114 protein-coding genes and 1 riboswitch (1 of these 115 cut by a window edge) are annotated in these 115343 nt (G+C 49.5%); of the genes, 52 read left to right on the plus strand and 62 right to left on the minus strand.

Features of this window, described 5'->3' with window-relative positions:
- Positions 1-877: the 5' portion of a 4-hydroxy-3-methylbut-2-enyl diphosphate reductase gene (gene ispH, locus ACNA05_RS04630; RefSeq protein ID WP_415810229.1), read on the minus strand. Its footprint begins 140 nt before the window's first position; the window shows 877 of its 1017 coding nt (coding positions 1-877); its start codon is at positions 875-877; its stop codon lies off the left edge, out of view.
- A gap of 169 nt (positions 878-1046) precedes the next feature.
- On the opposite strand from ispH, the gene ACNA05_RS04635 reads away from it, so the two are divergent.
- Both ACNA05_RS04635 and argS read left to right on the plus strand, forming a co-directional pair.
- Complete coding sequence (locus ACNA05_RS04635; protein WP_415810231.1) at positions 1047-1640, plus strand: hypothetical protein; 594 nt, start codon at positions 1047-1049, stop codon at positions 1638-1640.
- 21 nt (positions 1641-1661) lie between these two features.
- Positions 1662-3440 carry an arginine--tRNA ligase gene (gene argS, locus ACNA05_RS04640; protein WP_415810232.1) on the plus strand — a complete coding sequence of 593 codons (1779 nt, stop codon included), beginning with the start codon at positions 1662-1664 and terminating at the stop codon, positions 3438-3440.
- Between the two features lie 9 nt (positions 3441-3449).
- Here the strand turns inward: argS and ACNA05_RS04645 are convergent, their stop codons facing one another.
- Positions 3450-3746 carry a hypothetical protein gene (locus ACNA05_RS04645; RefSeq protein ID WP_415810233.1) on the minus strand — a complete coding sequence of 99 codons (297 nt, stop codon included), beginning with the start codon at positions 3744-3746 and terminating at the stop codon, positions 3450-3452.
- 126 nt (positions 3747-3872) lie between these two features.
- A riboswitch (glycine riboswitch) is annotated at positions 3873-3974 on the plus strand.
- A 160-nt stretch (positions 3975-4134) separates the two neighbouring features.
- Here ACNA05_RS04645 and gcvT point away from each other — a divergent pair.
- The 6 genes from gcvT (at position 4135) to gcvPB (ending at position 9055) form a co-directional block, all read left to right on the plus strand.
- On the plus strand, positions 4135-5289 hold the full coding sequence (gene gcvT, locus ACNA05_RS04650; RefSeq protein ID WP_415810234.1) for a glycine cleavage system aminomethyltransferase GcvT: 1155 nt from the start codon (positions 4135-4137) through the stop codon (positions 5287-5289).
- A gap of 2 nt (positions 5290-5291) precedes the next feature.
- Positions 5292-5663, plus strand: a complete 372-nt coding sequence (gene gcvH, locus ACNA05_RS04655) for a glycine cleavage system protein GcvH (RefSeq protein WP_415810235.1) — start codon at positions 5292-5294, stop codon at positions 5661-5663.
- A gap of 157 nt (positions 5664-5820) precedes the next feature.
- A complete protein-coding gene (locus ACNA05_RS04660) occupies positions 5821-5964 on the plus strand; it encodes a hypothetical protein (RefSeq protein ID WP_415810236.1) in 144 nt (47 codons plus the stop codon).
- Entirely contained in the window at positions 5961-6155 is a 195-nt protein-coding gene (locus tag ACNA05_RS04665; RefSeq protein ID WP_415810237.1) for a hypothetical protein, read from the plus strand. The genes ACNA05_RS04660 and ACNA05_RS04665 overlap by 4 nt, the downstream gene beginning before the upstream one ends.
- The gene (gcvPA, locus tag ACNA05_RS04670; protein ID WP_415810238.1) at positions 6156-7493 is read left to right on the plus strand and encodes an aminomethyl-transferring glycine dehydrogenase subunit GcvPA; all 1338 of its coding nucleotides are present in this window, start codon (positions 6156-6158) and stop codon (positions 7491-7493) included.
- Entirely contained in the window at positions 7490-9055 is a 1566-nt protein-coding gene (gcvPB, locus tag ACNA05_RS04675; protein WP_415810239.1) for an aminomethyl-transferring glycine dehydrogenase subunit GcvPB, read from the plus strand. The genes gcvPA and gcvPB overlap by 4 nt, the downstream gene beginning before the upstream one ends.
- Before the next feature lie 37 nt (positions 9056-9092).
- On the opposite strand, the gene ACNA05_RS04680 is transcribed toward gcvPB, so the two are convergent.
- The 3 genes from ACNA05_RS04680 to ACNA05_RS04690 form a co-directional block, all read right to left on the minus strand.
- A complete protein-coding gene (locus tag ACNA05_RS04680) occupies positions 9093-9707 on the minus strand; it encodes a class I SAM-dependent methyltransferase (protein ID WP_415810240.1) in 615 nt (204 codons plus the stop codon).
- A gap of 34 nt (positions 9708-9741) precedes the next feature.
- The gene (locus ACNA05_RS04685) at positions 9742-10209 is read right to left on the minus strand and encodes a hypothetical protein (RefSeq protein ID WP_415810241.1); all 468 of its coding nucleotides are present in this window, start codon (positions 10207-10209) and stop codon (positions 9742-9744) included.
- Between the two features lie 319 nt (positions 10210-10528).
- Complete coding sequence (locus ACNA05_RS04690; protein ID WP_415810242.1) at positions 10529-10981, minus strand: PA2169 family four-helix-bundle protein; 453 nt, start codon at positions 10979-10981, stop codon at positions 10529-10531.
- Positions 10982-11160: 179 nt separating this feature from the next.
- Between ACNA05_RS04690 and ACNA05_RS04695 the strand changes: the two genes are divergently transcribed.
- Together ACNA05_RS04695 and ACNA05_RS04700 are read left to right on the plus strand one after the other, a co-directional pair.
- On the plus strand, positions 11161-12072 hold the full coding sequence (locus ACNA05_RS04695) for a hypothetical protein (protein WP_415810243.1): 912 nt from the start codon (positions 11161-11163) through the stop codon (positions 12070-12072).
- Positions 12069-13994 carry an Hsp70 family protein gene (locus tag ACNA05_RS04700; protein ID WP_415810244.1) on the plus strand — a complete coding sequence of 642 codons (1926 nt, stop codon included), beginning with the start codon at positions 12069-12071 and terminating at the stop codon, positions 13992-13994. The genes ACNA05_RS04695 and ACNA05_RS04700 overlap by 4 nt, the downstream gene beginning before the upstream one ends.
- A gap of 3 nt (positions 13995-13997) precedes the next feature.
- Here the strand turns inward: ACNA05_RS04700 and ACNA05_RS04705 are convergent, their stop codons facing one another.
- Positions 13998-14579, minus strand: coding sequence for a hypothetical protein (locus ACNA05_RS04705; RefSeq protein WP_415810245.1), 582 nt, complete (start codon positions 14577-14579; stop codon positions 13998-14000).
- Positions 14580-14715: 136 nt separating this feature from the next.
- Between ACNA05_RS04705 and ACNA05_RS04710 the strand changes: the two genes are divergently transcribed.
- On the plus strand, positions 14716-15291 hold the full coding sequence (locus ACNA05_RS04710; protein WP_415810246.1) for a hypothetical protein: 576 nt from the start codon (positions 14716-14718) through the stop codon (positions 15289-15291).
- A gap of 21 nt (positions 15292-15312) precedes the next feature.
- Here ACNA05_RS04710 and ACNA05_RS04715 read toward each other — a convergent pair whose 3' ends face one another.
- Positions 15313-16416 carry an AGE family epimerase/isomerase gene (locus ACNA05_RS04715; RefSeq protein WP_415810247.1) on the minus strand — a complete coding sequence of 368 codons (1104 nt, stop codon included), beginning with the start codon at positions 16414-16416 and terminating at the stop codon, positions 15313-15315.
- A gap of 54 nt (positions 16417-16470) precedes the next feature.
- On the opposite strand from ACNA05_RS04715, the gene ACNA05_RS04720 reads away from it, so the two are divergent.
- Positions 16471-17439, plus strand: a complete 969-nt coding sequence (locus tag ACNA05_RS04720) for an NAD-dependent epimerase/dehydratase family protein (protein ID WP_415810248.1) — start codon at positions 16471-16473, stop codon at positions 17437-17439.
- Between the two features lie 99 nt (positions 17440-17538).
- Positions 17539-18105, plus strand: a complete 567-nt coding sequence (locus ACNA05_RS04725; protein WP_415810249.1) for a hypothetical protein — start codon at positions 17539-17541, stop codon at positions 18103-18105.
- On the opposite strand, the gene truA is transcribed toward ACNA05_RS04725, so the two are convergent.
- The 11 genes from truA to rpmH all read right to left on the minus strand — a co-directional run bounded on the left by truA (position 18102) and on the right by rpmH (position 26974).
- On the minus strand, positions 18102-18839 hold the full coding sequence (gene truA, locus ACNA05_RS04730) for a tRNA pseudouridine(38-40) synthase TruA (protein WP_415810250.1): 738 nt from the start codon (positions 18837-18839) through the stop codon (positions 18102-18104). The two genes, ACNA05_RS04725 and truA, sit on opposite strands and share 4 nt — an antisense overlap.
- Before the next feature lie 39 nt (positions 18840-18878).
- A complete protein-coding gene (locus ACNA05_RS04735; RefSeq protein ID WP_415810251.1) occupies positions 18879-19394 on the minus strand; it encodes a hypothetical protein in 516 nt (171 codons plus the stop codon).
- Between the two features lie 17 nt (positions 19395-19411).
- Positions 19412-20329 (minus strand): methionyl-tRNA formyltransferase, encoded by a 918-nt coding sequence (gene fmt / locus ACNA05_RS04740; protein ID WP_415810252.1) that lies wholly within the window; start codon positions 20327-20329, stop codon positions 19412-19414.
- Between the two features lie 76 nt (positions 20330-20405).
- The gene (gene def, locus ACNA05_RS04745; RefSeq protein ID WP_415810253.1) at positions 20406-20924 is read right to left on the minus strand and encodes a peptide deformylase; all 519 of its coding nucleotides are present in this window, start codon (positions 20922-20924) and stop codon (positions 20406-20408) included.
- A 261-nt stretch (positions 20925-21185) separates the two neighbouring features.
- Entirely contained in the window at positions 21186-21917 is a 732-nt protein-coding gene (locus tag ACNA05_RS04750) for a pyrimidine 5'-nucleotidase (RefSeq protein WP_415810254.1), read from the minus strand.
- Between the two features lie 23 nt (positions 21918-21940).
- Positions 21941-23098, minus strand: coding sequence for a DUF1036 domain-containing protein (locus ACNA05_RS04755; RefSeq protein WP_415810255.1), 1158 nt, complete (start codon positions 23096-23098; stop codon positions 21941-21943).
- Complete coding sequence (gene argB / locus ACNA05_RS04760) at positions 23095-23955, minus strand: acetylglutamate kinase (protein ID WP_415810256.1); 861 nt, start codon at positions 23953-23955, stop codon at positions 23095-23097. Before argB ends, ACNA05_RS04755 begins: the two co-directional genes overlap by 4 nt.
- Positions 23956-23961: 6 nt before the next feature.
- The gene (gene yihA, locus ACNA05_RS04765; protein ID WP_415810257.1) at positions 23962-24612 is read right to left on the minus strand and encodes a ribosome biogenesis GTP-binding protein YihA/YsxC; all 651 of its coding nucleotides are present in this window, start codon (positions 24610-24612) and stop codon (positions 23962-23964) included.
- Positions 24613-24618: 6 nt separating this feature from the next.
- A complete protein-coding gene (gene yidC / locus ACNA05_RS04770; RefSeq protein WP_415810258.1) occupies positions 24619-26394 on the minus strand; it encodes a membrane protein insertase YidC in 1776 nt (591 codons plus the stop codon).
- 36 nt (positions 26395-26430) lie between these two features.
- Positions 26431-26808 (minus strand): ribonuclease P protein component, encoded by a 378-nt coding sequence (rnpA, locus tag ACNA05_RS04775; protein ID WP_415810259.1) that lies wholly within the window; start codon positions 26806-26808, stop codon positions 26431-26433.
- Positions 26809-26839: 31 nt separating this feature from the next.
- Entirely contained in the window at positions 26840-26974 is a 135-nt protein-coding gene (gene rpmH / locus ACNA05_RS04780; protein WP_415810260.1) for a 50S ribosomal protein L34, read from the minus strand.
- Between the two features lie 287 nt (positions 26975-27261).
- Here rpmH and ACNA05_RS04785 point away from each other — a divergent pair, with 287 nt between their 5' ends.
- Genes ACNA05_RS04785 through ACNA05_RS04795 form a run of 3 tightly spaced genes read left to right on the plus strand, consistent with a single transcriptional unit; the run spans position 27262 to position 30919 of the window.
- Positions 27262-28011 (plus strand): TVP38/TMEM64 family protein, encoded by a 750-nt coding sequence (locus ACNA05_RS04785; protein ID WP_415810262.1) that lies wholly within the window; start codon positions 27262-27264, stop codon positions 28009-28011.
- 20 nt (positions 28012-28031) lie between these two features.
- Positions 28032-29486 (plus strand): dihydrolipoyl dehydrogenase family protein, encoded by a 1455-nt coding sequence (locus ACNA05_RS04790; RefSeq protein WP_415810263.1) that lies wholly within the window; start codon positions 28032-28034, stop codon positions 29484-29486.
- Between the two features lie 38 nt (positions 29487-29524).
- Positions 29525-30919: a sensor histidine kinase gene (locus tag ACNA05_RS04795; RefSeq protein WP_415810264.1), complete on the plus strand. Its 1395-nt coding sequence runs from the start codon at positions 29525-29527 to the stop codon at positions 30917-30919.
- On the opposite strand, the gene ggt is transcribed toward ACNA05_RS04795, so the two are convergent.
- Positions 30916-32733 carry a gamma-glutamyltransferase gene (gene ggt, locus ACNA05_RS04800; protein ID WP_415810265.1) on the minus strand — a complete coding sequence of 606 codons (1818 nt, stop codon included), beginning with the start codon at positions 32731-32733 and terminating at the stop codon, positions 30916-30918. The two genes, ACNA05_RS04795 and ggt, sit on opposite strands and share 4 nt — an antisense overlap.
- Before the next feature lie 347 nt (positions 32734-33080).
- Between ggt and ACNA05_RS04805 the strand changes: the two genes are divergently transcribed.
- From ACNA05_RS04805 to ACNA05_RS04820, 4 genes are all read left to right on the plus strand, one after another.
- On the plus strand, positions 33081-33929 hold the full coding sequence (locus ACNA05_RS04805; RefSeq protein WP_415810266.1) for a TIGR01459 family HAD-type hydrolase: 849 nt from the start codon (positions 33081-33083) through the stop codon (positions 33927-33929).
- 96 nt (positions 33930-34025) lie between these two features.
- Positions 34026-34460: a MaoC family dehydratase gene (locus tag ACNA05_RS04810; protein ID WP_415810267.1), complete on the plus strand. Its 435-nt coding sequence runs from the start codon at positions 34026-34028 to the stop codon at positions 34458-34460.
- A 3-nt stretch (positions 34461-34463) separates the two neighbouring features.
- Entirely contained in the window at positions 34464-35408 is a 945-nt protein-coding gene (locus ACNA05_RS04815) for a bifunctional riboflavin kinase/FAD synthetase (protein WP_415810268.1), read from the plus strand.
- Positions 35408-35818, plus strand: coding sequence for a DoxX family protein (locus ACNA05_RS04820; protein WP_415810269.1), 411 nt, complete (start codon positions 35408-35410; stop codon positions 35816-35818). The genes ACNA05_RS04815 and ACNA05_RS04820 overlap by 1 nt, the downstream gene beginning before the upstream one ends.
- Here the strand turns inward: ACNA05_RS04820 and ACNA05_RS04825 are convergent.
- Positions 35796-37526, minus strand: a complete 1731-nt coding sequence (locus ACNA05_RS04825; RefSeq protein WP_415810270.1) for a DEAD/DEAH box helicase — start codon at positions 37524-37526, stop codon at positions 35796-35798. The genes ACNA05_RS04820 and ACNA05_RS04825 overlap by 23 nt on opposite strands.
- 208 nt (positions 37527-37734) lie before the next feature.
- On the minus strand, positions 37735-38907 hold the full coding sequence (locus ACNA05_RS04830; RefSeq protein WP_415810271.1) for a PrnB family protein: 1173 nt from the start codon (positions 38905-38907) through the stop codon (positions 37735-37737).
- An 89-nt stretch (positions 38908-38996) separates the two neighbouring features.
- Here ACNA05_RS04830 and ACNA05_RS04835 point away from each other — a divergent pair, with 89 nt between their 5' ends.
- On the plus strand, positions 38997-39449 hold the full coding sequence (locus ACNA05_RS04835) for an Lrp/AsnC family transcriptional regulator (RefSeq protein ID WP_415810272.1): 453 nt from the start codon (positions 38997-38999) through the stop codon (positions 39447-39449).
- 2 nt (positions 39450-39451) lie between these two features.
- Here the strand turns inward: ACNA05_RS04835 and ACNA05_RS04840 are convergent, their stop codons facing one another.
- From ACNA05_RS04840 to ACNA05_RS04880, 9 genes are all read right to left on the minus strand, one after another.
- The gene (locus ACNA05_RS04840; RefSeq protein ID WP_415810273.1) at positions 39452-39886 is read right to left on the minus strand and encodes a YybH family protein; all 435 of its coding nucleotides are present in this window, start codon (positions 39884-39886) and stop codon (positions 39452-39454) included.
- A 31-nt stretch (positions 39887-39917) separates the two neighbouring features.
- The gene (gene bfr, locus ACNA05_RS04845; RefSeq protein WP_415810274.1) at positions 39918-40397 is read right to left on the minus strand and encodes a bacterioferritin; all 480 of its coding nucleotides are present in this window, start codon (positions 40395-40397) and stop codon (positions 39918-39920) included.
- 102 nt (positions 40398-40499) lie between these two features.
- Positions 40500-40697 carry a (2Fe-2S)-binding protein gene (locus tag ACNA05_RS04850; RefSeq protein WP_415810275.1) on the minus strand — a complete coding sequence of 66 codons (198 nt, stop codon included), beginning with the start codon at positions 40695-40697 and terminating at the stop codon, positions 40500-40502.
- A gap of 93 nt (positions 40698-40790) precedes the next feature.
- On the minus strand, positions 40791-41231 hold the full coding sequence (locus tag ACNA05_RS04855) for a response regulator (RefSeq protein WP_415810276.1): 441 nt from the start codon (positions 41229-41231) through the stop codon (positions 40791-40793).
- Entirely contained in the window at positions 41186-42481 is a 1296-nt protein-coding gene (locus ACNA05_RS04860; protein ID WP_415810277.1) for a CHASE3 domain-containing protein, read from the minus strand. Before ACNA05_RS04860 ends, ACNA05_RS04855 begins: the two co-directional genes overlap by 46 nt.
- A gap of 154 nt (positions 42482-42635) precedes the next feature.
- The gene (locus tag ACNA05_RS04865) at positions 42636-44237 is read right to left on the minus strand and encodes an AbgT family transporter (protein WP_415810278.1); all 1602 of its coding nucleotides are present in this window, start codon (positions 44235-44237) and stop codon (positions 42636-42638) included.
- Between the two features lie 90 nt (positions 44238-44327).
- Positions 44328-45395: a tetratricopeptide repeat protein gene (locus tag ACNA05_RS04870; RefSeq protein WP_415810279.1), complete on the minus strand. Its 1068-nt coding sequence runs from the start codon at positions 45393-45395 to the stop codon at positions 44328-44330.
- Positions 45326-45961: a thiamine phosphate synthase gene (gene thiE / locus ACNA05_RS04875; RefSeq protein WP_415810280.1), complete on the minus strand. Its 636-nt coding sequence runs from the start codon at positions 45959-45961 to the stop codon at positions 45326-45328. Before thiE ends, ACNA05_RS04870 begins: the two co-directional genes overlap by 70 nt.
- 11 nt (positions 45962-45972) lie before the next feature.
- Positions 45973-46320 (minus strand): tRNA-binding protein, encoded by a 348-nt coding sequence (locus ACNA05_RS04880; RefSeq protein ID WP_415810281.1) that lies wholly within the window; start codon positions 46318-46320, stop codon positions 45973-45975.
- 152 nt (positions 46321-46472) lie between these two features.
- Here ACNA05_RS04880 and ACNA05_RS04885 point away from each other — a divergent pair, with 152 nt between their 5' ends.
- On the plus strand, positions 46473-48308 hold the full coding sequence (locus ACNA05_RS04885; RefSeq protein WP_415810282.1) for an NUDIX hydrolase: 1836 nt from the start codon (positions 46473-46475) through the stop codon (positions 48306-48308).
- Between the two features lie 10 nt (positions 48309-48318).
- On the opposite strand, the gene ACNA05_RS04890 is transcribed toward ACNA05_RS04885, so the two are convergent.
- The 3 genes from ACNA05_RS04890 to ACNA05_RS04900 all read right to left on the minus strand — a co-directional run bounded on the left by ACNA05_RS04890 (position 48319) and on the right by ACNA05_RS04900 (position 53113).
- Entirely contained in the window at positions 48319-50517 is a 2199-nt protein-coding gene (locus ACNA05_RS04890; RefSeq protein WP_415810283.1) for a tetratricopeptide repeat protein, read from the minus strand.
- 101 nt (positions 50518-50618) lie between these two features.
- Positions 50619-51995, minus strand: coding sequence for an NAD-dependent succinate-semialdehyde dehydrogenase (locus ACNA05_RS04895; protein ID WP_415810284.1), 1377 nt, complete (start codon positions 51993-51995; stop codon positions 50619-50621).
- Positions 51992-53113: an alkene reductase gene (locus tag ACNA05_RS04900; protein ID WP_415810285.1), complete on the minus strand. Its 1122-nt coding sequence runs from the start codon at positions 53111-53113 to the stop codon at positions 51992-51994. Before ACNA05_RS04900 ends, ACNA05_RS04895 begins: the two co-directional genes overlap by 4 nt.
- 168 nt (positions 53114-53281) lie before the next feature.
- Here ACNA05_RS04900 and ribD point away from each other — a divergent pair, with 168 nt between their 5' ends.
- Positions 53282-53725 (plus strand): bifunctional diaminohydroxyphosphoribosylaminopyrimidine deaminase/5-amino-6-(5-phosphoribosylamino)uracil reductase RibD, encoded by a 444-nt coding sequence (ribD, locus tag ACNA05_RS04905; protein ID WP_415810286.1) that lies wholly within the window; start codon positions 53282-53284, stop codon positions 53723-53725.
- Entirely contained in the window at positions 53718-54635 is a 918-nt protein-coding gene (locus tag ACNA05_RS04910) for an HNH endonuclease (protein WP_415810287.1), read from the plus strand. The genes ribD and ACNA05_RS04910 overlap by 8 nt, the downstream gene beginning before the upstream one ends.
- Here the strand turns inward: ACNA05_RS04910 and ACNA05_RS04915 are convergent.
- Positions 54632-55477, minus strand: a complete 846-nt coding sequence (locus tag ACNA05_RS04915) for an enoyl-ACP reductase FabI (protein ID WP_415810288.1) — start codon at positions 55475-55477, stop codon at positions 54632-54634. The genes ACNA05_RS04910 and ACNA05_RS04915 overlap by 4 nt on opposite strands.
- Positions 55478-55670: 193 nt before the next feature.
- On the opposite strand from ACNA05_RS04915, the gene ACNA05_RS04920 reads away from it, so the two are divergent.
- Positions 55671-56474 (plus strand): LuxR C-terminal-related transcriptional regulator, encoded by an 804-nt coding sequence (locus ACNA05_RS04920; protein ID WP_415810289.1) that lies wholly within the window; start codon positions 55671-55673, stop codon positions 56472-56474.
- 198 nt (positions 56475-56672) lie between these two features.
- Here the strand turns inward: ACNA05_RS04920 and ACNA05_RS04925 are convergent, their stop codons facing one another.
- From ACNA05_RS04925 to ACNA05_RS04955, 7 genes are all read right to left on the minus strand, one after another.
- Entirely contained in the window at positions 56673-57470 is a 798-nt protein-coding gene (locus ACNA05_RS04925; protein WP_415810290.1) for a MipA/OmpV family protein, read from the minus strand.
- A 110-nt stretch (positions 57471-57580) separates the two neighbouring features.
- Entirely contained in the window at positions 57581-58795 is a 1215-nt protein-coding gene (gene fabB / locus ACNA05_RS04930; protein WP_415810291.1) for a beta-ketoacyl-ACP synthase I, read from the minus strand.
- The gene (gene fabA, locus ACNA05_RS04935) at positions 58795-59316 is read right to left on the minus strand and encodes a bifunctional 3-hydroxydecanoyl-ACP dehydratase/trans-2-decenoyl-ACP isomerase (protein WP_415810292.1); all 522 of its coding nucleotides are present in this window, start codon (positions 59314-59316) and stop codon (positions 58795-58797) included. Before fabA ends, fabB begins: the two co-directional genes overlap by 1 nt.
- Positions 59317-59413: 97 nt before the next feature.
- Complete coding sequence (locus ACNA05_RS04940; RefSeq protein ID WP_415810293.1) at positions 59414-59974, minus strand: tetratricopeptide repeat protein; 561 nt, start codon at positions 59972-59974, stop codon at positions 59414-59416.
- 55 nt (positions 59975-60029) lie between these two features.
- Positions 60030-60419, minus strand: coding sequence for a hypothetical protein (locus tag ACNA05_RS04945; protein ID WP_415810294.1), 390 nt, complete (start codon positions 60417-60419; stop codon positions 60030-60032).
- Positions 60420-60421: 2 nt separating this feature from the next.
- Complete coding sequence (locus ACNA05_RS04950; RefSeq protein ID WP_415810295.1) at positions 60422-60775, minus strand: heavy-metal-associated domain-containing protein; 354 nt, start codon at positions 60773-60775, stop codon at positions 60422-60424.
- A gap of 10 nt (positions 60776-60785) precedes the next feature.
- Positions 60786-61451: a hypothetical protein gene (locus ACNA05_RS04955; RefSeq protein ID WP_415810296.1), complete on the minus strand. Its 666-nt coding sequence runs from the start codon at positions 61449-61451 to the stop codon at positions 60786-60788.
- 59 nt (positions 61452-61510) lie between these two features.
- Between ACNA05_RS04955 and ACNA05_RS04960 the strand changes: the two genes are divergently transcribed.
- Both ACNA05_RS04960 and ACNA05_RS04965 read left to right on the plus strand, forming a co-directional pair.
- Positions 61511-61798 carry a metal-sensitive transcriptional regulator gene (locus tag ACNA05_RS04960; protein WP_415810297.1) on the plus strand — a complete coding sequence of 96 codons (288 nt, stop codon included), beginning with the start codon at positions 61511-61513 and terminating at the stop codon, positions 61796-61798.
- Positions 61799-61834: 36 nt separating this feature from the next.
- The gene (locus ACNA05_RS04965) at positions 61835-62593 is read left to right on the plus strand and encodes a MauE/DoxX family redox-associated membrane protein (RefSeq protein WP_415810298.1); all 759 of its coding nucleotides are present in this window, start codon (positions 61835-61837) and stop codon (positions 62591-62593) included.
- Positions 62594-62595: 2 nt separating this feature from the next.
- Here the strand turns inward: ACNA05_RS04965 and ACNA05_RS04970 are convergent, their stop codons facing one another.
- The 3 genes from ACNA05_RS04970 to ACNA05_RS04980 are packed head-to-tail and all read right to left on the minus strand — an operon-like array spanning position 62596 to position 64525.
- Positions 62596-63189, minus strand: a complete 594-nt coding sequence (locus tag ACNA05_RS04970; protein WP_415810299.1) for an HAD family hydrolase — start codon at positions 63187-63189, stop codon at positions 62596-62598.
- A gap of 4 nt (positions 63190-63193) precedes the next feature.
- Positions 63194-64063 (minus strand): oxygen-dependent coproporphyrinogen oxidase, encoded by an 870-nt coding sequence (gene hemF, locus ACNA05_RS04975; protein ID WP_415810300.1) that lies wholly within the window; start codon positions 64061-64063, stop codon positions 63194-63196.
- 9 nt (positions 64064-64072) lie between these two features.
- Positions 64073-64525, minus strand: coding sequence for a tRNA (cytidine(34)-2'-O)-methyltransferase (locus ACNA05_RS04980; RefSeq protein WP_415810301.1), 453 nt, complete (start codon positions 64523-64525; stop codon positions 64073-64075).
- 141 nt (positions 64526-64666) lie between these two features.
- Between ACNA05_RS04980 and petA the strand changes: the two genes are divergently transcribed.
- From petA to ACNA05_RS04995, 3 genes are all read left to right on the plus strand, one after another.
- On the plus strand, positions 64667-65218 hold the full coding sequence (gene petA / locus ACNA05_RS04985) for a ubiquinol-cytochrome c reductase iron-sulfur subunit (RefSeq protein ID WP_415810302.1): 552 nt from the start codon (positions 64667-64669) through the stop codon (positions 65216-65218).
- Position 65219: 1 nt separating this feature from the next.
- The gene (locus ACNA05_RS04990) at positions 65220-66503 is read left to right on the plus strand and encodes a cytochrome b (RefSeq protein WP_415810303.1); all 1284 of its coding nucleotides are present in this window, start codon (positions 65220-65222) and stop codon (positions 66501-66503) included.
- Between the two features lie 74 nt (positions 66504-66577).
- A complete protein-coding gene (locus ACNA05_RS04995; RefSeq protein WP_415810304.1) occupies positions 66578-67441 on the plus strand; it encodes a cytochrome c1 in 864 nt (287 codons plus the stop codon).
- Positions 67442-67526: 85 nt separating this feature from the next.
- Here ACNA05_RS04995 and ACNA05_RS05000 read toward each other — a convergent pair whose 3' ends face one another.
- On the minus strand, positions 67527-69719 hold the full coding sequence (locus tag ACNA05_RS05000) for a M3 family metallopeptidase (protein ID WP_415810305.1): 2193 nt from the start codon (positions 69717-69719) through the stop codon (positions 67527-67529).
- Positions 69720-69893: 174 nt separating this feature from the next.
- On the opposite strand from ACNA05_RS05000, the gene ACNA05_RS05005 reads away from it, so the two are divergent.
- Together ACNA05_RS05005 and ACNA05_RS05010 are read left to right on the plus strand one after the other, a co-directional pair.
- Entirely contained in the window at positions 69894-71531 is a 1638-nt protein-coding gene (locus ACNA05_RS05005) for a SulP family inorganic anion transporter (RefSeq protein WP_415810306.1), read from the plus strand.
- Between the two features lie 78 nt (positions 71532-71609).
- The gene (locus tag ACNA05_RS05010; protein WP_415810307.1) at positions 71610-72491 is read left to right on the plus strand and encodes a dienelactone hydrolase family protein; all 882 of its coding nucleotides are present in this window, start codon (positions 71610-71612) and stop codon (positions 72489-72491) included.
- 61 nt (positions 72492-72552) lie between these two features.
- Here the strand turns inward: ACNA05_RS05010 and ACNA05_RS05015 are convergent, their stop codons facing one another.
- From ACNA05_RS05015 to mnmA, 4 genes are all read right to left on the minus strand, one after another.
- Positions 72553-73737: a thiolase family protein gene (locus ACNA05_RS05015; RefSeq protein ID WP_415810308.1), complete on the minus strand. Its 1185-nt coding sequence runs from the start codon at positions 73735-73737 to the stop codon at positions 72553-72555.
- A 96-nt stretch (positions 73738-73833) separates the two neighbouring features.
- A complete protein-coding gene (locus tag ACNA05_RS05020) occupies positions 73834-74016 on the minus strand; it encodes a hypothetical protein (protein ID WP_415810309.1) in 183 nt (60 codons plus the stop codon).
- 129 nt (positions 74017-74145) lie between these two features.
- A complete protein-coding gene (locus tag ACNA05_RS05025; protein ID WP_415810310.1) occupies positions 74146-74349 on the minus strand; it encodes a dodecin family protein in 204 nt (67 codons plus the stop codon).
- A gap of 49 nt (positions 74350-74398) precedes the next feature.
- The gene (gene mnmA / locus ACNA05_RS05030) at positions 74399-75577 is read right to left on the minus strand and encodes a tRNA 2-thiouridine(34) synthase MnmA (protein ID WP_415810767.1); all 1179 of its coding nucleotides are present in this window, start codon (positions 75575-75577) and stop codon (positions 74399-74401) included.
- Between the two features lie 282 nt (positions 75578-75859).
- Between mnmA and sciP the strand changes: the two genes are divergently transcribed.
- Complete coding sequence (gene sciP / locus ACNA05_RS05035) at positions 75860-76132, plus strand: CtrA inhibitor SciP (RefSeq protein WP_415810311.1); 273 nt, start codon at positions 75860-75862, stop codon at positions 76130-76132.
- A 74-nt stretch (positions 76133-76206) separates the two neighbouring features.
- Here sciP and ACNA05_RS05040 read toward each other — a convergent pair whose 3' ends face one another.
- Genes ACNA05_RS05040 through ACNA05_RS05050 form a run of 3 tightly spaced genes read right to left on the minus strand, consistent with a single transcriptional unit; the run spans position 76207 to position 79057 of the window.
- Entirely contained in the window at positions 76207-77241 is a 1035-nt protein-coding gene (locus tag ACNA05_RS05040) for an NADP-dependent oxidoreductase (RefSeq protein WP_415810312.1), read from the minus strand.
- 2 nt (positions 77242-77243) lie between these two features.
- Entirely contained in the window at positions 77244-78611 is a 1368-nt protein-coding gene (locus ACNA05_RS05045; protein WP_415810313.1) for an MFS transporter, read from the minus strand.
- A complete protein-coding gene (locus tag ACNA05_RS05050; RefSeq protein WP_415810314.1) occupies positions 78608-79057 on the minus strand; it encodes a VOC family protein in 450 nt (149 codons plus the stop codon). The genes ACNA05_RS05045 and ACNA05_RS05050 overlap by 4 nt, the downstream gene beginning before the upstream one ends.
- Before the next feature lie 305 nt (positions 79058-79362).
- Between ACNA05_RS05050 and glmS the strand changes: the two genes are divergently transcribed.
- On the plus strand, positions 79363-81180 hold the full coding sequence (gene glmS / locus ACNA05_RS05055) for a glutamine--fructose-6-phosphate transaminase (isomerizing) (protein WP_415810315.1): 1818 nt from the start codon (positions 79363-79365) through the stop codon (positions 81178-81180).
- A 17-nt stretch (positions 81181-81197) separates the two neighbouring features.
- On the opposite strand, the gene rfbA is transcribed toward glmS, so the two are convergent.
- Genes rfbA through rfbC form a run of 3 tightly spaced genes read right to left on the minus strand, consistent with a single transcriptional unit; the run spans position 81198 to position 83743 of the window.
- On the minus strand, positions 81198-82064 hold the full coding sequence (gene rfbA, locus ACNA05_RS05060; protein ID WP_415810316.1) for a glucose-1-phosphate thymidylyltransferase RfbA: 867 nt from the start codon (positions 82062-82064) through the stop codon (positions 81198-81200).
- A gap of 58 nt (positions 82065-82122) precedes the next feature.
- Complete coding sequence (gene rfbB, locus ACNA05_RS05065; protein WP_415810317.1) at positions 82123-83178, minus strand: dTDP-glucose 4,6-dehydratase; 1056 nt, start codon at positions 83176-83178, stop codon at positions 82123-82125.
- A 13-nt stretch (positions 83179-83191) separates the two neighbouring features.
- Positions 83192-83743 carry a dTDP-4-dehydrorhamnose 3,5-epimerase gene (gene rfbC / locus ACNA05_RS05070; protein ID WP_415810318.1) on the minus strand — a complete coding sequence of 184 codons (552 nt, stop codon included), beginning with the start codon at positions 83741-83743 and terminating at the stop codon, positions 83192-83194.
- Between the two features lie 333 nt (positions 83744-84076).
- Here rfbC and ACNA05_RS05075 point away from each other — a divergent pair, with 333 nt between their 5' ends.
- The 6 genes from ACNA05_RS05075 to ACNA05_RS05100 all read left to right on the plus strand — a co-directional run bounded on the left by ACNA05_RS05075 (position 84077) and on the right by ACNA05_RS05100 (position 94740).
- On the plus strand, positions 84077-85012 hold the full coding sequence (locus ACNA05_RS05075; RefSeq protein WP_415810319.1) for an ABC transporter permease: 936 nt from the start codon (positions 84077-84079) through the stop codon (positions 85010-85012).
- A gap of 4 nt (positions 85013-85016) precedes the next feature.
- Positions 85017-86039 carry an ABC transporter ATP-binding protein gene (locus ACNA05_RS05080; protein WP_415810320.1) on the plus strand — a complete coding sequence of 341 codons (1023 nt, stop codon included), beginning with the start codon at positions 85017-85019 and terminating at the stop codon, positions 86037-86039.
- A 120-nt stretch (positions 86040-86159) separates the two neighbouring features.
- Positions 86160-88253 carry a glycosyltransferase gene (locus ACNA05_RS05085; protein ID WP_415810321.1) on the plus strand — a complete coding sequence of 698 codons (2094 nt, stop codon included), beginning with the start codon at positions 86160-86162 and terminating at the stop codon, positions 88251-88253.
- A 25-nt stretch (positions 88254-88278) separates the two neighbouring features.
- Positions 88279-88614 (plus strand): hypothetical protein, encoded by a 336-nt coding sequence (locus tag ACNA05_RS05090; RefSeq protein ID WP_415810322.1) that lies wholly within the window; start codon positions 88279-88281, stop codon positions 88612-88614.
- A gap of 103 nt (positions 88615-88717) precedes the next feature.
- Complete coding sequence (locus ACNA05_RS05095; RefSeq protein WP_415810323.1) at positions 88718-91663, plus strand: heparinase II/III family protein; 2946 nt, start codon at positions 88718-88720, stop codon at positions 91661-91663.
- Positions 91664-91803: 140 nt separating this feature from the next.
- Positions 91804-94740, plus strand: coding sequence for a heparinase II/III domain-containing protein (locus ACNA05_RS05100; RefSeq protein WP_415810324.1), 2937 nt, complete (start codon positions 91804-91806; stop codon positions 94738-94740).
- 146 nt (positions 94741-94886) lie between these two features.
- Here ACNA05_RS05100 and ACNA05_RS05105 read toward each other — a convergent pair whose 3' ends face one another.
- Positions 94887-96032, minus strand: coding sequence for a glycosyltransferase (locus ACNA05_RS05105; protein ID WP_415810325.1), 1146 nt, complete (start codon positions 96030-96032; stop codon positions 94887-94889).
- Positions 96033-96298: 266 nt separating this feature from the next.
- On the opposite strand from ACNA05_RS05105, the gene wecB reads away from it, so the two are divergent.
- From wecB to rfbF, 7 genes are all read left to right on the plus strand, one after another.
- Positions 96299-97402: a non-hydrolyzing UDP-N-acetylglucosamine 2-epimerase gene (wecB, locus tag ACNA05_RS05110; protein WP_415810326.1), complete on the plus strand. Its 1104-nt coding sequence runs from the start codon at positions 96299-96301 to the stop codon at positions 97400-97402.
- A gap of 18 nt (positions 97403-97420) precedes the next feature.
- Positions 97421-98695: a nucleotide sugar dehydrogenase gene (locus ACNA05_RS05115; RefSeq protein WP_415810327.1), complete on the plus strand. Its 1275-nt coding sequence runs from the start codon at positions 97421-97423 to the stop codon at positions 98693-98695.
- Positions 98696-99176: 481 nt separating this feature from the next.
- Entirely contained in the window at positions 99177-100343 is a 1167-nt protein-coding gene (locus ACNA05_RS05120; protein ID WP_415810328.1) for a glycosyltransferase family 4 protein, read from the plus strand.
- 327 nt (positions 100344-100670) lie between these two features.
- Positions 100671-101591: a sulfotransferase domain-containing protein gene (locus tag ACNA05_RS05125; RefSeq protein WP_415810329.1), complete on the plus strand. Its 921-nt coding sequence runs from the start codon at positions 100671-100673 to the stop codon at positions 101589-101591.
- A 235-nt stretch (positions 101592-101826) separates the two neighbouring features.
- The gene (locus tag ACNA05_RS05130; RefSeq protein ID WP_415810330.1) at positions 101827-102405 is read left to right on the plus strand and encodes a hypothetical protein; all 579 of its coding nucleotides are present in this window, start codon (positions 101827-101829) and stop codon (positions 102403-102405) included.
- Positions 102402-104486, plus strand: a complete 2085-nt coding sequence (locus tag ACNA05_RS05135; RefSeq protein WP_415810331.1) for a hypothetical protein — start codon at positions 102402-102404, stop codon at positions 104484-104486. Before ACNA05_RS05130 ends, ACNA05_RS05135 begins: the two co-directional genes overlap by 4 nt.
- 167 nt (positions 104487-104653) lie before the next feature.
- Positions 104654-105412 (plus strand): glucose-1-phosphate cytidylyltransferase, encoded by a 759-nt coding sequence (gene rfbF / locus ACNA05_RS05140; RefSeq protein ID WP_415810332.1) that lies wholly within the window; start codon positions 104654-104656, stop codon positions 105410-105412.
- A 96-nt stretch (positions 105413-105508) separates the two neighbouring features.
- Here the strand turns inward: rfbF and ACNA05_RS05145 are convergent, their stop codons facing one another.
- Both ACNA05_RS05145 and rfbG read right to left on the minus strand, forming a co-directional pair.
- Complete coding sequence (locus ACNA05_RS05145; RefSeq protein WP_415810333.1) at positions 105509-106423, minus strand: NAD-dependent epimerase/dehydratase family protein; 915 nt, start codon at positions 106421-106423, stop codon at positions 105509-105511.
- Between the two features lie 3 nt (positions 106424-106426).
- Entirely contained in the window at positions 106427-107515 is a 1089-nt protein-coding gene (rfbG, locus tag ACNA05_RS05150; protein WP_415810334.1) for a CDP-glucose 4,6-dehydratase, read from the minus strand.
- A gap of 173 nt (positions 107516-107688) precedes the next feature.
- On the opposite strand from rfbG, the gene ACNA05_RS05155 reads away from it, so the two are divergent.
- From ACNA05_RS05155 to ACNA05_RS05165, 3 genes are all read left to right on the plus strand, one after another.
- Positions 107689-108744: a glycosyltransferase family 2 protein gene (locus ACNA05_RS05155; protein WP_415810335.1), complete on the plus strand. Its 1056-nt coding sequence runs from the start codon at positions 107689-107691 to the stop codon at positions 108742-108744.
- A 3-nt stretch (positions 108745-108747) separates the two neighbouring features.
- Entirely contained in the window at positions 108748-109467 is a 720-nt protein-coding gene (locus ACNA05_RS05160) for a class I SAM-dependent methyltransferase (RefSeq protein ID WP_415810336.1), read from the plus strand.
- A 91-nt stretch (positions 109468-109558) separates the two neighbouring features.
- On the plus strand, positions 109559-109942 hold the full coding sequence (locus tag ACNA05_RS05165) for a GtrA family protein (RefSeq protein ID WP_415810337.1): 384 nt from the start codon (positions 109559-109561) through the stop codon (positions 109940-109942).
- Positions 109943-110017: 75 nt separating this feature from the next.
- Here the strand turns inward: ACNA05_RS05165 and rfbD are convergent, their stop codons facing one another.
- From rfbD to gmd, 3 genes are all read right to left on the minus strand, one after another.
- Entirely contained in the window at positions 110018-110938 is a 921-nt protein-coding gene (gene rfbD, locus ACNA05_RS05170) for a dTDP-4-dehydrorhamnose reductase (protein WP_415810338.1), read from the minus strand.
- A gap of 111 nt (positions 110939-111049) precedes the next feature.
- A complete protein-coding gene (fcl, locus tag ACNA05_RS05175) occupies positions 111050-112015 on the minus strand; it encodes a GDP-L-fucose synthase (RefSeq protein ID WP_415810339.1) in 966 nt (321 codons plus the stop codon).
- Positions 112008-113075 (minus strand): GDP-mannose 4,6-dehydratase, encoded by a 1068-nt coding sequence (gene gmd / locus ACNA05_RS05180; RefSeq protein ID WP_415810340.1) that lies wholly within the window; start codon positions 113073-113075, stop codon positions 112008-112010. Before gmd ends, fcl begins: the two co-directional genes overlap by 8 nt.
- 136 nt (positions 113076-113211) lie before the next feature.
- On the opposite strand from gmd, the gene ACNA05_RS05185 reads away from it, so the two are divergent.
- A complete protein-coding gene (locus ACNA05_RS05185; protein WP_415810341.1) occupies positions 113212-114261 on the plus strand; it encodes a mannose-1-phosphate guanylyltransferase in 1050 nt (349 codons plus the stop codon).
- Positions 114262-114293: 32 nt separating this feature from the next.
- Here ACNA05_RS05185 and ACNA05_RS05190 read toward each other — a convergent pair whose 3' ends face one another.
- Positions 114294-114953 carry a DUF1013 domain-containing protein gene (locus ACNA05_RS05190; RefSeq protein ID WP_415810342.1) on the minus strand — a complete coding sequence of 220 codons (660 nt, stop codon included), beginning with the start codon at positions 114951-114953 and terminating at the stop codon, positions 114294-114296.
- Positions 114954-115099: 146 nt separating this feature from the next.
- Between ACNA05_RS05190 and ACNA05_RS05195 the strand changes: the two genes are divergently transcribed.
- Complete coding sequence (locus ACNA05_RS05195) at positions 115100-115291, plus strand: DUF1192 family protein (RefSeq protein ID WP_415810343.1); 192 nt, start codon at positions 115100-115102, stop codon at positions 115289-115291.
- The last annotated feature ends 52 nt before the right edge of the window (positions 115292-115343 follow it).

Genomic DNA, 115343 nt, shown 5'->3' on the forward strand with positions numbered 1-115343 from the left:
CAGATAAGCCAATGGTTTTCGCGGCGTCGACGCGGTCCCAGTCTAGGCTGTCAGCGTCAGAAATTAACATCGACTCGTCGGCCCCCCCTTTTGCGCCCACTTCGACCAAACGTTTAGAGTTTGAGGATTTTTGAGAGCCGATGACCAGCAGAAGGTCGCATCGTTCCGCAATTGCCTTGACGGCGGCTTGACGATTCGTCGTCGCGTAGCAAATATCTTCTTTGAAAGGCAAGGCGATGCTCGGAAACCGCTCTTGTAAAATCGCAATAAGGCCAGCTGTGTCGTCCACGCTCAAGGTGGTTTGCGTCACCAAAGCCAAGTTTTCGGGGTCAGCAGGTGAAAAGTTTCGGGCATCCTCTTCGGTTTCAATCAGCGAGATGTCACCTTCCGGCAGCTGCCCCATTGTCCCGATAACTTCGGGATGACCCGTATGGCCAATAAGTAGAATATGCCGACCATTTTTGGCGTGGCGCTCAGCTTCGACATGAACCTTGGAAACAAGCGGGCAGGTGGCATCTAGAAAATTCAAGTTGCGAGCTTCGGCCGCGCGCGGCACGGATTTCGGAACGCCATGGGCCGAAAAAACGACAGGACGATCGTCAGGACATTCGCTGAGCTCAGCGACGAAAACGGCCCCCAGCCCTGATAACCTGTCTACCACGTGGCGGTTGTGAACAATTTCATGCCGCACATAAACCGGAGCCCCATATCTTTCTATGGATTTTTCGACGATCTGGATGGCGCGGTCTACACCGGCGCAAAACCCGCGGGGAGCGGCCAGAAAAACTCTTTTGCTCGCCCGGCCATCGGCCCCGAGAGTGCTCTCTCCGGTTGAAGTCTTGGACGGCGTCATTTCAGAGGCAGTGTAGCCTGACATTAATTTCTCCTCACGCGGCTCGCTTGCTGTCATCTTGGCGTTGCGGCAGGGCGCTTATCTGTCTATGACCTGCCATAGCAGAGCGCTAGCAATATCGCCACTGCCTGTTCCCTGTATATATAGGGAAAGAAAGAGGCCTTTTTGAGGGCCGTTTATTGGGAATTACATTATGCGTTTTCGGACCGTTATCATGACAACGCTCCTCGGAGTTTCAACTGCCACCGGGCTGAGTGCCTGTAAAAGCACCGCAGATGCCCTGAATATCGGGGATGCGGCGACCAAGCAAAATGCCGGGCCCTGCCCCCGGGCCTTTGCGCTTTATGAAGCGTCCCGAATCGTTGAATTTCGCGATAATGAGCAACGGTTCGAAAATGTCGGCTTTACCGGTGAAATCAATAATGTGCGTAGTCTTTGCCGATATTACAATGACGAACCGATTGATGCGAATTTAGAAATTACTTTTGATCTTGGCCGCGGCCCGGCGGCGAGCCAAAATGCAGCGACTTATGAGTATTTCGTCGCTGTGACTCGTAAAAATGTGGACGTTATCAATAAAAAAGTTTTCCCAATGCAGGTCACATTCCCTGCCGGGGAAGACAGAGTTCGAGTTGTCGAAGATGTCGAGGAAATAATTATTCCGCGAGCGACAGCGACGACGTCCGGCGTCAACTTTGAGATTGTTGTCGGGTTCGAACTGACCGAAGCGCAACGCCAATTTAATGCTGAAGGCCGCCGTTTCAGATTATCCGCTGGCCAAGAATAAGTACTAAGAGTAAACGCATCTATGTCCTCAATTTTACAAAGTCTGGAACAGGCTTTTCAAACCGCCTTTTCAGATTTGGGATATGAGTCTGGGCTAGGCGCGGTTCGCGAGTCTGACAGGCCTGATCTGGCTCCATTCCAATGCAACGGGGCAATGGCGGCCGCTGGCCAGGCCAAAAAGCGCGGCGAAAAAGCCAATCCGAGAGATATTGCGCAAGCCGTTGTAGAGGCTGTAAAAGACCACCCTGCGATTAAAACGATCGAAATTGGCGGGCCGGGATTTATCAATATAGAGCCAACTGAAGATGTCTTGTCCGAGCGGGCAAGCGAGCTATCCGGTAGCGAAAATTTAGGCATAGAGCGGGTCGATCCGAAAACTATCGTCGTTGATTACGGCGGAGCGAATGTCGCCAAACCCATGCATGTGGGCCATCTTCGATCTGCCGTTATCGGAGAGGCGATTAAGCGCCTTTATCGCGCCCTCGGGCACAAGGTCATAGGCGATGTCCATATGGGCGATTGGGGCCTACAAATGGGTCACTTGATATCCGAGCTTGAAATCGAAGAGCCGGATCTCCCTTATTTCGACGAGACAAAGGTAAGCGGCTATCCAGAGGAACCGCCCGTTACGATGGACGATCTCGCCCGCTTATATCCTCAAGCCAGCAATGCAGCGAAAAATGACGAAGATCGTATGGAGCAATCCCGTTTGGCCACGGCAGAATTACAGGCCGGACGTGCCGGCTATATGGCGCTTCTCAATCACTTTATTGACGTTTCCGTCGCCGCGCTAAAAGTCGGATATGGTAACCTTGGTGTGGAGTTTGACCTCTGGAACGGTGAAGCCTGTGTGGATCATTTAATACCCGAAATGATTGAAGAGTTTCGTCGCAAAAACATCGCAGAGGACGATGATGGCGCGCTCATCATTCGTGTCGAAGAGGAAGATGAGAATAAGGACGTGCCGCCCGTCATGCTTTTGGCGAGTTCGGGCGCGGTTTTGTATCATACAACAGATCTGGCAACCCTGGTCGACCGTAAAAATGAAATTGACCCGGACCTAATCATTTACGTTGTCGACCAGCGGCAGGCGCTCCATTTTGAGCAAGTTTTTCGCGCCGCCGTAAAGGCGGAGTGGTATAATCGGGACCAGCTTTACCACGCAGGATTTGGCACAATGAACGGCAAAGACGGCAAGCCTTTTAAAACCCGCGAAGGTGGCGTCTTGCGTTTGGAAGACTTGATCAAGATTATGAACGAGGCGGCGGAAACGCGCATCGAAGAGTCAGGAATTGGCGCTGAGTTCGAATCGTCAGAGCGTAAAGAAATCGCGCGCAAGATCGGTTTGGCGGCCCTTAAATTTGCCGATCTGCAAAATCAGCGCCTGACCAATTACGTTTTTGACCCAGAGCGGTTTACCGCCTTTGAAGGCAAAACCGGACCTTATCTTCTGTATGCCGTGGTAAGGATTAAATCTATTTTGCGGCGTGCAAAAGACGAGGGCGTCTCACCAGGAAGGGTTAAAATTTCCGACCCGACCGAGGCGCAGCTCCTTCTCGCGCTGGACGCTTTTGGCCGGGCTGTCACGGCGTCTGCCGAGAAATACGCACCGCATATTTTATGTGATCATATTTACCGCGTCGCGCAAAGCTTCTCGCGTTTTTACTCTGAATGTCCAATTTTGGCCGAAGACATTCCGGATGACGTGAAAACCTCGCGGCTGGCCTTAGCAGAGCTAACCCTGCGCCAGCTCGAAAAAGGTCTGACGATACTTGGGATCGAAACGCCCGAGCGGATGTAGTTTAAAGTTTTACCGCTGAACCGCGCTCTGCGGATTATATGGCGCGGCCTGTTGCGGTTGTTGATGCATCTGCTGCGCCGGGGCGACTTGCGGCTGTTGTTGAGGCGCAAACTGAGGCGGGGCGGACTGACTGGGCGCTGCAGGCTGCTGCGCCGCAGGCTTTTTGTTTCGCATGCCAGAGGTGGCCTCGAGACATTCTGCATACATATCGAGAATTTGGTCCATATTATTTTCTCCCCAGACGCCAACACCTTTAAGCTTTGAGACAAGTTCGAATGCAATTTCTTCTTTGGACTTACCGGACATTTTTTATCCTTTGATTTACAAGTGTGCACAGCAATTAACACAGAAGGTTTAACAGAATTCCTACAGAGGAATTTGTCGCCTTCTAATTGACTCAAACCTTAAAATCGCACATGAGACGGCTATCCCGTCCAGATGGGAGAGTGCGGAGAATCGCCCTGTGAAAGGGGCGCCGCCACCGAAGGCGCAACCGCCCCGGAAACGCTCAGGTCAACGGACCGTTTGGACGTCAATACGCTGGAAAGCGGGTCGCCCTGTGTGGGCATGGTGAAAGACCCCGCCGACGGAGTAAGCGGTAGCTGTTTGAAAACGGCTTCCGTCAATCTCTCAGGCCCAAAGAGACAGCAGGTGGCACTTCCTGCGGTTTATCCGCGATACGAAAGTGTGACTTATGAGTGAGCTCAAAAAAACAGCGCTTCACGGCCAACATGTAGATCTCGGCGCTAAAATGGTGCCGTTTGCAGGCTATGATATGCCCGTCCAATACCCTCTCGGGGTTAAAGGTGAGCATCTCCATACACGCGAGAAAGCCGGATTGTTTGATGTCTCCCATATGGGTCAAGTCTTTCTGACGCCCGATGACAAGGACTTTGCGACAGCCGCCAAAGCTCTCGAAAAACTTGTGCCTGCCGACATCCAAAGCCTTGAGCCGGGACAGCAGCGCTATTCCCAATTCCTGAACGAAGACGGCGGAATCTTAGACGATTTGATGATCTCTCGCCTCGGCATGGCGGGCTATGAGCATGTGCTATACCTGGTTGTTAACGCAGGCTGCAAGGACGACGATTACGCCCATCTTGAAAAACATATGCCGAATAATGTGAAAGTCTCCGTCAAAGATGATACGCTTTCTCTCATTGCCTTGCAGGGGCCGCGGGCTGCAGCCGTATTGGCGTGCCTCAACCCAGACGTCGAAAAACTGACGTTTATGACCCATACGGATCTAGAGCTGAAAGGCACGCTAAATACGCCCGTCTGGGCGCACGTCTCCCGCTCTGGCTATACAGGTGAAGACGGATATGAAATTTCCGCCAAGCATGAGGATATGGTGCGTTTGGTCGAAGAATTACTAAGCTATGACGATGTGGAGCCTATCGGCCTTGGCGCTCGTGACAGTCTCCGCCTTGAAGCAGGTCTTTGCCTTTATGGTTATGACATTGACACGAGTGTCTCGCCAATCGAAGCCGGATTGATCTGGTCCATTCAAAAACACCGCCGCAGCGCCGATGCCGGTTATCTCGGCGCAGAACGTGTGGCATCGGACTTGGCGGATAAATCCACTAAACGATTGGTCGGCATTAAGCCGGACGGTAAGGCCCCGGCTCGTGAACATACTGAAGTCCAGGATATGGACGGAAACACGATCGGCGAAATTACCAGCGGCGGCTATGGCCCCTCAGTAGATGGCCCGGTTGCGATGGGCTATGTGGCCCGGAAATTTTTTAAATCGGGCACGCCCGTTCAGTTGCTCGTCCGGGGGAAACCCCGCCCTGCCACCGTCGTGAAACTCCCTTTCACCCCGCATAATTACTTCAGAGGAAACTAGTCATGTCAGTAAAATACACCGAAGATCACGAATGGATCAAAGTCGACGGCGAAATCGCCACAATCGGTATTTCTGCCTACGCCACGAAACAACTTGGCGACGTCGTCTTTGTCGAGCTTCCGGAAATTGGCGCCGATATGGAAAAAGGCGATGAAGCCGCCGTGGTCGAATCCGTCAAAGCTGCTTCCGAAGTTTATGCCCCGATTGGCGGCGAAGTGACGGAAGTCAATGAAGCGCTCGAAGACGCGCCGGAAACCGTCAATGCGTCGCCGGACGGAGACGGCTGGTTCCTCAAGCTGAAAATCAAAGATGCGTCTGAACTGGACGGCTTGATGGATGAAGCGAAATATAAAGCTTACTGCGAAAGCCTGTAAGGCTTTCTTCCTCGGATGACGGGGGGCTAAAAGGAAGGCCTAAATGAATTTACCTTTATTCGCCATCATGGGCTTGGGTCTCGCCGTCTTACTGCTGTGGGTACTGGTCATTCGGCCCTTGCTTCGAAGCTTTAAAGATAAAAATGGAACATAAGCCATGAGCGCCTCAAACCCCATATTCTGGATTATTACCATCGGCCTGTTCATTCTTGTTGCTTATCTTTCGCGCAAGATGATTACTGGAAGGCCGGGCCGAGGAACATCAGACGTCGATTACGATGAGGATGAAAAAACTAAATGACTGGTGGATCGAATTTTGGAGTCACTCTCGCTATTGGCGTTGCAATAGGCACCGCTGTCGGAGTGGCAACAGATAACCTCGCCCTTTGGCTCTCCCTCGGCGTTGCAATTGGGGCCGCTTTGGGCGCCGCGAGAGCCGGCCAAGATAAATCCAAGAAAAATGATGTCAAACACGACAATAAGGACAATTAAATGCGTTATTTGCCATTAAATGAAAATGACCGAAAGGCGATGCTTGACGTCATTGGCGCCGACTCCATTGACGACTTGTTTCAAGATGTGCCTGAAAAGGCGCGTTTGAAAGCGCTTGTCGACCTCCCTAAACATCAGTCTGAGCAAGCGATTGAACGCCATATGGCAAAACTTTCGGCCAAATCCGTTTCGGCCGGTTCTGTTCCGTTTTTCTGTGGAGCCGGAGCTTATAAGCATCATATTCCTGCGACGGTGGATCACCTGATACAACGCTCCGAGTTTTTGACAGCCTATACGCCTTACCAGCCGGAAATCAGCCAAGGCACGCTGCAATCTCTATTCGAATTCCAGACTCAAGTCGCGCTCCTGACCGGAATGGATGTCGCCAACGCCTCCATGTATGACGGCTCGACAGCCTGCGCCGAAGCAGTGGTTATGGCCAAACGCGTCACACGTAAATCCAGAGCCATCCTCGCGCCCGGACTTCACCCGCATTACGCAGCTGCGACGCAGACTTTGGCCTCGACGCTTGATATCCAGATTGATGAGCGCGATTGCCGCCCCGGCCGCGACGATCACGTTATTGATCATATCAATGACGACACCGCTTGCGTTGTCGTACAGTCCCCGAATGTGTTCGGAGAAATCATAGATCTCGCCCCGATCGCGGAAAAAGCGCATAAACATAAAGCTCTCTTAATCGCAGTGTTTACTGAACCTGTTGCCTTGGGCGCAATCAAATCTCCGGGCGAACAAGGCGCGGATATTGTTGTCGGTGAGGGCCAGGGCCTCGGCGTCGGCCTCAATTTTGGCGGCCCGCATGTAGGACTGTTTGCTTGTACTAAAAAACTCGTGCGCCAAATGCCGGGTCGTCTTTGCGGCGAAACCGTGGACGCCAATGGCGAGCGCGGATTTGTACTGACTTTGTCAACGCGCGAGCAACATATCCGCCGCGAGAAAGCGACATCGAATATCTGTACTAATTCTGGACTCTGCTGTTTGGCGTTCACCATCCATATGAGCTTGCTGGGCGACGCCGGACTAAAACGTTTGGCGGCGCTTAATCACGAAGCCGCTTGCCATCTTGCAGATGTTATTGACGGTATAGATGGCGCGGACGTGGTGAACGAGACCTTCTTCAACGAGTTTACGGTCAAATTAAATAAGCCTGCGACAGAAGTCGTCGAAGCCCTCGCTGAAAAAGGAGTACTCGGCGGCGTGCCTGTGTCCCGCCTGACGGAAGGTAATGAAGATTTGCTACTTGTTTGTGCCACTGAAACGGCCAGTGAAGAGGATATCCATGCCTTTGAAACAGCATTGAAGGAGGTCTTGTCATGAAGAACGAAGGACGCCCCACAACCCCCGTCGCTGCAAATATGAATCGCCCAGACACAGTTTCCGGCTCCAAGGGCCTAGAACAAGCCGTAAAGCTCATTTTTGAAGTCGGTACGCCGCGCCGTACAGGCATTGACCTGCCTGAACCTAAAGGCCGCGCCTCTCGTCTTGGCGGACATGAGCGCAAAGGCGAAATCGGTTTGCCCGGCCTGTCAGAGCCGGAAACGATGCGTCATTATGTGCGTCTTAGCCAAAAGAACTATGCGATTGATCTGGGCATTTATCCGCTTGGGTCTTGCACCATGAAACATAATCCGCGTCTGAATGAAAAAGTCGCGCGTATGCCGGGCTTTGCGGATGTTCACCCTTTGCAGCCCATCAGTACAGTTCAAGGCGCGCTCGAGCTTATGGAGCAATTATCCCATTGGCTGATGACGCTTTGTAATATGCCGGCCGTGGCCCTGACCCCGAAAGCCGGGGCGCATGGTGAACTTTGCGGTATGATGGCAATCCGCGCACGACTCGACGCAGATGGTCAGTCACAACGCCGCCGTGTGTTGGTGCCGGAAAGCGCCCATGGCACGAACCCGGCAACAGCCGTGCAGTGCGGGTTTACCGTGGATGAAATACCGGCGTCGGGGGACGGCCGCGTCAATATGGACGCGCTTCGCGAGAAGCTGGAAAAAAGCGATGATGTTGCCGGTATCATGCTGACCAATCCAAATACATGTGGCCTGTTTGAACGCGACATCGTCGAAATTGCGGACCTCATCCATGCGGCAGGCGGGTATTTCTATTGCGACGGCGCGAATTTCAACGCCCTCGTCGGGCGTGTTCGCCCAGGCGATCTCGGCGTCGACGCGATGCACATCAATTTGCACAAGACGTTCTCTACGCCGCATGGCGGCGGCGGGCCGGGTTCCGGTCCGACCGTCTTGTCTGATGCGTTAAAAGATTTTGCGCCTTTGCCTTTCGTCGTGAAAGACGGTGACAAATTGAAATTGGTCGAACATGAAGGCGGCGACGCCGCAGCGAGCTTTGGACGCATGTGCGCCTTCCACGGCCAAATGGGCATGTATACCCGCGCCTTGACTTATATGATGAGCCACGGCTCGGACGGTTTGAAACAGGCAACGGAAGACGCTGTCCTGAACGCCAATTATATCCAAGCGTCCCTTGCGGATGTGATGACCGTCGCCTTCAAAGGCACGTGTATGCATGAGGCGTTATTCGATGACCGTTTCTTGAAGGACACAGGTGTCGATACACTCGATTTTGCGAAGGCCATGATTGATGAAGGTTACCACCCTATGACGATGTATTTCCCGCTCGTCGTACACGGCGCGATGCTCATCGAACCTACTGAGTCTGAGTCCAAAGGCGAGTTAGACCGCTTTATCCAATCTATGCGGTCTCTGGTGGAACGGGCGAAAGCCGGGGAGGCGGAGAGCTTCAAGCAAGCGCCTGTCTACGCGCCAATGCGCCGACTCGATGAAACCAGAGCGGCGCGAAATCCGGTTCTACGGTGGACGCCTCCGGCGGATAACGCCGAGGCTGCTGAATAATGACTTCTACGAAACCCGCCTCATGGCGGGTTTTTCTTCAGGGCATTGCCGCTCCCCAATAGTTGTAGCTTAGCACTTTCGGTCCGGGAGTATACATCTCTTCCATCTGCGTGATGGATAAGTTGGCCTCCCGCAACAAAGCCGGGATGTCGCGCCCGCTATGGCACCCGCCCGCAATCTTCTTCCAGACCGGATCAATGCGTTTTTGCCATGTGTGCACTCCGGGATCCGGAGCCTGCCCATGTTCGCAAAATAAAATTTGACCGTCAGCTTTCACGATACGCTTCATCTCTCGCAAGGCGAGGACGGGATTGGGAATCGTGCAGAGTGAATAAGTGACAACCACTGTATCCGCACTCCGGTCCTCCAGAGGAATTGATACACCGGAGAGTCCAAGCCGAGTCACCGGAAAAGCGCAGGCTTTCCGGCGGCTTTGACTTCGTTTCCAGATACACTCATCCGGCTCAACGCCGATAACCGATGACACCTGTTCTGATTTATAAAAAGGCAAATTGTGTCCGGACCCGATGCCGATTTCGACGACGCGCCCTTTTGCCTGGGGCACAATTTTGGCCCGTTGTTTCTCAATCGGACCAATGCCGCAGGCTTTGTCGAGACAAAAGGGAAGGATATGGCGGGAGTAAAAGCCCATTCAATCAGCAACTGATGAACCAAAACATTAGTGGCTACGGCCTTTGCTTTCCGCGAACCAGTAAAACCACGACGGCGCAAAGCCAGCTTACGCAGGCGCTTATAAAAAGGGCGGGCGAGAAGGCTACAGGCTCGCCATTTGCCCATTCTGTGGGAGTAGAAATGCCAAGCGGTGTGAACAGGTGAAAAACAATCGCTCCGCTCATGACGCCAAGAGCAATTACCGCGCCAAACATCTGGGTGTTACGCGCGGCGTTCCGCTTGTTCGTCAAAAGAAAGAGGGCAGGAAGCGCTATCAGGCAAATGGCCGCCAAGGCTTCAGCCAATCCTATTATCCAAGGGCCCGCTGGATAGAAAAGACCGATACCAGACCAATCCCGCAAAATCGTAAAAATATGTTCGGGCGTTGGGTGACCGGTAAATTTATATTGTAGGGAGCTCAGGAAAATGGCGCTTATGAAAATTGCTGCCAACCAGACGACTATGTTCAAAAATGTTTTCATGGCTCTCTCCTGCTATGAGTAAACCACAAAAGCCGGAGGTTGTAAGCGCAAATCTTTGTGATAGCGGCGGCTACGAATATTTGGCTTGTGCTTACCTGTCAGAATTGTAATATTCAGGTCGTATTCATCTTGCCTTTGTTAAGAAGTGATGGAACCCACTTGAAGGGGGAATAGATCGCCAACTTAGCGGTCTATTAAATTCAGACGCTGTCCAGACGCCCCCTTAAGGGAGAGCGAAGACAACTCTGAAAAGGCTCTGTCAAAATGTCAGTTTTCGGGGGAATACTCGTTTTGACAGAGCCACTTTTTCTTACCCTTCTTAATCTGTTCGGACGCCGCCTTTAGTTGCGCTGGCATAGGCGTTGCGGAGTAATACCTGTGTGTTGGGCGTTAGGCCCGGGTCTCTAAGCTGTTCATTAATTCTCTCGGCCAGAAACCTTTCCCCGTCATCGACGGCTTGACGGGCCGCTTTTTCATCATCTTGAAACAGGGCGGTGAGTTTTGTCCAACCACGATGCGCTGCTCCGGAAACGGAGCCTTTGGTAACGGGTTCTCCGCCCAAATCCCGAACCGCCGTTTGAAACTCTGAAATCAATTGAGATCGTGAGGCTGCCCGCCTGGAAAAGTGCGAGCGCAAAGCGTAGCCTTCTTCCATATCTTCCAAACAAATTTTATAACCCTCATAACTGTCGATTAATGTCTGGGTCACATCGTTTAGAATATCGATTTGCGTCTGATCTATTTCTATCTGATCCAATTCTTTTTGATTCATCAGGTCCTCTAAAAAGGAAGGCGTTCAAGGAGCACATTTCTATTACGCCCGATAAGTGACCTCGTTCCGATTTCTGATATGGGACGTCGACCTTTTCCAAACCTGGTGAAAGCATTCCCTGGCGAGAGCCTCGACGCTGACTTGACAGTTGGGGGAGGCGACCCGACATAATAGTCACTATGGAGACCAATGCTCTCATTCCCCCGCCGTCCCTTGCGCACTATTTCGCGCAAGAGCGTCAGCAGTTGCGCCAGACTCTGAATAAAGATTTATCCCCGTCCCAAGTCGTCGGAGAAATGCGCCGGGCACTAGACCGGACAGGTTTGAGCTTTACCCGCAGCGTCACGGACCCGCAGATCCAAAAGGCGGGTTTATGGCTATTGGAAATTATTAAGTCGGGGGCCGGGGTTCTTGACCGGGCGACCCATGCAGATGTTACTTTGGTGGAAACGGCCCCAAAATCAGGTCTGTTTGACGGACTGAAAGACTGGCGTCCAGGCTTGTTTTATATTGCAGCGGCAGGTCTGGCGACCGTTGGACTTGTGCAAGGGATTGGATTGGTTGTTATCAGCGCCGTCAGTCTCGCGGCATTTCATGCGCTGTCACACTTTAAGTTAAATATGTTTTCGCGGCTGCCCTTTGTGCGAAAGCCGAAAGCCCTGCCGTCGCCCGATGGAAAAAATATGACCGCCGAAGCGTCTATTCGAACGGACAGCGCTGGGTTCATCAATCAGATCAGCGACGCTTTGGCGACGGCGGACCATATATTGGCGCGAATGGTGCAAACGGAGCCCGACGCTCATTGGCGAGACGATCCCGCCTTAATGGCGGTCTTCCAGAACTTGCTGGAAGCCAACGCCGCCTCGGACGGAAATTATGCCCTCCAAGTTGTCGGCAAAGATATGAAGAGCGTCCTCGCCTCGGCTGGAATAGAGGCTGTGGACTTTAATAAATCGACAAAGCACATGTTTGATGAGCTCCCAGCTCTTATTATCAACGAAGGCGATCCGGATCTAGAGATGGCCGCCCCGGCTTTAGTGGGTCAGGACGGACGTCTCTTGCGGCGCGGCACTGTTTGGGTTCGCAAATGAGTAAGCCTCCGAAGACACGACTTGAAACCGATGAAGAATTTATCGGCTTCGACCTAGGTCACGGCGAGACCGCCTTGGGCCGCGCTTACGGTGCGACCGTTCGCGAGCCGGAAATTCTCGAATATCGCGGACAACGAAGTTTTGTCACGGCTGTGGCCAAAGACGGAAAGGACATTAAAATCGGGGCGGATGCCCTCAGCCTGTCTTTTGCATCTCATAAACCCGATGTTTGGTTAAAATTTAAAAGCCGTCATTTGGATGCCAAGACGGCCGAGCCCATCACATATTTTACCCAAGCGCTAATAGAAGGGCTGTCAGAGGAGAAGACTATACGCGGGCCGAAAAAAAGTCGTTTCGTGATTGGTTGCCCGTCCGGTTGGGATAACATCACACGAGACGCTTACCGCAAAGTTTTTGAGCAGGCCGGACTGGATACCGTTCGGATCGTACCTGAAAGCCGCGCGGCGTTAATGACGTCATTAGAACAAGGATATGTTTCCATCGAAGACACGCGGGCTTCGGTTCTAATTATTGATATCGGGTCTTCGACGACTGACTTTACATATTGCCGGGATCTGGACGCCGATGATGTTGGACATAATGAACTGGGCTCCGGCTTGCTCGATGATGAGATTTTCAAGCTTAACCTCTCCAGACAAAAGTCGAAAAAGGAGATCGGGAAACTAATTGACGCGTTTCCGCACTATAAATCTATTCTGACCTATTGGTGCCGCCAAGCCAAAGAAGCCTATTTTACCGGAGAAGATATTCCTGTCGAAATGATCAAACGTCTTCCCGCGGGCAAAAGGGTCTTTTTTGATATTCGTATGGATAAAAAAGACGCAAAGCATATTCTGGAAACGTCATTGGAGGCGCTTAACGGCTATAGCTGGAAAGACGCGTTTGATTATGCGCTCAAGGAAACAATTGAATCTTTAGGCGGACGAGCGCCTGACACGGTTTTGCTCACTGGCGGCGCGTCACGATTGCCACTGGTGCTTCCGGCGACGCAAAAAGCGTTTCCGAATGCGCGGGTAATTCGCGGCGCCGAGCCGGAATTTGCTATTGCACGGGGCTTGGCTTGGCTAGGACGGTTTGAATATCTTCACGCCAACTTCAAAATGGAGACTGCGGCCCTCTTGGCAGAGGACGGCGAAGTCCATCTCCGCGCACAGGAAAAGGCTCAATCGCTCGGCGGATTGATCGCGCCTGTTCTCGTCGATGCAATGACCGAAGACTGTATTCTTCCGGCCTTTCGGGAATGGCGCAGCGGAGCAATCGCGTCTTTAGATGATGTGGAGGGCGTCCTCGAAGAAAAAGTCAAAACTTGGTTGGAATCCGAGAAAGCCCGGGAAAGTCTCCGGCCCGTTATCGACAACTGGTTTGCGACCTTGCAACGCGACGTCGAAGCTCACACCGACCCGCTCTGCCGCGCGCATGGCCTGCCCGCTATGGTGCTTAGCCTTGATGGCAGCGAGCATGTCAGCCGCCATTTGGAAGGATTGTCGGTTTCTGCGCCTGGCATGGCGTCTTTAGAATCTGATACGGCGCTCGTCGGAACCGGGGTCAGCGCCTTACTCGTCAGCGCGCTTCTCGCGAAAGCGAATTTATTCGCGGCGCTTTTCGTGAACCCCATTGGTATTGTCGTGGGGGGGGCGCTTTTGGGGGGCAGTTATCTTTTCGGGCGCAAAGCAATTTCCGGGAAGATGCGGAAATCCAAACTACCGGTTTTTGCTCGGCAAATACTGAGCGATGCGCGTGTGAAAGCCGCAGCAAAAAGGCAGCGCCCTGATTTAATCAAAGCTGTCTCCAAAGCCTGGGACGAAGCTGCCGCAGAACGTTTCAGCGCCGAGCTAACCAATATGCTCAAGCGCGCTCTGGTAGAACGCGCTGATGAACGCGCCGTTTTGTTCTTGATTTAAGGTCTATTCTTTCGTCAGAACGTCGTCGAGATCTATGTCTGAGCCGTCACCGTTCATATCTATGACAATACGTGTCCGCGTTTCTCCGTCTTTCAAATAGGTTTCTTTTTCCACGATCATTTCCTTGTCCATGGATTTTAAGACGACACGATCTGCCTCATCCCGATTGACTTCGCCAAGAGTGTCGCCGTCAAACCGGAGAGAAAAGATTTTCTCTCCTTTCTTGATTTCGATATCCTCGGCAAAATCTGCGAGCATATCCGCCAGATTTGAGAGCATCCCGGATTCGACAATCATCTCTTCTACGTCTTTCGACATTTCGCGCATTTTGTCTCCGGATTTGAATTTGTAAACACGAACGCGTTTTTCGAAAGCTTTATCCTCCGAATTATCGGTTTCAATTTCTGCCTCCATTTTTTCGTATTGAGATAGACGGTCTTTTAACTTGGCAGAAAAACCTTCTTTCTCTGCTTTTGCAGCCTCACTTTTGTCTGCGGGGGTTTTATGCGGATGTTCGTCTGCAAATGACGTAGGGGCGATAGTCGCCGTGAAAAACAAGGCTGAGGTTAGAAATAGCGAACGCATAATGCCCTCCGATAAAATTTAGGCTTATATTAACCATAAATTATCGTGCAGGTCTCTTCAAATATTACTGAACTACTCCGTAATTATTACCTCAATAGTCTTGCGCACCCTGTCATTCCGCGCTTTAGACGAAGGCATGATACAGGACCGTTTTTTCTATCCGCTGCTTATCCTTGTGATTGCCGTGATTGTAACTGTCGCCATGCTGCCAAGTTGTCGGGACAACTTATCTGAAGCAGAGATTATCTCTGAAGGGTACCTTATGGAAGGCGATGATCTCGCTTTGATCCAAGCCTCCCCTGGAACAACAGTTGACTTCGTTGGAGAGACATCTGCAGAACCCGCGTATATTACTGCGGCGGCGCATCTCTCTCGAAATTCCGCGCCTGCCTCAGCAGGTGTTTTCGCGCCTCTTGGCTCCGACTATGAACAAGCTTTGGCAGGTAGAGATCTTCGTATGACCCTGACAGCGCGCCAGGGGGGCACTAATCCCACAAGTAGTTTTCGGATGGGGTATTTCACCGCGGGGGCGGGGGATAGCGGGTGGAAGGCCTTTGACCTAACTCCAGAGTTCCAAGACTATAGCTTTACTTTTACCCCGCCCGTTCCGACTGAAGCGCCAGATCTCGATTATTTCGGTGTTTGGCCGGATGAAGAGGGGGAGCAGCGGGAAATGGATATTTCGCGGTTCAAGATTGAAGTGCTAAAATAAAGCTGTACTTCGCAAATACGCTTAGGTGTTTAAGTCACTGACTCGTTTCGCTTCTGTGGCCATGCACAGAATATGATAAAACGTGCTGACCGGAATGGTTTTGGCGACATTGACGCCGCAAGCGTTGAGCTGATCATTCCACGTTCCGTCGGAATTCAGATATAAGCCGAACAGGCCGTCTATCAGGGCGGCTGCGCAGTCTGCTGCGCCAGGCTCACCTCTTTCCGCCATAGCAAGGTGCGCTTTGATGACTTCGGTTTGCACCCAGAGGCGTTTCGTTTCCCGCCTTATATCTCCCGCCGCGCATTCTTCATCATTCAGGAAAACCGGGCGGGACATAAGCGCCCGATCATAAAGTCTTTGAGCAAAGCTGAGTGTGTCTTTCCCCGTAATATTTTGATACTGAGTTAGAAGCCATACCCACTCCATGGCGTGTCCCGGTTCCGAGATATCTCCTTTTTCACCGACAATTTTTTGCCAGTCATCTGTAAAGTATTCTGTGACGACTTCATTTTGACGATCAAAGAAATGCGTTTTAAACAATCCGAAAATTTCATCCGCCATTTTTAAATGGGAGAAGTCACCCGATTCGACGTACAAATAGAGCGTGGCTTCAAAAAGGTGCATATGCGGGTTTTGACGACGCGGGAGGAGCCCGCGTGGTGTCTCGCGCCACCCTCCCGATTGATGAGAGAAATCCAAACGAAGAGCCTCTAGGATTTCATTCGCTGACCTCAGAAACTTTGCCTCCCGCGTTAATCGGAAGAGACTTGAGCTCGCCAGAAGATAAAAGGCATGGTCATATAAATCCCGGCGCCGCTCCGTTGCGTACCCATCAGGTGTCACGCGCTGGACATAACCCGTTTCCTGCATACGATTGAGCGTGTCCCGTGCAGTTTTTTCTCCTTGGAACCAGCCCAAACGCGTGGCTTCAGAATAAACATAAATTTGACGCGCCAATATTCGCCAGCGTCGCTCTGCCTCGAAATCAGGAGACCGGTCGCGACGGAGATGCTCGACCCAGCCCCCATCCGGCAATTGAGCCGTCTCGGCCCAAAACGGCAGAGCTTTTTCAATGCACCACTGTTTGAGCCTTTCAGCAGATTTTTCGAGGGCGGGCGTCATATCTCTTCTAACCTTTAACTTTCTTCCCTTTAACGAAGCGTCTAAGGCATGGCCATGAGAGTTTTATTAACAGGCGCGGCAGGGTTTATCGGATATCACTCTGCGCAGTCCCTATTGGCAGACGGGCATGAGGTTATCGGTGTTGATAACCTAAATGATTATTATGATGTCGGCCTGAAGAAAGCACGGCTAAACCGCCTTGAGGCGAAGAAAGGTTTTCGTTCTTTTGAGTTAGATATAGCCAAAGAGGGCGCGCTGGAAGCAGCGCTCGGGTCTACCAAAATTACTCATATACTGAATTTGGCGGCGCAGGCCGGGGTGCGTTACAGTTTGGAAAACCCCCGCGCTTATGTCGCGTCCAATGTCATGGGCCATTTGAATATCCTTGAATATGCTCGCCATTCGGACAGTTTGGATCATATCGCTTATGCCAGTTCTTCGTCTGTTTACGGAGAGCGGGAAGGCGGCCCCTTTTCTGAAAGCGATATCGTCAGGCGTCCAGCCTCGCTTTATGCGGCGACGAAACTTGGCGGGGAAATGCTCGCAGAAAGTTACGCGCAGCTATACAAAATACCTCAGACAGGCCTTAGGTTCTTTACAGTGTATGGCCCATGGGGACGCCCCGACATGGCCTATTTTATCTTTACGAAAAAGATTTTAGCCGGTGAGCCAATCACGCTTTTCGCCCCTGATATTATGAGCCGTGATTTTACATATGTAGATGATATCGTTTCAATTATTCCGAAACTTCTGGCTAACCCTCCGTCCGGCGAAAATATTCACAATATTTATAACCTCGGAAACTCGCGCCCGAACCGCTTAATGGACTTGGTTGAAGCAGTTGAAACTGCTTGCGGGGTCAAAGCGCAGACCTTCATAAAGGAACAGCAGAAAGGCGACGTAACGTCTACCTATGCCGATATTCACACCGCCAGTAGAGACTTCGGGTTCAAGCCTAAAATGAACCTGCAAGAAGGCATCTCAAATTTTGTTGGTTGGTATCGCGCGTTTTATGGCATTTAATAATCTTCGACATATTACTGTTGAGCTGTCTGTTCTCTTCTCTTGCCTCTTAGGGCAATTTTCTTATGGCATAGATATGCCAAATCGGATCCTCTACCCATGAATCCCGTTTCTCGTTTTATCGGTGTCATGGCGGCCGTAGGCCGTCTCCCGAACTGGGAAGAGTATTTTGACTTGTCCCGTCGTGGCCTCAAGGTCTCATTTGTCTCTCAAATACTGACCTTGCCGGGACTCTATTTGATTGCAAAATTGTCGAGTGAGGGGCGGGCGGAATTATTAGGCACTGAGGTCGCCCCCATTCAAATTCCCGCCGTTGGCCTCATCGGACTAATCTACTTGATGAGTTTTTCGGCTGTGGCCTATATTTTGACTATGGTTTTTGACAAGCAGGATTGCTTCCGGCCATGGACGATCGTTCGGCATTGGTGTGTTTTCTTTCTCGTCTGGATCGTCGTCTTTGGGTTTTTGCTGTTCAAAATAAACTTCATCCCTCTTCCGGCCGCCTATGGGATGGCATTCGCAGCCTATTTGGGGCTTCTTTTTATAGACATCCGTTTGGCGCAACGTATTGCCGGGTTTGACTGGGGCGGTGCAACGCTCGCGGCATGCTTGATTACGGTAACAGGATTGAGCCTTCTACTGACTGGCGTGTCCCAGTTTGGCTAGTAGATAACCTGAGTTAAATACAGACCGTCCGGCGGCGCAACCGGGCCGCACTCGCATCTATCATGCGCCTCAAGCGCGGCTTGCATATCCTCCGCGTCCCACTTATCCAATCCGACCTCAACGAGAGAGCCGACAAAACTTCGAACCTGTTTATGGAGGAAAGAGCGAGCTTTGAAGTGACAGTGGATCTCATGCCCCGCGCGCAAAACCGTAATTTCGTCTACAGTCTTTACCGGGCTTTTCGCCTGACACTGCGTGTCGCGAAAGGTCGAGAAATCATGCTTTCCTACCAAGACCTGCGCCGCGTCGTGCATCGCCTCCACATTAAGCCTGACCGGAATACGCCAGACTCGGCCCCTATCGAGCGCTAGGCGCGGACGACGGTCGACAATCCGATAAAGATAGCGCCTCTCAATGGCGTCAAAGCGCGCGTGCCATTCCTCATCGACGATCTCGGCATCGAGTATGCTGATGGGATGCTGACCCAGATGGAAATTAAGGGCGTCGCGGACCTTATCGGCCCGAATATCTTTACCTAAATCCATATGGGCGATTTGGGCGAGCGCGTGAACGCCGCTATCGGTCCGGCCCGAGCCGTAAACGGTCACAGGCGCCGAATTCAATTTCGCGCCAGCGGCCTCAATCGCGCCCTGAACAGAAGGGCCGTGATCCTGCCATTGCCAGCCTTGGAACGGGGCGCCGTCATATTCTATGGTGAGTTTGTATCTCGGCATTTAAGGGGCAGTATTCGATTATGAGGCTGTGTCCAGACCCTAGCTGAGATTTAGTTTGTCCAAAGCCTCGGCAGCTTCCTCATAGAGCTGCCATTCGCTGTTCTCTTCGTGATATTCGGCGAGGGCTTCGGTCCAGGCGCGGTCATCGTCATCTGTGAGTTTAAGTCCTAAATATTCAGCGACCCGCCGCCCGAGATTGCCGTAATGGATATTTGCTGGGCCTGCGCCGTCCCATCCAGCGGCATTGGCAAGGTCGGGCGCCGTCAATTTACGATCCGGCGCGTTTCTGTGAGCTTTCAACATCGCTTCTTCATGTGAGCCGAGAGTGAGGGCATCAAAGGCTTCGGCGTAATCATCCGCCGTCCCTATATGAGGTTTGCGGCGGTCTTTGTGACGGGATTGATATTTTGTGTCGACCCACTCTTTGGCGTCCTTCAACGCTTTTTCGAGCGAGTCTGCCTCTATTACGTACTTGTCTGGATAAACCATCGCGCCAGTCTTATTGGCAATAATACGATGGCCGCGATGTTGAATATCTTCACGCTTGAGCGCCATAAGCCCCCTCCCGGAGGTTAAGTCAAAATTGTCCCTTTCCCGACCGGCGTGCCTCTCAGAAAATCTTCTGCCGACATTTTAGGTTTTCCGGCCGGCTGAACTGTTTTCAATCTCAGCGCGCCGTCTCCGCAGGCGATAAGGAGCGCGTCGTTCAAAACCTCGCCGGGTTTGCCGTCGCCCTGTGAAGGCTCCGCTAGGTGAATTTTCAGCCTTTCACCATCCATCTCGCACCACGCGCCCGGGAAAGGCGCCAATCCACGAATATGGCAGTCTAACGTTTTTGCGGGCCGAGTCCAATTGAGGCGGGCTTCTGCTTTGTCAATCTTATGGGCATAGGTGGGTTCGCCTTCTTGAGGGGTAGGTGTTAGGCCTCCTCGCGATAGAGCTGCAAGAGCGCGTGGCCATAGGCCTGCTCCGGTCCGCGACATGCGCTCAGATAAGGTTCCGGCGGTGTCAGTCGGTTGAATGGGGACCGTTTCCGATAAAAGGATATCGCCTGTATCGAGGCCTTTAGCCATTTGTATGATCTGTACGCCTGTCTTCTCGTCTCCAGACATGATAGCGCGTTGTATCGGTGCGGCCCCTCTCCATCGCGGCAAGAGAGAGCCATGTAAGTTAAGACACCCCTCCTTAGGCGCGTCGAGTGCGCGCTGGGGAAGAATTTGTCCGTAAGCGACGACGCAAGCAACATCGACATTGAGTGCTTCTAGGTCGTCAATCACAGAAGGTTTTCGGAAACTTTCAGGCGTTTCAACCGGAACGCCCATCAGCTCTGCAAATTGGTGAACAGGGGATTTGGCGAGCTTTTGCCCCCGTCCGGATTTACGAGGAGGCTGCGTATAAACCCGCACAACATTAAATCCGTTGGAAAGTAATTCGGCCAGGGACGGCACGGCGAAATCTGGCGTGCCCATAAAAACAATATTAAGGGTCATGATTAAGTTCGTCTCATTCTTCTTTCAGTCTGCAGCTGCGGCTTATCAGCCTTCGGCAGAATGACAAGATTTAAGACTAGCCGGCGGCTTTCAGCTTTTCGGCCTTCATTACTTTTTTAACGGCGCGGTCCCGCTTCAGGCGGGACAGGTAATCGATAAAGACGATGCCTTTAAGGTGATCCATTTCGTGCTGAATACAGACCGCATACAGGCCTTCAGCCCATTCTGTGACGCGTTCGCCGTTATAATCGAGATAGGTGATTTTTACCCGTTCCGAGCGTTCAACAGTGTCAAAAATGTCTGGGACCGACAGGCAGCCTTCATCATAGGGCTGTACGTCTTCAACGTCTTCGAGAATCTCAGGGTTGACGAAATATTGGGGTTGAGGCTCTTCGCCGTCGCGCGCCAGATCCATGACAATGACATTAATTGGCACGCCAATTTGCACAGCCGCGAGGCCAATGCCGGGCGCGTCATACATCGTCTCCAACATGTCATCCATGAGAGCGCGTGTTTCATCCGTCACCTTTTCAACAGGTTCTGAAACCTGCTTCAGGATCGGATTCGGGACAGTTAATATTGGTCGTATAGCCATAATTTAAAAGTAAGCCTGCACGCGGCTTAGGTCAAGATGTAGGGCTGAGCGGGAAGGGAGCCTAAAAAACAACGCGTCCAAAACGGTCCATTTCAGTCTCGCAGCGCTCACATGTCCAACCGCCAAAGAAAAACTGACGTAAATTACGAGGGAAACGCGTTTGTGGCTGACGCGAGGAACATTTGGGACAGTTCACCGCGTTCAGATTAAGGGCGATAGCAGGCTTGGTTTTATCCTTCATAGTTTAAAAATGGGGATGATTTATTTTGTTTCAAGTCCAGCCTCTTCAGGGCTGAGTATTGTATTCTCCGCCAACCATCCTGGCAGGTCGTCCGTGGTATAATCCACCCATTCGGCTTTCGTGGTTTGTCCGGCAGGGCGGACGTCTTCGGGTTCGTGTGACCAATCGGCATCTGACGCCACGAGAACGGTTGTCATCCCCATATGTTTCGGGACTTCTAAGTTTCTGACGCTATCTTCGAAAAAGATTGCTTTTTTGGGATCAACTTCAAAGAAATCACAGAATTTGATAAAAGGACTACGTTTGGGCTTGGGAATGTAATCGACATCATCAATGCCGAAATGCCCGTCAAACAAATCAAAAAGGTTTAAGTGGGTTGCAATGTTTTTGGCGTGGCCACGAGACCCATTGGTGAAAATCCATTTCTTTCCGGGCAGGTTCTCAATCGCGGTTCGCAAGGAGGGATCAGGCTCTAACGCGGTCAGGTCGACATCGTGAACATAATCCAGAAACTCAGCCGGATCCATGTCGTGAACGGCCATTAAGCCGGAAAGAGACGTGCCGTATTCCGCCAAATATTCCTTTTGTAGAGCCCGAGCTTTGAGAGGTTGGAGCGCGAGGTATCGCGAAACATATTCCGTAATTTTATTGTCTATCTGGCTGAAAAATTCAACATCAGCACGATAAAGCGTGTTGTCGAGATCGAAAATCCAGTGACGGATATGAGACAGGTCGGGCGGGGTTTTTAACATGACGTGCGATTAGACGCGCAGCTTTAGCGGCGCAAGCCTTCTGGCGCAGGCGTCGCAAAATCTTCATCTGTTAACGTCACAGATTTACCGCTTTTATCCGTCGGGAGAGGTCTGAAATTCGCGACGCTATATCCGCCCTCAAAACAATATTCTCGTCCGAGAGCGGAGAATTGGGACTCGGCAATACAAAATTGAGCGGGAATTGTCGCCACAGACCGAAGGCGGAGATCTTCGGATTTTTCACCGTCTTCGGTTGGCGCCGCTTCTTTCAGCGCATAGTAATGGGCGTCTAAATCCTCAAGCGATGTCGTGATGGGCCGCACGCACTGGTCGGGATCAATGGCCCACCAGCCCTTAGACGTCCAATTGCCATTTTGTTGCATTCCGACGGCGGAATATATTCGGGTTGTGCCTTTATTGCACATCTCCAGTCCAATATTATTCGTGGAACGGGCGGCGGCTTTGGCTAGTGCTGCGATCAAAGCTTGTCCTTGGGGCTCTTTGTCTAATTCTTCCGCTTTGACAAACGCATTAATGGAGCGAGACGTCCCTCGCCCCGCTAGGCCATCAATTGTGCTGATTTTATACCCTGCGTCACGCAATAGTCTCTGCGTCCCGGCAATCTCGGCTTTGTCACCATAATCAGCGGGTTCGATTAAAGTTGTTGTTTTCTCACCCGGCTTTACGGCCAGATATTTCCGGCTTAGCAACCCGTCTCTTTTGCAGTCCTGTGTCGCTTCAGACAGAAAATCTTCCTCTTTGACACAAAGCGGAATATTGCCTTTCCATTCCCGAATTCCTCCGCGGTGAAAGCCTAGACTTTCTGCGTAGAGCAGCCGGGGGGCGCTGCGCTCGACTTTCTCCGTGAGGCACTGACCAGGTTGAACCGTCCGCCATCCTTTGGCTTTGACCGTGCCGTCTCGAAGCGTGGCATTGGCTAAACGAAGCATGAAAGACGTTTCGTTGCAGATATTCCAATCAATCTTCTCATTGGGACTAGGAACTCCCGTGGGCGCAAGCGAAGAAGACGGCGCGCTTTCAGAATTTGCGCCCTCATTTTGCGCGGGCCTTTCCAGTGAGGCGGTTTGTTGGGCGTAAGCCTGCGGGATTAAACTGACATATGTCAGGCCGATAATCGGTAAAATGTAAGTAAGTAAGGTCCGGAAAAAGCTTGCTGTCATCGTATGAGTGTCCCTGCACCCACATCCGTGAAAAGTTCTACTAATAGCCCGTGCGCCCGCCGCCCATCCAATATGACGACGGCTTCGACGCCTTGTTTGACCGCGTCTATCGCTGTCCCGAGCTTAGGGATCATTCCGCCCTTGGCGGTACCTTCATCAATCAAGGACTGGGCCTCTTCAATAGATAGGTCAGTCAGCAGATTTTTCTCTGCGTCCATTACCCCTTCAATGTCGGTCAAAAGCATTAGACGGGCCGCGTTCAATGCTCCGGCGATAACGCCGGCGGCCGTATCCGCATTCACATTATAGCGCGTTCCGTCAGCGCTGGTGCTGATCGGGGAGATAACAGGGATAAACCCGGGCTTTGCATCTGTCAGCGTATGAAGGAGCGCTGGCTCTACCGAGACCGGATGGCCCGTAAAGCCCAGATCCTTATTTACCGCTTTGGCCATGATGAGGTTGGCGTCGCGTCCGGAGAGGCCAACAGCCCGGCCCCCGGCTTGATTTATAGCGGCGACAATGGATTTATTAATTGCGCCCGAAAGCACCATTTCAGCCACCCCAACCGTTTCCATATCGGACACCCGTAGACCGTCAACGAATTCAGATTTGATTTTTAGCCTATCCAGCATAGAGCCGATTTGCGGGCCGCCCCCGTGAACAACCACAGGGCGGAGGCCGCATTGGCGCAGCAGGACAATATCATTCGCAAATTGCTGGGTCAGATCTTCGCTGCCCATCGCGTTTCCGCCGAATTTAACAACGATAGTCTTTCCGGCATGACGCTGGATGAACGGCAAAGCCTCAGAGAGGATTTGCGCGCTGGTCCAATTATCTTCGTCGGCGCGGCGTTTCATAATACTTTATCTATCGAGATTTGAGGGCAGGGCCAAGCTTGCAATTTCAGCTCTCAACACGTCAAGCCCTTCTTTCTTTTCAGAACTCGTATGCACGATGAACGGAAAAGCGGCCGGACGCTTGGCGATAAAGCTTTGGGTTTTTTCAGCGACTTTCGAAAGTTCGCCTTTTTTGAGCTTGTCCGTTTTCGTTAGTACAAGCTGATAGATTACCGCAGTCTCGTCCAGCATATCCATGACTTCGATGTCCGGGGCTTTGATTCCGTGGCGGCTATCAATCAATAGAAAAATGCGGCGTAGGCCGGGGCGGCCCCGTAAATAGGCTTTGGTCAGTTGCTGCCAGCGGGCAATATCTGTTTTCGAGGCGCGGGCATATCCAAAGCCCGGCAGGTCGACGATGAAAAGCCGACCGTCGACATTGAAATAATTAAGCTCTCGCGTCCGCCCGGGCGTATTAGACGCCCTGGCAAGCCCTTTACGATTTGTCAGCGCGTTTATGAGCGAGGATTTACCGACATTCGAGCGGCCGGCAAAACAAACTTCTGGAAGGTCCGGCGGTGGTAGCGTTTCCAGGCTAACCGCACTGCGCATGAAGTCGACATCCCGCGCAAACAGCAGACGTCCTTCTTCCAACTGCGCTGACGTTTTGTCTTCCATCCTAGTTTATTCCGTTGTTTCGGGCTTTTCTTTGCCAGTTACTTTGCGGAAGAATTGATCAATTGGGGTATCAACCTTGAATTTCCGCGTGATGTAATATTGCTGTCCAAAGGACAGTATGTTGTTCCAGACCCAGTAAACCAGGAGACCCGCCGGGAAGGGCGCTAGGATAAACATAAACACCCAAGGCATTAACTTGAAAATTTTCGCCTGCATTGGATCCGCCGCTGGAGGCGTGAGTGTATACATAAGGCTCATGGAAATACCGTAAAGCAGCGCGAGAGGGCCGATCGCCAAGAAGGCAATCCCAAACGGGTTAGGGCCCCAAGGCATCAGGCCGAAGCCGTTCAGGACAGAAACCGGGTCTTTTGCGGACAAGTCCTGAATCCAGCCGAAGAACGGCGCATGACGCATGTGAATATTGATAAAGACAGCTTTATAGAGCGCGAAGAAGACGAAGATTGTTGGAATAACCGGTAGGCACCCTGCCATCGGATTTACGCCCTCTTTCTTGTAGAGCGCCATCATCTCCTTCTGGAGCTTCATTCGATCATCTTTGTAGCGTGTTTGCAATTTCTTCAGCTTAGGCTGAACCTTTTTCATCTTCGCTTGGCTCTCATATTGCTTGTTAAAAAGCGGGAACATGAGAAGCTTGATAATCAATGTGAGCGCTAGAATTCCGAGGCCGAAATTGCCGAGAAGTTCGCCAAGCTGAGACAAAGACCAACTAATCGGTTTAACCAAGATGCCGACAAAGCCCCAGTCAATGGCGCGTTCCATTTGGGCAATGCCGAGTTCAGTTTCATAGCGTTTGAGAACGTCGCGGTCTTTGGCACCGGCAAACATATACCCGGTTGAAGTCACGGACGTGCCGGGGGTAATAGTCATAGGCTCAAGCGTATAAGAGGTCTCGTAGACATCTTCGTTGTTGATCGTGCGGAATCGTCTTTCCGCGGTCATGGTTTTCCCTTGAGGCGCGATGGCCGCTGTCAGCCAGTATTTATCTGATAGCCCAACCCATCCGCTTTCGCCGACCTCTGACCATTCGCCTTTTTTGCGAATGCTCTTATATTTCATGTCATCATAGCTGTTATCGAGAATGGAAATTGGCCCTTCTTGAATGATGAAGAAGTTCGTCAAATCATTAGGCAGGCCGTATTGGCGGGATACGCCGACGCGTTGCAGGGCAATTTCCGCTCCGGAGGTATTGGTAACCGTATCTTCAACCGTCAACAGATAGCGGTTATCGACTGAAACTTTCCGCAGGACTTCAAATCCATCCCCCCGATAGCCAAGCTCTATCGGGGAATTAGCTGTTAGGGTTGTACCCGACAGAAGCGACCAGTTGTTTTGAAGGCCGAAATTATTGACGCCTGCGCGCACCCAATTGTCCGTTATAAGAGCGGCTTTGTCCGATCCTTCCGGGGAGAGAGGGGAGACTTGCCCGTCTGCAGGATCCAGAGTTTTATCGTAATTTTTGAGTGTGATGTCATCAAAGCGAAAACCAGATGTTGATAAGCTACCGATAAGGCTGGGGGAGTCGATTTTTATTCGCTGGCCTTCTGCCGAGCTTTCTCCAATGACCTCTTCGCGAGGTCTTTTTTGGGCAACGGTGTCAGTGGCCGGCGCACCCAAAGACTGCTCTGCCGCCACGCGGGCCATTTCGGCTTCTGCGTCGGCTTTAGCCTTTTCAGCCGCTGGACCCTGATAGAAGACCCACCAGCCGATTAAGACGAGGGCGGAAAGCGCCATAGCGACAATAAAATTTCTTTGTTCGTTCATCGGTCTGAAAGTCCGCTTATGAGTAAATCAATTAAGTTAAGAGCCAGAGGTAAGTCTATTGCGTTTGCCAAGCGTTATGAGGGCTTTTTTCGTGTCGTCAAGCAAAGCTGTCCACTCCCGCTTGGTCGTACCGTCTCTGGCAATAAAAACATAGTCGTATCCGGCTAGCCCATATTCAGGGAGCAGAGCGCGCGCTGCCTCTCTTAAACGGCGTTTGGCGCGGCTGCGGGTAACGGCATTGCCTATTTTTTTTGTTGCGGTAAATCCGACACGGATGCCCATATTGTTGGCGTTTGCCCGCATCTGTATGACAATAGCGCCTTGGGCGCGATAGGCCCCCTCCCGCACATACAAAAACTCGGCCCGCTTCTTCAGCACGCCGAGTTTTGAATTCGTTTTAGGGTCGACCGTCATGCACGGCGACATTTACAGCGTGCCAAAGGCGTTACGCGGAAAGGACCTTGCGACCTTTTGCCCGACGACGCGCGAGAATTTGACGGCCCGCTTTTGTTGCCATACGTGCGCGAAAGCCGTGGCGGCGCTTACGAACGATGACGGACGGTTGGAATGTACGTTTCATAATAATCTCCATGTAGCGATTTTGGCCCTATCCTCGGCACTTTTCGCTGCATCTATATTCAAGAGGCGTCCCATAAAAGGATGAGCGGGAGCTGTCAAGCAATTGAGGCGCAGAATTACAGGCCCGGCCAAATAAAAAACGACCGCAAAACTTCACGTCGGCGTGACGTTTCCCGCACGGATTTGTGAAATGATTGTGGGAAGCCAATCAGCGTGTCATGCTCTAAAGGGGCCCCGAATGACGAATGGGTCTGAAATGCGGGCTTTTGGGATTTTACAGGATTAGTGATGAGCAACACAGAAACAAATGAGCAGAAACCCCGCTGGCAGCGCCTTTTGCCGGTGGCGGTGATTGTGATCGCTTTAGCCGCCTTCTTTCTATTGGGCGGACCGGATTATGTCAGTTTCTCGGCTCTACGCGAACATAAGGATACGCTAGCGGGATTTGTTGAGAGCAATTATGCCCTCGCAATCTTCGGCTTTATATTGGCTTACGCCGTTCTCGTCGGGATTTCTTTTCCTGGGGCCTGGGTGCTCTCTCTGCTCGGCGGTTTTCTGTTTGGCACATTCGCTGGCGGTGGCGCGATTGTGATAGGCGCCACAATCGGAGCAACAGCCATTTTCCTTGCGGCGCGATACGCCATTGGGGATTTCCTGAAACGCAAGACCAAAGGCAATTATATAAAGAAATTCGAAAAGGGGCTGAAAGAAAACGAGCTTTCCTACCTTTTCATTTTGCGTCTTATTCCGGTCTTTCCATTTTTTGTTGTCAATTTTGCGCCCGCCTTATTCGACGTTAAAGTCCGAAATTACGTGTTCAGCACATTTTTTGGGATTATGCCCGGCAGTTTCGTTTATGCTAGCGTTGGGCAAGGGCTTGAGACGATATTGGCTGAAGGCGGCAAGGAAAGCCTGTCCGGCATCATGCTCCAACCAAAAATCCTGCTCCCGATTTGCGGCCTGATCGCGCTGTCTGTTCTACCTATTTTTTACAAAAAGTTTTTCGGAAAACCCGGCGCGTCCAACGCTGAAGCTTAAAAATCTCCAGAAAGAATTCTATGACCCAGACAAATTATAATGTCGATATATGCATTATCGGCGCCGGTTCAGCCGGGCTTTCAATTGCTTCGGGCGCCGCTCAATTAGGGCGCTCCGTCGTATTATTTGAAGCCAATGAAATGGGCGGCGATTGCTTGAACTCAGGCTGCGTCCCGTCTAAGGCGCTCATAGCGGCCGGCAAGGCCGCTTACGCTCAGACGTCCGGAGAGAAATACGGGATTAAGCCCGTCTCTCCTAAAGTCGACTTTGAAGCCGTTAAAACGCATATCAAAGGCGTCATTGAACAAATTGCGCCCGTGGACAGTCAGGAACGTTTCGAAGGGTTAGGCTGTACGGTCATCCGCGAATATGCCCATTTTACGGACTCCAAAACGGTTGAATCTAAAAGCACACGGGTGAAAGCAAAGCGGTTCGTTATCGCAACAGGCTCGCGGGCATCGGCTCCGCCCATTCCCGGATTGGATGAGACGCCTTATCTGACAAATGAAACTGTTTTCGATGTCGACCGTCTGCCGGAACACCTCATTATCATTGGGGCCGGGCCTATCGGATTTGAACTCGGCCAAACCTTCCGCCGTCTGGGCAGCGAGGTTACAATCATCGATGTGGCCGCCCCGCTTGGCCGAAACGAACCGGAACATGCCAAAGTCTTGATAGAGGCGTTGGAGGAAGAGGACGTTAAATTCCTCGCTCCGGCTAAAACTAAGCAAATCAAAACAAAGAAATATAAAACGAAATCCGGCGTGAGTGTGGAGCTGGAAGACGGCACCAAAATTGATGGCTCGCATCTCTTGGTGGCTGCTGGTCGTACGCCGGTGCTGGAAAAGCTTAGCCTCGATAAAGCGGGCGTGAATTACGATAAAGGCGGGATTGAAACGGACGACGCGCTCCGCACCTCCAATCCAAAAATCTACGCCGCCGGAGATGTGGTAAAAGGCATGGGCGGGCTCACCCACGCCGCCGGATTTCATGCCGGACAGTTGATTAAAAACTTTTACTTTATGCCGCCTCTCTTAGGCAGCTTTTTTGCAAAGGCCGAAATCCAGCGCATGCCTGCCGCCATCTACTCCGAACCGGAACTTGCCAATATTGGTTTGAGCGAAAAGGACGCGCGGGAGCAGCATGGGGACGATGTGAGAGCTGTGTCCTGGAGCTTTGAAGAAAATGATCGCGCCATAGCCGAGCGAAAAACTGAAGGCGGGATAAAAATCGTCGCAACGAAAAAAGGCAAAGTCTTAGGCGCGTCCGTCGTCGGAGAGGGAGCGGGCGAGGTTATTCAGATGCTGTCACTTGCAATGTCGAGCGGGATTAAAATTTCAGGTCTGGCTCAATTTATATCACCATACCCCACCCGTACCGAAATCGTAAAACGCGCTGCAGGGTCTTGGTATACAGACACGATTTTCTCTGAAAAAACCCGGAAGCTCGCCGGAATTATGACGAAATTGCAATAGGTCTTCTGTTTTATCCGGAAAAACGCTAACGAGTCTCCATGATATCTGGCTTTATAACCCGGGGCCTGTCTGCCAAGCTCCTATTGATGACGATTGGATTCGTCATGCTGGCAGAGCTCGTTTTGTTTTTCCCTTCTGCCACCGTTTATCGCCAAAATTGGATTATGGAACGCGTGGATCAGGCGGGCCTGTTAACTCAGGCTTTGACCGGCGTTCCTGATTTCGAAGCATCTGAAATGCTAACCGAAGAGTTCATGGCGCAAACGGGAGTAGAGCTGTTATCGGCCAAACGAGACGGGATGACAGAGCTCGTGCTCGGCGCTCCGCCCTCAAATGTTGATTTTGTTGCGGTGGATATGACCAATCCCGATCGGCGACCTTTATTCCGGGACACTTTTGCGGATTATTTCTCTACAGGAAATGAGCGCTTGCGCGTCACGGCCGCTTCGCCTGTTCAAGGGCAGGACAGTCTTGAGCTGGTCATTCCCCGGGCCGAATTACGGGGCGAGTTATGGGCCTATTTCGAGCGAATTTTGCTGTTGTCTCTCGTTATCGCAATCATAACGGGCGGGCTCATATATCTTGCCATGTTATTGGTGATTGTCAGGCCTCTCCAAGCCCTTTTGGCGGGCATGCAGGCTTTTCGCGAAAACCCTCAATATCGGCAAAATGTCCAGCGCAATGCCCGCCGGCAGGACGAAATTGGGGAGTTGGAAAGTGCCTTCTCCGACCTAAAAAAGAGCCTTCGCGCGGCGTTCCGACAACGTGAGCGCCTCGCTGGATTGGGCCTGTCCGTAGCAAAAATCAATCATGATCTTCGCAACGTTCTGGCGACGGCGCTTCTGGTCTCTGACCGGCTGACAACACATAAAGACAAAAAAGTCGTGGAGATGGGAGAGAAACTCGTGAAGACCATTGAACGCGGGGTCGGCCTTACCGAAGATGTGCTGGCTTATAGCCGGGCGGAGACAGCGGACCCCGAACCGCAAGACATCCGTCTTTCTTTCCTCTTGGGCGAAGTGGCGGCGGACACGATGGCGATATATCCGGGCACTCAATTTAAAAACCGCGTTCCGACAGAATTGGAAGTGCGCGCCGACCCAGATCACGCTTATCGTATTCTGCATAACCTCTTTCGCAATGCGGCGCAGGCCATGCAAAAAAGCGAAGTCCGGCGCATCACGGTGTCTGCCGAAGTGACCGATGAAATTACTCATATCAGCATCAAGGATACCGGGCCGGGACTGCCGGAACGCGCGCAGAAAAACATCTTCCTTGCTTTTGCCGCTTCGCGCGGCGCGGAAGGGAATACCGGGCTGGGCTTGTCGATTTCCAAAGAACTTGCCACCGCTCAAAACGGGGACCTAATCTTGGTAAAAACCGACGAGAACGGCACACATTTCAAACTGTGCCTACCAACGGTGAAGCCCTAAGGCGCGGCGACGCTCCCTTCGCGGCGCGGGTCGGCCCCGCCAATTAACGTGCCATCTTCTTGGCGATAGATAATATGCAGCCCAGAGATCTCTCCGGCCGACCGCACGACTTTATGACCAAGACCTTCCAATTTGGCGACCGTTTTATTCGGCAGGCCAAATTCGACCGCTCCGGCCCCGCGATCAATTTCGTCCGTATTTTCTTTTTTCAAATCCTGTGATTCAAGCCGCACTTGGCCGTTGCGGGAAATAACATTGGGTAGCTCTATCGCTTCTTGCGGGGTCAAGTCCCAATCCAGAATTCCGACAACACTTTTTGCGACATAGGCGATAATGGAATTGCCGCCTGGAGAGCCTGTCGTGAACAGAAACTCGCCTTCCGGATTAAAGACGATGAGCGGCGCCATAGAACTACGGGGCCGCTTACCCGGAGCTACAGCGTTCGCGATGGGGTTTCCTTTCTCGTCAACGGCTTTGAAAGAGAAATCGGTCAACTGGTTATTGAGCATGAACCCATTGACCATGCGCTGACTACCAAAAGCGGACTCGACCGTTGTCGTCATGGAAACCGTCAGGCCGTCTGCGTCGACGACCGTAAAATGCGACGTACCGGGACTGTCCGGCGTTGCGTCTTTGCCACGAACAAAGTCAACGGGGTTTCCGGCTTCTACTTTGGCCAATACGCCATTTTGATGAATGAGTTCGGCGCGTGATTTTAAATAATCTTTATTCAAAAGAGGCTCGACAGGAACCTCAACAAAATCCGGATCAGCGACATATTTATCCCGGTCCGCATAGGCGAGGGCGGAGGCTTCGGAAAAGACGTGCCACCCTTTGGCCGTTTGTCCTAACTCGGCCATATCAAAGTTTTCCAGCTGGCCGAGAATAGACATAACGGCGAGCGGCCCAGAGGAGGGCGGCGTTGCCCCGCAAATGATATTGGCGCGGTAAGTATCACACAGGGCCTCGGATTTTTTCGCCTGATAGCTGGCCATATCAGAGAGCGCCATCGTTCCCGGGAGCGGTGCTTGCTGCGTTTTTGCAATTATCGCCTCCGCAATTGGCCCTTCAAGAAGTGCGCGCGGATTGTCCTGCAGCGCGCGCAAGGTTTCGGCATATGGCTTGTTATCCCGAAGGGTGCCTTCGGGAATAGGGCTCCCGTCTTCTAGGAAAAAATAATCACGGGCCTCGGCGTCATTTTTTAAAACATAGGCCCCCATGCGTTCGACTAAACCGGCAAGACGCGGGCTGACAGTAAATCCCTCCTCAGCCAGCCGAATGGCGGGCTCCATTTGAGTCCCCCAGTTCAAATTGCCGTAATCCTCATGGGCGCGTTCAAGCATAACCATGGCTCCCGGAACGCCTGTCGACCGTCCTGAAGCAATGCCTTCAAAATAACGTAGGGGCTCACCTGTTTCAGGATCTGTAAATAGACTCGGCGTTACATTGGCGGGGGCGGTTTCCCGTCCGTTATAATTCCAGACTTTAGCTGTTTCCGGATCGTAAACGACCATAAACGCGCCGCCGCCCAGACCGGAGCTTTGCGGCTCCACCAATCCTAATACGGTTTGCACGGCAATAGCGGCGTCTACTGCCGAGCCGCCCTGTCTTAGAATTTCGATGCCTGCTTCAACCGCCAAAGGGTTCGCGGCCGCAACCATGCCGGGGGATAAAGCCGCGGTCGTCTTAACGTTCTCAATGGCCAGCTTTTGGCTCTCGCCCGCCTCAGTAGTCTTTGGCTGTGTGTCCGAAGGCGCGACGCACCCTCCTAAAAACAGAGCGGTGGACAGGCATAGGGCAGATAGATGTTTCATAAAGGGGCCTTTATCGTATGAACCGCGACCCTAAACTTGCAGCATTTAAACCGCAAACGGGAATTGGAGCGAGCTTAAAATTGATTCAAGCAAAAAAAGATCTCTTGAATTTGAACTTTTTGACGCAAACTTCCGACTATAAGACGCCCAGCAAGTTCCGTATGTCATAGGCAGTAGCGTTTCAAAGGTATGATTGTGTTTAAAGCGAAAACAAAGCCAGTCTTACCAAAGCTCTTGAAGATTATTAGCTTTCTGCTTGGGGAGGGCAGTCTTCCTATACCCGTTTGCAGGAAAGGGCTTGCCCGTATCGGGTTCAGCCCCTAACTGCACGGCTTAGGAGAGATATTATGAGCAACCTTCATGACGACTTTCAGCCCTTATCCGGGCTCGGTAGTATTGCCGACGATTATGACGCTATATTTTGCGACATTTGGGGCGTCATTCATAACGGAAAGAAACCTTACCTAAAAGCCTGCGAGGCGCTGGAGCGGTTTCGCGAAACGCGCGGGCCTGTCGTTCTGATTTCCAATTCCCCTCAACCCAGTGTGGCCATTCCCGAAACCTTTGCCCGCATAGGTGTGCCGGGCGGCTTCTGGGACGCTATTGTGACGTCAGGGGATGCTACAATTGACGAACTTGCCAGACGGGCCCCCGGTCCGGTGTTCAAGATTGGCCCGGAGCGCGACGACGCTCTTTACGAAGAACTGGATATGAATTTTTCTGATCTGGACGAAGCCGAATTTATTTCCTGCACCGGATTATTCGAAGATGATGAAACGCCCGAGGATTACGAAGACCTCTTGAAAGAGGCATTGGCCCGCGAACTGGAGTTTATTTGCGTAAATCCGGATATAAAAGTGCGGTTGGGTGATAAGCTCGTCTGGTGCGGCGGTGCTCTGGCTCAGAAGTATGAGAAAATGGGCGGACGGGTGATCTATTCAGGGAAGCCGCATGAGCCAATTTACCGCCTGTCACGGGCGTGGATACAAGAGGTTTTAGGGCATGTGCCCGATGTTGAATGCATACTCTGTATCGGCGATAATATTTTCACAGACCTACTGGGCGCACAGGAACAAGGTTATGATTGCTTGTTCATTCAGGACGGGTTGCACGGCGAAACGGCCGAAAACTTCAAAGCTTTGATGCAAAAACACAAAGTCATCGCCCGCTATATCGCGCCGTCGTTGAATTGGTAGTCGCTGAGAAACTTATACAATTTCTCTGAGCAATAAATTTATCGTGGCAATCTTAAATTCGCAGTGATAATCCATTCTCTCACGAAAGAGGGATTTATGACTGAGACGGTAAAATATTATCTTGATGATTTATCCGTCGGGATGCGCGCGACAACTACCGCGATCATCACCGAAGAAATGATCAACACATTTGCGGATATTACAGGTGACCATAATCCGGTTCATGTCGACGCCGAATTTGCCGCCACAACTCAATTTGGCCAGAGAATTGCTCATGGAGCCCTGTCGGCCAGTTTCATATCAGCCGTTCTTGGCAATGACCTGCCAGGGCCGGGCGCGCTCTTTGTCGAGCTGAACCTGCGGTTTCGTAAACCGGCTTTTATCGGGGATGAAGTGATTGCCGTGGCCGAAGTGGCCGAGATCAATGAACGCTCCGGCCGCGTCAAAATGAGCTGCTATTGCGAAGTGAACGGACAGAAAATCTGCCGGGGCGATGCGGGCGTCTTTGTTCAAAAACGCCCTGCTGAGTAAAGCGTGAAAACGCTCACAACTTATACCGGGCTCTCCAGGGAAGATCAGGGCGCGGTCATAGCTTTGGGAAATTTTGACGGTCTGCACCGGGGCCACCAAGCCGTCATCAAAGCGGCGCAAGACATTGCGCGTGAGATGAAAGCGCCGATGGGAATTGGTCTGTTCCGGCCGCACCCTTATCGGTTTTTCAAACCTGACGCCGCGCCTTTTCGCTTGATGAGCGCGACGGTCCGCGCTGAAATCATGTCCGAGCTGGGCGTGGAGTTTCTTTACGAAATTCCTTTTACGCCCAGACTTCGGGATATGGACGACACAGAATTTGTAGAGCAAGTCCTGCATCAGGGCCTGGGCATTCGCCATGTCGTGGTCGGCGAAGATTACGGCTTTGGACGAAATCGCTGCGGAAATGTTGAAAGCCTGACGCGGCTTGGCGCGGTGCGCGGCATCGGGGTCACGGCCATGCCCGCGGTGGGCCTGCATGAGCGCTACGGCAAATATGGCAGTACGGAAATCCGAAAAGCCTTGCAATCAGGGGACGTCTTTCACGCCCACCATATGCTATCTCGTCCCTGGCGCGTGGACGGCATTGTGAAAGAAGGGGAAAAACGTGGGCGCACAATTAATTTCCCGACGGCAAATCTCGACTTCGGCGATCTCGTTCGGCCTAAATTCGGGGTTTATTGCGTCGAAATGCGGCTTGAGGGCGAAGAGACTTGGCGGCCCGGCGTGGCCAATACCGGGAGCCGCCCCACTGTGGACGGGAAAGAAGCGCGCCTTGAGGTTCATCTGCTCAATTTTGATCGTGATATTTACGGCCAGCACGTGGACGTAAGGTTTCGCAGTTTTATTCGTCCCGAGAAAAAGTTCGAAAGTTTTGAGGCGCTGAAAGAGCAAATTGCAAATGACGCAATCGGCGCACGGGCCATTTTTGGTTTGCCGCGTGGGTAATGCTTAAATCACGAATTAAATCGGTGTTTTGCTGGGTTTTAGCCCTGTTTTTCTTGGCCGCCGGTATTTTGCTGCACTTCATGGCGACGGATGAAGTCGCCCAAATTGTGCCGCCTTTTCTGCCCTTTCCAAAATTAATTGTAATCGTGACAGGCGTTCTGGAAATCCTGTTTTCCATTGGCCTTATCTGGCCAAAATGGCGCCGCCTTACGGGCATTGTTTTAAGTCTGTATCTTCTCGCTGTTTTGCCCGCGAATATTCACATGGCCCTCGAGGGCATGCCTCTGGGCGGCCAGGATTTGACCGCCTTTCAGCTCTGGTTTCGCGTCGCTCTGCAATTCCCGCTCATCGCCCTGATTTTATGGGCGAGCGGGTTTTGGGAAAAGCCTAAGATTTCCGGCGGGGCTTAGAGGCGTTCCCGCTCTTACCTTGCGCTTGACGCGCGGCGGTGCGTTTTGCGCGGCTTGGTTTTGCTTTTTTCTTAAATCCCTTGCCGGAATAAGACTGTGCGGCGCGGCCTTCCACCGTTTGCGGACGGGCACCTTTGGTCGGCGGTTTGCCGGAACGGGGTTTATCTGACCGAGGTTTATCTGAGCGGGGTTTAACGGAGCGGGGTCTGTCAGATCTCGGTTTATCGGATCTCGGCCTGTCCGACCGAGGCTTGTCAGACCGGGGTTTATCTGAACGAACTCTCTCGCCCCCTTGTTCCGAGCGTTCCTTTTTCTCCCAAGGCTTTTTCGAACCTGATCTCGCGCGCTGAGACTTATCCGCTGAACCGGCGCTGCCATTCCGATCAGATCGGTTTTGCCTAGGCTTGCCGCCTTCGCGGGACGGTTTGCCTGATTTGTCAGAGCTGTCCGACTTGCCGGACTTGCTGAAACGAGCTTTTTTCTTGGACTTACCGCGTCCTTTACGCGCGTCAGGCTTGGGCTTTTCAGGTGCAGGCAGAGCGTCACGGGAGTTTAGCTCTTTCAGCTTCTCGCTCATATCTTCGGGCATATCCATTTGCGGCAGTTTTTCGCCCAATAGCTTTTCAATATCGCGAAGATAATTTGCTTCGCTCTTATCGACAAAAGCCACAGCAATCCCAGATCGTTCTGCGCGTGCGGTCCGTCCAATTCGGTGAACATATTGCTCGGGCACATTCGGAATTTCGTAATTAAAAACATGGGTAATATCAGGAATATCGATACCGCGCGCGGCAATATCCGTGGCGATCAAAGTGTTGATCTTGCCGCTCCGATAATCCTCAAGCGCGCGCTGTCTCTGGCCTTGGGATTTATTCCCGTGAATAGCGATGGCGCGGATGCCAACTTTGGCCAGACGTTTCACGATCCGGTCTGCTCCGTGTTTCGTTCGCGTAAAGACCAGCGAGCGGCCAACATCTTCGTCGAGCAATGCGACGCTAAGCAAGTCCTGCTTATCAGCTTGGTTGACGCGGTACATGCGCTGCTCAACTTTTTCTGCCGTTGTATTGGCCGGCGTCACAGAAATATGAACCGGGTCGATCAGAAACTGTTTGGAAAGCTGTTTAATTTTTGGGGCTAAAGTGGCGGAGAAGAAAAGGGTTTGTCTTTGCGTGGGCAGTAACGGCACAATCTTTTTCAAGGCATGAATGAAGCCCATATCCATCATCTGATCGGCTTCATCCAAAATTAGGACTTCGATCTCTGCTAAAGTAATCGCCTTACGGTCAAGCAAGTCAATTAAGCGACCGGGGGTGGCGACAAGAACGTCATTGCCGTGAACGAGGCGTTTGATTTGACGCGAAATCGGTACGCCCCCATAAATACAGGCGACAGATAAATCCATCATGTGGCGTCCATAATCGCGAACCGCAACGGCGATTTGGTCTGCGAGTTCCCGCGTCGGCGCTAGGATAAGAACTCGCGACCCGCGTTTGGGCGCGTTTTTTTCCTGCGTAAAAATATGGTGGAGGGTCGGAAGAGTAAAAGCGGCTGTTTTCCCTGTGCCTGTCTGCGCAATGCCCATGATATCTCGGCCTTTCAGGGCGTCAGGAATAGCCTGCGCCTGAATGGGGGTGGGCGTGGCATGGCCCAGCTCGCGTAAAGCGCGGTCAAGCGGCTCGGCCAGGTTGAGGTCAGAGAATAAAGTCATGAAAATCCGAAGGGGAAACGACCCGCTACGGTCTGGTTGTTTGGCCCGCGGCCTAAGCGCGTCCGAGGCGCAAGTCAATTATAATAGGCAGGCACGGTGTAACCCCGCGCAGAGAACGTCTTCGGAATTAGGCAAAAATGGCGTTGGGAAGGGTGAGACACCATCCCAGCGCCATTTGTATCGGCGTTGAAGAAAGGCTGCTTAATAACTAAACGCTTACCAAATTCGCTTCGGTCTCGTCGCGGTGCTTTTTAAGGTATTTCATGAAGGGCGTCCCGCCTGTGCCCACATCCGGGTCATTGCCGGCCGCTTTGCGCGATTGCTTGTTGATGTAGCTCGCCGCATATTCCAGATGGCGCGAGCGGAAATCCGCCACAGCTTGAATGTTCGCATTATAGGCTTCGACGAGTCCTTTATGTCCGGATTGGCTAACAAATTCCCGTAAATTGCTTTTAGCGCGCACGTTATCAATGAAACGGCGGTGGGACGGCGGACGATAGATATGAAGTTGGTCGAGATAAGCCTTTAGGGGGTCGGCCGCATGACCAACACCGAGCAAGGCGTCCATGGACGGCACGATTGATGATTGCGACCCCGTTTGTCCGCGGAAAGATTGCGGCTTTCCTTCAAATTCGTCCACACCCTCATAAATAAGGCCGTTTGGAAGTGCAGGATTGTCTTTCCAACCGTGTATATAGGGGCGAACCCGCTCGAAGTAGATATAAGGGTCACAGCGTTCCGGCATACGATCAAATAAATGTTTCAAATCCACCCAAACTTTGGCCATATCTTCTAGGAGAGCTTGCGCTTTTTCGGCATCTTTCTGATCCGCAGCGTCGATTACATCACCGAAATGGGCAAGACATGCACCGGCCCGGGCTTCAATCGCGACATGGACAAGGACGAACCAAGCTTCATCTTGTCCTGCAAGAAATTTCTGAACCATGTAAATATTGGACAAATCGATTGGACCGTTTTCATCAAACCGAGCCCAATTATCGAGAACATAGCCACTATACGGCATGAGCGGTTGTTGCCCGATTTTTTTAGACAATGCAGTAATGGGAACTGCGAGCTTGCGGGGCAAAACTGACGGCGTCTCTGGCTCTCCCCAAACATAGGCCTGGATCATAAATGAGTAATGCACCATGGCCATTCGCGCCTCTGCGTCTGTCAAAGTGTCGACAATAGACCTGTCAAATTCGGGCAGGTTTTCGATCAGGTAAGATCTAACTTTCCCGGTTGGCATGACGTCGCATAAACGCATTGCTGTTTCTGCGGACTTTTTCAGAATTCCGCTCAATTGCACTTTGGCCGGGTCATGCCGGCAAAGAAATCCGCGTTCAGCGGACATATCGTAATCTTCAAGCTTAAGGGTCATAGCGTAAATCCTCTTTTTACACAATTATAGAGGAGTTTATCGTCAATTTCCTTGCATAATGCGTGTCTACAGTTTTATCTGTGCAATATATGAAAGATATTGATAAAATTGACGCGCATATATTGCGAAGTCTTGAATTGGATGGGCGTTTATCCAATACGGAGCTCGCAAAAAAGGTTGGCTTATCCCCGTCTGCCTGCCTCCGCCGCACGCAGGACTTGGAACGGCGCGGCGTTATCAAAGGTTACCGCGCTGTGCTTGACCGCAAACAATTAGGGGCAGGGGTCACGGTATTTGTCACCGTTGGACTATCAGAACATTCTCGACATTATTCTAAGGGGTTCGAGAAAGCCATGCTGGCCGCGCCTGAAGTCCGTGAGTGCCATAATGTCACTGGCTCGGTCGAATATTTATTGCGGGTCGAAGTTGCAGACTTGGAAAGTTATAAAAATTTTCACCGGGATACATTGGGAACGCTGTCCCATGTCAGTTCCATGACGTCCTATATCACCCTCGATTCACCTAAGGATATGCGGGCGTAACTTTAGTTAGCACTAGTCGTCGTGTCCGAAGTAATAACCCATTCGCCGCCAATTTTCTTAAATACCAAGGTGTAAAGTCCGGAAGCGGGTTCACCGTCTCTTTCGAGTTTCCAAGAGCCATGAACAATGGCGGCATCGGAACTAAGAACATCGACCTCATAGCCATCCGTCAGCAATTTCCCCATGATGTCCGGGTTTGGATAGCGCGTATAGTATCCGTCGCGGGTGGCCTCCCATCCTCGGCTGACTTTCCCGCCAGAGGCAAAGCGAAGCTCTGGCGATTTCCAATAGCTCTGCATAAAGGCGTCAATATCGCCGGCGCTCCAAGCCTCGTCTTGCGCGTCCAATATGGAAACAAGTTCCGCCTCAATCGCGGCTTTATCTGTTTGCGAAGACTGGCAGGCCGGCAAAGCTAAGGCAAAAAAAGCAAAGGCCAATAAAGGCCATATGGCGAGAGACTTTAAACCCTTACTCTGCATTCGGTTGAGACTGGTTTTGAATATAGTTCTGTATACCGATAAGTCGGATTTGATCCTGCTGAGTTTCAAGGAAGTCGAGATGATCTTCCTCGCTCGTCAGAATTTTGGCAAATAAATCCCGCGTGACATAATCGCGGACTTTCTCGCAATATTCAACTGCGTCGCGTAAATGCGGAATAGCGATTTTTTCAAGCTTCATATCGCATTCAATAATTTCTTCGACATTCTCCCCGATGAAGATTTTGTCTAGGTCCTGAAGGTTTGGGAGGCCGTTGAGAAATAATATCCGTTCGATAATCCAATCGGCGTGGTTCATTTCATCGATGGATTCTTCATATTCTTTGGCCGCGAGTTTGCTGATGCCCCAGTCTTTTAGCATTCTGGAGTGTAGGAAATACTGGTTGATGGCGGTGAGTTCGTTCTTCAACGCTGTATTGAGAAGTTCAATTACTTTGGGGTCGTCGCGCATGGTCATTTTCCTTCAATGAGACTGTGAAACCTGCATAGCAAAAAATGGGGAGGAGTTACAGGCGCTAAAGCGCTAAATTTAAAGGAAAGAGACGAGAGGCCTCTACTCTGCGGCGACAGCTGTCACCTTAGCCGCATTGCTATTCAGACGGTCCTGAATGGAACAGGCGCATTTTCCGCAATTAAACCGCTCGCCATAATGGGCCAGCACGCAACGGGCCGTTTTTGCACCGCAGGAGGCAGCAAAGTCGACCTTTTCCGTGTTGATCTGTCTGCAGACGCAATAAATCATGAAATCCATAAACAGCAATTGCAACTGATTGTCAATACGGTTGAGAATGATTTGCAGTGTAAATTACAGGGAGCCTGCAAAAAACAGACGCAATAGCTATCTTCAGATCTTTTGGGCTTTTGGCGAGAATGAGAAAAGTTTCTTCAGCATAATGTTGGTCGAGGTGGGCTTTTTAAATACTGTGGAGCGGGGGAAACGTTCTTCAATCTGATATTTATCGCCATGCCCTGTATGGAAAACGAAAGGTATATTCTTCTGACGTAATTTCTCGGCGGCCGGAAAAACATCTACCCCGCGTAAATCGACATCAAGAATAGCCCCGTCAATTTCTGCGTCTTCTATAAAGCGAAGACATTCTGGCAAGTTCATACAGGTACCAGCAACTTTATGGCCGATATCTTCTATTTCCATTTCGAGCTGTAGGGCAATCAGAGCTTCGTCTTCAACGACGAGGACGCGTTTTTCGCCGATGGAGCTCGTCTCCGAATTAGTCAATTTCACCCCTGCCGAAATTTGGCGGTCAGGTTCAGTCCGTTGTTCCATTCTCTGTTTATTTCCCCATCTAGCTGACGCATACTCATCGTCATCATACGGAACCCGAACCCGGATTCTTCAAAGTGCGTGATTTTTAACGCGGAGTTTGAAGACTCGTTCCAAAAAAGCGTCACAATCACTGCTTCCGGTGTGTCACTTTCTTCAAGAGCTTCTATTTTCCATGCAACGTTAATTGAGCCGCCTTTATCCGTCGACCATGCTCCGTATTTGAGGGCATTCGTAGCAAGCTCATGCAAAAGCAGTCCAAGCGGCGTCAACGTGCTCTGAGTAAGTTCTAGATACGCGCCCTCTATTTTATAATCACGCGACGCAGTTTCATAGGGCGATAGGAGTGCCCGAATTAGAGTTTCCAAATCCGTCACGTCTTTATTGTCTTCCGACACAGTAAGTGTGTGGGCACGGGAAAGGGCCAAAATACGGTCCGTAATTTTTCTTATGGCTATATCCGTATGTTTTTCATTGCGCCCGGTAAGCCTGACAATAGAAGTGATAACCGCGAAAAGGTTCTTCACTCGATGGTTCAACTCTTTTGAGAGAAGATCAGAACGCTGACGTTCCGCATCCACTTTTTCGAGTAGATCCAGGGTCTGATCTAAAGAGACAGCTCTGACAAAAAGATAAATAATGCAGGATAGAAGTAATAAGACGCCGCCCCCCATTGCAAGAAGCCGACGAAAGGAGCGTTTTTGAATGTCACGGGTGTTGGCCATGGAATCTTCCATTAACCCTCGTTCAATCTCATATAATGCATCAAGGTTTTGACGGATTTGACCCATAAGTGTTTTACCATCACCATTTCTGATCAGATCGACGGCTTCGACACGTCGTTCCTGTTGCGCCAAGTCCACTATCCTGACCATATCCGCAATTTTTTCCTCGGAAAGTTGCTCCACGTTGAAAATCAATTTAACTTGAACGGGTGTTTTTACGCCGTGTAACGTGGTGTTCAGGTTTTCTATCGCGGCACGGTAATCCTTAATGCCGTCATTAAAAGCGTGGAGGTCCTCAGAGTCTTCGGAAATCACATATCCGCGTTTCGCCGTCTCGGTTTCGACCAAGGCAAGTTGTATTTGCCGAATATTTTTTACGGTGTTGCTGGTCAGTGTGGTTTGTGCCTGCGCCGCCTCATCGGCCTTGAAGGCATCTACCGTGCCTTTAGCGCCCCAGACCAATAACATTGCAATCGCAACAACGATTGCGAGCAAGGCATGAATAGGTTTTAAGCTTTGAGTCTTCATGATGAATGGCTCTCCGTCCCATTCAAAATAATCGGCTTCAGAAGTCGCATAATGTCGTTTATCGGCCTAGAATGACGCTGCGAACAATTTTGGGACAAAACCATAAAATCTTTTCGATGATTGAATAATCTACCTAGGTAAATGTTCTCGGTAACTATCCAGGCAGGCTATACGAAATCGGCGCGCCGGGGCCAAGCGGAAGACCCAAGGCAATCCAGACTACAATCAGGATAACGCCTGAAATCAACATCCAGATGGAATAAGGGATCATCATGGCGGTCAGGCTGCCAATTCCAAACCCTTTTTGCCAGCGCTGAGCAAATACGAGGATAAGCGGGAAGTAAACCATCAAAGGCGTGATGATATTCGTCGCGCCATCGCCGACGCGATAAGCTGCGGTTGCGCCTTCGGGACTAATCCCCAAGAGCATTAACATCGGCACAAGAACCGGGGCGAGCAGCGCCCATTTCGCACTGGCGGACCCGACAAAGAGGTTGAGAAGCCCAGTAAACAAGACAATCAGACCCAGAGCGATTGGCAGAGGCAACCCACTGGCCTCAATGCCATTGGCCCCGTGAACCGCGCTGATAAGGCCGAGATTGGACCAGTTAAACATGGCAACGAAATGCGCGGCGGCAAAAGCGAGTACGAGATAGTATCCCATATCTTTCATGGCCTCGGCCATCATATCGACCAGATCACGATGGCTTTTAATTGTCCCGGCGGCGCGGCCATAAAACCAGCCTGCGGCCAAGAACAGGATCATGAATCCTGCAACCAGAGACCGGAAAAACGGGGTCGCCGTGACGTACCATTTCTGGCCCTCAACGGCGTTTTCATCGGCCAGAAGCGGCGTGCCGGGCGCGAAAGTCATTATCGCCCAGAGGGCGCAGACACCTAAAATAGCGAAGCCTGCATGACGAAGGCCTTTTTTCTGTCCCTCTGTGAGAGGTTTATCTTCTTGGCCATATTCTTCGGCTTGGCGTTCATCGGGCACCCATTTGCCAAGGCGCGGTTCGATAATCTTGTCCGTGACATACCAAATAACGGGCAAATAGATGACCATCAAAACAGCAATGAAGTACCAGTTACCTGCAATATTCATGACCCATGTTGGATCAATTCCGGCGCCGTCTACCGCTGCCTCGGTAATTCCGAATAAGAGCGCGTCTAGCTGACCAGGAGACACATTGGCGGAGAAGCCGCCGGACACCCCGGCGAAAGCAGCCGCAATACCGGCCATTGGATGACGCCCGACGGTGGCAAATAAAATAGCCGCCAATGGGATCATGACGACATAGCCTGCATCCGCTGCATGATTGGAGAGCATAGCGACCAGAGCCACGACCGGAGTCAGCAGATATTTCGGCGCGCCGCTAACGGCCTGGCGAATGCCGCTGGCAAACAAGCCGGAGCGTTCCGCAACGCCGGCACCGAGCATAACAACCAGAACATAGCCGAGCGGATGGAAGTGCGTGAAAGTCTTGGGCATTTCCACCCAAAGCCGTTGAATGTTCTCCGCCGATAACAGGCTTAACGACCGAATGATAAGGGGCGAACCGTCAGAATTTTCCTGAACTGGATGATTGGCAGTAAGGCCAAACAGGCTACACATCACAGAAATGATAATAAGCAAAACAATCAGATAGAAAAATATAAAGACCGGATCCGGGAGTTGGTTTCCGGTGCGTTCAACCCACCCTAAAAAGCCCTTTTGGGAAGAATTTTCTGAATTCGGTGTTTTTGTTTCTGCCATAGAAAAAGGGGTTAAACTATCCTAATCCCTTTGAAAAGTTTAACTTGTGTCCCCTTCACCTTTAGGAGTTAGAAATTACGCGAATGGCTTTTACATTTCGGCCTCGGCCCTAATCCGGGCCCGTTCGACAAGGGCCGGGTCGACATTTTCTTCGAGGCGGGCTTTTAAGGTTAATTTATCTTTGTCATACAAATCCAAATCTGGGTTTGTTTCGCTATTCTGGATTGATTTCAAAACCCAATAATAAGCGTCTTCAAAGTTTCGCTCCACGCCTTCGCCTTTAGCAAGGGTGAAAGCATATAAAAACTGACCTTCAGGATCGCCTTTTTGCGCTGATTTTTGAAACCAGGCCGCGGCCTGTTTTTCTGACTGTTTCGTGCCAACGCCTTGATAAACTAACAGGCCGTAATCCGCCATGGCGGCGGCATGTCCGCCCTCGGCAGCAACGCGTAGCCATTTAGAAGATTTTTGCTCATCCGGAGGAATATTAAAATTCTCGGCATACATAACGCCGGCGATATAGGCCGCGTCGATATTTCCGCCCGCCGCCGCCTGCTCATAGGCCTTAAGCGCCGCTTTTGGATCACTTTCAAACAAAGAATCCGCCAAGGCCTTAGTGCCTTTGGGATCGAAACTTTGTGCTGATTTTTCAAGCCAATACCGGGCCTGTTCAGGATCCGCCTTAACGCCTTGTCCGGTGCGGTACATATCGGCGAGTGCCCGCATTGCATCTGTCCGCCCGGCGTCAGACGCGCGGGTTAGGTAAGAGACGGCTTCTATTTGAGTAACGCCGCCTTGCTGACGAATTCCCATTTCGCCCAAAGCGACCAGCGCGTCTGGATGGCCTTTGATTGCGCCGCGATCATACCACTCCCGGGCGGCTTTCAAATCTATTCGGCCCGTTTCGCCTTTACGGAGAATATGCCCCACCATGACGGCGGCGTCAGAACTTCCGGCTCGGGCGGCGGTTTTGGCAAGGCTGAGCGCGGTATCTATTTTTCCGCCTTGATAGGCCTCAAGAGCGGCTTCGAAATTGGCTTGGCTTTCCACCGTATTGATAACGGGCTCTGCATAGGCAGGAGAAAGACTTACGCTTGCCCCGAGCACAGCGCAGAGAGCTGCGAGACCGCTTTGGCGGGCCCATCTCTGTAGTTCCATACGCCCGAACACACCGCGATAAAATCCGCGCCCGCCTCTATCACTTGTTTCGCATTGTCCACCGTGATGCCGCCTATGGCGACGCTGGGGATGACGACGGCTTCTTGCCACCATTGCAAAATCTCCAATTCTGCGCGGGTTTTTGGGTCTTTAGTGGACGTGTCAAAAAACGCGCCGAAGGCCACATAATCCGCGCCTGCTTCCGCAGCCTCAAAAGCGAGGCTCTTGGCATTATGACAGGTCACGCCAATAATCGCATCCCCGCCCAACAGTTCACGAGATGAAAAATAGTCCATATCGTCCTGTCCGATATGAGCGCCATCTGCCCCTATTGCGTCGACTAAATCCGGCCGATCATTCATCAGGACATCAACGCCATATTGATGACAGAGAGGCACAATCGCTTTCCCAGCCTGAATGAGAGCTGAATCGTTTAAGTCTTTCAAACGGATTTGCAGACAGGCGACAGGGGCTGCGGATAAAGCCGCCTCTAATTCTTCTAAAAACGCGCCGATGTCCGGGATAGCAGGGGGCGTAAGCAGGTAAATTTGACAAATATCGTTCATCTATGTCTCACTTAGGCCAGTTTCGATCCATTGGGGGTTTTGCTATCCGGACTGAACAGGACAATTGCGCCGTCCTCATTCGGAAAGCCCAAGGTCAGGACTTCTGACATAAGGGGGCCAATTTGACGAGGCGGGAAATTGACGACCGCCGCGACCTGCTTACCGACAATCTGGTCTGGCGAGTAGAGGTCTGTGATTTGCGCTGAGGATTTTTTAATACCGATTTCCGGCCCGAAATCGATTTGCATTTTAATCGCGGGTTTGCGGGCTTCGGGAAAGGGCTCTGCTTTCACAATAGTCCCTATTCGGATGTCCACTTTCAAAAAAGTCTCAAAATCGGTTTCAGCTATCTGGGTCATGACTGGCTTATGATTGATTTCCTTGGGCCGCGTCCAGTCCCTAATATAGACTAATTTTGTGTTTCAGCGTCAAAGCTGCCGGGGCGGCAGAAAGACTTGATTAAATAGAGCGATGTGAGAACATAAACAAAAGCGTTCTTTCGGAGTTTATTATGAAGCCTATTCTTTTAACTGGCATTGCCTTCGCCGTTCTATCCCAGGCAAGCTATTCCCACGCCCAATTACGCGACATCGCCGATCCGGAAGAGACCGTTAAAACTTCTGAAATGGACGCCCCGAAAACATCCGAAAAACTAACGGCGAATTACCTTGAGGGTGCTTGGGATAAATCCCGGACGGCTGAAATTCTCGACGATACAATGCGGATAAAATTCGACTATGACGCATTGGCGCTCAGCGAAGCCGAAGAAATCGCCGCACAGGATTTGATGGAAGCCGGGGCCCGCCTTCATACGCTCTATCTGGAACAGCGCCACCCACAAGCCCGCGCGGTTGAGGCCTATCTCAAGGAAGAAACCACTCGCGATGATCTGGATGATCTATTCCGCATTATGAAAGGGCCAATTGCGACGACGCCGGACAATAAACGCAAAGCCTTTCTAAATGTCGACGCAGAAGCGCCTCGCCGAAATGTTTATCCTGACGAAATCACGCGTGAAGAGATGGACGCTTTCCTTGCCGAATACCCTGAAGCGCGGGATGAAATTCTAGACCTCCGGGCCGTTGTAAAACGCGCAGATGAGGCAGAGAAAAAAGAGGCGTTTGACAAGCTGGACCTGTTTCCCGCTTTAGATATTCTCCACCCGGGCCTTCGCGAAAATATTGAAGACGCAGAGGAGTTTTTCGCTCTGCCTTATTCTGTCGCTTACGCCGAAGATATTATGTTTATTTATGACCGGCTTACTCACGCGGCCGAGGTCATGGAAGAAGACGATATTGCTTTTTCCCGCTTTTTAAAACTTCGCGCCGTGGATTTGCTGACGGATAATTATGACGGCGGAGACGCGGCTTGGGTCACAGGAGAATTCACCGGAAATCTTAACGCCCAGATCGGGAGCTATGAAACCTATGACGACGCCCTTTACGGTGTGAAGAGCTTTTTCAGCCTTTCTCTGCTACAGCGCGATATTGAAAAAAGTGAAGAACTTGCGGCCTCAATTGGTGATATTCAGGCGATTGAAGATGCGCTGCCTTACACAGCCAATAAAGAGGTGCGCAGCAATATTCCTGTCGCTGTCTATAATGTGATCGCGGATTACGGTCAGGCGAGAGGGACAAATACCGCGACCATCTTGCCGAATGAGGGCCATTTGTCCCGTCAATATGGCCGGACTATTCTAATCCGCTCTAACGTCCTGACGAATGAGAAAATCTTCGCGGATTCAAAGTCAGCCTATCAGGCGGCAATCGTTGACCGTCATCACGACGACCTCGAACTCGAGGGGAATTTTTACCGGACACTTTGGCATGAAATCGGGCATTATATGGGGCCGGACCAAACAAAGGACGGACAGGACATTGACGCGGCTTTGCAGGACACAGCCGACCTGATGGAAGAGATGAAGGCGGACCTGGTCTCGCTTTTCTCGGCACAAAAACTTCATGCCGCCGGGACGTTTAGCGACAAAAGATTACGCGCAATTTATGCCTCTGGTATTCTGCGGGTGCTCAATAAAAACCAACCTCGCCGCGATCAGGCTTACGGCACGATGCAACTTATCCAGTGGAATTGGCTTTTAGATAAGGACGTCCTGTCGATGGAAGACGGAAAGCTTACAATTAATTACGACCTTTATCCGGCTGCTGTGGAAAGCCTTTTAGAAGTCGTGCTCGACTTCCAATATCAAGGCGACCGAGACGCCGCGAATGATTTTATTGAACGCTGGACGGAATGGGACGCCGCCCTTCATGGCGAAATTGGTGATTTGATGAAAGCCGCGCCGGGGGCGAATTATCGCCTCGTAACCTACGAAGCGCTCGGCGAGTAAGCGAAAAAAGTCAGTCGACCTTGACCCAATTTGGTTCAGGGTCGGCCAATTTAGCCTTTATGACCGTGTTAAGAGATGACCGGTTTTCGGACATGCGAGCTTGGTAAGCCACAAATTCTGGGGCCGTTCGCAAGCTGTCAAAAGCCGGTCCTTCCAACATATTATCCGCCTGACCGAGGCTGATCATTCTATCAATCCAGGACAGGGCGTCTGTGGGGGTTTTACCGGAGGCTTTAAAAACCGCGCCTGCCCATAGTTGGTTGAGCTGATCAAAATCATAAGCGCTTTGATGGCCAAAATAGTCTGTCAGGCGCGACCGGTAGGGGGTGGATTTGGGCAGGCCCAGCTTGCCGAAGACAAAGCTGATATTCGCAAAATCGACCAAATTATCCGTATCGGCTTTGAGGGCATTATAGCTCTTTTCCGTGATAACTTTGTCATAGGCCGTGGCGGCGCGCTCATAGTCTTTCAATAGAAAGGCAAGGTAAGCTTTTTGTGTGAGGTCCTGCATTTTCGGCAGGCTTGCTCGCGCGGCCTCAAAATCCCCTTGTTCAAATGCAATGACGGCCTGCGTGTCCGCGCTGTTTTCCATTGCCAAAGCCTGGTCGAAAAGCTTCGCTTTGATGAATATTTCCTTCAGGATAATAGGCGGCGTCGGATCATTGGGGTTTAGGGCTTGCCCTTCTTTGGCCGAAAGAAAACTATTTAGGAAGTCACCCTCATAGAAGTAGAAAACGGACAAAGCGATATGCCCTGCGGGCTGCTCCGGATTCCATTTTATATTATCGAGTGTGGTGGCTTTTGCAGCTTTCCAATCGCCCGTGAGGCGCTGAATCCTGGCAATATTATTGAGGATGGAGGCGGAGAGAGGGTCAAGCGTTCTGGCCTGCTCAAACGCTTTCAGACTCTTTTCGTAATCGCCCTTTTTGGCATAGGCCTGCCCTAAACGGTGGAAAGCTACGGAATAATTAGGATTGGCGGCGACGGCTTTGAGGGCGTAATCAATGGCGGCCTGAGAGTCAGGACTTTCCGAAAACATATGATCATACATCGCCGCGCTTGTCAGGGTTTCAGCAGAGCTAGGCGATAGGACCAATGCCCGGTCAATATTCTTCCGCGCCTCTGTTTTGGCAGTCTCTCGCGGCAGGGCCCCATAGGCAAAAGCCAGCATATAGCTATCTGCCAAACCGGAATAGGCATGGGAAAATTTGGGGTCCAGAGTGATGACCTCTTCAAAATCACCGATAGAGGCCAGAAGCGGCGCCGGAAGCCGTTGGTTGGATTGCTCACGCGCTTTTAGGTAAAGCTCATACGCTTCGAGAGAGACTGTTCGGCCCGTTTCGCCTTCGGGCGTAAAGGTAAGCCGGCCTTTTAGCTCCTCGACGATGGCCGTCGCAATTTCGTCCTGAACATCAAAAATGTTTTTCGCCGTAAGCGGTCTGTCATAGGTAGCTGACCATATTTGATTATCATTCGTCGTTTCAATTAACTGCGCCGAAATGCGGAGCGTCTCACCCGACTTTCGAACGCTCCCGTCCAAAATATGAGAGACCTTCAGTGCGTCACTAATTTCCTGAACGCTTTTATTCTGGCCGCCAAAGGCAAAAGCCGAGGTACGGGAGGCTACACGCAAACCTCTGATGCGGGCGAGGACATTTAGGAGTTCTTCAGAAATCCCCTTGGCAAAATAGTCCTGATCCTTTTCAGCGGAGTAATCTTCAAAAGGTAAAACCGCTATGGACTGCGTGGATTGGTGGTCGCTCTCGGACGGACCGATAGAGGTCAAATCCGACTCGGTCGATTCGGTGGCTTGCGCCATCGCTTCGGGAGAAATTTCTGACAGGGTTTCAGTTGACGGGGCAGGGCGAATAAACTCCCCAAATGCCAAAAGCCCGCCGACGACTAACAACCCCACCAGGATAGCCCAGTCCAGTTTTCGCCCTGTCTGCGAGGCGATACTCTCATCCGAGGGGATAGCCTCTGTCGGCCTCACCCCGTCAGGCGTCATCTCAAACGCCCATGCCAAAACAATGGCTACCGGAAATCCGATGACCAAAGTTACTATAATCATTTTCATGACCCAGTCTGGCGCGCCGAAGCTGGCGGAGGTAATGGCGGCTATCTGCACCATGATCCAGCTGACAACGGCATAAGCGCCGGCGACCCGGAAAATATTGCGCCTACGCAGTTCTGAAAGTAACGATGTCAATTTGGCCCCAGAAGTTGTCTGGGGCCCTTATATCACAGGTTTCACATTCTGTCTGCTGGAATTAAACTTCCTTAAACTCAGGGAAAATAGCCCACGTCTGGCTATTTCTGAATCAGCAAGGACTTAATATTTACAAATTCCTTCACGCCAAAGCCGCCATGTTCGCGGCCATAACCGGAATCCTTGACCCCGCCAAATGGCATATTCGGAACGGCCAGGCCAAAGCGGTTGATAAAGACCATCCCTGTGTCGAAATGATCGCGAGCTAGCTCAATAGCTTTATCTGTATCGGTTGTCAGAATGCCGCCGCCAAGTCCAAATCGGCTGTCATTGGCAATACGCATAGCGTCTTCGGCATCTTTGGCTTTGATCAGGGAGGCGACAGGGCCAAACAGCTCGTCATCATAGGCGGGCTGTCCGGGCAGAACATTACCGAGTACCGTTGACGGATAGAAATATCCTTTACCGTCCGGCATTTCGCCGCCGCAAAGAATTTCGGCGCCTTTCGCAACGCTGTCCAGCACTTGTTTATGCAGATCGTCGCGAAGGTCTTTACGCGCCATAGGGCCCATATCAAATTCGTCCGACGTCGGATCGCCTGTGGTCAGTACCGACATGGCTTTGACATAGGCGTCGCGGAAATCATCATAAATATCTTCGACAACGATAAAGCGTTTAGCCGCGATACAGGTCTCACCGTTATTATAGACGCGGCCATTCACACAGACGTCGACGGCGGCCTCAATGTCGGCATCCGCCAAGACAATATAGGCGTCATTAGAGCCGAGCTCCAAAACGGTTTTTTTCAAAACTTTCCCCGCTTTTTGAGCAATCATGCGGCCCGCTTCTGAGCTGCCGGTCAGGGTGACGCCGCGAACGCGTTCATTGGAAATAATTGTGTCTGACTGCTCGTGAGAGATGACCAGTGTTCTAAAGAGGTGTTTCGGCAAACCTGCATCTTCATAAATTTTCTGAAGAAGCTTGCCGGATCCGGTAACATTGGACGCGTGTTTCAAAAGTACGCCGTTACCGGCCATCAGATTGGCGATGGAATAACGTATCACCTGATAGGTGGGATAATTCCAAGGCTGGATGCCGTAGATAACACCGATCGGAGAATAGGTAATGATGCCCCGCGTTTCATCGTCGATATCGCGGTCTTCATCGGCCAGTTCGGCTGGGCCGTTCTCCGCAGTGTACTCACAAATCCCGGCGCAAAGTTCGACTTCCTCATGGCTTTGAGACAGAAGTTTCCCCATCTCTTTGGTCATGAGCGCCGCGAGGTCATCCTTATGTTTCATCAAGGATTTGCCAATTTTTCCGATGACTTCAGCGCGCGATTCAAGACTTTCTTGGCGCCAGTCGAGATAGGCTTTATGGCAATTTTCAATTGCCTCGGACAATTCGAAATTGGTGAGTTTGGTATGACGCTCAATAACGTCTTCTGTGGCAGGGTTTATGGTGACTGTGGGATTCATGCGGCTTCTTCCTTTTCTTCATTTTGATCTTTTTCGTCCAAGAACGGATAATCAGTGTATCCGGTTTCATCCCCGCCATAGAATGTGTCGGGGTTGGGTTCATTCAGCTCCGCGCCGAGGCGGAAGCGTTCAGGCAGGTCGGGATTGGCAATAAAAGGGCGTCCGAAGGTGACGGCGTCAGCATGGCCGGTCTCTATCGCTTTGACGGCTCGCTCTGCATCATAATCACCATTGGCAATATAAAATCCGTCATATTGTTTTCGAAGATTTTTGATGAGCTTTTCATCTTTCCCGTCCGATTCATTTCCGGGGAAACGCTCGACGACGTGGAGGTAGGCAAGTTTGAAATCGGACAACATTTTATAAGTATAGGCAAAGGTACCTTCCTTATCGCTGTCGCTAATGTCATTGGCTTGACCGAGCGGAGAGAGGCGAACGCCAATACGCTGCGAGGGCCAGACTTCCATGACGGCTTCCAGCACTTGCCGCAATAAACGGGTCCGGTTTTCGATTGACCCTCCATACTCGTCGTCGCGTTTATTCGCGCCGTCTTGCAGGAATTGGTCAAGTAAATAACCGTTTGCGCTATGGACTTCGACGCCGTCAAAGCCGGCATTTTTGGCAAACAGAGCCGCCTTGGCATAATCTTCAATAGTTTGCTCTATTCCCTCTTTGGTCAGAGCCACCGGCTCAGAGCAGGCCTGGAAACCTTCAGCTGTAAATGTCTCTGTCTCGGCCCGAATAGCGCTGGGCGCGACCGGGGATTTTCCGTCCGGCAAGAGAGAAGTGTGGCTGATACGACCCACATGCCATAGCTGGCAGAAAATTTGCCCGCCCCCAGCATGCACCGCATCTGTGATCTTTTTCCAGCTTAACACATGACTTCCGTCATATATTCCGGGCGTGTCCAAATAGCCTTTCCCCATATCGGAAATCTGAGTGGCTTCGGTTACAATCAGACCGGCGGAGCTGCGCTGATGGTAATAGGTTTGCGCCATTGTTTTGGGCGTGCCGTCGGCTTGCGCGCGATTGCGCGTCAGCGGCGCCATCAGGACGCGGTTGGAAAGCTTGATCTCTCCCATCTCGGAAGGGTCGAAAAGTGGGGACGTATCAGTCATAAGTAAGGCTCGAATTTAAATGTCTATGCCCACCTAACGACAGCCTGCCTTGTTACGTTCCGAACAGAGGCCGATTTGCGCAGTGTTCCTTTTAGACTTCTGTAGGCAGGGGATTAAATCATCCAAATTCAATCTTCCCTTTGCGAAGCAAAAACGGAATAAAGACCTATGAGTGATGAAGATTATATGGCTTTGGCCCTTTCCCTTGCCCGCGCCCAAAAAGGGCGCACCGCCGAGAACCCGGCTGTCGGATGCGTGCTCGTCAAAAACGGGGAAGTTATCGGCCGCGGGGCGACGGCGGATGGAGGCCGTCCTCACGCTGAAACCATCGCTTTGATGAGCGCCGGGTCAGAAACGCGTGACTCTACGGCATATGTCACGCTAGAGCCCTGCTCGCATTACGGCCAAACCGCGCCCTGTGCCAACGCCTTGATAGAGGCAAAAATCGCCGCTTGCCATATCGCGGTGATTGACCCCGACCCCCGTGTCCACTGGCGAGGCGCGGCGCTTTTGCAAGAGGCGGGTATAGACGTGCAGATCGGCATTGGCGCGGAAGAGGCGTTCGAAATTAATGCGGACTTTTTCGCGCGGGTGGGGAGAATAGATGGCTAAGGGTGTTTTTATACATAACCCTCAATCGGTTTATGACGATCGACCGGAAGAATACTACAACTTCCCAAAAGTATATCTCTCTAGGGCAAAACCTACTGTGGGAGATTGGATTATCTATTACGAATCTGGGAAAGGGAGAGGGCGAAAATCTTATAAGGCTATTGCAAAAGTTAAAGCCATTCGGGAGGACTTCATCAAACCCGGCCATTATTATGCTGATATCGCTCCAAATACATATTTGCCATTTGACCAACTCGTGCCCTTCAAAGTTGATGGTCAACCAAACGAGTCATTATTAAGTTTAGAAGATGGGCGAATAAATGGTGGTCTAGCCATATCCGCCGTGAGACCAATATCCGAAGAGGATTTCGCAAAAATTGTGAACCTAGGCTTTGAAGACGAGTTTGCTGAATTGCCTCGTATTGATGAACTCCAGAACTATGATGAGCAAGGAAACTATGTTTCTGATTTCGCACAACCCGAATATGTTGTTCCGACTCCACGACTAACTTTACAGACTCTACAAAACCGTAAAGTGCGGGATAGAGTTTTTCGGCGCCAAGTTATAAAAGCCTACAGCAAAACCTGTGCTTTTACGGGCTTGAATTTCGTGAATGGTGGGGGAAGGGCAGAGGTTGAAGCTGCCCATATCCGTCCTGTTTCTAATGATGGGCCGGATGTTGTGAGTAATGGTTTAGCATTATCAGGGACAATTCATTGGATGTTTGACCGAGGTTATCTTTCGATTTCTGACGACCATGATATTTTGGTTTCTAGGCACGTAAATAACATTGATGAAATTGACCGCCTATTAGTGACAGATAGAAAAGCAATTATGCCAGTCAAAGAATCTGACTGGCCCCACCCTGCTTACATGGAATGGCACAGGGCAGAATGTTTTAAAACTTAATCCGCTAAGCTCGCTTTCAACGGCTCTTCCTGAGGCATCCCGATGGCGTGGAAGCCACCGTCGACATGGTGCGTCTCGCCTGTGCAGGAGAGCCCCAAATCTGAGAGCAGATAAAGCGCTGCGCCGGCGACTCCTGCCGGATCCGTGTGGTCTTGCATCGCCGAGGCGGCTTTGTTGAAGCGGAACATGTGCCGGCCGGACCCGATACCGGCGGCGGCGAGCGTCTTGATTGGGCCTGCGGAGATAGCATTGACGCGAATGCCGCGCGGACCGAGATCGGCGGCGATATATCGGGTGGAGGCTTCGAGAGCCGCTTTTGCCACGCCCATCACATTATAATTTGGGATAACGCGCTCAGATCCTAGATAGGTCAGCGTGACCATGGAGCCGCCATCATTCATCATTTCAGAGGCGCGGCGCGCCGCATCGACGAAGGAATAAGCCGAAATATCCAGCGCAGATTTAAAGCCCTCGCGCGTGGTATTATCCACGAAGGAGCCGGCAAGTTGATCTTTCCCGGCAAAGGCAATCGCGTGAACGAGAAAATCTATCTTGCCGAATTTTTCTTTGAGCGTCGCAAAAGTGCTGTCCATGGTCGCGTCATCTGTGACGTCGCATTCGCAGAGAATGTCAGAGCCAATGCTCTCGGCGAGAGGTTTAACGCGGCGGAGCAGCGCGTCGCCCTGATAAGTAAATGCGATCTCTGCGCCTTGCGCCGCGAGCTGACGGGCAATTGCCCAGGCAATGGAGTTCTTATTGGCGACGCCCATTATGAGGCCTTTTTTGCCTTTCATCAGGTCGCCTTTTGGAAAGCCTTCCAGCGCTTTGGTCATATCAGTCATGTGTCGTCCTGTTCGTTTGATTTGCAGGGATTATATGGGATCGAACAGAATATCACCATAGTCAAATCTGCCGAATTAATTTTAACGTAGATTAAGTAATTCGACAGAGAATTTAGGTGTCACATTCTAAATTAATTCAATACAACTCAGGGAAGCATTCGGTTCTTCCGATTCGGGTTTAGAGGGAAATGTGGTGGCGCAGACTTTACAATATAAGCCTAGAACAGAGCTATCTGGGGGGAGTTCGGCTACGCCTTTGTTGAACCCATCAGAGCTGGTTTATTGGATGGGGAAGATTGATCAGGCTCCCACGGCTCAGGAAGCTTTTGACGTATATTGCAAAGCAATAGAGCCTTTTGGTTTTGACTTCATTTCTATGGGTCGATTATTGCCCGCTCGCCCCGGCGTGCAATCACCACAAAACGTCCCCCGACAGTTTCATCTCTCCAAGGGAGCGGATGAATGGATCAACAAACTGGTGAGCACGGGAGATTTGATCACTAAAAGCCCGCTCGTCCTGCACGGGTTCCGTGTTTCTGTTCCCTTTCGCTGGCGCGAGGCTTGGCAGAATTTGACCGAAGAGCAAAAAACCCATGTCGAAGGAACAAAAGCTGCGGGGCTGAATTATGGAATTTGCTTTCCGATAGTTAAGGACAGAACAGCCCCCGGGTTGATGTCTATGGGGCGAGAGAAGGAATTTGAATTGGAGCTAACCGATATGGTCAGCCTCGAAACGCTTGTTCGGCAAGTCTTTGATGTCATGTACCGTTTGACGGAGATGCCTGAATCTCTTGGCCAAATCACTTTAAGCGAACGAGAACGGGAGGTCTTGTCCTTGGTCGCGCAAGGAAAAACGAATTGGGAAATTGGAACAATTTTACAAATTTCAGAATATTCTGTGCGGGATTACCTGAAGGATTTGTCCAAACGAATGGCGACCTCTAATCGCACTCACACTGTGACGCGAGCGATACGTTTGGGGCTGATTTTACCCTAATAAACGACGCCGATTGAGGGCGGCCTTAGGCTAAATTTCTTTATCCTACATTTGTAGGGTATGCGTGTGAGGTGAAGGTATCATAAGGGGATGCGTGGTGACGTCTCAGTCAATCCCTATTTTCCGCTCAGTGCCCCGGCTGGAAGATGTTGACTTCGGGCGCGGGACAGTCACTACGATTTTATCATATTCAGCGGATTAGAATTTTCGGGCAATGCCCAACGCTACCGTCAGCCCGGTATTTTTTGGTGATAGAGGGCTTTCTTTGATATCACCCATAAGCCAAGTGTGATTGACGAGGCCGACAATCTCATAATCCTCGTTCAGCTCATAATATCCTGCGATGTGGGCGCCCAGTGAGGACAGGCCATCATCATTGGAAAGCGGTGCCAGGCCGGAGGCAGCCGCTTGCCGCGAGTCAATTCCGTAATTCGTGTCCAGTAAATCGCCTGTGCTGAAAGTGGCCCGCACGCCGGGAGTCAGCGTAAACCTGTCAGTCGGTTTGACGAGAGTGGTGAGCAAAGTGTCAAGCTTTGCGCCGTCATGATCTGCCCCGATAGGAACCGTTCCGACGACATCTAAGGCTGCGAAAGGAAGATTAGCGCGTGCAAAGACTTTCCCGCTCCCCCCCGTACTTACGTCGAACGCTTCTTCATAACTTGTGCCGCCGAATGGAGTGTCCTTTCCGTCCCGGCCAAAGGCCACATTTGCGGCAGCGCCTAAGCGAAGCTTGTCATTATTAATGGCGTAGACGCCAGCGCCCAAAGCCGGGTTAAGGAAGAACCGCCCTTTATAGGTTGCGTTGACATATGGCAGCACCAGCAGGTCTGTCTCTTCGCTGCCGACATAACTATCAAGGCTCACGCCAGCGATGCCTATAGACGCTGTGCTCTCCGCTTTATCCGGCGGGATGTCAAAGATGCTGGTTTGTGCTTCGGCAAATGCGGCGACGCTCCAAAGCGCCGTTGTGCCCAGAATTAGGGACAAAAATTTCATGATGGTTCCTTCGTATATGTGAAGGTTATACGCGGCAGAATAAAATTCGTGCCATCATAAAAAAGTTACAGACCATTCAAACATGATTGAACGGCCTGTTTTAAAATATTCTAGATTTTTGAGAAAATCACACTGCCATTCGTGCCGCCAAAACCGAAACTGTTCGACATGGCCGTTTTAATTTCGGTTTCGACCACTTCCTGCGCAATGTTAATCGTCGCGATTTCCGGATCAAGATCGAAAATGTTGATGCTAGGGGCAACGAAACCGCGATCCATCATCAACAAGGTGTAAATGGCTTCCTGAACGCCTGCCGCGCCCAAGCTATGGCCTGTTAGGCATTTCGTGGCAGACACATAAGGACCGTTATCGCCAAAGACACGGTTAATCGCGGCGCTTTCTGCGATATCACCGACCGGCGTCGAAGTGGCGTGGGGATTAATATAATTTACCGTTTCAAGCCCGGCGTCTTTCAGGGCCATGCGCATGGCACGCTCTGCGCCTTCGCCGCTTGGCGCCACCATATCATGGCCATCAGACGTGGCAGCATAACCCGTGATCTCGGCGTAGATTTTCGCGCCGCGAGCTTTTGCGTGCTCATATTCTTCGAGAACCAACATGCCTGCGCCGCCAGCAATAACAAACCCGTCGCGGTCTTTGTCAAAAGCGCGGGAGGCTAGCTCCGGCATGTCATTATATTTGCTGCTCATCGCGCCCATAGCGTCAAAGAGCGAGCTCATCGCCCATTCGATTTCTTCACCGCCGCCGGCAAACATGACGTCTTGTTTACCCCATTGAATTTGTTCGGCGGCCGCGCCGATACAATGCAGTGAAGTCGTACAGGCGGAGGTAATGGAGTAATTTACACCAAGGATTTTGAAATGCGTCGCGAGCGTCGCAGACACTGTAGACGACATAGCTTTCGGCACAGCAAACGGGCCAATCCGTTTCGGAGAGTTATTCTTGCGAGTGATGTCTGCTGCCCGGACGATTTCGATAGCGGAGGGACCGCCGGATCCGGCGATAATGCCTGTGCGTTCATTTGAAATAACAGATTCGTCAAGTCCGGCATCCGCAATGGCTTGATCCATAGCGACAGCGCTCCATCCGGCCGCATCTGCCATGAAACGCATGGAGCGTTTGTTCACATAGTCTTTGGGGTCCAAATCCGGACGTCCGGAAATTTGGCTGCGGAAGCCAAGTTCCGCCATTTTTTCATCTTTCGTGATGCCGCACTTCCCATTTTTCAGGCTTTCAGCGACACTGTCTGCATCATTGCCGATGCAGGAGACAATTCCCAATCCGGTGACAACCACACGACGCATTAAGCTTCTCCATCTTGAGGTACAAATAAGCCTACCCGAAGATCACTGGCTTTATAAATTTCCACGTCATCGGCGAACATGCGACCTTCCGCGATTCCGAGGACGAGTTTACGGCGTATAACGCGTTTGAGGTCAATTTCATACCGAACTTTTTTGACATCAGGTGTAACTTGTCCGGTAAATTTTACTTCTCCCACGCCAAGCGCACGGCCGCGGCCCGGAGAGCCGGTCCATCCTAGCCAAAACCCGACGAGTTGCCACATAGCGTCCAGACCTAAACAGCCTGGCATGACCGGATCGCCCCGGAAGTGACATTCAAAAAACCAGAGGTCAGGATTTACATCCAGCTCTGCCACTATGTGGCCTTTGCCAAATTCGCCGCTCTTGTCGTCAATATGCGTAATCCTGTCGAGCATCAGCATGGGGGGCAGGGGCAATTTAGCATTACCCTGTCCAAACAGGCTCTTCTCACCGCTGATGATCAGCTCGTCATAATTATAGGAAGGCTTAATAAGGTTCATAAAAAATCATAGCTCATATATCGAATAAAGACCCTTGATAAAGGGCCTTGTCCCAAACTCAAGAGGAAAGCCGCCAGAGGATGAAAAAGCCTGCATATCAGGAGGGCGCCTTTACATCGTACCGCCTGATCGCGGCCGAAGCGGGCGGCCAATCAGGGCGCAGCGCCAAAGCGCGCCGCAAGTCGAGATATGCGGCTTTGTAATTTTCCTCCCGGTCATAGGCGAGGGCTCTGTTAAAGAGCGCTTCCGGCATTTTTTCCAACGGCTTAGTCTTTCCCAGGTCAATGGCTGTGCTCAAAGCGTCAATCGCTAGGCGGTAATCCTCCATATAAATTAGGCCGGCTCCGTAATTGATATAGGCTTCGGGAAGGTCAGGAGCGTAGTTAATCGCTGTTTCATAATGGTCGCGACTTTTATCATAGTCTCCGGCTCTCATATAAAGAATTCCTGTATTTATATGCGTCGCGGCTTGGTCCTTTTGTAGAAGACCAATTTCTAAGGCCGCGCGGCAGGTTTGTATAGCCTCAGACGTTCCGGGATTGCCGTCTCGGGTCAATTTATAGCAATTTTCGGCATCGCCTGAGCCGACAACCATAACCTGCCCGCTGGCCGCGACGGGCAAGCTTAGCAACAATGCGGCCAATAGTGATCTAATCATGCCCGCTTATATCACGAAAAAGCATTTCGCGATATCACCTTTAACCGAAGGCAGTTCAGCTCAGCAGTTTAGGTAAGATAAATGCGGAAAAAGCGCCAATTACCCATACGCCAAACCCAATGTACAGAATCCATCCTCCAAAACGTCTTAGGTTGGAGCAGAGTTTAGCTTGCGCCGGATCTGCGGGGCAGGGCATGTTCCGGGTCAGGTAGCGCACACCCCAGGCAGCGAAGAGCAAAACAAGGCTGCCGCCAAAAACCAAAGGTTTGTGAGCCGATAACCAGATGAGTTGCGGGATATTGGCGGTGAGAGAAGAGAGGGCGGCGCCCATACCGAATGTGATCATCACTGCCGGAAGTGTGCAGCATACCAGCGTCGACAAACTGGTTGCCAGAGCTATTGCGGGCGCAGCCGTTTCGCGGGTTGCCAGGTTCAAGCGGCTCATGGCTATTCTGCTTTGGTCTCGACTTTAAGGTCTGGTTTATGGGTAATTTCCGTCACGCTATACCCTGCCTTTTTCACCAATTTTGTAATTGTTTCGTCATCAAGGGACTGACCGTCTTTAAAGACGATGGACAGCTCTTTAGTATCTAGATCGACGTGAGTTGCGGCAACGGCGTCATTTTTTTTGAATGTTTTGTTCAAAGCGATAGAGCAGAAATCACAGACCAACCCGTTCAATCCGACCTTAGTGTCAGCTGTTTGCATAATGACAGCTGGTTCGAGACTGTCTTTTGCGTGGGACGCGATCGGCGCGGATAAAGCAAGTGTGGTGCCAATCAATAGTGATGTCAGTCTCATTTTCATCTCCTTAGAAACGGTGAACGTAATTTAAAAGGGGTTCGCCTTGGTCGTCGACCCCGACTTCCAGCAGGCTAGGGCCTTTAAAAAACCGGAGTAGCGCTGTTGCCCCTAATTCATCTTCATTGCGGCGGCTCTCGGGGCGGTGGTGGCCTTCGATCATAATCCATGTATGAAGCGCGCCAGTATTGGCGACATATGGGGCTACGCCTAATCGTCCATGGTAGCTGGAATATTCGTCAAACCGTCCATTATCCCAGTGCTCTGCCGCAGCGGAGACGAAATAACGGCGGGTTTCCCAATCGCCCGAAACGCCTATCATCAGGGCTTCGTCGTCGTCTCGCGCGAGGGAAGACGGTTTTTCATCATTGACCACCCCTACGGCCACGCGGCCATAAAGATTGGCTTGGCTGTCACGTTTATTCCAGCGTTTTAAAAGTCGGTTTGCCTGCAGGCCCGTAAAGACAAAGTCTCGATCCCGATCATAAAGCAGCCTCAGACCAAGACTGTGTTTCGTGTCCAGAGTATAATGGGCATGGAGACTGTTTTGGTCAGCATCATTTTTTATCATCAACGTCCAGGCGTCGGGATAAGAAACAGGCCGCGCCTCGGCGAAAGACGCCCCCAACAGCCACAGGGCAAGCCCCCCGATATATTTCAGACCCGCATTGGACATACCCCCCTATGGTATGTTAGGGGTGGAAAATCAACGGGTAATTTCATAAAGTCGTCACCATGGAAGATTGTCATGAATCAAGATCAGAAAGGCGACAGGGGTGTCGTAAACGTTTGTCCAGAATTGAAGGGCAGGTCCGCGGTCTGCAGAAAATGATCGATGAGGATCGTTACTGCATCGATATTCTTATCCAAACCAAAGCGGTGATTTCAGCCATTCAGAGAGTGGAGGGCGAACTTCTCAAAGACCATATTGATCACTGCCTAACGGATGCAATTAAGAGCGGGGACGTCTCCGCACGGGAAGAAAAAGTCGCCGAGCTGGTTGATCTTCTTTCAAAAAGATAATTTGAACGGGCGTAAGCTGAACAGGAGGAATTAGGCATGACTAAGAAAGCTGTTCTTTACCGAATGACCGAGCCAGTTCACCTCTGTCCTTTTGGATTAAAATCAAAAGACCTATTGCGCCGAAAAGGGTTTGAAATAGAGGATCATCACCTAACAACCCGAGAAGAGACGGATGCCTATAAAAAGAAAGAAGGCGTTGAGACGACCCCTCAAACTTTCATCGAAGGGGAGCGGATTGGAGGCTATACAGATTTACGTCGCCATTTCGGTCTGCATGTCCGCGAAGACCAAGAAACAAGTTTTCGTCCAATATTAGCAATTTTTTCGGTCGCCGCTCTGATGGCGGTCGCGCTTTATATCGGAAATGGTCGTCCTGTTTCCCCAGTCCGACTAGTCGAGTTTTTCGTAGCCATTAGTATGTGCGTTCTAGCGATACAGAAGCTTCAGGACCTACAGAGCTTTTCAACAATGTTTTTAGGTTATGATGTTTTGTCACGAAAATACATGCCTTACGCTTTTTTCTATCCCTTCGCGGAGGCCGGTGCCGGTATTTTGATGCTCGCGGGTGGCATATTCGGTCTAATCGCCGCGCCTTTTGCCTTTTTCATAGGAACGGTCGGCGCTTGGTCGGTTTTCAAGGCGGTTTACATCGACAAACGGGAACTGAAATGTGCCTGCGCCGGAGGGGATAGCCAAGTCCCGCTTGGCTTTGTCTCGCTCTCGGAAAATCTTGCCATGTTGGGAATGGCGATCTGGATGGTCGTGAAAGCTTTTGCGCTTTCGACGCCCGTCTAAGCTCAGATAATTTTGAGAAACCGCAAGATCGGCAAAACCCCTTTATGCCGGTCAACATGGTAGGTCTCGAGCCCTTGCTTGCGCGCGGCTTTGACGTTCAGCATTGTGTCATCGAAGTAGAGAACTTCGCTTGCCGAAACGCCCATTTCTTCGAGCGGAATTTGAAAGCTTCGCTGTGCGGGTTTGGCCACGCCCATAATATGGGATGCAAAACAGTCGTCGAAGACGTCTTCCAGTTGAACCATTTCGTGCAAGTGCGCCCAATGCAGGGCATTCGTATTGGACAGACAGGCTAGTGTGTAATTCTGCCTGAGGGTTTTGAGCGTTTCCAGCGTGTTTGGAAAAGGAGGATGAACCCAACTATTCCAAAGCGCGGCAAACGCTTCGGGCGGCATGTCCATATCGAACAGTTTGACCATTTCGGTGGTGAACGTCAGGTCATCACATAGACCCGCTTCATAGGCGTTGAATGTTTCGGATTGGGCGAAGGTTTCCACGATAGTTTCGCGGCTCACGCCCTGCCGTTCCATCAGGCTCTCGATTCCGACCCAAGGCACAATTACGCCGCCAAGGTCGAAAAGGAGGACGTGTTTCATGACGCTATGGCCACTTCACCAAAGGCGGCATGGAGCTGAGGATCGTCTTTACATTGCCGCCAGTTTTTAAGCCAAATGTCGTGCCGCGGTCCCAGAGCAGGTTGAACTCGACATAACGGCCCCTCGTAATGAGCTGTTCCTCGCGGTCTGCCTCGGTCCAGGGCTCATTCATACGGCCGCGAACTATGGCGGCGTAAGTTTTGACGAAATGCCGACCTACGTCTTGGGTGAAAGCAAAGTCGGCTTCGAAATTGCCGCTATTAAGGCGATCATAGAATATGCCGCCTGTCCCGCGCGGCTCGTCACGGTGGTGAAGGTGGAAGTATTCATCGCACCAATCCCGATACCGATTGTAATCAGCAACCTCATGCGCGTCGCAAGCGGCTTTCATTCCGGCGTGAAAGGCGAGTGCATCCGGAGCGTCGGGGCGCCTGTCTTTGGCCTGAGTCGGCGTAAGGTCTCCGCCGCCGCCAAACCAATCCTGTGTCGTCACAATATATCTCGTGTTCATATGAACGGCCGGGATATGCGGGTTTCTCATATGCGCGATGAGCGAAATACCTGCTGCCCAGAAGCGAGGGTCTTTGTCTGCGCCCGGAGTGCGGGCGGCCATTTCGGGCGTAAATTCGCCTTTGACTACAGAAATATGGACGCCGCATTTTTCAAATAATCGGCCCCGAAGCATTCCGCCCGTCCCGCCGCCGCCATTTTCAACTTTGCGCTGCCAATCCTCGTAAACAAATTTACCGGGCTCTCCGGGGTAGAGATCAGAAGGCGCTTCGCGCTCAAGCGTTTCAAACTCCGCGCAGATTTCATTCCGTAAGGATTTAAACCAATCTGCGGCGCGGGTTTTTCGGGACTCAAAATCAGTCATGGCAGCCCTTTACGGTAAGCTAGCTGTTTGCCGCAAGGCTTCATAAAGCGTCACGGCGACGCTGGTGGCGAGGTTGAACGAGCGGGCGATCGGCGCGATAGGAATGATGACGCGGGCGTCGGCGCTTGCATGCACCTCATCAGGCACGCCCGCGCTCTCGCGTCCGAATATTAATGTGTCTTCTGATTCGAACTGAAATTCCTGCAATTTGGTTGCGCCTTTTGTGGTGAGCAGAACAATTCGTTTTTGTGGCTTGAAATCCGCCCAGCTCGTGACGCGTTGTAGCCCTCCAGGAGGGTCGTAATCCATTGCGGCGCGGCGAAGGGCTTTTTCTGACAAGGGGAAGCCGCAGGGCTCTATAACAGAGAGCGGAACGTCAAAGCCCGCGCAGAGCCTCATCACCGCACCTAAATTGGCGGCAATATCCGGTTGGAAGAGCGTGACAGAGAGATTTTGGGCCATAAACAGCCTCTTACACGAAATAAAACTGCAATAAATCTGTGAATTGCGGCGTCTTGCCGCGAATAATCTGTGGCATTACAAGATATATAAGGTTAGACACCCGCCCAAATACATTAAATTGACCGCAGGAGTGGACAGACCATGTCCGATACCGTGAAAACAGACGAAAACATTGATGGCGATAAGCGCGATTTCATTTTTATCGCGACAGGCGCCGTAGCCGCAGCCGGAGCCGCCTCGATTGCTTGGCCCTTGGTTGCCCAAATGGGCAAGGCCGCCGATACACTCGCGGCAGGGTCCATTGAGATTGATCTTTCCAAGATCGCAGTGGGGCAGCAGCTCAAAACCCTTTGGCGCGGCAAACCCGTTTTTGTTCGTCACAGGACAGAAAAAGAAATTGCCGAAGCAGAATCAGTTGATGTGAGCGCGCTACGCGATCCGCAAACGGATGAGGAACGCCTTGTTCCTAATGCAGAAGGTAATTTGGAACGGGCCTTTCTGGTAATGGTCGGCGTTTGCACCCATTTTGGTTGCGTTCCCGTCGGCGAAGCCGGAGACTTTGACGGCTGGTACTGCCCATGTCATGGCTCACATTATGATACGTCCGGACGTATTCGTAAGGGACCGGCCCCGACAAACATGGTCATCCCCCCTTATACATTCGTTTCCGACACAGTGATCAAGGTAGGTTAATATGTCAGGACATCCTTCTACTTACGAACCGAAATATGGTGCGACGAAATGGATAGACCGTCGTCTGCCTATTATTCGCGTCGGCGCAGACTTTATGACTTTCCCGTCTCCGCGGAATTTGAATTATTGGTATACTTTTGGCGGCATTCTTACGCTTTGCCTCGTGACCCAAATCATCACTGGGATTATTCTGGCCATGCATTATGTGCCGAATGTTGACGGCGCGTTTGAGTCTGTTCAGCGTATTCGCCGCGATGTACCGTTTGGGTGGCTCTTGCAGCCTATGCACGCCGTGGGCGCTTCGATGTTCTTTTTGGCCGTTTATATGCATATGTTCCGGGGACTCTATTACGGGTCTTACAAGGCCCCTCGGGAGCTGCTCTGGATTATCGGGTGTGTGATTTATCTCATTATGATGGCGACGGCCTTCCTCGGTTATACCTTGCCGTGGGGACAGATGTCCTTCTGGGGCGCCACCGTGATTACAGGTTTCTTTGGCGCGGTGCCGGTTGTCGGCGAAAGCCTGCAGCAATGGCTCTTGGGCGGATATGCCGTGGATAACGCCACGCTGAATCGCTTCTTTGCGCTTCATTATCTTTTACCATTCATAATTGCCGCTCTGGTCGGGCTCCATGTTTGGGCTCTGCACCATGTTGGACAAAACAATCCGATCGGCGTGAGCGCAAAAACTAAATCTGACACATTGTCTTTCCATCCGTTTTATACGGTCAAAGACGCTTTTGCTGTCGCGGTTTTCCTACTGATTTTCGCTTTCTTCTTGTTCTATCAGCCGGACGCTCTGGGGCATGCGGATAACTATATTGAAGCGGACGCTCTAAAAACGCCGCCGCACATCGTTCCGGAATGGTATTTCTTACCCTTCTACGCGATTTTGCGGGCTGTGCCGGATAAGCTGGCCGGAATTCTCTTGATGATCAGCGCGATTGTTGTGCTGTTTGTCTTGCCTTGGCTGGATACGTCGAAGGTAAAATCTCTTCGTTTCCGTCCGGTTGCGAGATGGTTCTTCTTTATCTTCCTCGTTTTCTGCTTCATCCTTGGGTGGTGCGGTGCGGGAACGCCGGACAACATCGCAATTCCTTTGGGTGACACAGGCATTACTTTCTACCGCCTTTCCCAGATTGCGACGATTTACTACTTCGCTTACTTCTTGATTATCCTGCCTGTATTAGGCTTGGTTGAAAAACCTCTGGCCAGACCGGACTCTATTACGAAAGCTGTTCTAGGGGATCAGCCTCGCGGCGGTTCAACGGCAGCGGCAGAATAACCTCGAAACGTGAAATACACCCCGCGCGGATTGCCGCGCGGACCCTTAAAGACAGAAAATATACGGGCTAGAACATGGCTTCCAAACTTCTAAAATCCTTTCTTGTTGCCGGCGGCGCTTTAGCCGTCATAGCGACGGGCGCAGCTTTTGCCGCTGGTGGCGGTACTGGCGACTATAAGATGGTGCACAAGCATTGGCACTTTAATGGCCCATTCGGCACTTATGACCGCGAAGCAATGCAGCGGGGCTATCAGGTTTACCGGGAAGTCTGCTCGAGTTGTCACCAACTGAAGCATCTGTCATTCCGTCATTTGGGCGATAAAGGCGGCCCGTTTTATCTTGAGGATTACCCAAACCCGAATGACAATCCTTATGTGAAGAATTTTGCGGCGGATTGGCTAATCGAAGATATTGACCCTGAAACAGGGGATGTCACAGAACGCCCTGGAACAACATCAGATAAATTCCCTTGGTTTTTTACTAATGATGCGGCTGCGCGGGCGTCCAATGGCGGAGCGCTACCGCCGGATCTATCTGTCATGGTTGCAGCCCGTAACGGCGGCGCAGACTATGTTTATAACCTGCTGACGGCGTATGACACGCCAAAGCCAGCTGATGTCGAACTGACAGCGGGTCTGCATTACAATCCAGTGATGGATGGTGGCAAAATTGCTATGGCCAACCCTCTTAGCGATGGGCTGATTGAGTACGCGCCAATCGTTACTGAAGACGAAGAAGGCAATACTGTTGAAACTCCGGCCCCCGAAGCCACAGTTGAGCAAATGGCGGCTGACGTCACAGAGTTTCTCGCTTGGTCGTCTGACCCGAAAATGGAACAGCGTAAGTCTACGGGCGCGATGACGATGATTTATCTTGTCATTCTCTCTTTGCTGTTGTGGCTGACCTATAAGCGCGTCTGGCGCAATGTAGAGCATTAGCCTCTAAGCAAACACATTCAGAATAGTAAAAACCCCGCTCTGAGGCGGGGTTTTTTATCTGCATAATTTGTAGTTGAAGCGCGGCCTATTCTTCGGTGAAGCCGCGATCCCGCATGAGGGCGTCGATTTCGGCGTCCCGTCCTCGGAAAGCGCGGTAGGCTTCTGCTGGGTCAACCGAATTGCGAGGCGCAAAGAGATGTTCAACCAGCTTTTCTGCAATGGCTTCATCATAAAATCCGCCCGGGCTCTCCTTGAAAGCTTCTGCAGCGTCAGAGGTTAGAACATCGGCCCACATATAACCGTAATATCCGGCGGAATAGCCTTCTCCGGAGAAGACGTGGCCGAAATGCGGAGAGCGGTGGCGCATGACAATTTCCGACGGCATGCCTAGATCGTCTAGGGTTTTCTTCTCGAATGCGTCTGGGTCAATGCCTTCAGGATCGGTTGTGTGGTAGCGCATATCTACCAAAGCAGAGGCGAGATATTCCGTTGTTGCAAACCCTTGATTAAAGGTCGCCGCATCTTTGATCTTTTGGCGAAGTTCAGCAGGCATAGGCTCGCCGGTTTCGTGATGGACGAGGTAGTTATTGACGACCTCATCTGTCGATATCCAACGCTCTAAGAGTTGTGATTGAAATTCGGTGTAATCCCGAACGCCGCCGTTTAAAGTCGGGTAAGCCACATTTGAAGATAGGCCGTGCAAGGCATGACCGAATTCGTGGAAGAAGGTTGTGGCATCATCCCAAGAGACAAGAACAGGCTTTCCTGCCGCCCCTTTGACGAAATTGGAATTGTTTGAGGCTAGAACAGTCGTTGGGCCATCAAAGGTCGTATGGCTCCGATATGTTGTGGCCCAGGCGCCGGAGCGCTTTCCAGTACGGGCAAACGGGTCCAGATACCAAAGACCGACATGATCGCCTGTTGTTCTATCTGTGACGTTCCAGACTTTTACGTCCGGATGAAAAACAGGAACCATCCCGGAGGGAACCCGCTTAAAGTCATAATTAAATAACTCGCCGGCCACATAAAACATGCCTTCACGGAGCTTATCAAGCTGAAGATATTGTTTCACCTCGTCGGAATCGAGATCATATTTATCCTTACGGACTTTCTCAGCATAGAAACGATAATCCCAAGGCTCGATTGTGATATCCGCGCCTTCTGACGCTGCGAGGGCCTGCATGTCCGCAACTTCCTCTTCGGCGCGCGCAATGGCAGACGGCCAGACAGCCTCCATCAGTTCAATGGCACGTTCCGGTGTTTTGGCCATCCGGTTTTCAAGACGCCACTGAGCGTAATTATCATATCCCAGCAACTCCACCCGTTCATCACGAAGCTGTAAAATGTCGGCGATAATAGCGTTATTATCGAATTCGTCTGCATTGTCTCCGCGGCTGTAATAAGTCCGCCAGACTTTTTCGCGCAGATCACGCTCTGTGGAATAGGTGAGGAAGGGCGACATGGAAGAGCGCGTATTGGTAACGGCAAACTTTCCGTCCTCCCCTCGCTCCGTCGCCGCGCCCGCCGCCGCATCGATGTAAGATTGCGGCAGTCCACCCAATTGATCTTCCGTGAGATAGAGAACGTAATTTTCTTCGTCCGCCAAAACGTTATTGGAGAACTTGGTATATAGCGTCGCCAATTCCTGATTAATCTCTGCGTAGCGAGCTTTCTTTTCTTCGCTCAGCGTCGCGCCGTTTCGAGCAAAGCGGTCATATGTCAAATTCAGAACCCGTTTTTGATCGTCCCGCAAGCTCTCAGCCTCTTCGCTTTCATAAACCGTCTTAATGCGATCGAATAGCGCTTGGTTTTGGGTGATTTTAGACCGAAAGGCTGAAATTTTCGGCGACATTTCTGTCTGTATTTCTCTGAACTCCGGGCTTGAGATATTAGACGCCCAAATACCGCGCATGACAGATACGCGGTCCCACTTCTCGCCAGTGCGCTCTAAAGCAACGATAGTGTTTTCAAATGTCGGCGCGTCCGGATTTTCAGTAATAGCGTCTATTTCTTCGAGATTTTCTGCCATGGCCGCTTCCAGCGCGGGTTTGAGGTCTTGTAGATCCATCTCATCAAAAGGTGGTACGCCGCCATAAGGGCCGTCCCATTCCGCCAATAAAACATTTTCTCCCGCTTCAGACTGATCGGGCGTCGCAGAAGCAGGCTCAGAGCTTGACGTGGCCTCCGTGTTTTCAACCGGGTCTGGCTCAGACGGTTCTGAGCAGGCCGTAACAGCTAAAACAGCCAGGCTGGACATGAGAAGAAGGGAATAGCGCATAAAATATCCTTTTATAAATTTGTAAAACCATAGGCCTTCAAAGGCGGTATAAAAACATCAAATTGCATTGGCCCGCGAAATCTCTGCGTATTTTAGCCCCTAATCCTTGCTTGTCAGGTTTAATCAGGCTAACCGCCGCGCGACTTACTCAAGACAGTTGTTCCGAGATATCTGATGATACGATCCAGCCTTTCAGCATTTGCCGACAAAATCACCATTCCGGCCCGCCGCCGGTCAGGTCCGCTGACATTCACGCCCAACCGCATTAAAGTTGAGGTCTTGGCGGGTCTAACCGTTGCTTTGGCCTTGGTCCCCGAGGCTGTGGCTTTTGCTTTCGTTGCAGGCGTCGAGCCTTTGGTCGGCCTCTATGCCGCTTTTATTGTTGGATTGATTACGGCCTGTATAGGCGGTCGTCCCGGTATGATTTCCGGGGCCACAGGGGCTTTGGCGGTTGTCATGGTCGCGCTCGTCGCCCAGCATGGCGTCGAATATCTTTTTGCCACAGTAGTTTTGATGGGCATTTTACAAATCGGAGCGGGCGTATTTAAGCTCGGAAAGTTTATTCGCCTTGTGCCTCATCCGGTTATGCTTGGATTTGTGAACGGGCTCGCTATTGTTATTTTCCTGGCTCAGATGACGCAGTTTCAAACCGCGCCTGCGCCGGCCGGCGAGCATCATGGACCGTTTAACATGCTTCACGGAACCTGGATGTCGGGCATAACGCTTTGGCTGATGTTGGGCCTAGTGGCGCTGACTATGGCTCTGATTTGGGCTACACCAAAAGTTACTAAAATCATTCCGGCGCCTTTGGCCGGTATTGGTATTGTGTCTATACTGGTCATCGCACTCAACATCCCTGTCCCAAATGTTGGAGATTTGAGCACAATTAAAGGCGGTTTGCCGCCGCTTCATATTCCTCAAGTGCCGCTCACACTTGAAACCCTTGAGATTATATTTCCTTATGCGCTCGTTCTGGCGGCAATTGGGCTGATTGAAAGTCTCCTGACGTTGAACCTCGTCGGCGAAATAAAAGAAGAACGAGGCGGCGCCTCTCAGGAATGTTTGGCGCAAGGCGTTGCCAATACTGTAACAGGATTTTTCGGCGGTATGGGCGGGTGCGCCATGATCGGTCAGTCTATGATAAATATAAAGTCGGGCGCGCGAACGCGTCTTTCCGGTATCGCAGCCGCGCTTTTCCTCTTGGCGTTTATCTTGTTTGGGTCTCCCGTCATTGAACAAATTCCTCTCGCGGCTTTGGTTGGCGTGATGTTCATGGTCGTGATAGGCACCTTTGCTTGGCAATCTCTGACCATTATGCGCCGCATTCCAATTATGGATGCCTTGGTTATCGTAACAGTGACCCTCGTCACGGTTTGGCATGACTTGGCTGTCGCTGTAGTTGTCGGCGTCATTATCTCGGCTCTGACCTATGCTTGGAATAATGCCCGACGCATTGACGCCGATATCGAAGAAACCAATGACCAAAAGGTGTATAAGATCGTCGGGCCGTTGTTTTTTGGCTCTGTCGAAGGCTTCAGTGAGTTGTTTAAACCGACGGAAGACCCCGAATTGGTGATTGTAGATTTTGAGAAATCCCGCGTTGTCGATCAATCAGCTCTGCAGGCAATTGAAAACTTGGCCAGTAAATATGAAGCAGCAGGAAAAACGCTGCGCTTGCGTCACCTTACTCGGGATTGCCATGCGCTTTTGAACAAGGCTGGACAGCTGATGATAGATTCTGATGATGATCCGGAATACCAAGTTGCGACAAATTATGACGTCAAAACGGGCGTCTTCGGCGGGGGGCACTAAGCCGGATTTGTGTTTTGATTGCGCCGCGTCCTAACTTAGCCTAGCTTTCGAGAGGGCTTAGACAATGAGGACGATAATATGTGCGATGAAATTACCGAAATTGAAAATCAGGGCTTTTACGAAAAACATATAACCCGCCGCGATTTTAGCCTCTTGGCAGGCGGGGCGGCTATTTCCATCGCTTTTGCGGGCTGCGCGCCGGGTGAGGCGGCGGAAGGCATTGCCGAAGAAGAGGTGATGATTGAAACCCCGGACGGCGTTGCGGATGCTTATTTTGCCTATCCCGAAGGTAAAGCCAGCGCGGCCGTTCTTATCTGGCCGGACATTGTCGGCCTTCGTCCTGCCTTTAAAATGATGGCAAAACGTTTGGCCGGCGACGGCTATGCGGCTTTGGTTGTGAACCCGTATTACCGCGAAGTCCAAGCGCCGCTGGTTGAGGTTGGACAAAACTTTAGCGACCCGGCTGTGCGTGAAGAAATCCGGCCTTATGCCCGGGCGCTGACTCAGGATACGAACCGTATCGACGCCCGCGCTTTCGTCGGCTGGCTTGACGCGCATGCCGCGGTCGATACGGCTAAGAAAATCGGGACGACCGGATATTGCATGGGCGGCCCGATGACGATGATTTCGGCGGCTGAACTGCCAAACCGGATTGGCGCTGGGGCTTCTTTCCATGGAGGCGGACTGGCCACGGACGCAGAAGACAGTCCTCATTTGCTTATTCCGAAAATGAATGCGGAATACCTTATTGCGATTGCCGAGAATGATGATGAACGCGACCCCGAGGCGAAGGAGACGTTGAGAAAATCTTTCGCAGAGGCAGGTCTCCCCGCTGAGATAGAGGTTTATGAAGGCACCCAACATGGATGGTGCCCGCCTGACTCTGCCGTTTATGATGAGGCAAAAGCAGATAAAGCGTGGGCGCGAAAACTGGCGTTATTTGAGCGGGCTTTGGGCTAACGGTTATCTCAAAACGAAAAAAGGGCTTGCTCATTTAATAACAACAAGCCGTCCGGAGGATTTAATCGCGCTTGAGGCAGACCGCAGTGGCTTCTCCGCCGCCAATACAAAGTGACGCTACACCGGTCTTTGAGTCGCGTTTTTCCATCTCGGCAATCAAAGTGGCCATGATGCGCGCGCCTGACGCGCCAATCGGGTGACCCAGAACGCAGCCGCCGCCATTTACATTGACCTTTTCATGGTCGAGTCCGAATTCTTGCATGGCGATCATTGGGACCACGGCAAACGCTTCGTTGATTTCCCAAAGGTCGACATCTTCGGCTTTCCAACCCGCCTTATCGAGCGCCTTTTTCATGGCATGGACGGGGGCCGTCGTGAAGTAATCAGGCTTGTGTGCGTGGGCTGCGTGGCTGACGATTTCGGCAAGAACTTTATGCCCGCCTTCTTCGGCTTGTGATTTACGCATCAAGACCATCGCCGCCGCGCCGTCATTGATTGAACTGGCATTAGCGGCTGTGACGGTGCCGTCTTCGGTAAAGACAGGGCGCAGGCTTGGGATTTTCTCCGGACGCGCATTTTTAGGTCCTTCATCGGCGTCCACAACTGTATCGCCTTTGCGGCCCTTTACCGTTACGGACGCGATTTCACGATCAAAACGTCCGCTTTCCTGCGCTTTTTGTGCGCGGCTGACAGATTCGATGGCGTAAGCATCTTGTTGCTCACGGGTGAATTGATATTCCTTCGCGATCATGTCGGCGAAGACGCCCATGGCGCCGCCTTTATAAGCGTCGGTCAGGCCGTCAAACATCATTGAGTCGACGACTTTTTGGTCACCCATACGCATACCGCCGCGCGCTTTCGGAAGGAGGTAAGGCGCATTGGTCATATTTTCCATACCGCCAGCGACGGCCACATCCACAGAGCCTGCTTTGATAGCGTCATGCGCCATGATGGCCGCCTGCATGCCGGAGCCGCACATCTTGTTGACGGTCGTCGCCTCGCAATGCTCGCCAAGCCCGGCTTTTATAGCGGCTTGACGGGCCGGGGCTTGGCCCTGACCAGCGGGGAGTACGCAGCCCATTATCGTCTGCTCGACATTGCTGGCATCCACGCCTGCCTCTTTCATGGCGGCGGCAATGGCTGTTGCGCCGAGCGTGGGCGCATCCACATTAGAAAACGCCCCTTGAAAAGCGCCCATAGGCGTGCGGGCTATTCCAACAATAACGACGGGATCGGACTGACTCATAAAATATCTCTCAAATTTTCAAATAGGGTTAGAATGTTTGACCGTTTTATAAGTCGGCCAGACAGGTATCTTTTTGCGTTGTCTTAAACAGGTTCCCTAAGAGGGGGTATTCTTTTTGGCGGCTTTGGCTTTGAGCGCTTGGATTTCGCGCTTTCGCGCCCGTTGCGCTTCATCATATTTACGCTTTTGGCGGCTACTAAATGTCCAGAGAGCAATAAATATCGCGATGAGGGCGACCACGATAAGAATAGCTGCCGTGTCTGAAAGTCCCGAAATCATGATCCGCTCCAGTGTTATAATCTATCATTATAAAGATAGCGGGGTCTTGAAAAATTTCAAGGAGGTGAAAATTTTCCAACGGGTGAGTAACAATAAGACGGGCGATTAAACGCCCGTCCAATTAGTCTATTAATCCCCGACTTCAAAAGTTATCTTGAGTGTGACGCGGTATAAATCAATTTTGTTGTCCTTGATCGTCGTCGTTTGATCTCGAACATAGGCGGATTTGATATTGCTGACCGTTTTCGCCGTCCGCGTGACGGCGATCTGGATAGCGTCTTCGAAAGACTTTGGGCTTTCGCTCATTATTTCGACGGATTTCATAATAGCCATGGAGTGACTCCTGGTTGGTGTTAATCCCTTCAACACCAAACACCCTAGACTATTCTGTGCGAGTTATCCACCCGCCGCCCAAAGTGCGCGCCGCGGCGGCGTCATAAGCATAAAAAACGCAGGCTTGGCCAGGGGACAACCCCATATCCGGCTCGTCCAATTCGACTATAATGCAGTCGTTCGACAATCGAAGATGCGCAGGCGTCGGGGGGCGGGTCGATCTGACTTTGACTTTAATTGGCAGGCCGTCCAGTTCCGGCCCAAATTCGCCTTTGCCAATCCAGTTGATATCGGTCAGCCAGAGCTTTGATCTTTCCAGCTCTTTTCTCGGGCCGACAATGACTTCGCCTTTGTCGGCGTCGATGCGAATAACGAAGAGAGGGTCTGTTCCCGTATCATCGCCCAAGCCTAGACCACGCCGCTGCCCGATTGTGTAATACATGACGCCGCGATGCTGTCCCAGCACTCGGCCGTCCATATGTACAATATCGCCCGGCGTCGCCGCGTGAGGGCGGAGCTTTTCGATAACATCTGTGTATTTTCCTGTCGGGACAAAACAAATGTCCTGACTATCGGGCTTGGACGCCACATTCAGGCCCATTTCTGCCGCGAGACGACGCGTTTCGCTTTTATCCAGATGTCCTAACGGAAAACGCAGAAAGTCCAGTTGTTCACGCGTTGTCGCGAACAGGAAATAACTCTGATCTTTTCCGCCATCAAAGGCGCGGTGAAGCTCTGGTCCGTCCGGACCTTCAATTCGGCGTATATAATGTCCCGTTGCCATGCAGTCGGCGTTCAAATCTTTGGCCACCTGCAACAGATCGCGAAACTTCACGGTCTGGTTACAGCGTACGCAAGGGATGGGCGTTGAGCCTTGCAAATAAGTGTCGGCAAAGTCCTCAATCACGCTTTCTTTGAAATTGCTTTCGTAATCGAGAACGTAATGCGGAAAGCCCATCATCTCAGCCACGCGCTGCGCGTCATAAATATCCTGACCCGCGCAGCACGCTTTGGCTTTTTGAATGGCCGCTCCGTGGTCATAGAGCTGGAGAGTAACTCCGATCACCTCATAGCCTTCACGGGCAAGCATGGCCGCGCAGACCGAACTGTCCACCCCGCCGCTCATAGCGACGACGACGCGAGTCTCGGACTCGGGCTTGGCAAATCCCAGTGAATTTACACCGGGATCGGGTTTTGTCTGCGCTTTATGTCGGGTCTCTTGAGAGATTTGTCTCGCTCCGCTTTAAAAGTTTAGGTTAATTCGCAAATTTTTCGACGCCCCTATAGGCGCGGAATCGTTCCAAGTCGATACAGAGTCACAGGCGAGGGGGCGTGAATCTCCTTTATGAATCAACACGTTGGAAATTCCGTAAACCTTTCTTAACCGTAATCGTGATTCCGTTAACCTTCGTAAACATCTGATATTGTTCACTTTTTTGACGTTCGTTTAAACTCTTTTTAACCTCCGTTTTCTATAGATATTTGCAGAGAAAAACAAAAAAGGCAGCCAATGACTGACCGTCGTGTGAAAAGAGAGAATGTTGTTATCGGGCCCGAGGGGACGCCGCTAACCATGGCAGATTTGCCGAAACCGGATACGGTGCGTTGGGTTATCCGCCGGAAAGCCGAAGTCGTTGCCGCCGTGCGCGGGGGACTTCTGACCTTGGACGGCGCCTGTGAACGTTACGGCCTTTCCAGCGAAGAATTTATGGCTTGGCAAAGATCTATCGAGAGTCACGGCATTGCCGGACTTCGAACAACGCGGGTTCAGCAATACCGGTAGTAAGCCGCAATCAAATCATGAGCAAAGCCGTCTCTAAGGGCGGCTTTTTTATGGGCGAGCGCCGAAATTAGTCGCTAATAAATTAAATCTTCGCCGGGGGTTACGCGGACGAGCCGTTTACCTTTATTTTTTCCGCTATAAAGCCCCATAAGCGCGGCCGGCATATGTTCAAACCCGTCCTCTATATCCACTAAGGCCCGTAACTGGCCCGATTTAATCCAGTCAGCAATAGCCTCTTCGGCTTGGTCAAACTCATGGGCGTGATTATATACGAAAAACCCTCGCATATCGGCATTTTCTCTGCGTAGGAGGCCGTGATTTTTTAAGGCGAAAGGGGTTTTACGCGTATATTCTGATATAGCGCCGCACATGACGACTCGCGCGCCCTTAGCGAGGTTAGTGAGACTAGCGTCAAGAATTTCCCCGCCGACATTGTCGAAATAAATATCAAGGCCATTCGGGAAAAGCCCCGATAGTCGCGAGGCAACATCTTCGGATTTATAATCAATTACATCGTCAGCCCCGAGGGAGGTGACGAGCGCGCACTTCTCGGGCCCCCCGGCAATACCGATCACAGGGGAGCAACCTAAAGCCTTTGCCATTTGAACTACTAGAGAGCCGACCCCGCCTGCCGCACCGGAGACGAGGACAGCTTCCCCCGCTTTGGGCTCCCCGCGCGAAATAAAGCCGCAATAGGCCGAGTACCCGGTCATCCCCAAAGCCGAAAGTCCGTAATATGCCGGAACGCCCCGGGGAGCCATTTTTACAAACTTCTCAGCCGAATTCAGGGTTGAGACTTTGTGGGTTTGCCATCCTATCTGGCCGTGAACAAAGTCACCAGTTTGATAGTCTGGGTGTCGAGACTCAATAATTTCTGCAACCCCTCGCCCATGAATGACGTCCCCTATGTTAAGGGGTTGTTCAGGGGAGCGCCCGCCTCCGTCCTTCATCATATACATTCGCATGACAGGGGCGAGATTTAGGTAGTGCGTCTTTAATAGCACTTCCCCGTCTTTTGGGCTATCCAACTCAATTTCTTTATATCCGAAATGTGAGGCGTGAAGCTCATTCTCTGGGTGTTCTGCAACGGTCCATTGACGATTTATCATGGCTAGTCCTCTCCGGCTGCTAATCTTTCCGCAAGTTCCCGGCGGTAGAGTTTTAACGTCCAGGGGGAGAGCAATATGACCGGGAGGCCAAAGACAATGGGGTAAATCGCCATCGCATATTGCAGGCCGGCCCCATTATAAAATGTATCATTTATCCAGCCGATCATAGGGGGAGACAAAGACCCGCCAATGAAACTGATGCAAAAATAATAAAGCGAGACCACAAATCCACGAATGTCGCCCGGCACAATGTTCAAAAGCGCGTTTACCCCCGTCACCGAAATCATACCCACTCCGATATTGCTCAGAATGTTTAAAGCGAAGGCGGCCCAGACATTAGACATTAAAGGAAAGGCGATTGCCGCCGGAATCATGACGAACAATCCAGCAATCGCAATACGCAATGGTGTGTCTTTGATCCCTTTCATCATACCTTTGTCAGAGAGCCAGCCAAAAACCAAATAAACGACAGGTGAAATGAAAAGCAGAGAAAGACCGTTATAACGGGCATATATTGCTGGGTCCCAGCCCCAGACACGCGAAAAAAGAGGGGCGTTAAACCCGCCGCCATAGGCAATTGCAACCATGCACATAAAGATGCTGACGAACGTGATAAAGACGGCCGCTTTGTTTTTAACAAAGACAAAAGCATCCGTAAATTTGGCACCTTCGCGAGGAGAACTTTCAATCCGTGCGGGTTCTTTAAAGACTAGAAAAACGAGGGCGAGAAGAAAGCCCGGCAAGCCAACAATAATAAAAATGAACTGCCATGTCTCTAAATCTCCGAAAAGAGGCATTGTAATTTGTCCGAAATCTCTCGCCCATGGCAAAATGACCGAGGCGATAAGGTTTGCCAGAGCTGAGCCAAAAACGAGGGCCATGGAATAGACGGCGATGGGCAAGCCGCGTTTTTCTTTGGGAAAACTATCTCCTATCATGGAAAATGCGGCAGGGCTTAGTACGGCTTCGCCGACCCCTACGGACATCCGCGCTACAAAAAGCTGAACAAGATTCTTTGCGAGCCCCGTCCAAACGGTTGCAAGCGACCAAAGAAAAATGCCGATGGCCACAATTTTTGTTCGTGAGCGCCTATCTATCAAAAGCCCAATAGGAAGGGCGATAACGGCATAGGTTAAATTGAACGCGGAAAACAGGAAACCCATAGTCGTATCAGAGGCGCCTGTTGTCTCCTTTATTGGGTCGACCAAAAGGCCCAGAATATAACGATCGATGAAAGAAGAGACGTAAGCGAGCGTTAGAAAAGCAATTAACGCCCAGCTATAGCTCGGTTTGGGGTAAGAAGCAGGCGGCGCTTTATCCACGTCAATGGAGCCGCTTGGCGGCACGTCAGCGATGGGCGTTTCGCTCATGGGGCAGCCTTGGTAATCAGGTAGAGAACAACTAGGTTTCCGTCAAAGTCAGCAATTCCCACTTCTCTGCCTTCGCGGCCGTCTTTGGTGACGAGCTTGTCTTCATGATAAACTTTAAGGCCAAGAGCTTTGGATTCTGTGACGATGCGGTCGATTTCAGGCGTCTCCAATACTATGGCACTACGCCGTTCTTTCTCCTGATACCCAAGACCACCTTCAATTTCAGTGAGCGCCATTATTCGGGGCTGGCCCGGGGCGCTGAGAACCGCAAACTGCATCTGCTTTTTCGGAAGCTCGAACACATCATAGGAATAGCTGTCAGATTCACTGGGCTTGGAGAAGGCTAACTCAAAGCCAAGTACATCTCTGTAGAAAGTGAGAGATTTTTCCAAATCTGCCACAACAAAATTCGTGCGCTGAAACCGCAGAGCGGGCTTGTCCGTCATAAAATGTCCCCAAACTGAATGTTTTCACTAGATTTACCCTGTTTCCGTATCCTTCCTTTGACTTATGTCCGGGTTTAGACAATTTAACGACGCCTGATACCATCAAGATTTCACTTTTTATTGCTATACATTTGTTTAGAGGGGCGAGACTTTATCAGATAGCCAAGTGATGCTGAAATGAACACTAATCGAACAAAGTCTTGCCACGATATAAGAAAATACATTACGGGTCTGAGCTGGAACGGTTACATGTTGGCAAGGCCATGAACTTTCTAGTTAGCCAACGAAGATTAAGAGTTTGAACTATGTGCGGTATTTTAGGGATTGTCGGAAAAACTGAGGTTTCTGCCCGCCTTGTAGAAGGCCTGAAAAGGTTGGAATACAGAGGTTATGACAGCTCTGGCATCGCCCTATTGGATCAAGGTGACCTAAAGCGGGTTCGGGCTGAAGGCAAAATCAAAAAGCTTGAAGATGTGCTTGAGAATAACCAGGTCGAAGGTGCCTGTGGTATCGCCCATACAAGATGGGCGACACACGGAATGCCTAACGAGACAAATGCTCATCCCCATATAGCAGGTCGCGTTTGTGTCGTTCACAACGGCATCATTGAAAATTATGCAGAGATTCGTGATGGTCTGAGCGGCAAACCGATCATTGAGTCTGAAACGGACACCGAAATCGTCGCGCATTTAGTAAATGAAAATCTGGAACAAGGAATGTCTCCGGTCGAAGCATTTGGACGCTCTTTAAAGAAATTCCGCGGCGCATATGCTCTAGGTCTAATAATTGACGGAAATGAAAATCAGCTTTTTTGTGCTCGCGCCGGGTCGCCATTGGCAATTGGTATCGGCGAAGGAGAAATGTTTATAGGCTCTGATGCTATTGCCTTAGAGCAACTGACGCAAAAACTGGTATATCTGGAAGAAGGCGACTGGGCTGTTCTCACACCTGATGGGTACAAAATATTCGACGAAAAAGACCAAGAAGTTTCCCGCCCAATTACGCATTTGCAGGATAATTTTATACAGGCGACCAAAGGGAACTACCGTCACTTCATGCTTAAGGAAATTTTTGAGCAGCCAATTACTATAGGCCAAACCCTCGCTACGTTTCTCGACGAATTCGGAAACCCTTCTAAAGGCTTCGGAAAGGTAGAATTCTCAAAGTATAAACGAATATACATCGTAGCCTGCGGAACGGCTTTTTATGCCGGCGCCGTAGCAAAATATTGGTTTGAACAAGTAGCGGGTATTCCCGTGGAAATCGATATCGCGTCAGAATTTCGGTACCGTAAACCGGTACTTGAAGAAGAAGGTCTTTTTATCGCGATCTCTCAATCCGGGGAGACGGCCGATACTCTGGCAGCCCTTCGGCATGCCAAAGGCAAGGGTGTCGAAACTCTAGCTCTAGTCAATGTTACAACATCCACAATGGCGCGTGAAGCAGATATTTACTTACCAATCAATGCCGGGCCGGAAATCGGTGTGGCCTCGACGAAAGCATTTACGTCCCAGCTAACCGCTTTAGCAGCTTTTGCCTTGAATATGAGTGAGCAAAAGAAGTTTCTCGATAAGGAACACTTGGCGAAGTTAGTAAAAGCGCTGACGGAAGTTCCGGACATAGTCGGAGAAACGCTGCAATTGGATGGCGAGATTGATAAGATGTGCTTGGGATTATCCCATGCCAAATCTCTATTTTATCTTGGCAGAGATATGAATTACCCCATTGCATTAGAAGCGGCTCTAAAACTTAAAGAGATTTCTTACATTCATGCCGAGGGTTATGCTGCCGGAGAGCTGAAACATGGACCTATTGCCTTAATCGAGCCGGGAACCCCTGTAATCGTGTTGGCGGGACAAGACCCTCTTTTAGAAAAAACCGTCTCAAATCTTCAAGAAGTGGCCTCTCGTGGAGCCAAGGTTTTCTTAGTTGCGGATAAAAAAGGGGCCGAAATTGTAGGGGATATCGCAGAGCAGATAATTACCTTGCCAGATTGTGATCCTTTCACGGCTCCGATCATCACGACGATAGTGATTCAATTGATTGCCTATCATACAGCGGTTCATCTCGGGACGGACGTCGACCAACCTCGCAACCTTGCGAAATCAGTCACAGTGGAATGATCGATCTTTTTTACTCGTTACCGGGCTTTCAATAAATATTCGCCATAACCACTTTTTTTGAGGGGTTCTGCTAATGCATGAAGCTCCTCTCGGGTTATCCATTTGTTTTCATAAGCCGCCATTTCAGGGCAGCATATCCGTTTGCCCTGTCGCTGTTCAATAACTTGAACAAATTGCGAAGCATAGAGAAGAGAGCGGTGGGTTCCCGTGTCCAGCCAAGTTGTTCCTCTGTCGAGGAGCTTGACCGTCAGTTGCTTTTTATCGAGATAGATTTGGTTCAAAGTCGTGATCTCAAGTTCACCCCGCGCTGAGGGGGTTACCGTTCGGGCATATTCACTGGCTTTATTGTCATAAAAATAAAGCCCGGTAACAGCATAATTTGAATCCGGATGTTCGGGTTTTTCTTCGAGAGAAATTACATTATTGTTGGAGTCAAATCCAACCACGCCGTATGCATTTGCATTTTTTACTTCATACCCGAATATGGTTGCGCCTTGCTCTTTCGACATAGAATTTATAAACTCGGGAGACATATCGAGGCCAAAAAAGAGGTTGTCGCCCAGAATCAAACAAGAGGGGTGACCGTCCAGAAATTCTTCCCCAATAATCAATGCTTGCGCTAATCCGTCAGGAGAATCCTGAATGGCATATTTGATCGTCATCCCCCACTTTTTACCGTCACCGAGAAGGTGAACGAAGGCCGGATTGTCGTGGGGTGTTGTGATAATGAGCACCTCTCTTATACCTGCCTGCATCAGCACGGATAATGGGTAATATATCATCGGCTTGTCATAGATGGGCATGAGTTGTTTCGATACAGAAATGGTGCTGGGGTGCAGACGGGTTCCCGTGCCTCCCGCTAATATTATTCCCTTATGCTGCATGAAACAGGCCTTTTAACTTACTGAAGCAAGAATGCTAAAATCTAGATATTTTGACTCTCTATTTGTGAGTCGTTTTTAACCCAAGTCGACCTTGCCCGTTTGCACCGTTTAAGGGTGTCCATTTATTTTCATTAGATATATACCAATCCACTGTTTTTTGGAAACCTTCGTTAAATGATATTGACGGTTCCCACCCTAAATCATCTTTAATTTTACTGGCATTTATCGCGTATCGCCGATCATGCCCAGGACGATCCGGGACGAACTTAATGAGGTTTTCTCGATTTCCTCCGTCGTCTAGTTGGCGGTCAATAATGCAGCATAGTGTTTTAACAAGCTCAAGGTTCGTGCGCTCATTATTGCCTCCAATGTTGTAGGTCTCGCCAATTTTTCCTTTTTGCAAAGCAAGCAGTAGTGCCTCCGCATGGTCATCCACATAGAGCCAATCTCTAATGTTTTCACCGCTTCCATAAACAGGAATGGGCTCACCGCGAATGGCCTTGAGTATGACTGTAGGAACAAGTTTTTCAGGAAACTGAAAGGGACCATAATTGTTTGAACAATTAGTGATTAAAACCGGGAGGTCGAAAGTATGGCGCCACGCTCTAACGAGGTGATCGGCTGCCGCCTTCGATGCCGAATAGGGCGAACTAGGTTTGTAAGGCGTCTCTTCGGTGAAGGCCAAGTCGTTTTTAGAGAGATCTCCGTACACTTCATCTGTGGATACATGATGAAATCTGAAATGATCTTTTTTTTCACCTTTCAACCCTTCAAAATAATTAAGGGCGGCTTCTAATAACGTATAGGTTCCGACAATATTCGTTTGTATAAAACCGCCAGGATCATCAATCGATCTGTCGACATGAGACTCTGCCGCCAAATGCATAATGGAATCAGGCTGGTGTTTTTGAAGTATGCTGGAGATTGTCCCCCTATCTCGAATATTCACTTTCTCAAAGTGGTAGAGGCTAGGGGCGATTACTGAGGAAAGACTCTCTAAACTGGCGGCGTAAGTGAGGCAATCCACATTGATAATTTGATGGCCTGCCGCGACAGCTTTGCGAATGACAGCTGAGCCGATAAATCCGGCCCCGCCAGTTATAAGAATTTTCATCCCAAAGTCCTATTTAAAATGGCGATATGAAGTCTTCGAAACGTTGAGCTGAAGCATCCTTGTTCGATAAAAAAGCTTCCCCGTTAATTTTCCAGTCTATATTCAACATAGGGTCATTCCAGATTATGGCACTGTCGCATTCTGGTGAATAATACTCCGTGCATTTATAAGCGACTTCACTGTCATCAGAAAGAGTTGAAAACCCGTGAAGAAAGCCCGGTGGGATCCAAAGCTGGTCGCCGTTTTCAAAGCTTAATTCGTAGCAAACATGCCGGCCATAAGTTGGTGAGCCTTTTCGTGCATCTACGGCGACATCCAGAATTTTTCCACGTGTGCACCTCACAAGCTTTCCTTGCGCCTTGGGGGGAGATTGATAATGTAATCCACGAACCGTTCCTTTTCTCTTAGAGTAAGAAAAGTTATCTTGAACAAACTGACCTTGATGTCCGGTCATTGCCATAAAAGTCTTTTTTTTAAATGTTTCAGAGAAAAAACCTCGTTTATCTTCATACCGGCGGGCTTTGATAAGAAATACGCTCTTCAATGCGGTTTCTATAAATTCCATTTATTACGTCACATTTTTACTGGGATTGGGTTTTATTTCCATGTCCATGGTCTCACAAATTGACTGTAAAGGAAATAGGTCGAATTCTTTTCATATATGAGACTCTCAGCGGACGCTTAGACGAGGAGCGCGTTAATAGGCTATATGGACGGGTGAGAGGTTTAAATTTGAGTCTGACATATATTTTCTATGATAAACTATGTATATTTTCATCGTGCGAAAGAGGAAGGGGAGTGGGTTTTCTTAGGATATAAACCATTCTCAGTTTGTAAGTTTCATAATGTCGCTTTATAGCCCTGAAAACTATAATTGTTGATTGTGATTGACCGTATTATGCCTCAGACACCACCTGATCCGTCAGATACGACAATTTTAGGCTCTGCCGAGGGGCTTGGCGAAGAAGAGACTGTGACAAAGTCTAGTCATGAGGCGACGCGGAAATCATCCAAAAAGCTACCCGTGTACACGACAGGTAAGTCATCTTTTCAGGCTTGGCGAACCGATTTATCTGAGGCTTTCAGTTCTTGGACGACATGGACTCGAATTGCGATAATGGATATTAGCAGTCGGCACCGCCGATTTCTTTTGGGAGGGCTTTGGGTGCCATTGGGGATGGCGATTTTCGTGTTCGCGCTGGGTTACGTGTATAGTTATTTACGTAATCATGAATATGCAGAATTTACCCCCTATCTTGCGGCGAGTATGATTTTTTGGACGATTATTCATTCAAGTGTAACCCAAGGGATGTCTCTTTTCTCAAGTATGGGGAGGCATATAGAAACAGTTCGGCTTCCATTTCATTACTACGTTTTGAAAAAAACCTTCGAACTGGTGTATACGGCCCTACTTACATCGCCCATTTATATTATATGCGTTATTGCGTTTGGTGTGCAGATAAGTTCGTCCTTCTTTTTACTCCTTCCGGCTCTTTTAATTTATATAACTTCGTCATTCTCAACGCTTATCTTGATAGGACTGTTGAGCCTTCGATTGCGGGATATTCAAGAGCCTATTAGTAATTTTATGCGGCTCATGTTCCTCGTTACCCCAGTTATTTGGATGGTCTCCTCAGGGGCAAGCTCGAAACGAGCAATTTTTGTCGATTACAATCCCTTTTTTCATTACCTAGAAATAGCGAGGGCGCCGTTGTTAGGATATTATCCGACTTTGACAAATTGGGGAGTTGCTGGAGCGATGTGTGTTGGCATTCTGATTTTATCTAGCCTCCTGATGATCAAGTGGCGCTCTAAAATTCATTACTGGGTCTAAAGATATGCCGGACTATGATGATTTAAATGCGCCGCTTGTGAAACTCAACGGTGTCTACGTCGAATTCCCCTTTCACTCAGATGCAACAAAGGGCGTGAAGACGCTTCGCGGAGAGAATGCCGCTAGCCATGAGTCGGGGATTGATTCTGAGTCGGGTGCGCCTTTTCGCAAAGAGAATTCTAAATACTTAGCGACTGCTCTCGGCGATATTAATATGACCATCAAGAGCGGAGATCGTCTTGGGCTGATGGGTCATAACGGGGCCGGAAAATCAACTTTGATAAGGGTTATTTCCGGGCTTTTAGAGCCAAGCCGGGGTGAAATTATGGTTAGAGGCCGGATAGCATCGACTATTAGTACCACCTTTGGGTTTGATATGCGCTTGACGGGCCGCGAGAACATAATCCGTCGTGGATTGATGATGCGGATGCCTGTGAATGACGTTTATAAAGGCATTGAGGATATTATCAGTTTTGCCGAACTTGGGCATTACATCGATATGCCTATGGGGACATACTCATCAGGAATGCGCGCTCGCCTTGGGTTCGCAGTGACAACCTCTGTTGATGCGGATGTTCTCGTCATGGATGAGTGGATTGGCGCAGGGGATCCCAGATTTATCGAAAAGTGTGAAGAACGTTTATCTGAAATGATTGGTCGATCGCGTATTCTTATACTCGCCTCACATAATCACAAACTTCTCGAAAAAACCTGCAATAAATTTGCCGTTCTGAATAAAGGCCGAATTGAGCGGCAGGGGGATTTCGAGGCTATGCAGGAAACGGGTGCAATAAAAAAAACAACCACAGAGAAGTTAGCAGATTTGCGAAAGGATTTTAGGTCGATGAAGGCGGAGAAGCGCAAGCTTTGGCTGGAGTTCGAAAAATTAAAGCCTTCGGGTGCGACTGATAAAAGCGCATTTGAAAAACTACAGCTCGAAAACAGGAAGCTTAGAGAGCAGCTGAAAAGTCGCCGGGATCAGCTTCAGCAGCTAAAGTCAAGGTTGGACGAGTATAAGGGGCAATGATTTTAATGTTAGCTTACGATAACCAGACCCTTCAAATTACAATCAAGGTTAGACACCGCTCGTGCTGAATGTTACTGAAATTCACTTTTTTCTACACAATCTTATTTCATGGAGACTTATGTGGCAAACTCCGTCGTAAGTTCAAAAGAAGGATCCGAGCCTGTCGATAGCAATGGCTCTCAAATTACTGAACAGGGTAACACACAGGCAAATGCGAAGGTCCTAGCTGATTTTTTGAGGTCGACACGTGGACTGCTGAGTCAAAATAGATTTGTCACAACCGATTTGACTGGCATCAAATCTAGTGAGCTTGCGATTATGGTAAGTGAAACTGAAGCAAAGTTACGTGATAGCGTACAGGTGAAAACGGCTGATGTATCTATCGAGTATAAGTTAGGGAAGTTAATTCTTGATGCTCTAAACCGGGATATTGGGATCCGAGACGCAACTCGAGCGATTATTAGGTTTTTTCGGAACGATTACAAAAGTTCTCGTCGGGAAAGCCGACTTCGTAGACTTGGTGTGATCACAGAGGGCATGTCTCCAGCTGAAATCATCACTGTAATGCGCAAATACGACATGGACGTGGTCAAGGATGGTATCGCAAGGATTAAAGCTTTGCGGGTGTCTGATCCCATAGAGGCCGGAAACTATGCCCGTCTTCTCAAGAATGAAAATATGGGGTCCCACGAAAAAAAATTCTTGGCGTTCTCTCTCTATGATGGGGGGGATGTAACGTCCTCACACAATTTATTGACTTCCATTGAAAACGTAAGATTCAATACAAATGAAGCAATTCGTAAAAACCGAATTTTTTCAGAGAATGAATTTTTGCAACGATCTGTGGACGGCGTTGTTGTGGCAATGGTCGAGCAATTGCGAAACAGCTTATCTAGTCGGGCCTTGAGTTCGGAAGGTGACTTCCGAAATGTGGCTTATGTTGCCGCCAGCTCCCTTCCTATGAACAAGGTGGGGTATACTACTCGAACTCATCAACTGGTTACTTCAATGGATGCCGCCGCCAAGAGCGCGGGTGGAAAATTAGTGGTCGTCACGCGCCCTGGTTTCCCATTCGACCGATTTGATTTGCAGGTCGGGGAGATATCTGAAGAACTCGTAAGCGAAGTTGATTCTATTCGGTATCATCATTTGAAAAGTAAGACTGCCATGCAGGACAGTTTGATTGAATACGCCCGTGAGGCGGCATTCTCTCTTGTAGAGTTTTTTATAGAAAACGACGTCCATGCTGTGACGGCAGCGTCAAATCATGTGAACGGAATGGCCGCTTTCATCGCTGCACGAGCTTTAGGATTACCCTTTACCTATGAAGTTCGCGGACTTTGGGAAGAGACGACATCTGCCAAAAGGCCCGGCTGGGAAAAAACCGAACGTTACGCTGTTGAAAGGGCTTTAGAGACTTATTTGATTGCAAATGCGGATCATACATTTTTCATTACTCGCCAAGTTAAAGAGATATTTTTTCCGCCAAATGACAAAGGTGCAGAACCTGGTACATTTTCTGAGCTTGCGGGTGGAGCTAATGCAGCGGGTTTAGCCCCGAATTGCGCAATAATTAACCCTGAGCTGAAAGACCAGCTACCGCAATATAGCCTGGAAAGTCAGGAGGTTTTGACGCTCACTTACATCGGAAGTTTAGCCGAATATGAAGGATTGCAGCTTATGTTAACGGCGCTTGCGGGCGACGACGATTTACAACGTATGTTCAAACTAAACATTGTCGGGGGTGGGGTATATGCTAAAGAACTGCGCCTCCTCACAAAACATCTCAAGCTAGACGAAATTGTACATTTTGCAGGGCGAGTTGACCCGTCAGTTGTTCCAGAATGGTTTAATTCTGCTGATATCGTAATCGTCCCGCGTTTGCCGCATCGAGTTTGTCAACTTGTTAGTCCGCTGAAACCGTTAGAAGCTATGTCCTCGAATCGGGTATGTTTGGCGTCCGATGTGGCGCCGATCGCAGACCTAATTGAAGACTCAAAGACAGGTTTCTTATTCGAGGCAGGGGACGCTCAGTCGCTAACGCAAACGCTCAAGCGTATTCATGCTTCTCAAGATACGTTTAAAGAAATTAGTTCAGCAGCTTATGACTATGTTGCGGAGAACCGAGATTGGGATAAGGTATCAGTTAATATCTATAATACTAATGTAGAGGCCTCCAAGAAGGCAATTGCCCGACGCAAAAACAAAAAATAATGCTTATTTTGAAGGAGAGTGAAAAGTGAATCAAAGTACACCCCTCCCAAACAAAAATGAAGAAAAAGCTCGGCACTTGTTAAAAACAGCTGTCCGAGCAAACAAAAGTGAAAACTACAAACGTGAAGTCGAGCTCTTGGAGCAGGCTATTATAATAATGCCAGAAGTTACGCCTCATGTTCTGCGGCGTTATGCTTCTGCACTTTACAAAACCGGAGAGTATCGCGCTGCTGCCCTGATAGCTTTCGATGAGCAATGTACGGGCGATAATGGTGAGGATTTCGTGAATCGCTTAAAAGACTCTTTGGAAAAGCGCGGCGCCGAGTTGTTTGTAGATGTAGCCGAAAGATGTCAATTTTAGGCGGTTAAGTACTTCGACTTCTGAGGTAGGAAGTCCCTTTCGCGGCCCCAAGATCTATACACGCTTGGGTCATATAAAATTGAATATTGTTTGAGTTATATAAATGGAAGATACCAAAACACGTCCAGACAAGGCGACGATTGTTGCCTTTGGTAATAAATCCAACCAGAAACTTGAAACTGCGTTGAGGGATTTCGCGAAAGACGTTGATCCTAGTTTGAACCTCCGAAAACTTCATGACATAATTAGCCGTATTACACCTGAAGAGTATAGATACGATTGGGCGGGAACCGACTCTGAATCTCGTTCAGAAAAGTATCGACGTAATGCCTGGCTAAATTTTACGCCCATCTTCTATTCAACGTTAACTGAATACAAAAACGAAGAGGATAGTCGCACTATACCGTATGACGACCTTCTCAAGTTTTGTGGGGCATGGATGGTGCAGTGGCATGTTGTTTTTCCTTTTAACCCTGAGGACCCGACCGGCGGGAATATAGCTAACAAGTTCGCTTGGTATGATATGGCGGTTGGCATGCGCGCGGCTATTTTGAGCCAAATTTTATTTTACACCCACCGTAAAATTTTACCAAACCAAATGGTGGAGAGCTTGCTCTCATGTGCCCGGGAGCATTTGACAGCCTTGCGCTTGCCTGACACTTGGGCGGCGCATAGTAATCATGGGTTTTTCCAATCAGCAGGTCTATTTGCTCTTTCTGTTCAAACTCCGGATATTAGTGAAAACTCCGAAGCCGACAGAAAGCTCGCAAGTCAGCGACTTCGGCAATATTTAGAATCCACATTTAGTGAAGATGGCGTCCATCTCGAGCATTCCTGTGAATACCATAATTTCATGTTCAAATCTCTGAGTGAAATCGCACCTTTGCTAAATGCCAGCAATGACGATGAAAGATGGATTGCAGATCTCTTTGAAAGAATGCAGGATGCGATGAGCGCAATGATATTACCGAACCGGCTAGTTGCCCCATTTGGAGACGGTAGGTATACGACTTCAGAATCGACAATCCCGAAAAACCCAGAAGTTTTGAATGTTCTCAAGCCTTCGTTAAAGTCCGATTTTGTAAAAACACAATCGACAGAGGACATTGAGCCGTTACTGAGTTTCCCTCGAGGGGGGTTTTGTTCGTACAAAAAACGCCGCAGAGAATTTGACGATTCCTATTTAGCGGTTTCGGCATGGCATCACTCCATAATTCATAAACATGTTGACGAGCTTAGCCCGATCTGGGCTGAGAATTCAGTTCCTATACTTTCCGATGCGGGCCGATATGGTTATGAAGGCAAAACAGAAGATGCGTCAAAACTTCGCCAAGAGGGCTATTTTTACAGCGACCCTAAACGCGTTTTCGTAGAGTCAGCCCATGCCCACAATACGGTCGAGATTGATGGGAAAAGCGATAATCGGAGACTCGCTCTACCTTATCAGTCTGGATTGGCGGCAAGTGCTAAGCTAAACGACGGAACCGTCGTTATTGATACTGAAATAGTAAGGGAGCCACTTGTTCGGCATCAACGCTTATTTATTTACTCGCCCTCTAAGTCGTTAGTTATAATAGATGAATTAACGGATGAGCGATGGGTGGCGGGCGATAAGCCGAAGCAGGGCTTCAAGAAAATCTCTAAGTTGTTTTCTCGTAAGTCAGAAGAGCAAAATGAAAGCCCGCTTCCGCCTCGAACATACACGCAGTGGCATCAGTTTTTTCCAGCATGGCAAGTCGAAGCTGATAAATCCGGCATCTCTGCGAGGTTTAATCAAGATTGGCTAGCCAAATATTTCGACCATAGTCCAAAATCCAAGCCAAGATTGCTCTCGGAGAATACCATTCCTCCTGCATCGTATAGCGTACGTGCCGCAGTAGCAGCTTGGACGGAAGAAAAAAAATGCCATGTACCTGAAGTAAAGCTACATCATGGAGATGTAGATAATGCAGGTCGTTACACTGGCTGGGCATCGTTATGGCCTCTCACCCTCAAACCTTCGGCGGCGATAAGTCAGACCATTACGACTCAGTCTAAAACTGCTCTTTTTGCCTCATTCTTCGAGATTCGTGAAAATGGTTCACTCGAAGCATCAGTTGATCATTTGGAAATTGAAGCCTTACCCGGCGGCGTAAGAAAACTGCAATATGAGTGTGGTGACGACAGCAAAGTAATAGAGTTTCGGCGGTCTAAGAAAGGGCTGGAGTTAAGTTTCGGAGACGGTTCTGCCTATAAAATTTCTCGAACCCTTGTAGACAGAAACTATGACGCGCAGGCACTTTATAAAGCTCGTGCGGCAATAAAAGGATTAGCTCCGACATCCGAGATATTCGATTTGTTTAAGACGGCTTCGGCCAATGGATGGGGGCAAGCCATTAATGAAGCTGCCGAATATGCACGATCTATTGGGGATGACGAAACGCATTTTAAAATGGCGAGTTTAGCTCAGGAAAGCGGAGATGGAGTTGAAGCATTGAAGTTAGCTCAAATTCACCTCAATGCTACTAACGCGGCTTATGACTTATCAAAGGCTTATTCATTATTAAATTATGCCGTTGAGCAGAATGTTAGAGCTGCGCATTTTTACTTAGGAAATCTGTACTTAGATAAGTCTTTTGAAGGTCACGACCTGGCTAAGGCTAAAAATGAATTTCGCAAGGGGGCAATGCGGGATCATATAGGATCTATGGTGCAGTATTCAGATATTTTAGCTGAGGAATTAAATTATGTTGAGGCTGTTAAATGGCTGACATCTGCTGCCGAGGGGGGGAGTTCAGAGGCTCACATGCGATTGGGAAATCTGTATTGCTCTAAGGTACAGGCCCCAGAGTATTTCGATATGACGCTCGCGGCAAAACATTATGAAAAGGCTGGGTTGGCAGGTAGTAAAGTGGGAGCTTATGAGGGCGCCAAGATTTTTATGAACCCTGACATTGATGTTTATGATTTAGACCGAGCTGTTGTTTTATTGAAAATTGCTGCAGACTTGGGCAGTGAAGTTGCTAAGGGAAAGCTTGAGAAGTTGAGGCACTCTAATTCCTCAGCATAAGGCGGCGTTTATTTTTTGGGTTTGAAATAAAGTTGGCGGACTATTGCTCCATGAGCGGAACGGGTATATTGGCAAACATCGCCTTTAAGGCGTTTAGTTTTATTTAGAGGTAGTTACAGGTCTTGATAATTAACTTCGATATGAGTTTTGGTTTCATGGAGAAGTGCCAGTTAAAAACTGTGATTTCCGAGCTTGCTAAATATACTAATCCTAAAATTTCTTGGGAGTCTCCAGCAGACACTCTATCTAAGTTTACTCCAAAGACCCACTCTCTAGACTGGTCTGGGAACGAGACTTCAAACCGATCCAGCCATTACAAATTAAACACATGGCTTGACTTTACTCCCATCCTTCTCAACGCAAACTCAAATGATGAGTCAGAAGCCAGCGTTCAGGATCAACGCAAATTTGTAGCAAATTGGGTGGCTGATTGGGCCGAAAAATTTCCCTATGACGGAGTAGATCTGAGCGGAACTACAAGAGGAAATGATCTTGCCTGGTACGATATGGCTGCTGGTATACGGGCGGCAATCCTTGGGCATTTACTGACGATAAATCCAGATGGCGTTATGGGGGATGAAACGCAAAAGCTGTTGAAGCAGTCTGCGCGGGACCATTTGATTTTCCTGCGTGACCCTTCCCATTGGGCCTCCCATAGCAATCATGGAATGTACCAATCAATGGGGCTCCTTGCGCTCATCCGGCAATTACCGGAAATATCGGATAAGGTTGAAGAGGACCGATGCCTTGCTGTCAGCAGAATTCGAAACTATCTGTCGACGGCTTTGTCCGATGACGGAGTTCACCTTGAACATTCCCCAATTTACCACTCATTGGTCCTTCGCGCGCTAAAGTCCATTGTCGTTTTGCTCGATTCAGAGCGAGAGGATGAAAAAGCGCTTATGGATACGTTTTCACGCTTACAACCAGCTCAAGCGGCAATGTTTATGCCGAACGGAGTACTAGCTCCTTTTGGGGATAGTTATCTCATGGAAGCCTCTCGCCTTCGTCCTGAAGACGACTCTGTCTTGGAACAATATTCTCCAAAATTACAATTCCTCGTAACGAATGGGCAAAAGGGCGAGCGGTTTACAAGTGATTTGTATTATTCTCGTGGCGGCGGATTCGCTTCGTTCAAGTCAGATGAGGGGGGAGGGCGAAATTCTTTTTTAGCAGCAAGTGGCTGGTTCCATTCACTCGTTCACAAACAACTTGATGATCTATCGTTGATTTGGGCTGAGAATGATATGCTAATTCTAGCGGATCCAGGGCGATACGCCTATGAGGGTCAGACGCCGAATGAGTCAGATTTGCGTGCTCGAGGTTTCTATTACGATCACCCGAACCGGATTTACGTTGAATCAGCCCACGCTCATAATACAGTAGAAATTGATAATCGAACAGAGTCTCGACGAGAGTCTCCGGCTTACCAGTCAGCTTTTGCAGTGGTTGAAAAAACTGCTCATGATATCGTCATTTTAGACATGGATATTATTCGTGAGCCCTTGGTGCATCATCAGCGTTTATGCGTGTACATTCCTGGTGAGAAATTAGTGGTGATTGATGAGCTGGAGAGTATTGACGAGACGACTCATGATTTCACACAGTGGTGGCAGTTTTTTCCAGCATGGGAGGTCAGTGATGATACCGATGGTGCACAAGTATCGTTAGCATATAATGCAAACTGGAGAAGCGGTAGGGGCGAGAGTGAAGATTTGGCGAGCCCGGACATTGATTTAGCTAATATTGATGATGCTCAAAATGAGGCCTATCGCGCGCTTTTTTCTGACCCTGAGATTTCATTAAAAGGCGCTTTCGGGTGTGCGTTATCGGATGGAACTTCGCTGCCGATAGCTGTCAAATCCTATTATGGTGACGAGCAGGGCGATAAACTCATGGGGTGGACATCCTTATCGCCAGGTACGTTTGAGCCGGCTTCATCTGTTGGTGTCTCTTTGGAAGAGCCAGCAAAAGAAATGATAATGAGTGCCGTTTATGAAATTCACAAAGATAAAGATTCAGTAATTGGGCTTAACAATGTACAGGTGAAAGCTGGCCGTCGAAATTTGAAGTCTGTCACTTGGGATGGTGCGGGGGAAGTTCGGGGTATTCGTTATCGCCGAAATGACGATTCACTAGAAATTTACATTGGAACTCGGCCGAAAATCACTCTGAAGCGCGGGTTGCATTCACGAAATGAGGAGGCGCAGTCCTTGATGAAAGCGCGGGCCGCAATTGCTCGCGGCGCTCCGGCTAGAGAGGTCTATGACTACTTCGATAAAGCTGCCCGCACATCTTGGCCGAACGCGATAAAAGAAGCTGCGAAATATGCTGAAACTACTGGAGATGAAGATCGAAAACTTGATTTGTTAGAAAAGGCATACAGAGTTGGTGGAAGCGGGGAAATTCTACCCTATGCTCGTAGCCTTATTGACGCAGAAAGTTCAAGGCGTGACTTCGCTAAAGCGGAAGCGCTCCTGATAGAGGCCATGCAGAATAACGTTCGGGCCGCCCATTACCACTTAGGGGAGCTATACGAGAATTTGGATTTTGATGCAGCGAGCCAAGTTAAGGCTAAAGAAGCCTATTTGTCAGGGGCCCAGCAAAACCATTCTGGATCAATTGTGCGTTTGGCAGAGATTTTAGAAGAAAGTGGCGATTTTTCCGAAGCTTTAGAATGGTTTGAAAAAGCGGCGAAAAATCAAAGTAGAAAAGCGCAATTCAAATTGGCGCAACTTTACGCCGATAAAGAGATAATGCCTGAAAAGTTTAACCCTAAAGTCGCTTTGCAATATTATGTCATGGCTGCGGAGGGTGGAAGCAAGCTCGCAGGATATCATGGAGCTAAATTGGCGCTAAATAAGAAACAAGACATATACGACCTAAATTTAGGGAAACGTCTTCTGAAAATTGCGAGTGATCTGGGCAGTGGCGTGGCCGCTTATGATCTCGCAAGGTTGTTGCGGGATGAAAAGAACTTCGACCTAGATCAGATAAAGAGGTTGTTACTGAATGCTAAAGCTGCCGGCCTTACAAAGGCCCAAGCACTCTTAGATGAAATTGTTGACGCGGATTGATATGCCAAGCTTGAAATAGTACTTAGACAGGCTGAAGGCATATTATTCAGGTTGAGCCCCGCTCTTTACAATTTGAATAACGAAAATATGTCTTATTTCGTACGCAGCTGGAGGCTCACATTTCAGTTTACCGAAGAATTAAAAAATCAAAACAATTCGTTTAGAGTTTTCTGTAAGCTTTCTCGCATTTTTTTAACGCCAGCCTCCAAATCAGTATCGGGTCTCATCGCATTCGAATCGAGTAAATCCTTAAGTGTTGGAACAAGATTCAGTTTTTGCTGGATCTCCGGCTGACCTCCGATTCCGTAAATCGGTTTATTACAGGCCATATACTCATAATACTTTCCTGGAATAGCGCGGCTTTGAGGTGATAAAACCAATATCAACGCCGACATTGAGAGTTGTAAGCTTTGGGTTTCGGTAGGGGAGAGTAAGCCGTAAACTGTAATTTTATTGCTTAAGGGACTCGCTTTAACCGTTTCAATTTCCTCGGGTAGGAGGCGGCCTGCGACGTGAAGGTGGGATTGCGGACATAGGTCAACAAGACGGCTCAAAAATTCCAGTAAGTCCTCGATTTTACGATTGGGGTCAGATAGGTTGAAAGATCCGGTATGACCGACGTGAAATATCGAAGGGTCAAGAGCTTTGGGTGCTGCCTTTAGAACGGCATGAGGCTCAACAACGCGCGCGGGCTTCTGGGACAGCTGCTCAATTTCGGACGCTATTACAGAATTTACGCATATTGTGGCGTCCGCACATTTGAGCCAACGGATAGCAAGTTGGGTTTCAACCCATTTTCGAATGGGGTTTTTACGCGCTTCCACTAGGGGGTCTTCTAGCCAAAGGTCACGAAAATCAGCAACCCACTTCAATTTGTGCTGTTTCGCAAGTTTATATCCTACCTTATGGATCGATTCTGGCGGGCTGGAGGTAAAGACAACGTCAAAAGCGCTGAGGTCTAGTGTTTTTAGATGCTTGAGGACACGATGGGCCCATCGAATATCTGGATCGGGGAGAAAAGTGTGGCGACGAATAATGTCTCTAAAAATGGTCTTTTTTGAGAGAACCTTTCTGTTCACCTCTGCAGCAGGCTCGGCCTGCGGATGGAATATAGTGACTTGCGCGGGATCGTTTTCATGTATTTCTGGCGATATAATCGTGACCTTTGCGCCTAAAGAGCGTAGGCCTGCGACCAAATTCTCACTTCTTCGAGAGCCGCCTGTTTGAATAGGGGGGTGATGTCGTGAGATAAACAAGACATTTAATGGCAATGAGTGTTTTTGCTCTATCATAAGTTATGAGTGTTATAAGAATTTCTTGTGTAATCACAGTTTAAAAGCATTAGACTTTAGAGGCAGGGTTAGCCGCTGTGTCTATAGGTAGATGCTGGAATTACATTCCAATAATTACACTTGAGGTCTTATCTTTAGAGTTGTAGGGGCAGACGACCTATTTTGAACTATCCGGTATTATCATGCAGACTTTGGATCTAACTGGGTATGATGCGTATTTTTGGGAATTGCTTTTAATGACGCAAATTTTTACAGGGTAATCTAATATGTCAGATCATAAAGTTTTCATAGTTGCTGGGACTCGGCCAGAAGCCATCAAAATGGCCCCTGTTTATAAAGCAATGCTGAAATATGATGGATTGTCCCCTGTCTTGATATCTACCGGACAACACCGGGAAATGCTAAAGCAAGTCTTTGACTGGTTTGAAATCAAGCCTGACGAAGACTTGAAGGTGATGACGCCTAATCAGACGGTTAATCAGGTTTTATCGCGTAGTCTTGTTGGCCTTGATGAGCTTATTTCTAAGTATCAGCCTGACGCAGTTCTGGCTCAAGGAGACACGACGACTGTCTTGGCTGCAGCTCTGGCGGCATTTAATAATAAAGTTAGCTTTGGCCATGTGGAGGCTGGACTCCGTACGCATACTCTTGACCGGCCTTATCCTGAAGAAGGGTATCGCCAAATGGCGGCCCGTGTAGCGAAATGGCATTTTGCGCCGACCCAAAAGTCTGTCGAAGCGCTTGAGGCCGAAAATCTCTCGGGCGATATTTTTAAGGTCGGAAATACCGTGATTGATGCATTGTTAGAGACAGCGTCTCGTGATCACCCGCCCGTTGTGGATTCTAATGGGAAAGATTTGGTTCTAATTACGGGGCACAGGCGTGAGAACCACGACAAATTTAGAGCTGTATTTGAAGCATTTAAGCAATTGGCATCGGAGTATCCGGAAAAAGTTTTTGTATACCCTGTCCATCTCAATCCAAATGTTCGAAATTTAGCACATGAGGTGTTAGCCGGCGTCACCAACTTTAAGCTTATCGAGCCCGTAAGCTATCCAGAAATTGTATCCCTTATGAAGCAGGCGATTCTCATTTTGACCGATAGCGGTGGAATTCAGGAAGAAGCGCCCTCATTAAAGGTTCCGCTACTTGTTATGAGGGAAACTACAGAGCGCCAGGAAAGTGTAGATGCGGGGGCGGCTAAGCTCATCGGAACGGACCCTGACAAAATTTTTTCTGAAGCGAGGCGGTTGCTAGATTCAGAAGTTGAGCGAAAAAAGATGATTGTCGATCAAAATCCCTTTGGCGACGGCGCAAGTGCATTAAGGATTTGCAAAATCATTGATAATTCTCTTAACACGCCTTCTTAAAATTACGGAATTTGAATTATGAAAACGGTATCAGTCGTCGGATTGGGGTATGTAGGTTTGCCTACAGCAGCTTTGCTCGCTAGAGCCGGATTTAAAGTCCAAGGCATGGATAAAAATGAAAAGCTGGTTGAAGAGTTACAGCGCGGTGAGTGTCGGCTTGAAGAGTCTGACGTAAACGACCTTGTCAAGTCGGTATTGAAGGCCGGAACATTAACAGCAAGCTTGGATCCCGAACCTGCCGATGTTTTCGTGATATGTGTTCCAACGCCTGTTGGAAAGGACGACAAAGCAGACCTGAGCATGGTCAAATCGGCCATAAAGGCGACCGCACCATGTGTTAAGGCGGGTGATTTAGTTATACTCGAATCCACCAGCCCAATCGGCACAACCGAAAAAATCATCGGCGCTGCTCTGAAGGAAGTTGGACTCGACCCACAATCTGATGTTGATGTCTGCTATTGTCCTGAGCGTGTTTTTCCGGGAAATACTATTCGGGAAATACTCGATAATGACCGCATTATTGGGGGCCTGACTGTTAAGGCTGCGGAAAAGGCTCAGAAGTTTTATGCGGCATTCTGCAACGGTCAGCCGGTATTAACTACGGCCGCCACCGCTGAGTTTTCGAAACTGATGGAAAATACGTACCGAGACGTCAATATCGCACTGGCTAATGTTTTTGCACGGATTGCGGAAAATACTGATGTGAACGTCAAGGAGGTAATAGCGTTGGCGAATATGCACCCAAGGGTTAACGTTCACACTCCAGGGCCCGGTGTTGGCGGACATTGCATACCTGTAGATCCAAAGTTTCTTATTGAAGCTTTCCCGGAAGAAACAAAATTGCTTTCTCAGAGCCGTGAAATTAATGACACTCAAGCCTCTCGCTTGATTGATCGCGCTGAGAGTGCTGGCCTGAGTCGTGGTAGTAAAGTTGCGATCATGGGCGCGGCCTATCGGGGGGACATCGATGATGCCCGCGATACTCCGACTGAATTATTAATTGGCGAGCTGTCAAAACGAGGCTATACTTGGCAAACTCACGATCCGCATGTGACTTTATTTAAATTACATAATGAATGTGAGCCTTATTTAACATCAAATTTGCAGGCCTCTCTCGAAGGCGCCGAAGCTGTCTTTATTATGACGGCGCATTCCGAGTATAATGTCCTAACAGCCTCTGACTTCTCGGGAATGGGCGACACGGCTTTGATTGTAGACGGCCCAGTTATCATGTCTCGAGAAATGTTTGCGGAAGGTCGCTATACCTATCTTTCAACGGGACAGCGGGTATAAGGATTGCGGCTATTAGAGCCGCAGGTTCGGATTATTCGTTATTTTAAAGTTCGGACGATAAGAGTTGTATGAACGTCCACATACGAGTTGGGGGTTAAGACGACTACTTCAATCGGTCGTCATTGATGTCGCCCCACGTCCTTGGCGATGGGGTCGCTTGCCTGATTTTTTCCGCGTTTACTTGGACATTTTAGCTGCAAGGCGAAAAACGCTCTTGTCTTCATACATGTCTATTGGTCTGCCGAGGGAAAAGGAATGTGTTCCCGACGATATACCGCCGCTTCTTGCAAAACAAATACTGCGAGCTCTATCAAAGAATAATGCCAGAATGCTCGAAGGTTTATCAATTACAGATAACCAAAGGGCGGTCGTGAAAAGGGCTAGGGAACTATTGAGCCTCGCAAGCAGACCTCATGTTTGCGATTTTAAATATGTTCAAACCAAATCGTCCCCGACGAAAGGGCCGTTGAGGATATTATATGTGGCTCACACGAGTCTGATTGAACACAAAAATGGATATTCGGTTCGCACTCATGAGATTGTAAAATCACTCGCCCGTGCAGGCCATAATGTTCGTGTTGTCCTCAGGCCTACTCCTGAGCCGGGTTATGATGAAGAGTTGGATGGCGTCGAATATGGTCGTCACAATCTAGCAATAGACGTCTGTGGAAATTGGGAGAGCTATCAGAATCATTACTCAAAAATTATCGAGAAGGAAGCGTTTGATTTCAAGCCAGACCTAATTCATGCCGCCTCAAACCACATCACGGGGTATGCTGCGGCGAGAGCGGCAAATTCGCTAAACATACCTATTATTTATGAAGTCCGTGGTTTTTGGGAGGTCACAAGATTAGCGAATCATCCCAAATATGAGATGTCGGCTGGGTATGAGGCGCAGGTCAATCTGGAAAGCTATATAATTCGTTCCGTCGATCATGTATTAACCCTGAACGGCGCCATGGTTGATGAAGTTGTAAGGCGAGGGGCTTCACGCGAAAATGTCTCGCTCCTGCCTAATTGCGGCGACCCAAACCTATTTTCGACTGTAACGTCCTCAAAGCCTATCTCAGAAGGGCCAATCACCTTTGGATATGTCGGGAGCTTCGTTCAATATGAAGGGCTAACCCTTCTCATCAAAGCGTTTCTAGAGCTGTGTAAAAAAGGTGAGAATGTTCGTTTGTATCTTGCCGGGCATGGCTCAATAGAGCCGCTGCTCAGGCGCGCGGCCAAAGGGCCGCATGAGGGAATGGTTCATTTCCATGGGGCGTTTAGCCGTGAGGGCCTTGAGGCGATATATAATCAAATTGACGTCGTCGTGCTTCCGCGCAGGCCCAATCAAGTAACAAGGCTTGTAAGTGCATTAAAGCCCTTAGAGGCCTTTAGCGCCGGACTTCCAGCGATCTTCTCAGATGTTAGGCCGCTTGCAGAGCTTGCGGAGGACAGCCGAGGTGCGATTTGCTTCGAAGCCGGACAGATCAAAGACCTAACCGCAAAAATGCGGGAGCTTATAGATGACCCAGATCTTCGAAAACAACTTGGGAAAAATGCGAGGAACTTTATTGAGACCGATCGAAATTGGGACAGCCACATCAGCCGTCTCATTCAAACATATCATACGGTTCTGCGGATAAATGATCCCGCTGACTGAGAAACTCTTAGTGCTTTATAGCGTTGGAAGGGAGCTTGCCATTACATTTATAAATTGAATGAATATGAGCCGTTTCCAACCCTTGAAACGCGGAGTGAAAATCTTTCCTGCACTTTCATTTTTTTGACACATTGCGATGAAAAGGAGATTTCTGTCGCACAGTATTGAAAAATTCAAATTCGAATTTCAAATTTATGCTTTGACGAAAACTAGTAATTTTCATTCTCGCGACTAAAATACAATGTATTTTAAGGTCGGTGATTGTATTTGAAAAAAAAACAAGCCACTATCTAAAAAATGACATGAATTGCGTAGCTAAGGCGTTGTATGACTGAGAATGTGCCAGTTTGGGCCGAGTTGTTTGTGGAATACGCCAATAACCTCGACGAGTATTGGCCCAAGAGCCGATCAATCCAAATTACGAAATTTGAAAAATCTCTTGCCAAAATTCAAGCTGAATTCAAGGCGGGGTCGCGCGAAGAGGTTTTGCAGAAAATAATTTCTTTCGCGGAAACTCGCAAGACCAATCGTCCGGTGACAGTTTTTCTTATTAGCGCCGGAAGTTCCGGTTCGCACTGGCTGGAAGGTGTTTTGCAATCTGCTGCAGGTATGATTTCATGTGGCGAGGTTTACTTGCCCCCCAGTATGATGACTAAATTAAAAGCTTTAGGCGTGCTTGATCGGTCTCTGTTTTTAGACTGCATACATTTAACGCACGCAAGTTCGCTGCCTCAAGACAGTGAGAAAGCGGTTTTTATAAATTCCGCTCATCTATCAGGGTGGAGACTAGCGAGGTTTATGGGCCCCCCGAAGAAAACCATTTTTTTGAAACGTCATCCTGCCAAAATTGTGACATCACGATCTTTTAGAAAACCCGCATATAGAAAGCTTTATGGCAGTCAAATGTCACTGGAAGAGTTTGTCGATCACAATATCGATTTTGTGAACAAATTTTTTGAAGTCTCTCTGAAAAATAATCCGGATTCCACAGTCTCATTTGAGGAGATGCGTACTGACTTAATAGAAGTGCTCAACAAAATTCAGCAGGATTTAGGTGTGCAATTTTCCGAGCCAGATGTTTCAAAAACACTCGAGGAGTACGGGTATGTTGGTTCAAACGATAAGAAAGATAATGTGAAGACGAATGTATATAGCGGCCCGAAATTGGAGATACCTGAGAAGCTAAGTGACAAAATTGGAACGAAAATGAAGAGTTTATCCACGACCCTCGGGTATGAAACTTTATAGTCGTAATATTGGTAGATGATGCGTCCAAACGTGCGTTTCCAGTTAATCTACACGCTAAATCCGGAGATTATAGGAAACTAATTCTCCCAAAACATTTCTTGAGAGATGCTGGTGGCTATTCCGAGAACACTTTGTGGGGGATAAAACTTGCATAGTAGTCAACAATGTTTTCTAAGCTACGCCCAGGAAGTAGTCTGTTCCTGATGGTTTTCAAAATAAAAATCAGAAATGCAATATGAGAAATTTTTTACAATCATTACTTTTTGGAGCCATGGTCGCGCTAGGTGGGTGTAGTGATGCCAGACATGAAATAGCTCGTCCAGTGTCGCCCCAAAATAGCGAAGGGGAGATTAAGTTTTTGCCGCTTGATTATTTAGTTGAAAACTACCCCCACGCAATTGTTGAGAAACTTGATAGCTTTGCAGTTATTGACGATGGGCCTGGCTATAATACCCGCTATATAAAGGTGAATGAGGCGTCGGAAGGACAGACATTTCTATTCTGTTTCAAATATGAAAGTCTGACACCAACAGCCTCCGTAGGAATTCGATTTACCTTCGGGGATCAGAAAACTACGGTTGTAGCCGATCCCATAACCATGCAGGCCCAGCTCCGGGGGGACCGTGGCCTTAGTGGCGATGCATTCATGGCAAATGGAGCGCTATGCGGGGAGATTTCTTCCGATACTCCTCTTCTCCTTGAGGCGCTGACAGCTTATCCCGCTATTGGTCCTCAGGAAAGCTATCCGTTTTTCTCGGCAGACGCCGAAGGGGCAATTAACATATCAAAATACGTTATAGTTGTATTGCCATGAGCAACGATGTAATTTCAAATTCTGGAGAGTTTCACTCGGCTGATTTACCTTCCGACGGGTATGAAGGGATGCTTCCAAAGTGGATGTCTTTTGCTGTGTTAGTCACATTTTCGGTCTTGCTAACACTTGGCTATTTCACATTTCTTGACGGTTTCATAGCACATCCGAAGGCAATGGCGCTATCATTAATACCTTTTGCTCTGATATCTATCGTCGTTTTACGCAACGCTACGTTTACCCGGCAGGATAGCGCCGCGAAAAGCGTTTTCGGAAAGATAGTGTTGCTGGCACTTCCGATTGCAGCGCTCGCCTTCCTATATGTATGTTTGTTTTCTGGGGACTTGAAAAGTGACTTTGAAGCTTATTGGGATCTTGCGCGTCAATTCTCGCAAGGCTTAGAAGTAGACTGGGGCTCAGTTTACCATGCTAGAGCGAGGGCAATGCTTTCACCGGCGGTCTTTTTATTCGGACACCACGAGCTATCTTTCGAAGTTTTCAATGTATTATATATTTTTTCTTGCGCAGTGTCTGTTGGGTGGATCGCGTATAGATGCGCTGGGATCTATGCATCCAAAATTGCAATGTTCGCAACACTCTTATGTGCGGGGCCAATCGCCTGGGCCATAATACCAACACACGACCTGCCAGGGTCGGCTGTGTTCTTATTATGCATCGTATATATTGTCGAATTATGTCGGGTGGATGCCTCACGTCTATCTCAAACTTTTAATCGGAAATGGACCTTCCTTCTGTTCATAGCCAGCGCTATATTCCTCGGAATGGCGTTGGGGTGGATTCAATTTATTAAAGCCGCTACACCATTTTACGTGGTTGGAGGCATTCTTGCGCTCATCATCGGCGGAAGTTTTAGTGAGGTAGCCACCAAAGCACGACCATTCACATCTCAGTTTTTCAAAAATGTCCTTGCAAAAACAGGCTTTCTATTTCTTCCTGTCTTGATAGCCATGTGCGCGCAGAACATTGTTCCGGGTGCAGACAATTTCCATAAATTTGAGCGAGGAGCGGGCGGTCTTACCGAGTATTGGATTGCCGCGCACACCAATTCTTACGGCGATGGGTCATACTCGAATGATATCGGAAGATTTTTCAGGCCATATCGGTACGAATCAAGTGATGAAGCCATTCCTCTTGCCGTAGCGAATATGTCGGACGACCCGATGGGATCAGTAGTCCATAGATTCAGAAAAGCGGAAAGGCTTATGAATTTTGCAAGCCTTGGTTTTGGAGTGGGATCTCCCGAGCGTGCCTCGAGCGAAGCAACGCCAAAAGAGACGATAGATATAAAGCCAATATTTGCTTTTTTGGCGCACACATATTGGTTGCTTCTTCTAGCATCTACATTGATCATTATTTTTTCAAAGAAAAAATTGCGGTCGAGGGCGGCAATAGTCTTGACTCCTTCCTTAGTGGCTGCAGGCGCTCTGATAATGCTTGGTCAAGTTCAGGCTCGATATATGATGCCGTTATGGTTCGTCGGGATCATTCTCATTGGTTTAGCGGCGGCCTCGATTGCCGACTTCAAAACAATGACTAAGCCTGAAATGAGAACAATATTGAAACGGGGAGGCTTAAATATACTTCAAAGTCTAGCTGTACTCGTAGGAGTGGCGGTCATTGGTTTAATTGTCTTCGTTGCAGGAAGTAGGTTGATTTATCAACCTCAGGATGGCCGACCTGTTTACCTAGAAGGAAATGTTCGTTCCGTTCTCGGAGGGGAGGCGCCAAGTCCATACGCATTCAGAGGCACCACGCGTCCTTATTTTGAGGTAAATGGGACAGCTGTTTCTCTGCCCGATGCTCTCATTGGACAACCCTTAGAAGCTTGGACGCTCGTCCGCTTACCCAGAGGGACGGATGAAGAATGTTTTGCGAATGTTTCTGTAGCGGGGGGCGGGGATGCGACGGCACCGGTTAGATTAGAAAACGGAAAAGCCAGTAGGCTGCTGTTTATAGGCGCCAAACAAGTCGAGTTTGAATATGAGAAAACTTGCGGCGGCGTAAAAGACAACACTAGCTTATCATATGAAATTGCCTTCATTCGTGCAGTTTCGCCAAGTTGACTTACGAAACGGGGCGGGAATTTAAGGTTGGCGAGATTAAATCCAGCTGGCGACATTTTCAAAATTCCCCTCTACCTGTCGTGCAGTTTTTGATACAGAAAACCATTACTTGTTATCACTAAGTAATATAACCGAAACGCATAGACACAGAATACCATGGAGTTTTTATGAAAACCATTTTGCTTGCAGGCGGCTTTGGCACACGTCTCTCAGAGGAAACAAGTCTTCGGCCAAAGCCCATGGTGGAAATAGGTGGTCGTCCTATCCTAACTCATATTATGGGGATGTACTCTAAGTATGGCTTCAACGAGTTTTTAGTCGCGGGAGGATACAAAGCGGATTTTATAAAGAACTATTTTGCCAATTTGCCGATGCAGCTCAACGACTTTGAGATTGATCTGGGGTCAGGCGATGTCTCTATACTTGGAACCAATTCACCGGATTGGAAGGTTGCCGTCGTGGATACGGGCTTGCAGACTATGACGGGCGGACGTATTAAGCGTTTGAAACCTCACACCAACGGTACATTCATGTGTACATATGGGGACGGCGTGGCAGATATTGATATCAAAGCGCTCGTCGATTTTCACAAGTCTCATGGCAAACTGGCAACGATCACCGCAGTTCGCCCGCCCGCTCGCTTTGGCAGTTTGATCATGGACGGCGAAAAGGTAACAGAATTTGAAGAAAAAAATCCTCTCAAAGAAGGTTGGATTAATGGCGGATTCTTTGTCTTAGAGCCGGAAGTATTTAATTATATTGATGATGACAGCCAGCCATTCGAACGCGAGCCTCTCACCCGTATCGCCGAAGATGGACAGTTGATGGCCTATAAACATAGTGGGTTCTGGCAACCTATGGATACGCTGCGTGAGAAAAATATGTTAGATAAGATAGTCAATGAGGGTAAGGCTCCGTGGATGTAATCCAAGGTTTCTCCGCAACAGGGCCTCAATTAATTCACGATTGAAACCTTTGGGAAGAACCTAAATTACGTCAAGGGGCAAAACGTGAAAAGAGATCTAATGAAATTTTGACAAATAATCAGCTAGAGCTGTTTCAGTTGTCCATTCAGGGCGCCAGTCTAAGAAAGTATTAGCTTTTTCAATATTAGCGACCATGAACGAAACGTCTGTATCGCGCATGGGTAATGAACCAAAATTAAGCTGCTCGGGACGGTATTTTCCTAAACGGCAAAAAACTTTCGAGAATTCGCGAACAGAAATTCCCCTTCCGCTGCCAATATTATAAACTGTGAACCTGGCCCGCTCGGGTTGGGTTAGTGCGGCAAAAATTGCTGAAGTCACATCTGGTATATAAATAAAGTCACGAATCTGGGTGCCTTCGGACATGGGGACGGTTTCACCCGCAGAGAGCTTGCTTTGCAGAGACGGAAGCAAACGGTGGGGAGCTTCTCCTTCGCCAAACACTCCGAACAATCTCAGACAGGTAATTTCGGTTTCTTCAGACTCCGAGACTTTTCGGAGTTGCTGCGTGGCTTCGGCTTTACTCCCGCCATAACTGTTTGTGTTTCGGACAACTGTATCAGTCTCACGTGTCGCGATATCGGTGCCATTTGCTAGATATTCAGACATAGAGCCCAATTGCACAAATCGTTTGCTCTGAACGATATTCGCAGCTTTTGCGAGTTGGGTCGGTAAATCTATATTGACCAATTTCATTTGAGACGCATCACGATCGTTAGGTTTAACCCCGTAACCCGCTGCATTCAAAACGTAATCGCACGGTTCGTTTTTAAGCAGCGACGAAACTTCTTCAGGTTTACCTGTGACCATTTTCACTTCGACATGGCTGGGCAATTCAAAATCAGGAGCACTGCGCAGCGGTAAAACTATACGCGAAAATTCATGTGCGTAATCGTTTAGAAAATGCCGACCAATAAAGCCCGATCCACCTGTCATGAAAAGCTGAGACATACTTTATTTTATTCGAGCTTCCCGTTTTGCAGAGTAATCTTGAATCTGCTTGTAAGTTATATCTGCTACGTCTTCGGGATTGGCAAAATAGGCATCATACCAGTCTCCTGTCATTTGAATGCTTTCCCAGACTGTCAATCCTGGCACCCAACGTAGTTCACGCATAGATTTAGAAATATCCAATGTTAAATAGCGCGTTTCAGGTAAGCTTGGATCAGCGCCAAGTTCAATATTTAAATCAACTTCGGACCAATTCTCTTTCAACTTCTTAGCCAATTCATAAACGGTGACAATATCCATAGGGTTAGGTCCGAAGTTCCAAGCACCGATATAGTCCTTTTTACTTTCGCTCATAAGTTTCTCGCCCAAAGTCATGTAGCCGTGACAGAGTTCCAGTACATGTTGCCACGGACGGACTGCATCGGGGTTACGAATGGACAGGCTTCCTCCTGATCCTGCCGCACGGACAGCGTCAGGGATAATTCGGTCAACCGCCCAATCGCCCCCTCCGATGACATTGCCGCCACGAACAGTGGCCATTGACGGCCCCTCCTTATTGTCCAATTGGAACATGGTGTCTCGATACGCTCCTGCCACAATTTCAGAGGCCGCCTTTGAGGCGCTATATGGGTCTTTGCCGCCCAACGGGTCGGTTTCCCTGTAAGGCCAAGCCCAGTCGGCATTGTGATAGACTTTATCTGTTGTCACGCAAACTATTGCTGGAGGTGTCTCTAAATGGCGGCAAGCTTCCAATATATTTGCTGTCCCCATGACATTTGTAGAAAATGTCTCTAATGGTTCGGCGTAAGAGTGCCGAACCAGAGCTTGGGCCGCGAGGTGCATCACGCAATCAGGTTTAAACTCATGAATGAGCTTTTCCATGAGAGCATAATCTCTAATATCTGCGTAAAAACTTTCAGCGTAGGAATCAGGCCCCATAATTTGGTGGAGTGAGGGTTGGTTGCTGTCAGGCGCTAAGCTGATTCCCCGAACTTCTGCGCCAATTGAGGTTAGCCAAGCGGAGAGCCACGCGCCTTTAAATCCGCTATGGCCAGTAACCAGGATACGCTTCCCTTTATAAATTTCAAACATAGTCTTCGCCTGTGGGTTTAATAATCCGTTTTCCGTACATTTAAGGCAACAGTAGGCGCGGCGCTAGACAAAACCTGGCCTAGTTTTGTATCGCATATCGGGACTATACAGGCTGGAAAATAGCGTTTACGACGCGGGCGTGTAATCCTCAGGTAAAGTGGACGGGTATCTAAATGGCAAAAGCCGAAACGAAATCTATGAATAAGTCCGGGCCTAGGCGTCTCGTAACAATTTCCATCCCGACTTATAACGAGTCCGAAAATATTAAGCGGCTAATTTCCCGACTTCAAGAAACTGCAGACACACTGCCGCAATATGACTTTGAATTTCTTTTTACTGATAACGCGAGCGAAGATGACACTTTTGCAATACTGGCAGAAATGGCCAAATCAGAGCCGCGCATTCGAGCCTTGCGTCTTTCCCGAAATTTTGGATTCCAGCGCTCTATTTTAACGAACTTTCTGAATGCAAAAGGCGACTGCGCTATCCAAATCGATGCAGATTTACAGGATCCGCCCGAATTGTTTCCAGAGTTTTTAAAACGATGGGAAGAGGGGTATTCTGTTGTCTATGGTGTTAGAAAAAATCGAAAAGAGAGTAAGCTTGAGCAATCCTTCAGAAAGATTGGCTACCGAATCATCCGATATTTAAGCGAAATTTCTGTTCCGAACGATGCTGGGGATTTCCGCTTAATAGACCGAAAAATTATTGAGCAATTGCGAACAATTGAAGACCAAACGCCATATCTGCGAGGGTTGATTGCGAGTTTCGGTTATGCCCAAACGGGCATCCCATACGAGCGTGACAAACGAATGGCTGGGGAGAGTAAGTTTAAACCCATAGCGCTAATTCGGTTGGGCGTAGATGGAATCGCTAGTCAGTCAGTTCGACCCTTGCGCCTCCTTAGCTATGTTGGGGTAATATTTGGGTTGTTTTCAATTGCTTTGATTGCCTACTACTTGGTGCAATACCTTTTCATGGGCGGAGAGGGCGCGCGTGGTTTTACAACACTTGCTATATTGGTACTAATCTCGACAACTGTGAATGCAATAGGTTTAGGGATCATGGGAGAATATCTGGGGCGTGTATTTAACAACTCCCGGCGCTTGCCAATAGCTATTATTGATCAACGAATAGAGCCATTACCTGCTGGAGACGTAGCTCAAACGAAAACGATGGAAAGTGGTTCAACTTCTAAGGATTCGCCCAAATCGAAAAAGGGTCGTTAAGCTATGGCTACACATGAAAAAAAAACTAAAGATCGAAACAAAGAGATATTTGATTCGCGTAGTTCGCATTACGCTGAGGATATAAATGACTCAGTTGCATTTAGCGGACTGAAAGCGGATTTTTTTACCCGTGTTAAAGCAGAGTATTTCCGAGATCACCTGACCGAAAAATTTGGAGGCACAACAAAACTAAACGTGCTTGACCTTGGTTGTGGCATTGGAATTTTCGAAGGATTATTTGAAAATGACTTTGACGCGATCACGGGAATCGATGTGTCAGAACTGTCCATCGAAACGGCTAAGGCAAACCAAAAACATGCCTGTTTTCACCTTTATGAAGGCAGCCAAATACCCTTTGAGGACGATCACTTTGACGTCGTATTCACTATTTGTGTGATGCATCATGTTCCGCCTGAAAATTGGGAGAAGTTCGTAGCTGAAGCACATCGAGTGCTCAAACCTGGCGGTGTGTTCGCGGTATTTGAACATAACCCATACAACCCTCTTACGCTAAAAGTCGTGAATGATTGCATATTGGACGAGGACGCGGTTTTGCTGAAACCGAAAAAGCTCAATCAAGTAATAAAAACAGCGTTTTCAAAGCCTACGAGAACAGAATTTATTATCGCGATCCCGCCGTTAAACAAATTCTTTAAGTTCTTTGACCGGCTTTTGAAGAGACTTCCGTTCGGTGCACAATATGCCGTTTATGTCGAAAAATAGTGAATAAAACTCTTCGGGTATGGCTAGCATCACCAAGCAGGCCCCGTTTATGGATATGAGCCGGGTTTAACAGTCTTTAAGGTTTTAATACGTGCTTAGTTCTGATTATCGGGAAAAAATTGTCTTTGTTATGGTCGGAGGCATGGCGGCACTTGCTTATTATGCTGTGTATTTGGGCCTAAAGTATGTGGGTCTTGCTACTGCTATCTCTCTATTTTTTGCACATTTAACGGGAATGGTTGTCTCATATAGCGGTCACGCGCTTTTCACATTTAAGAAGCAGCTTGCAAATCTGGGACAAGTTATTCGTTATGTCGTCGCCAATTTATTTGGTGCGCTCGTAATTGCTATTATTGGTCATTTCGTCTGGAAAGTCATTCCCAATGAGATTGTTATCTTGGTCATAGCAACTGTTGTTGCGACACTACTCAATTACGTATTGTTTAAATATTTTGTTTATATCGACGAAACGTAAGTTCAGCCAAGGCGCTTAGGTCAGGCATTTAAAAACACTTCGGAAACTTTTGGATCAAATTGCAGATGGTTCTCTTCAACGGCGTTTTTTCTCCTGAGTATTGACTTCGCTTAAAGCGGTTCTAATGCCAGATTTCCAGTGCGGTAATTTATACGAAAACTGTCGTTCAAACGCACTTGGATCCAATGCAGAATAGGCAGGCCTTTGTGCTTTACTTGGAAATTCCGAAGCCGATATAGGCTGAATTTGGACTGCCTTATAATGCTTGTTTGGTGAAGCTTTGAATATATATTTTGCGTAATCAGCCCAGCTTATGACGGGTCCGTTGTTGCTTACATGGTATATACGATCAATTAAAGAAAATGGCGCCTTAAGTTCGCCAAGCGATTGCGCGGTTTTGATTACGGCATCGGCTAGGTGTCCGGCATATGTCGGGCGCCCAAATTGATTATCAACAATATTTAAAACTTCTTTTGAAGCTCCGAGGCTTAATATAGTCGTTAGGAAGTTTTTCCCTGTCCCATCAAATAACCAAGAGGTGCGCAAAACAACACTGTTAGCGGAGCTGTTAACGACGCCGATTTCGCCCTCACGCTTTGAGGCCCCATAGATATTAACTGGATTTGTCGGGTGGTCTATTTTGTAAGGCATTTTCGCGTAGCCATCAAAGACGTAGTCTGTTGAAATATGAACTAATGAAAACCCACGCTTTGCACAGGCTTCGGCGATAACCTTTGGGGCTATTCCGTTTACGGCAAATGCAGTCTTTTGATCCGTTTCAGCTTTATCGACCGCTGTGTAGGCGGCTGCAATGACAACTGCGTCTGTTGCGTTAGGAAGGCGGGCTATAAACTCCTCGATTTTACCAGGGGAGGACGTTAGATCAATTAACTCTCGTCCGTAGCAAGTGATGTTGTGACCAAATTCCGAAGCCCGACGGTTTAAAGCTCGCGCGAGTTGGCCTGTTTTTCCAATTACCTGCAAGTTAAGGTTCACGGAGTTATCCATTCCATAAATTAAATCTGAATAATATTAGCATTTGCTTTTTTCCTCTAAATTCTTGTAGTGACTTTGGAGGACAACTTAATATTAAAGCGTGTTAACCACTCATCGGCTTCGTAATTGCCCTTCGTTCTTCAAAAACCATTGATAGGTTTGTTCAAGCCCGTTCAAGAGGTTATAGTGCGGCGTCCAACCTAATGACTCAAGACGGCTATTATCCATAATTTTTCGGGGAGTTCCGTCCGGTTTGGTTGTGTCGTATTCAATTTGTCCTTGATACCCAATAACCTGCATGATGTCTTCCAGTAATGATTTGATCATTATGTCAGACCCCTGACCAATATTGATAAATTGGTCTTCAGAGTAATTTTGCATAAGAAATACAAGTGCATCCGCACAGTCATCAACATGCATGAATTCGCGGTAAACCTCTCCTGAGCCCCAAAGCGTGACGGAGGCCGCACCTTCATTCTTGGCTTGATGCACTTTTCGCATTAGCGCCGGAATAACATGGGAGTTCTCTAGGTGAAAATTATCGCCGGGCCCATATAAATTGGTCGGCATAGCAGAAATGTAATCGCTGCCATATTGTGCCCGATAGGCTTGGGCCATCATGATGCCGGAAATTTTGGCGAGGGCGTACCACTGATTGGTGGGCTCTAGCGGGCCGGTCAGCAGGGCATCTTCCTTAATAGGTTGAGGGGCCATTTTCGGGTATATGCAAGACGACCCAAGGAAGAGAATTTTTTCTACTTCATTTTTATAAGCCGCGTGGATCACATTCGCGGAAATCATCGTATTTAAATAAATGAAATCGGCCGGGTAGGTGCTATTGGCGTGAATGCCTCCGACTTTTGCGGCGGCTAGGAAAATAGCTTCCGGCTTATTTTGAATCATCCAATTGTTGACTGAAGATTGATCTACGAGATCAACTTCCGATCGCTCTACTGTCAGAATCTCGACATCGCCTTCTTTTTTAAGGCGCCGAACAATTGCCGAGCCTACCATACCATTATGTCCGCAGACCCAGACACGTTTTCCAGACAATGCATAGGGTAGGGAGTTAATCATGCCGTTGTTTTCGGTCTGTCTCAGAGGCCAACAACTCCAAATCGCTCTCCATCATTTCCGAAACTAAGTCCTTGAATTCAGTTGTGTGGGTCCACCCCAATTTTTCTTTGGCTTTCGTTGGGTCTGCCAAAAGCAGCTCTACTTCTGTTGGACGAAAATAACGTGCGTCAATGCGCGCCAATACGGATCCGGTTTTAGCGTCTTTCCCGACCTCATCAACGCCTTCGCCTTCCCATTTTATTTTTATACCGATATGGCCAAAGGCGCGTTCTACGAACTCTCTTACGGAATGAGTTTCACCTGTTCCAAGAACGTAGTCATCTGCCTCGTCTTGTTGTAATATTCGCCACATACCTTCGACATAATCACGAGCGTGTCCCCAGTCGCGTTTAGCATCCAGATTTCCCAGATAGATAACGTCCTGAATTCCATGATGGATTGCAGCTACTGCGCGTGTGATTTTGCGCGTGACAAATGTTTCGCCGCGGAGCGGGCTTTCATGGTTGAACAGAATGCCGTTGGAAGCATGGAGACCATAAGCCTCCCGGTAATTGACCGTCATCCAATAAGCATAGAGTTTCGCGGCCGCGTAGGGGCTTCTGGGATAAAAAGAGGTCGTCTCTGATTGCGGAGCTTCTTGCGCTTTGCCGTAAAGTTCTGACGTAGAAGCCTGATAGAAACGCGTTTTCTTTTCCAGTCCTAAGATACGAATAGCTTCTAATAGTCTGAGAACCCCCAGTGCGTCTGAATTGGCGGTATATTCCGGGGTTTCGAAACTCACCTGAACATGCGACTGCGCTCCCAGATTATAAATTTCATCCGGTTGTGTTTGCTGTAAAATCCGGATGATATTTGTCGAATCCGTTAGATCCCCATAGTGAAGAAAAAACTTTGCGTCAGGATCGTGGGGATCAACATAGAGGTGATCGATTCTAGAGGTGTTAAAGGAGGACGACCGCCTCTTAATTCCGTGGACGATGTAACCCTTCGACAGAAGTAATTCGGCAAGATAGGCGCCGTCCTGACCTGTCACCCCCGTTATTAATGCTGTTTTGGACATAATAAAATCTTCACCAAACCCGATTACCTTACAGTGAATAGAGTTTTGGCTAATCTTTAACAAGATAAGTCTTTCACCCCATTACGGGATTGATCCAGGCTTTGAGGGTTAAAATATACTGTGGGGAGCGAGTGAAATGAGCATTTCAGCCGTAATTTTGTGCGGAGGGTCAGGGTCTCGTTTATGGCCAATCTCGCACGATATGAAACCGAAGCAGTTTCTAACTTTATTAGGCGAGCATAGCATGCTGCAGCAAACCGTCGCTCGTGTTCAACATCCGCTGTTCGATCCAAAAACCATTTTTATCACAGCGTCCTCTCAAAGTGAGATGATTGGCGAAAAAATGGCTCGCCAAGACCATGTGATTATAGGCGAGCCTTGCCGCCGAAATACGGCAGCGGCGGCCGTGGCTGCAGCTCTATATGTTGCAGAAAATAATCCGGATAACGACCTCATGCTATTAGTGCCTGCGGACCACGTTATCACCTCACCCGCCGCATTTCACGAGGCAGTATCTCAAGCGAAAGCGGCTGCAGAGCGCGGATATATTGTCACGTTTGGGATACACCCAGAAACGCCAGAAACGGGATACGGGTACATCAAACGCGGTGAGACTATTGCCAAAGGCATCTATAAAATTTCGGAGTTTAAGGAAAAGCCGGATGAGAAAACGGCTCGCAAATATTGCGAGAGCGGGGAGTTTGATTGGAACAGTGGCATTTTCCTATTTTCTGCAAAGAAGTTTCTAGCAGAGATAGGCCGTTTCGAACCGGAAATCCTAAAAGCGGTCAAAAGTTCATATGAATCCGCAGAACGGATCGGGAATTTAGTCGCACTTGATGAAGAAAATTTTGGCGCGTCTCCCTCCAATTCTATTGACTATGCGGTTATGGAGCGAACTGACCAAGCCGCTGTATTGCCTTGTGATTTTGGGTGGAGCGATTTGGGAAGTTATCGCTCCCTTTATGATATTCGGACTAAGCTTAAGGCGCCCTGCCACCCCGCCGATGCTGAACTGTTAAATTCCAAAGACTGCCTTGTGGTGTCAGACGGGCCGCAGGTCAATATTGTCGGGCTGGACAATATTGGCGTCATTGTCGATCAGGGCCGCGTTCTGGTTCTTAATCTCGACGCGTCTCAGGACGTCAAACAGATTGCAGATATTCATAAAAAAAGCCCGGCTTAAACCGGGCTTAATACGAAATTTGAAAACAGTGTTTAGTTTTCAGAAGGTTTAAAAAGGCTCTCAAGCGTGTGCTCGACTTTTGGCTTCTCGCTCGGAAGCGGGGCCGGCTCAACCGGGGTTAATGTCTCTCCGCCTTCTTCCGCGTTTGCAGCGTCTTCTTTGGCCTTTTTCTCGGCCGCTTTCTTCACAATCGCGTCGAGGTCAATCTGGCTACACAGGCCGAGGGATACCGGATCCGTGGGGTTGATTGTGTTTATCTTCCAATGTGACCGGTCACGGATGGATTTAATCGTCGGCTTGGTTGTGCCGATAAGCTTGGAAATTTGAGCGTCAGACACTTCGGGGTGATAACGAACGAGCCAAGCGATGGCGTCAGGGCGATCCTGACGACGTGAAAGCGGTGTATAGCGAGGGCCTTTTTTCTTCTTGGTTGGCTGCAATTCATCCGAGTCGAACTTGTTCGGTTTCATTTCGTAATCGGAATCTTTTTCGGCTTTCTCGATTTCTTCGCGGTTGATTTGACCGTTCGCAATCGGGTCAGCGCCGCGAATGCCGGCGGCGACATCTCCATCTGCAATTCCTTCGACTTCTAAGATGTGAAGGTCGCAAAACTCGCTGATCTGTTTGAAGGTCAAACCTGTATTGTCGATCAGCCAGACGGCAGTTGCTTTAGGCATTAAAATTTGTGTCATAACGAGCCTCGTTTGAAAACAGCCATTAAAAAAACCCCGCTCGGCGGGGTCGTTTCGTTCGATTTTGGACTTTTCCCGCTTTCGAACACCCCTTTACATAGGCTATTACGGTTAAAATGCAAGCCATTAGGAAAGTCGGGACTGCCATGGATGAGAATGACGTACTGCGCCAAATCGGAACAATCACACTTGGCGAGGACCTTTACGGCCTTTCGCGGGACGAATTGAAGGCGCGGATTGAGGCGCTTGAGGTGGAAAAGTCCCGCGTAAAAAAGGAACTCGAGAAAAAGCAGAGCGAGCGTAGCGCGGCAGATACGCTGTTTGGCCCTAAACCCTAGTCCTAATCATGACAATTTCATTACTTTTTTACCGTTAGGCGACTGGCCTTGG

It is taken from the genome of Litorimonas haliclonae, assembly GCF_965138505.1.
Taxonomy (GTDB): domain Bacteria; phylum Pseudomonadota; class Alphaproteobacteria; order Caulobacterales; family Maricaulaceae; genus Litorimonas; species Litorimonas haliclonae.

Coding starts and splice junctions, on each gene's coding strand:
- ACNA05_RS04635 (WP_415810231.1), top strand. CDS start 1,047: ATGCGTTTTCGGACCGTTATCATGACAACGCTCCTCGGAGTTTCAACT.
- argS (WP_415810232.1), top strand. CDS start 1,662: ATGTCCTCAATTTTACAAAGTCTGGAACAGGCTTTTCAAACCGCCTTT.
- ACNA05_RS04645 (WP_415810233.1), bottom strand. CDS start 3,746: ATGTCCGGTAAGTCCAAAGAAGAAATTGCATTCGAACTTGTCTCAAAG.
- gcvT (WP_415810234.1), top strand. CDS start 4,135: ATGAGTGAGCTCAAAAAAACAGCGCTTCACGGCCAACATGTAGATCTC.
- gcvH (WP_415810235.1), top strand. CDS start 5,292: ATGTCAGTAAAATACACCGAAGATCACGAATGGATCAAAGTCGACGGC.
- ACNA05_RS04660 (WP_415810236.1), top strand. CDS start 5,821: ATGAGCGCCTCAAACCCCATATTCTGGATTATTACCATCGGCCTGTTC.
- ACNA05_RS04665 (WP_415810237.1), top strand. CDS start 5,961: ATGACTGGTGGATCGAATTTTGGAGTCACTCTCGCTATTGGCGTTGCA.
- gcvPA (WP_415810238.1), top strand. CDS start 6,156: ATGCGTTATTTGCCATTAAATGAAAATGACCGAAAGGCGATGCTTGAC.
- gcvPB (WP_415810239.1), top strand. CDS start 7,490: ATGAAGAACGAAGGACGCCCCACAACCCCCGTCGCTGCAAATATGAAT.
- ACNA05_RS04680 (WP_415810240.1), bottom strand. CDS start 9,707: ATGGGCTTTTACTCCCGCCATATCCTTCCCTTTTGTCTCGACAAAGCC.
- ACNA05_RS04685 (WP_415810241.1), bottom strand. CDS start 10,209: ATGAAAACATTTTTGAACATAGTCGTCTGGTTGGCAGCAATTTTCATA.
- ACNA05_RS04690 (WP_415810242.1), bottom strand. CDS start 10,981: ATGAATCAAAAAGAATTGGATCAGATAGAAATAGATCAGACGCAAATC.
- ACNA05_RS04695 (WP_415810243.1), top strand. CDS start 11,161: ATGGAGACCAATGCTCTCATTCCCCCGCCGTCCCTTGCGCACTATTTC.
- ACNA05_RS04700 (WP_415810244.1), top strand. CDS start 12,069: ATGAGTAAGCCTCCGAAGACACGACTTGAAACCGATGAAGAATTTATC.
- ACNA05_RS04705 (WP_415810245.1), bottom strand. CDS start 14,579: ATGCGTTCGCTATTTCTAACCTCAGCCTTGTTTTTCACGGCGACTATC.
- ACNA05_RS04710 (WP_415810246.1), top strand. CDS start 14,716: ATGATACAGGACCGTTTTTTCTATCCGCTGCTTATCCTTGTGATTGCC.
- ACNA05_RS04715 (WP_415810247.1), bottom strand. CDS start 16,416: ATGACGCCCGCCCTCGAAAAATCTGCTGAAAGGCTCAAACAGTGGTGC.
- ACNA05_RS04720 (WP_415810248.1), top strand. CDS start 16,471: ATGAGAGTTTTATTAACAGGCGCGGCAGGGTTTATCGGATATCACTCT.
- ACNA05_RS04725 (WP_415810249.1), top strand. CDS start 17,539: ATGAATCCCGTTTCTCGTTTTATCGGTGTCATGGCGGCCGTAGGCCGT.
- truA (WP_415810250.1), bottom strand. CDS start 18,839: ATGCCGAGATACAAACTCACCATAGAATATGACGGCGCCCCGTTCCAA.
- ACNA05_RS04735 (WP_415810251.1), bottom strand. CDS start 19,394: ATGGCGCTCAAGCGTGAAGATATTCAACATCGCGGCCATCGTATTATT.
- fmt (WP_415810252.1), bottom strand. CDS start 20,329: ATGACCCTTAATATTGTTTTTATGGGCACGCCAGATTTCGCCGTGCCG.
- def (WP_415810253.1), bottom strand. CDS start 20,924: ATGGCTATACGACCAATATTAACTGTCCCGAATCCGATCCTGAAGCAG.
- ACNA05_RS04750 (WP_415810254.1), bottom strand. CDS start 21,917: ATGTTAAAAACCCCGCCCGACCTGTCTCATATCCGTCACTGGATTTTC.
- ACNA05_RS04755 (WP_415810255.1), bottom strand. CDS start 23,098: ATGACAGCAAGCTTTTTCCGGACCTTACTTACTTACATTTTACCGATT.
- argB (WP_415810256.1), bottom strand. CDS start 23,955: ATGAAACGCCGCGCCGACGAAGATAATTGGACCAGCGCGCAAATCCTC.
- yihA (WP_415810257.1), bottom strand. CDS start 24,612: ATGGAAGACAAAACGTCAGCGCAGTTGGAAGAAGGACGTCTGCTGTTT.
- yidC (WP_415810258.1), bottom strand. CDS start 26,394: ATGAACGAACAAAGAAATTTTATTGTCGCTATGGCGCTTTCCGCCCTC.
- rnpA (WP_415810259.1), bottom strand. CDS start 26,808: ATGACGGTCGACCCTAAAACGAATTCAAAACTCGGCGTGCTGAAGAAG.
- rpmH (WP_415810260.1), bottom strand. CDS start 26,974: ATGAAACGTACATTCCAACCGTCCGTCATCGTTCGTAAGCGCCGCCAC.
- ACNA05_RS04785 (WP_415810262.1), top strand. CDS start 27,262: ATGAGCAACACAGAAACAAATGAGCAGAAACCCCGCTGGCAGCGCCTT.
- ACNA05_RS04790 (WP_415810263.1), top strand. CDS start 28,032: ATGACCCAGACAAATTATAATGTCGATATATGCATTATCGGCGCCGGT.
- ACNA05_RS04795 (WP_415810264.1), top strand. CDS start 29,525: ATGATATCTGGCTTTATAACCCGGGGCCTGTCTGCCAAGCTCCTATTG.
- ggt (WP_415810265.1), bottom strand. CDS start 32,733: ATGAAACATCTATCTGCCCTATGCCTGTCCACCGCTCTGTTTTTAGGA.
- ACNA05_RS04805 (WP_415810266.1), top strand. CDS start 33,081: ATGAGCAACCTTCATGACGACTTTCAGCCCTTATCCGGGCTCGGTAGT.
- ACNA05_RS04810 (WP_415810267.1), top strand. CDS start 34,026: ATGACTGAGACGGTAAAATATTATCTTGATGATTTATCCGTCGGGATG.
- ACNA05_RS04820 (WP_415810269.1), top strand. CDS start 35,408: ATGCTTAAATCACGAATTAAATCGGTGTTTTGCTGGGTTTTAGCCCTG.
- ACNA05_RS04825 (WP_415810270.1), bottom strand. CDS start 37,526: ATGACTTTATTCTCTGACCTCAACCTGGCCGAGCCGCTTGACCGCGCT.
- ACNA05_RS04830 (WP_415810271.1), bottom strand. CDS start 38,907: ATGACCCTTAAGCTTGAAGATTACGATATGTCCGCTGAACGCGGATTT.
- ACNA05_RS04835 (WP_415810272.1), top strand. CDS start 38,997: ATGAAAGATATTGATAAAATTGACGCGCATATATTGCGAAGTCTTGAA.
- bfr (WP_415810274.1), bottom strand. CDS start 40,397: ATGCGCGACGACCCCAAAGTAATTGAACTTCTCAATACAGCGTTGAAG.
- ACNA05_RS04850 (WP_415810275.1), bottom strand. CDS start 40,697: ATGGATTTCATGATTTATTGCGTCTGCAGACAGATCAACACGGAAAAG.
- ACNA05_RS04855 (WP_415810276.1), bottom strand. CDS start 41,231: ATGGAACAACGGACTGAACCTGACCGCCAAATTTCGGCAGGGGTGAAA.
- ACNA05_RS04860 (WP_415810277.1), bottom strand. CDS start 42,481: ATGAAGACTCAAAGCTTAAAACCTATTCATGCCTTGCTCGCAATCGTT.
- ACNA05_RS04865 (WP_415810278.1), bottom strand. CDS start 44,237: ATGGCAGAAACAAAAACACCGAATTCAGAAAATTCTTCCCAAAAGGGC.
- ACNA05_RS04870 (WP_415810279.1), bottom strand. CDS start 45,395: ATGGAACTACAGAGATGGGCCCGCCAAAGCGGTCTCGCAGCTCTCTGC.
- thiE (WP_415810280.1), bottom strand. CDS start 45,961: ATGAACGATATTTGTCAAATTTACCTGCTTACGCCCCCTGCTATCCCG.
- ACNA05_RS04880 (WP_415810281.1), bottom strand. CDS start 46,320: ATGACCCAGATAGCTGAAACCGATTTTGAGACTTTTTTGAAAGTGGAC.
- ACNA05_RS04885 (WP_415810282.1), top strand. CDS start 46,473: ATGAAGCCTATTCTTTTAACTGGCATTGCCTTCGCCGTTCTATCCCAG.
- ACNA05_RS04895 (WP_415810284.1), bottom strand. CDS start 51,995: ATGAATCCCACAGTCACCATAAACCCTGCCACAGAAGACGTTATTGAG.
- ACNA05_RS04900 (WP_415810285.1), bottom strand. CDS start 53,113: ATGACTGATACGTCCCCACTTTTCGACCCTTCCGAGATGGGAGAGATC.
- ribD (WP_415810286.1), top strand. CDS start 53,282: ATGAGTGATGAAGATTATATGGCTTTGGCCCTTTCCCTTGCCCGCGCC.
- ACNA05_RS04910 (WP_415810287.1), top strand. CDS start 53,718: ATGGCTAAGGGTGTTTTTATACATAACCCTCAATCGGTTTATGACGAT.
- ACNA05_RS04915 (WP_415810288.1), bottom strand. CDS start 55,477: ATGACTGATATGACCAAAGCGCTGGAAGGCTTTCCAAAAGGCGACCTG.
- ACNA05_RS04925 (WP_415810290.1), bottom strand. CDS start 57,470: ATGAAATTTTTGTCCCTAATTCTGGGCACAACGGCGCTTTGGAGCGTC.
- fabB (WP_415810291.1), bottom strand. CDS start 58,795: ATGCGTCGTGTGGTTGTCACCGGATTGGGAATTGTCTCCTGCATCGGC.
- fabA (WP_415810292.1), bottom strand. CDS start 59,316: ATGAACCTTATTAAGCCTTCCTATAATTATGACGAGCTGATCATCAGC.
- ACNA05_RS04940 (WP_415810293.1), bottom strand. CDS start 59,974: ATGATTAGATCACTATTGGCCGCATTGTTGCTAAGCTTGCCCGTCGCG.
- ACNA05_RS04945 (WP_415810294.1), bottom strand. CDS start 60,419: ATGAGCCGCTTGAACCTGGCAACCCGCGAAACGGCTGCGCCCGCAATA.
- ACNA05_RS04950 (WP_415810295.1), bottom strand. CDS start 60,775: ATGAGACTGACATCACTATTGATTGGCACCACACTTGCTTTATCCGCG.
- ACNA05_RS04955 (WP_415810296.1), bottom strand. CDS start 61,451: ATGTCCAATGCGGGTCTGAAATATATCGGGGGGCTTGCCCTGTGGCTG.
- ACNA05_RS04960 (WP_415810297.1), top strand. CDS start 61,511: ATGGAAGATTGTCATGAATCAAGATCAGAAAGGCGACAGGGGTGTCGT.
- ACNA05_RS04965 (WP_415810298.1), top strand. CDS start 61,835: ATGACTAAGAAAGCTGTTCTTTACCGAATGACCGAGCCAGTTCACCTC.
- ACNA05_RS04970 (WP_415810299.1), bottom strand. CDS start 63,189: ATGAAACACGTCCTCCTTTTCGACCTTGGCGGCGTAATTGTGCCTTGG.
- hemF (WP_415810300.1), bottom strand. CDS start 64,063: ATGACTGATTTTGAGTCCCGAAAAACCCGCGCCGCAGATTGGTTTAAA.
- ACNA05_RS04980 (WP_415810301.1), bottom strand. CDS start 64,525: ATGGCCCAAAATCTCTCTGTCACGCTCTTCCAACCGGATATTGCCGCC.
- petA (WP_415810302.1), top strand. CDS start 64,667: ATGTCCGATACCGTGAAAACAGACGAAAACATTGATGGCGATAAGCGC.
- ACNA05_RS04990 (WP_415810303.1), top strand. CDS start 65,220: ATGTCAGGACATCCTTCTACTTACGAACCGAAATATGGTGCGACGAAA.
- ACNA05_RS04995 (WP_415810304.1), top strand. CDS start 66,578: ATGGCTTCCAAACTTCTAAAATCCTTTCTTGTTGCCGGCGGCGCTTTA.
- ACNA05_RS05000 (WP_415810305.1), bottom strand. CDS start 69,719: ATGCGCTATTCCCTTCTTCTCATGTCCAGCCTGGCTGTTTTAGCTGTT.
- ACNA05_RS05005 (WP_415810306.1), top strand. CDS start 69,894: ATGATACGATCCAGCCTTTCAGCATTTGCCGACAAAATCACCATTCCG.
- ACNA05_RS05010 (WP_415810307.1), top strand. CDS start 71,610: ATGTGCGATGAAATTACCGAAATTGAAAATCAGGGCTTTTACGAAAAA.
- ACNA05_RS05015 (WP_415810308.1), bottom strand. CDS start 73,737: ATGAGTCAGTCCGATCCCGTCGTTATTGTTGGAATAGCCCGCACGCCT.
- ACNA05_RS05020 (WP_415810309.1), bottom strand. CDS start 74,016: ATGATTTCGGGACTTTCAGACACGGCAGCTATTCTTATCGTGGTCGCC.
- ACNA05_RS05025 (WP_415810310.1), bottom strand. CDS start 74,349: ATGGCTATTATGAAATCCGTCGAAATAATGAGCGAAAGCCCAAAGTCT.
- sciP (WP_415810311.1), top strand. CDS start 75,860: ATGACTGACCGTCGTGTGAAAAGAGAGAATGTTGTTATCGGGCCCGAG.
- ACNA05_RS05040 (WP_415810312.1), bottom strand. CDS start 77,241: ATGATAAATCGTCAATGGACCGTTGCAGAACACCCAGAGAATGAGCTT.
- ACNA05_RS05045 (WP_415810313.1), bottom strand. CDS start 78,611: ATGAGCGAAACGCCCATCGCTGACGTGCCGCCAAGCGGCTCCATTGAC.
- ACNA05_RS05050 (WP_415810314.1), bottom strand. CDS start 79,057: ATGACGGACAAGCCCGCTCTGCGGTTTCAGCGCACGAATTTTGTTGTG.
- glmS (WP_415810315.1), top strand. CDS start 79,363: ATGTGCGGTATTTTAGGGATTGTCGGAAAAACTGAGGTTTCTGCCCGC.
- rfbA (WP_415810316.1), bottom strand. CDS start 82,064: ATGCAGCATAAGGGAATAATATTAGCGGGAGGCACGGGAACCCGTCTG.
- rfbB (WP_415810317.1), bottom strand. CDS start 83,178: ATGAAAATTCTTATAACTGGCGGGGCCGGATTTATCGGCTCAGCTGTC.
- rfbC (WP_415810318.1), bottom strand. CDS start 83,743: ATGGAATTTATAGAAACCGCATTGAAGAGCGTATTTCTTATCAAAGCC.
- ACNA05_RS05075 (WP_415810319.1), top strand. CDS start 84,077: ATGCCTCAGACACCACCTGATCCGTCAGATACGACAATTTTAGGCTCT.
- ACNA05_RS05080 (WP_415810320.1), top strand. CDS start 85,017: ATGCCGGACTATGATGATTTAAATGCGCCGCTTGTGAAACTCAACGGT.
- ACNA05_RS05095 (WP_415810323.1), top strand. CDS start 88,718: ATGGAAGATACCAAAACACGTCCAGACAAGGCGACGATTGTTGCCTTT.
- ACNA05_RS05100 (WP_415810324.1), top strand. CDS start 91,804: ATGAGTTTTGGTTTCATGGAGAAGTGCCAGTTAAAAACTGTGATTTCC.
- ACNA05_RS05105 (WP_415810325.1), bottom strand. CDS start 96,032: ATGATAGAGCAAAAACACTCATTGCCATTAAATGTCTTGTTTATCTCA.
- wecB (WP_415810326.1), top strand. CDS start 96,299: ATGTCAGATCATAAAGTTTTCATAGTTGCTGGGACTCGGCCAGAAGCC.
- ACNA05_RS05115 (WP_415810327.1), top strand. CDS start 97,421: ATGAAAACGGTATCAGTCGTCGGATTGGGGTATGTAGGTTTGCCTACA.
- ACNA05_RS05125 (WP_415810329.1), top strand. CDS start 100,671: ATGACTGAGAATGTGCCAGTTTGGGCCGAGTTGTTTGTGGAATACGCC.
- ACNA05_RS05130 (WP_415810330.1), top strand. CDS start 101,827: ATGAGAAATTTTTTACAATCATTACTTTTTGGAGCCATGGTCGCGCTA.
- ACNA05_RS05135 (WP_415810331.1), top strand. CDS start 102,402: ATGAGCAACGATGTAATTTCAAATTCTGGAGAGTTTCACTCGGCTGAT.
- rfbF (WP_415810332.1), top strand. CDS start 104,654: ATGAAAACCATTTTGCTTGCAGGCGGCTTTGGCACACGTCTCTCAGAG.
- ACNA05_RS05145 (WP_415810333.1), bottom strand. CDS start 106,423: ATGTCTCAGCTTTTCATGACAGGTGGATCGGGCTTTATTGGTCGGCAT.
- rfbG (WP_415810334.1), bottom strand. CDS start 107,515: ATGTTTGAAATTTATAAAGGGAAGCGTATCCTGGTTACTGGCCATAGC.
- ACNA05_RS05155 (WP_415810335.1), top strand. CDS start 107,689: ATGGCAAAAGCCGAAACGAAATCTATGAATAAGTCCGGGCCTAGGCGT.
- ACNA05_RS05160 (WP_415810336.1), top strand. CDS start 108,748: ATGGCTACACATGAAAAAAAAACTAAAGATCGAAACAAAGAGATATTT.
- fcl (WP_415810339.1), bottom strand. CDS start 112,015: ATGATTAACTCCCTACCCTATGCATTGTCTGGAAAACGTGTCTGGGTC.
- gmd (WP_415810340.1), bottom strand. CDS start 113,075: ATGTCCAAAACAGCATTAATAACGGGGGTGACAGGTCAGGACGGCGCC.
- ACNA05_RS05185 (WP_415810341.1), top strand. CDS start 113,212: ATGAGCATTTCAGCCGTAATTTTGTGCGGAGGGTCAGGGTCTCGTTTA.
- ACNA05_RS05190 (WP_415810342.1), bottom strand. CDS start 114,953: ATGACACAAATTTTAATGCCTAAAGCAACTGCCGTCTGGCTGATCGAC.
- ACNA05_RS05195 (WP_415810343.1), top strand. CDS start 115,100: ATGGATGAGAATGACGTACTGCGCCAAATCGGAACAATCACACTTGGC.